At 69.6% G+C, this 109,617-nt stretch carries 113 protein-coding genes and 3 tRNA genes (1 of these 116 running past the window's edge); 59 read left to right on the top strand and 57 right to left on the bottom strand.

Translation table 11 applies throughout. The annotated features are described in order from the left end of the window. The 3 genes in view from ACI2JZ_RS15605 to ACI2JZ_RS15595 are tightly spaced (at most 40 nt apart) and all read left to right on the top strand, a layout consistent with a single transcriptional unit that may run on beyond the window. A protein-coding gene (locus tag ACI2JZ_RS15605; RefSeq protein ID WP_404598405.1) for a zinc-binding alcohol dehydrogenase family protein crosses the window boundary here: on the top strand, nt 1-484 show its 3' portion. Its footprint begins 458 nt before the window's first position; 484 of the gene's 942 nt are visible here — the last part of the coding sequence; the start codon falls outside the window, past its left edge; the stop codon is at nt 482-484. 40 nt (nt 485-524) lie between these two features. After that, entirely contained in the window at nt 525-1,535 is a 1,011-nt protein-coding gene (locus ACI2JZ_RS15600; RefSeq protein WP_404598404.1) for a Gfo/Idh/MocA family protein, read from the top strand. Nucleotides 1,536-1,537: 2 nt separating this feature from the next. Then, entirely contained in the window at nt 1,538-2,512 is a 975-nt protein-coding gene (locus ACI2JZ_RS15595) for an NYN domain-containing protein (protein ID WP_247956613.1), read from the top strand. Here ACI2JZ_RS15595 and ACI2JZ_RS15590 read toward each other — a convergent pair. From ACI2JZ_RS15590 to ACI2JZ_RS15550, 9 genes are read right to left on the bottom strand one after another with little or no spacing between them, the layout of a single operon-like run. Next, a complete protein-coding gene (locus ACI2JZ_RS15590) occupies nt 2,493-3,767 on the bottom strand; it encodes an MFS transporter (RefSeq protein ID WP_404598402.1) in 1,275 nt (424 codons plus the stop codon). The two genes, ACI2JZ_RS15595 and ACI2JZ_RS15590, sit on opposite strands and share 20 nt — an antisense overlap. Next, a complete protein-coding gene (locus ACI2JZ_RS15585; RefSeq protein ID WP_404598400.1) occupies nt 3,764-4,771 on the bottom strand; it encodes a sugar phosphate isomerase/epimerase family protein in 1,008 nt (335 codons plus the stop codon). The genes ACI2JZ_RS15590 and ACI2JZ_RS15585 overlap by 4 nt, the downstream gene beginning before the upstream one ends. Then, nucleotides 4,768-5,742, bottom strand: coding sequence for a sugar phosphate isomerase/epimerase (locus ACI2JZ_RS15580; RefSeq protein WP_247624915.1), 975 nt, complete (start codon nt 5,740-5,742; stop codon nt 4,768-4,770). The genes ACI2JZ_RS15585 and ACI2JZ_RS15580 overlap by 4 nt, the downstream gene beginning before the upstream one ends. Nucleotides 5,743-5,763: 21 nt before the next feature. Beyond that, on the bottom strand, nt 5,764-6,708 hold the full coding sequence (locus ACI2JZ_RS15575; protein ID WP_404598398.1) for a sugar phosphate isomerase/epimerase family protein: 945 nt from the start codon (nt 6,706-6,708) through the stop codon (nt 5,764-5,766). Nucleotides 6,709-6,756: 48 nt separating this feature from the next. After that, nucleotides 6,757-7,584, bottom strand: coding sequence for a carbohydrate ABC transporter permease (locus ACI2JZ_RS15570; protein ID WP_247624917.1), 828 nt, complete (start codon nt 7,582-7,584; stop codon nt 6,757-6,759). Beyond that, nucleotides 7,581-8,549, bottom strand: a complete 969-nt coding sequence (locus ACI2JZ_RS15565; RefSeq protein ID WP_247634260.1) for a carbohydrate ABC transporter permease — start codon at nt 8,547-8,549, stop codon at nt 7,581-7,583. Before ACI2JZ_RS15565 ends, ACI2JZ_RS15570 begins: the two co-directional genes overlap by 4 nt. Before the next feature lie 8 nt (nt 8,550-8,557). After that, nucleotides 8,558-9,871, bottom strand: coding sequence for an extracellular solute-binding protein (locus ACI2JZ_RS15560; RefSeq protein WP_404598395.1), 1,314 nt, complete (start codon nt 9,869-9,871; stop codon nt 8,558-8,560). A gap of 37 nt (nt 9,872-9,908) precedes the next feature. Next, nucleotides 9,909-11,402 (bottom strand): GMC oxidoreductase, encoded by a 1,494-nt coding sequence (locus ACI2JZ_RS15555; protein WP_404598394.1) that lies wholly within the window; start codon nt 11,400-11,402, stop codon nt 9,909-9,911. Nucleotides 11,403-11,452: 50 nt separating this feature from the next. Continuing rightward, on the bottom strand, nt 11,453-12,559 hold the full coding sequence (locus ACI2JZ_RS15550; RefSeq protein ID WP_404598392.1) for a Gfo/Idh/MocA family protein: 1,107 nt from the start codon (nt 12,557-12,559) through the stop codon (nt 11,453-11,455). A 115-nt stretch (nt 12,560-12,674) separates the two neighbouring features. On the opposite strand from ACI2JZ_RS15550, the gene ACI2JZ_RS15545 reads away from it, so the two are divergent. The 3 genes from ACI2JZ_RS15545 to ACI2JZ_RS15535 are packed head-to-tail and all read left to right on the top strand — an operon-like array spanning nt 12,675 to nt 15,489. Next, nucleotides 12,675-13,871 carry an ROK family protein gene (locus tag ACI2JZ_RS15545; protein WP_404598391.1) on the top strand — a complete coding sequence of 399 codons (1,197 nt, stop codon included), beginning with the start codon at nt 12,675-12,677 and terminating at the stop codon, nt 13,869-13,871. Further along, nucleotides 13,868-14,476, top strand: coding sequence for a DUF4166 domain-containing protein (locus ACI2JZ_RS15540; protein WP_404598389.1), 609 nt, complete (start codon nt 13,868-13,870; stop codon nt 14,474-14,476). Before ACI2JZ_RS15545 ends, ACI2JZ_RS15540 begins: the two co-directional genes overlap by 4 nt. Further along, on the top strand, nt 14,473-15,489 hold the full coding sequence (locus ACI2JZ_RS15535) for an epimerase (RefSeq protein WP_404598388.1): 1,017 nt from the start codon (nt 14,473-14,475) through the stop codon (nt 15,487-15,489). Before ACI2JZ_RS15540 ends, ACI2JZ_RS15535 begins: the two co-directional genes overlap by 4 nt. On the opposite strand, the gene ACI2JZ_RS15530 is transcribed toward ACI2JZ_RS15535, so the two are convergent. The 4 genes from ACI2JZ_RS15530 to ACI2JZ_RS15515 form a co-directional block, all read right to left on the bottom strand. Beyond that, complete coding sequence (locus ACI2JZ_RS15530; protein ID WP_404598387.1) at nt 15,402-16,403, bottom strand: epimerase; 1,002 nt, start codon at nt 16,401-16,403, stop codon at nt 15,402-15,404. The two genes, ACI2JZ_RS15535 and ACI2JZ_RS15530, sit on opposite strands and share 88 nt — an antisense overlap. A gap of 1 nt (nt 16,404) precedes the next feature. Further along, nucleotides 16,405-16,791, bottom strand: a complete 387-nt coding sequence (locus ACI2JZ_RS15525; RefSeq protein ID WP_404598386.1) for a PLDc N-terminal domain-containing protein — start codon at nt 16,789-16,791, stop codon at nt 16,405-16,407. A gap of 14 nt (nt 16,792-16,805) precedes the next feature. After that, nucleotides 16,806-17,735 (bottom strand): aldo/keto reductase family oxidoreductase, encoded by a 930-nt coding sequence (locus ACI2JZ_RS15520; RefSeq protein WP_404598385.1) that lies wholly within the window; start codon nt 17,733-17,735, stop codon nt 16,806-16,808. A gap of 68 nt (nt 17,736-17,803) precedes the next feature. After that, nucleotides 17,804-18,031, bottom strand: a complete 228-nt coding sequence (locus ACI2JZ_RS15515) for an XRE family transcriptional regulator (protein WP_247624927.1) — start codon at nt 18,029-18,031, stop codon at nt 17,804-17,806. Between the two features lie 94 nt (nt 18,032-18,125). Here ACI2JZ_RS15515 and ACI2JZ_RS15510 point away from each other — a divergent pair, with 94 nt between their 5' ends. Genes ACI2JZ_RS15510 through ACI2JZ_RS15500 form a run of 3 tightly spaced genes read left to right on the top strand, consistent with a single transcriptional unit; the run spans nt 18,126 to nt 19,523 of the window. Beyond that, nucleotides 18,126-18,503 (top strand): XRE family transcriptional regulator, encoded by a 378-nt coding sequence (locus tag ACI2JZ_RS15510; protein ID WP_247624928.1) that lies wholly within the window; start codon nt 18,126-18,128, stop codon nt 18,501-18,503. A gap of 7 nt (nt 18,504-18,510) precedes the next feature. Then, nucleotides 18,511-18,912 carry an ImmA/IrrE family metallo-endopeptidase gene (locus tag ACI2JZ_RS15505; protein WP_404598384.1) on the top strand — a complete coding sequence of 134 codons (402 nt, stop codon included), beginning with the start codon at nt 18,511-18,513 and terminating at the stop codon, nt 18,910-18,912. A gap of 8 nt (nt 18,913-18,920) precedes the next feature. Then, nucleotides 18,921-19,523, top strand: a complete 603-nt coding sequence (locus ACI2JZ_RS15500) for a GNAT family N-acetyltransferase (RefSeq protein ID WP_404598383.1) — start codon at nt 18,921-18,923, stop codon at nt 19,521-19,523. 21 nt (nt 19,524-19,544) lie between these two features. Here ACI2JZ_RS15500 and ACI2JZ_RS15495 read toward each other — a convergent pair whose 3' ends face one another. Then, a complete protein-coding gene (locus ACI2JZ_RS15495) occupies nt 19,545-19,748 on the bottom strand; it encodes a hypothetical protein (RefSeq protein ID WP_247624931.1) in 204 nt (67 codons plus the stop codon). Nucleotides 19,749-19,857: 109 nt separating this feature from the next. Here ACI2JZ_RS15495 and ACI2JZ_RS15490 point away from each other — a divergent pair, with 109 nt between their 5' ends. Beyond that, nucleotides 19,858-20,469: a flavodoxin family protein gene (locus tag ACI2JZ_RS15490; RefSeq protein ID WP_247956626.1), complete on the top strand. Its 612-nt coding sequence runs from the start codon at nt 19,858-19,860 to the stop codon at nt 20,467-20,469. On the opposite strand, the gene ACI2JZ_RS15485 is transcribed toward ACI2JZ_RS15490, so the two are convergent. Together ACI2JZ_RS15485 and ACI2JZ_RS15480 are read right to left on the bottom strand one after the other, a co-directional pair. Next, complete coding sequence (locus tag ACI2JZ_RS15485) at nt 20,399-21,409, bottom strand: hypothetical protein (protein WP_404598382.1); 1,011 nt, start codon at nt 21,407-21,409, stop codon at nt 20,399-20,401. The two genes, ACI2JZ_RS15490 and ACI2JZ_RS15485, sit on opposite strands and share 71 nt — an antisense overlap. Nucleotides 21,410-21,463: 54 nt before the next feature. Further along, nucleotides 21,464-23,425, bottom strand: a complete 1,962-nt coding sequence (locus ACI2JZ_RS15480; protein ID WP_404598381.1) for a hypothetical protein — start codon at nt 23,423-23,425, stop codon at nt 21,464-21,466. Nucleotides 23,426-23,765: 340 nt separating this feature from the next. Here ACI2JZ_RS15480 and ACI2JZ_RS15475 point away from each other — a divergent pair, with 340 nt between their 5' ends. Continuing rightward, nucleotides 23,766-24,701, top strand: coding sequence for a hypothetical protein (locus ACI2JZ_RS15475; RefSeq protein WP_404598380.1), 936 nt, complete (start codon nt 23,766-23,768; stop codon nt 24,699-24,701). A gap of 70 nt (nt 24,702-24,771) precedes the next feature. On the opposite strand, the gene nrdF is transcribed toward ACI2JZ_RS15475, so the two are convergent. The 4 genes from nrdF to nrdH are packed head-to-tail and all read right to left on the bottom strand — an operon-like array spanning nt 24,772 to nt 28,647. Then, complete coding sequence (gene nrdF / locus ACI2JZ_RS15470; RefSeq protein WP_247624936.1) at nt 24,772-25,752, bottom strand: class 1b ribonucleoside-diphosphate reductase subunit beta; 981 nt, start codon at nt 25,750-25,752, stop codon at nt 24,772-24,774. A 30-nt stretch (nt 25,753-25,782) separates the two neighbouring features. Then, nucleotides 25,783-27,903, bottom strand: coding sequence for a class 1b ribonucleoside-diphosphate reductase subunit alpha (gene nrdE / locus ACI2JZ_RS15465; RefSeq protein WP_247625269.1), 2,121 nt, complete (start codon nt 27,901-27,903; stop codon nt 25,783-25,785). A 20-nt stretch (nt 27,904-27,923) separates the two neighbouring features. Continuing rightward, nucleotides 27,924-28,373 (bottom strand): class Ib ribonucleoside-diphosphate reductase assembly flavoprotein NrdI, encoded by a 450-nt coding sequence (nrdI, locus tag ACI2JZ_RS15460; RefSeq protein ID WP_247624937.1) that lies wholly within the window; start codon nt 28,371-28,373, stop codon nt 27,924-27,926. Nucleotides 28,374-28,413: 40 nt separating this feature from the next. Further along, nucleotides 28,414-28,647: a glutaredoxin-like protein NrdH gene (gene nrdH / locus ACI2JZ_RS15455; RefSeq protein ID WP_247624938.1), complete on the bottom strand. Its 234-nt coding sequence runs from the start codon at nt 28,645-28,647 to the stop codon at nt 28,414-28,416. Between the two features lie 378 nt (nt 28,648-29,025). Here nrdH and ACI2JZ_RS15450 point away from each other — a divergent pair, with 378 nt between their 5' ends. From ACI2JZ_RS15450 to ACI2JZ_RS15415, 8 genes are all read left to right on the top strand, one after another. Continuing rightward, complete coding sequence (locus ACI2JZ_RS15450) at nt 29,026-30,234, top strand: MFS transporter (RefSeq protein ID WP_247624939.1); 1,209 nt, start codon at nt 29,026-29,028, stop codon at nt 30,232-30,234. Next, nucleotides 30,231-31,142, top strand: coding sequence for a sugar kinase (locus ACI2JZ_RS15445; RefSeq protein WP_404598378.1), 912 nt, complete (start codon nt 30,231-30,233; stop codon nt 31,140-31,142). Before ACI2JZ_RS15450 ends, ACI2JZ_RS15445 begins: the two co-directional genes overlap by 4 nt. Before the next feature lie 54 nt (nt 31,143-31,196). Continuing rightward, a complete protein-coding gene (locus ACI2JZ_RS15440; RefSeq protein WP_404598376.1) occupies nt 31,197-31,955 on the top strand; it encodes an alpha/beta fold hydrolase in 759 nt (252 codons plus the stop codon). Next, nucleotides 31,952-33,112, top strand: a complete 1,161-nt coding sequence (locus tag ACI2JZ_RS15435) for an acyl-CoA dehydrogenase family protein (RefSeq protein WP_404598375.1) — start codon at nt 31,952-31,954, stop codon at nt 33,110-33,112. Before ACI2JZ_RS15440 ends, ACI2JZ_RS15435 begins: the two co-directional genes overlap by 4 nt. 84 nt (nt 33,113-33,196) lie before the next feature. Next, nucleotides 33,197-33,664, top strand: coding sequence for an Lrp/AsnC family transcriptional regulator (locus ACI2JZ_RS15430; RefSeq protein ID WP_247624943.1), 468 nt, complete (start codon nt 33,197-33,199; stop codon nt 33,662-33,664). Then, nucleotides 33,661-35,055: an aspartate aminotransferase family protein gene (locus ACI2JZ_RS15425; RefSeq protein WP_336641998.1), complete on the top strand. Its 1,395-nt coding sequence runs from the start codon at nt 33,661-33,663 to the stop codon at nt 35,053-35,055. Before ACI2JZ_RS15430 ends, ACI2JZ_RS15425 begins: the two co-directional genes overlap by 4 nt. A gap of 41 nt (nt 35,056-35,096) precedes the next feature. Beyond that, a complete protein-coding gene (locus ACI2JZ_RS15420) occupies nt 35,097-36,581 on the top strand; it encodes a CoA-acylating methylmalonate-semialdehyde dehydrogenase (protein ID WP_247624945.1) in 1,485 nt (494 codons plus the stop codon). 16 nt (nt 36,582-36,597) lie between these two features. Next, a complete protein-coding gene (locus tag ACI2JZ_RS15415) occupies nt 36,598-37,986 on the top strand; it encodes an aspartate aminotransferase family protein (protein ID WP_404598372.1) in 1,389 nt (462 codons plus the stop codon). Nucleotides 37,987-38,007: 21 nt separating this feature from the next. Here the strand turns inward: ACI2JZ_RS15415 and ACI2JZ_RS15410 are convergent, their stop codons facing one another. From ACI2JZ_RS15410 to ACI2JZ_RS15390, 5 genes are all read right to left on the bottom strand, one after another. Continuing rightward, nucleotides 38,008-38,736, bottom strand: coding sequence for a FadR/GntR family transcriptional regulator (locus ACI2JZ_RS15410; protein ID WP_247634240.1), 729 nt, complete (start codon nt 38,734-38,736; stop codon nt 38,008-38,010). Nucleotides 38,737-38,800: 64 nt separating this feature from the next. Continuing rightward, nucleotides 38,801-39,580, bottom strand: a complete 780-nt coding sequence (locus ACI2JZ_RS15405) for a 3-oxoacyl-ACP reductase (RefSeq protein WP_247624948.1) — start codon at nt 39,578-39,580, stop codon at nt 38,801-38,803. 44 nt (nt 39,581-39,624) lie between these two features. Then, nucleotides 39,625-40,980 (bottom strand): aldehyde dehydrogenase family protein, encoded by a 1,356-nt coding sequence (locus tag ACI2JZ_RS15400; protein ID WP_404598369.1) that lies wholly within the window; start codon nt 40,978-40,980, stop codon nt 39,625-39,627. Continuing rightward, nucleotides 40,977-41,729: a gamma-glutamyl-gamma-aminobutyrate hydrolase family protein gene (locus ACI2JZ_RS15395; protein ID WP_404598367.1), complete on the bottom strand. Its 753-nt coding sequence runs from the start codon at nt 41,727-41,729 to the stop codon at nt 40,977-40,979. Before ACI2JZ_RS15395 ends, ACI2JZ_RS15400 begins: the two co-directional genes overlap by 4 nt. Further along, nucleotides 41,710-43,065 carry a glutamine synthetase family protein gene (locus ACI2JZ_RS15390; protein ID WP_404598365.1) on the bottom strand — a complete coding sequence of 452 codons (1,356 nt, stop codon included), beginning with the start codon at nt 43,063-43,065 and terminating at the stop codon, nt 41,710-41,712. The genes ACI2JZ_RS15395 and ACI2JZ_RS15390 overlap by 20 nt, the downstream gene beginning before the upstream one ends. Nucleotides 43,066-43,221: 156 nt before the next feature. On the opposite strand from ACI2JZ_RS15390, the gene ACI2JZ_RS15385 reads away from it, so the two are divergent. Next, complete coding sequence (locus tag ACI2JZ_RS15385) at nt 43,222-44,769, top strand: amino acid permease (protein ID WP_247956638.1); 1,548 nt, start codon at nt 43,222-43,224, stop codon at nt 44,767-44,769. A 13-nt stretch (nt 44,770-44,782) separates the two neighbouring features. Here ACI2JZ_RS15385 and ACI2JZ_RS15380 read toward each other — a convergent pair whose 3' ends face one another. The 3 genes from ACI2JZ_RS15380 to ACI2JZ_RS15370 are packed head-to-tail and all read right to left on the bottom strand — an operon-like array spanning nt 44,783 to nt 45,777. After that, nucleotides 44,783-45,055 (bottom strand): metal-sensitive transcriptional regulator, encoded by a 273-nt coding sequence (locus tag ACI2JZ_RS15380; RefSeq protein ID WP_247624953.1) that lies wholly within the window; start codon nt 45,053-45,055, stop codon nt 44,783-44,785. Nucleotides 45,056-45,073: 18 nt separating this feature from the next. Continuing rightward, complete coding sequence (locus ACI2JZ_RS15375) at nt 45,074-45,499, bottom strand: type II toxin-antitoxin system VapC family toxin (protein WP_404598363.1); 426 nt, start codon at nt 45,497-45,499, stop codon at nt 45,074-45,076. Next, nucleotides 45,496-45,777: a type II toxin-antitoxin system prevent-host-death family antitoxin gene (locus tag ACI2JZ_RS15370; protein ID WP_247956640.1), complete on the bottom strand. Its 282-nt coding sequence runs from the start codon at nt 45,775-45,777 to the stop codon at nt 45,496-45,498. The genes ACI2JZ_RS15375 and ACI2JZ_RS15370 overlap by 4 nt, the downstream gene beginning before the upstream one ends. Nucleotides 45,778-45,848: 71 nt before the next feature. On the opposite strand from ACI2JZ_RS15370, the gene ACI2JZ_RS15365 reads away from it, so the two are divergent. Both ACI2JZ_RS15365 and ACI2JZ_RS15360 read left to right on the top strand, forming a co-directional pair. Next, nucleotides 45,849-47,126, top strand: a complete 1,278-nt coding sequence (locus ACI2JZ_RS15365; RefSeq protein WP_404598362.1) for a DUF445 domain-containing protein — start codon at nt 45,849-45,851, stop codon at nt 47,124-47,126. 1 nt (nt 47,127) lies between these two features. After that, the gene (locus ACI2JZ_RS15360) at nt 47,128-48,042 is read left to right on the top strand and encodes an arginase family protein (RefSeq protein ID WP_404598360.1); all 915 of its coding nucleotides are present in this window, start codon (nt 47,128-47,130) and stop codon (nt 48,040-48,042) included. Nucleotides 48,043-48,105: 63 nt separating this feature from the next. Here ACI2JZ_RS15360 and ACI2JZ_RS15355 read toward each other — a convergent pair. From ACI2JZ_RS15355 to galU, 4 genes are all read right to left on the bottom strand, one after another. Further along, a tRNA-Ala gene (locus ACI2JZ_RS15355) sits at nt 48,106-48,181 on the bottom strand. 50 nt (nt 48,182-48,231) lie between these two features. Next, nucleotides 48,232-49,107 carry a hypothetical protein gene (locus tag ACI2JZ_RS15350; RefSeq protein ID WP_404598359.1) on the bottom strand — a complete coding sequence of 292 codons (876 nt, stop codon included), beginning with the start codon at nt 49,105-49,107 and terminating at the stop codon, nt 48,232-48,234. 85 nt (nt 49,108-49,192) lie between these two features. Beyond that, on the bottom strand, nt 49,193-49,804 hold the full coding sequence (locus ACI2JZ_RS15345; RefSeq protein WP_247625270.1) for a GNAT family N-acetyltransferase: 612 nt from the start codon (nt 49,802-49,804) through the stop codon (nt 49,193-49,195). 44 nt (nt 49,805-49,848) lie between these two features. Then, entirely contained in the window at nt 49,849-50,736 is an 888-nt protein-coding gene (galU, locus tag ACI2JZ_RS15340) for a UTP--glucose-1-phosphate uridylyltransferase GalU (RefSeq protein WP_247624959.1), read from the bottom strand. Between the two features lie 40 nt (nt 50,737-50,776). Between galU and ACI2JZ_RS15335 the strand changes: the two genes are divergently transcribed. From ACI2JZ_RS15335 to mscL, 3 genes are read left to right on the top strand one after another with little or no spacing between them, the layout of a single operon-like run. Continuing rightward, complete coding sequence (locus ACI2JZ_RS15335) at nt 50,777-51,373, top strand: 5-formyltetrahydrofolate cyclo-ligase (RefSeq protein ID WP_404598358.1); 597 nt, start codon at nt 50,777-50,779, stop codon at nt 51,371-51,373. Nucleotides 51,374-51,388: 15 nt separating this feature from the next. After that, the gene (locus ACI2JZ_RS15330) at nt 51,389-51,661 is read left to right on the top strand and encodes an FmdB family zinc ribbon protein (protein WP_247624961.1); all 273 of its coding nucleotides are present in this window, start codon (nt 51,389-51,391) and stop codon (nt 51,659-51,661) included. Nucleotides 51,662-51,684: 23 nt separating this feature from the next. Beyond that, nucleotides 51,685-52,110, top strand: a complete 426-nt coding sequence (gene mscL, locus ACI2JZ_RS15325; RefSeq protein WP_247624962.1) for a large conductance mechanosensitive channel protein MscL — start codon at nt 51,685-51,687, stop codon at nt 52,108-52,110. A gap of 303 nt (nt 52,111-52,413) precedes the next feature. Here mscL and ACI2JZ_RS15320 read toward each other — a convergent pair whose 3' ends face one another. Then, nucleotides 52,414-56,082: an AAA family ATPase gene (locus ACI2JZ_RS15320; RefSeq protein ID WP_404598356.1), complete on the bottom strand. Its 3,669-nt coding sequence runs from the start codon at nt 56,080-56,082 to the stop codon at nt 52,414-52,416. 227 nt (nt 56,083-56,309) lie between these two features. Between ACI2JZ_RS15320 and ACI2JZ_RS15315 the strand changes: the two genes are divergently transcribed. The 3 genes from ACI2JZ_RS15315 to ACI2JZ_RS15305 all read left to right on the top strand — a co-directional run bounded on the left by ACI2JZ_RS15315 (nt 56,310) and on the right by ACI2JZ_RS15305 (nt 58,266). Next, the gene (locus tag ACI2JZ_RS15315) at nt 56,310-56,834 is read left to right on the top strand and encodes a methylated-DNA--[protein]-cysteine S-methyltransferase (RefSeq protein WP_404598354.1); all 525 of its coding nucleotides are present in this window, start codon (nt 56,310-56,312) and stop codon (nt 56,832-56,834) included. 118 nt (nt 56,835-56,952) lie between these two features. Further along, nucleotides 56,953-57,810, top strand: a complete 858-nt coding sequence (locus tag ACI2JZ_RS15310) for a LuxR C-terminal-related transcriptional regulator (RefSeq protein WP_404598352.1) — start codon at nt 56,953-56,955, stop codon at nt 57,808-57,810. 105 nt (nt 57,811-57,915) lie between these two features. Next, nucleotides 57,916-58,266, top strand: a complete 351-nt coding sequence (locus tag ACI2JZ_RS15305; RefSeq protein ID WP_247624966.1) for an Lsr2 family protein — start codon at nt 57,916-57,918, stop codon at nt 58,264-58,266. Nucleotides 58,267-58,311: 45 nt separating this feature from the next. Here ACI2JZ_RS15305 and ACI2JZ_RS15300 read toward each other — a convergent pair whose 3' ends face one another. Beyond that, a complete protein-coding gene (locus ACI2JZ_RS15300; RefSeq protein ID WP_404598350.1) occupies nt 58,312-58,941 on the bottom strand; it encodes a MarR family winged helix-turn-helix transcriptional regulator in 630 nt (209 codons plus the stop codon). 79 nt (nt 58,942-59,020) lie between these two features. Here ACI2JZ_RS15300 and idi point away from each other — a divergent pair, with 79 nt between their 5' ends. The 10 genes from idi (at nt 59,021) to ACI2JZ_RS15250 (ending at nt 67,598) form a co-directional block, all read left to right on the top strand. After that, nucleotides 59,021-59,542: an isopentenyl-diphosphate Delta-isomerase gene (gene idi, locus ACI2JZ_RS15295; protein WP_404598348.1), complete on the top strand. Its 522-nt coding sequence runs from the start codon at nt 59,021-59,023 to the stop codon at nt 59,540-59,542. Between the two features lie 2 nt (nt 59,543-59,544). Then, entirely contained in the window at nt 59,545-60,624 is a 1,080-nt protein-coding gene (locus tag ACI2JZ_RS15290; protein WP_404598346.1) for a polyprenyl synthetase family protein, read from the top strand. After that, nucleotides 60,621-61,523, top strand: coding sequence for a phytoene/squalene synthase family protein (locus ACI2JZ_RS15285; protein WP_404598344.1), 903 nt, complete (start codon nt 60,621-60,623; stop codon nt 61,521-61,523). Before ACI2JZ_RS15290 ends, ACI2JZ_RS15285 begins: the two co-directional genes overlap by 4 nt. After that, on the top strand, nt 61,520-63,118 hold the full coding sequence (gene crtI / locus ACI2JZ_RS15280; protein ID WP_404598342.1) for a phytoene desaturase family protein: 1,599 nt from the start codon (nt 61,520-61,522) through the stop codon (nt 63,116-63,118). Before ACI2JZ_RS15285 ends, crtI begins: the two co-directional genes overlap by 4 nt. Continuing rightward, nucleotides 63,118-63,465 carry a lycopene cyclase domain-containing protein gene (locus tag ACI2JZ_RS15275; RefSeq protein ID WP_404598340.1) on the top strand — a complete coding sequence of 116 codons (348 nt, stop codon included), beginning with the start codon at nt 63,118-63,120 and terminating at the stop codon, nt 63,463-63,465. The genes crtI and ACI2JZ_RS15275 overlap by 1 nt, the downstream gene beginning before the upstream one ends. Then, nucleotides 63,462-63,806, top strand: a complete 345-nt coding sequence (locus ACI2JZ_RS15270) for a lycopene cyclase domain-containing protein (RefSeq protein ID WP_404598339.1) — start codon at nt 63,462-63,464, stop codon at nt 63,804-63,806. Before ACI2JZ_RS15275 ends, ACI2JZ_RS15270 begins: the two co-directional genes overlap by 4 nt. Continuing rightward, nucleotides 63,803-64,693, top strand: coding sequence for a prenyltransferase (locus tag ACI2JZ_RS15265; RefSeq protein WP_404598338.1), 891 nt, complete (start codon nt 63,803-63,805; stop codon nt 64,691-64,693). The genes ACI2JZ_RS15270 and ACI2JZ_RS15265 overlap by 4 nt, the downstream gene beginning before the upstream one ends. 27 nt (nt 64,694-64,720) lie before the next feature. Further along, complete coding sequence (locus ACI2JZ_RS15260) at nt 64,721-66,907, top strand: MMPL family transporter (RefSeq protein ID WP_404598337.1); 2,187 nt, start codon at nt 64,721-64,723, stop codon at nt 66,905-66,907. A gap of 54 nt (nt 66,908-66,961) precedes the next feature. Then, nucleotides 66,962-67,035: transfer RNA gene (locus ACI2JZ_RS15255), tRNA-Arg, on the top strand. A gap of 35 nt (nt 67,036-67,070) precedes the next feature. Further along, on the top strand, nt 67,071-67,598 hold the full coding sequence (locus tag ACI2JZ_RS15250) for a hypothetical protein (RefSeq protein ID WP_404598335.1): 528 nt from the start codon (nt 67,071-67,073) through the stop codon (nt 67,596-67,598). Nucleotides 67,599-67,628: 30 nt separating this feature from the next. Here ACI2JZ_RS15250 and ACI2JZ_RS15245 read toward each other — a convergent pair whose 3' ends face one another. The 3 genes from ACI2JZ_RS15245 to ACI2JZ_RS15235 form a co-directional block, all read right to left on the bottom strand. Next, the gene (locus ACI2JZ_RS15245) at nt 67,629-68,126 is read right to left on the bottom strand and encodes an HNH endonuclease (protein WP_247624977.1); all 498 of its coding nucleotides are present in this window, start codon (nt 68,124-68,126) and stop codon (nt 67,629-67,631) included. A 338-nt stretch (nt 68,127-68,464) separates the two neighbouring features. Further along, on the bottom strand, nt 68,465-69,259 hold the full coding sequence (locus tag ACI2JZ_RS15240; RefSeq protein ID WP_247624978.1) for a M23 family metallopeptidase: 795 nt from the start codon (nt 69,257-69,259) through the stop codon (nt 68,465-68,467). 266 nt (nt 69,260-69,525) lie between these two features. Next, a complete protein-coding gene (locus ACI2JZ_RS15235) occupies nt 69,526-70,227 on the bottom strand; it encodes a metal-dependent transcriptional regulator (RefSeq protein WP_247624979.1) in 702 nt (233 codons plus the stop codon). Nucleotides 70,228-70,328: 101 nt separating this feature from the next. Here ACI2JZ_RS15235 and serC point away from each other — a divergent pair, with 101 nt between their 5' ends. Beyond that, complete coding sequence (gene serC, locus ACI2JZ_RS15230) at nt 70,329-71,441, top strand: phosphoserine transaminase (protein WP_247624980.1); 1,113 nt, start codon at nt 70,329-70,331, stop codon at nt 71,439-71,441. Nucleotides 71,442-71,492: 51 nt separating this feature from the next. Here the strand turns inward: serC and ACI2JZ_RS15225 are convergent, their stop codons facing one another. Together ACI2JZ_RS15225 and ACI2JZ_RS15220 are read right to left on the bottom strand one after the other, a co-directional pair. Further along, nucleotides 71,493-72,110 (bottom strand): DUF3027 domain-containing protein, encoded by a 618-nt coding sequence (locus tag ACI2JZ_RS15225; RefSeq protein ID WP_404598332.1) that lies wholly within the window; start codon nt 72,108-72,110, stop codon nt 71,493-71,495. Further along, nucleotides 72,094-72,474, bottom strand: coding sequence for a cold-shock protein (locus ACI2JZ_RS15220; RefSeq protein ID WP_247624982.1), 381 nt, complete (start codon nt 72,472-72,474; stop codon nt 72,094-72,096). Before ACI2JZ_RS15220 ends, ACI2JZ_RS15225 begins: the two co-directional genes overlap by 17 nt. Before the next feature lie 120 nt (nt 72,475-72,594). Between ACI2JZ_RS15220 and ACI2JZ_RS15215 the strand changes: the two genes are divergently transcribed. The 6 genes from ACI2JZ_RS15215 (at nt 72,595) to ACI2JZ_RS15190 (ending at nt 79,221) form a co-directional block, all read left to right on the top strand. Next, the gene (locus tag ACI2JZ_RS15215; protein WP_247624983.1) at nt 72,595-72,867 is read left to right on the top strand and encodes a multidrug ABC transporter ATPase; all 273 of its coding nucleotides are present in this window, start codon (nt 72,595-72,597) and stop codon (nt 72,865-72,867) included. 13 nt (nt 72,868-72,880) lie between these two features. Beyond that, nucleotides 72,881-74,590 (top strand): helicase-associated domain-containing protein, encoded by a 1,710-nt coding sequence (locus ACI2JZ_RS15210; protein WP_404598331.1) that lies wholly within the window; start codon nt 72,881-72,883, stop codon nt 74,588-74,590. A 37-nt stretch (nt 74,591-74,627) separates the two neighbouring features. Then, on the top strand, nt 74,628-76,283 hold the full coding sequence (locus ACI2JZ_RS15205; protein ID WP_247624985.1) for a DNA repair helicase XPB: 1,656 nt from the start codon (nt 74,628-74,630) through the stop codon (nt 76,281-76,283). A gap of 61 nt (nt 76,284-76,344) precedes the next feature. Continuing rightward, complete coding sequence (locus ACI2JZ_RS15200; protein ID WP_247624986.1) at nt 76,345-77,037, top strand: response regulator transcription factor; 693 nt, start codon at nt 76,345-76,347, stop codon at nt 77,035-77,037. Between the two features lie 44 nt (nt 77,038-77,081). After that, the gene (locus ACI2JZ_RS15195) at nt 77,082-78,770 is read left to right on the top strand and encodes a sensor histidine kinase (RefSeq protein ID WP_404598329.1); all 1,689 of its coding nucleotides are present in this window, start codon (nt 77,082-77,084) and stop codon (nt 78,768-78,770) included. A gap of 163 nt (nt 78,771-78,933) precedes the next feature. Beyond that, complete coding sequence (locus ACI2JZ_RS15190; protein ID WP_247624988.1) at nt 78,934-79,221, top strand: WXG100 family type VII secretion target; 288 nt, start codon at nt 78,934-78,936, stop codon at nt 79,219-79,221. Nucleotides 79,222-79,345: 124 nt separating this feature from the next. Here the strand turns inward: ACI2JZ_RS15190 and groL are convergent, their stop codons facing one another. From groL to ACI2JZ_RS15170, 4 genes are all read right to left on the bottom strand, one after another. Further along, nucleotides 79,346-80,965 carry a chaperonin GroEL gene (gene groL, locus ACI2JZ_RS15185; RefSeq protein WP_247634217.1) on the bottom strand — a complete coding sequence of 540 codons (1,620 nt, stop codon included), beginning with the start codon at nt 80,963-80,965 and terminating at the stop codon, nt 79,346-79,348. A gap of 124 nt (nt 80,966-81,089) precedes the next feature. After that, complete coding sequence (locus tag ACI2JZ_RS15180) at nt 81,090-81,662, bottom strand: LytR C-terminal domain-containing protein (RefSeq protein ID WP_247624990.1); 573 nt, start codon at nt 81,660-81,662, stop codon at nt 81,090-81,092. Between the two features lie 25 nt (nt 81,663-81,687). Continuing rightward, complete coding sequence (locus ACI2JZ_RS15175; protein WP_247634216.1) at nt 81,688-81,945, bottom strand: DUF3263 domain-containing protein; 258 nt, start codon at nt 81,943-81,945, stop codon at nt 81,688-81,690. A gap of 9 nt (nt 81,946-81,954) precedes the next feature. After that, nucleotides 81,955-82,947 (bottom strand): DUF2332 family protein, encoded by a 993-nt coding sequence (locus tag ACI2JZ_RS15170; RefSeq protein ID WP_404598328.1) that lies wholly within the window; start codon nt 82,945-82,947, stop codon nt 81,955-81,957. Between the two features lie 71 nt (nt 82,948-83,018). Here ACI2JZ_RS15170 and msrB point away from each other — a divergent pair, with 71 nt between their 5' ends. Together msrB and ACI2JZ_RS15160 are read left to right on the top strand one after the other, a co-directional pair. Continuing rightward, the gene (gene msrB, locus ACI2JZ_RS15165) at nt 83,019-83,429 is read left to right on the top strand and encodes a peptide-methionine (R)-S-oxide reductase MsrB (protein WP_247624993.1); all 411 of its coding nucleotides are present in this window, start codon (nt 83,019-83,021) and stop codon (nt 83,427-83,429) included. After that, nucleotides 83,426-84,010: a nitroreductase family protein gene (locus ACI2JZ_RS15160; RefSeq protein ID WP_404598325.1), complete on the top strand. Its 585-nt coding sequence runs from the start codon at nt 83,426-83,428 to the stop codon at nt 84,008-84,010. The genes msrB and ACI2JZ_RS15160 overlap by 4 nt, the downstream gene beginning before the upstream one ends. Here ACI2JZ_RS15160 and ACI2JZ_RS15155 read toward each other — a convergent pair whose 3' ends face one another. Further along, a complete protein-coding gene (locus tag ACI2JZ_RS15155) occupies nt 84,011-84,949 on the bottom strand; it encodes a DMT family transporter (RefSeq protein ID WP_247634213.1) in 939 nt (312 codons plus the stop codon). A gap of 68 nt (nt 84,950-85,017) precedes the next feature. Between ACI2JZ_RS15155 and ACI2JZ_RS15150 the strand changes: the two genes are divergently transcribed. Both ACI2JZ_RS15150 and ACI2JZ_RS15145 read left to right on the top strand, forming a co-directional pair. Next, nucleotides 85,018-85,671: an SOS response-associated peptidase family protein gene (locus ACI2JZ_RS15150; protein WP_404598324.1), complete on the top strand. Its 654-nt coding sequence runs from the start codon at nt 85,018-85,020 to the stop codon at nt 85,669-85,671. A 2-nt stretch (nt 85,672-85,673) separates the two neighbouring features. Next, complete coding sequence (locus ACI2JZ_RS15145) at nt 85,674-86,090, top strand: MmcQ/YjbR family DNA-binding protein (RefSeq protein WP_336642023.1); 417 nt, start codon at nt 85,674-85,676, stop codon at nt 86,088-86,090. Here ACI2JZ_RS15145 and ACI2JZ_RS15140 read toward each other — a convergent pair. From ACI2JZ_RS15140 to ACI2JZ_RS15125, 4 genes are read right to left on the bottom strand one after another with little or no spacing between them, the layout of a single operon-like run. Beyond that, a complete protein-coding gene (locus tag ACI2JZ_RS15140) occupies nt 86,087-86,701 on the bottom strand; it encodes a response regulator (RefSeq protein WP_404598322.1) in 615 nt (204 codons plus the stop codon). The genes ACI2JZ_RS15145 and ACI2JZ_RS15140 overlap by 4 nt on opposite strands. Further along, nucleotides 86,698-87,789 (bottom strand): sensor histidine kinase, encoded by a 1,092-nt coding sequence (locus tag ACI2JZ_RS15135; RefSeq protein WP_404598321.1) that lies wholly within the window; start codon nt 87,787-87,789, stop codon nt 86,698-86,700. The genes ACI2JZ_RS15140 and ACI2JZ_RS15135 overlap by 4 nt, the downstream gene beginning before the upstream one ends. 9 nt (nt 87,790-87,798) lie before the next feature. Then, on the bottom strand, nt 87,799-88,560 hold the full coding sequence (locus ACI2JZ_RS15130) for an ABC transporter permease (protein ID WP_247624999.1): 762 nt from the start codon (nt 88,558-88,560) through the stop codon (nt 87,799-87,801). Further along, nucleotides 88,557-89,504: an ABC transporter ATP-binding protein gene (locus tag ACI2JZ_RS15125; protein WP_404598319.1), complete on the bottom strand. Its 948-nt coding sequence runs from the start codon at nt 89,502-89,504 to the stop codon at nt 88,557-88,559. Before ACI2JZ_RS15125 ends, ACI2JZ_RS15130 begins: the two co-directional genes overlap by 4 nt. 177 nt (nt 89,505-89,681) lie before the next feature. Here ACI2JZ_RS15125 and ACI2JZ_RS15120 point away from each other — a divergent pair, with 177 nt between their 5' ends. Further along, nucleotides 89,682-92,582 carry a hypothetical protein gene (locus ACI2JZ_RS15120; protein WP_404598318.1) on the top strand — a complete coding sequence of 967 codons (2,901 nt, stop codon included), beginning with the start codon at nt 89,682-89,684 and terminating at the stop codon, nt 92,580-92,582. Nucleotides 92,583-92,601: 19 nt separating this feature from the next. Next, entirely contained in the window at nt 92,602-94,059 is a 1,458-nt protein-coding gene (gene cycA, locus ACI2JZ_RS15115) for a D-serine/D-alanine/glycine transporter (RefSeq protein ID WP_404598583.1), read from the top strand. Here cycA and ACI2JZ_RS15110 read toward each other — a convergent pair. Then, nucleotides 94,048-94,584: a hypothetical protein gene (locus tag ACI2JZ_RS15110; RefSeq protein ID WP_404598317.1), complete on the bottom strand. Its 537-nt coding sequence runs from the start codon at nt 94,582-94,584 to the stop codon at nt 94,048-94,050. The genes cycA and ACI2JZ_RS15110 overlap by 12 nt on opposite strands. 169 nt (nt 94,585-94,753) lie before the next feature. Between ACI2JZ_RS15110 and ACI2JZ_RS15105 the strand changes: the two genes are divergently transcribed. The 3 genes from ACI2JZ_RS15105 to ACI2JZ_RS15095 are packed head-to-tail and all read left to right on the top strand — an operon-like array spanning nt 94,754 to nt 98,032. After that, the gene (locus tag ACI2JZ_RS15105) at nt 94,754-95,908 is read left to right on the top strand and encodes a calcium:proton antiporter (RefSeq protein ID WP_404598315.1); all 1,155 of its coding nucleotides are present in this window, start codon (nt 94,754-94,756) and stop codon (nt 95,906-95,908) included. A 46-nt stretch (nt 95,909-95,954) separates the two neighbouring features. Then, a complete protein-coding gene (locus ACI2JZ_RS15100; RefSeq protein ID WP_404598313.1) occupies nt 95,955-96,497 on the top strand; it encodes an ArsR/SmtB family transcription factor in 543 nt (180 codons plus the stop codon). A 14-nt stretch (nt 96,498-96,511) separates the two neighbouring features. Beyond that, the gene (locus tag ACI2JZ_RS15095) at nt 96,512-98,032 is read left to right on the top strand and encodes a serine hydrolase domain-containing protein (RefSeq protein ID WP_404598311.1); all 1,521 of its coding nucleotides are present in this window, start codon (nt 96,512-96,514) and stop codon (nt 98,030-98,032) included. 16 nt (nt 98,033-98,048) lie between these two features. Here the strand turns inward: ACI2JZ_RS15095 and ACI2JZ_RS15090 are convergent, their stop codons facing one another. Continuing rightward, nucleotides 98,049-99,002 carry an aldo/keto reductase gene (locus ACI2JZ_RS15090; protein WP_404598310.1) on the bottom strand — a complete coding sequence of 318 codons (954 nt, stop codon included), beginning with the start codon at nt 99,000-99,002 and terminating at the stop codon, nt 98,049-98,051. 57 nt (nt 99,003-99,059) lie between these two features. On the opposite strand from ACI2JZ_RS15090, the gene ACI2JZ_RS15085 reads away from it, so the two are divergent. After that, complete coding sequence (locus tag ACI2JZ_RS15085; protein WP_404598308.1) at nt 99,060-99,611, top strand: hypothetical protein; 552 nt, start codon at nt 99,060-99,062, stop codon at nt 99,609-99,611. Nucleotides 99,612-99,620: 9 nt separating this feature from the next. Continuing rightward, entirely contained in the window at nt 99,621-100,103 is a 483-nt protein-coding gene (locus ACI2JZ_RS15080; protein WP_247625008.1) for a hypothetical protein, read from the top strand. 24 nt (nt 100,104-100,127) lie between these two features. Here ACI2JZ_RS15080 and ACI2JZ_RS15075 read toward each other — a convergent pair. Beyond that, nucleotides 100,128-100,200: transfer RNA gene (locus ACI2JZ_RS15075), tRNA-Thr, on the bottom strand. Between the two features lie 57 nt (nt 100,201-100,257). After that, on the bottom strand, nt 100,258-101,205 hold the full coding sequence (locus tag ACI2JZ_RS15070) for a thioredoxin domain-containing protein (RefSeq protein WP_247956672.1): 948 nt from the start codon (nt 101,203-101,205) through the stop codon (nt 100,258-100,260). 237 nt (nt 101,206-101,442) lie between these two features. Between ACI2JZ_RS15070 and ACI2JZ_RS15065 the strand changes: the two genes are divergently transcribed. After that, nucleotides 101,443-102,546: an ABC transporter ATP-binding protein gene (locus tag ACI2JZ_RS15065; protein ID WP_247625011.1), complete on the top strand. Its 1,104-nt coding sequence runs from the start codon at nt 101,443-101,445 to the stop codon at nt 102,544-102,546. A gap of 80 nt (nt 102,547-102,626) precedes the next feature. Continuing rightward, on the top strand, nt 102,627-103,937 hold the full coding sequence (locus ACI2JZ_RS15060) for a DUF4032 domain-containing protein (RefSeq protein ID WP_404598307.1): 1,311 nt from the start codon (nt 102,627-102,629) through the stop codon (nt 103,935-103,937). 27 nt (nt 103,938-103,964) lie between these two features. Here ACI2JZ_RS15060 and ACI2JZ_RS15055 read toward each other — a convergent pair whose 3' ends face one another. The 5 genes from ACI2JZ_RS15055 to ACI2JZ_RS15035 all read right to left on the bottom strand — a co-directional run bounded on the left by ACI2JZ_RS15055 (nt 103,965) and on the right by ACI2JZ_RS15035 (nt 108,885). Then, on the bottom strand, nt 103,965-104,606 hold the full coding sequence (locus ACI2JZ_RS15055) for an NAD(P)-dependent oxidoreductase (protein WP_404598305.1): 642 nt from the start codon (nt 104,604-104,606) through the stop codon (nt 103,965-103,967). A gap of 30 nt (nt 104,607-104,636) precedes the next feature. Beyond that, nucleotides 104,637-105,641 (bottom strand): 23S rRNA (guanosine(2251)-2'-O)-methyltransferase RlmB, encoded by a 1,005-nt coding sequence (gene rlmB, locus ACI2JZ_RS15050; RefSeq protein ID WP_404598303.1) that lies wholly within the window; start codon nt 105,639-105,641, stop codon nt 104,637-104,639. Continuing rightward, complete coding sequence (gene cysS / locus ACI2JZ_RS15045; protein ID WP_247956674.1) at nt 105,634-107,043, bottom strand: cysteine--tRNA ligase; 1,410 nt, start codon at nt 107,041-107,043, stop codon at nt 105,634-105,636. The genes rlmB and cysS overlap by 8 nt, the downstream gene beginning before the upstream one ends. Before the next feature lie 65 nt (nt 107,044-107,108). Continuing rightward, on the bottom strand, nt 107,109-108,326 hold the full coding sequence (gene ispD, locus ACI2JZ_RS15040) for a 2-C-methyl-D-erythritol 4-phosphate cytidylyltransferase (RefSeq protein WP_404598301.1): 1,218 nt from the start codon (nt 108,324-108,326) through the stop codon (nt 107,109-107,111). A gap of 76 nt (nt 108,327-108,402) precedes the next feature. Then, nucleotides 108,403-108,885: a CarD family transcriptional regulator gene (locus ACI2JZ_RS15035; RefSeq protein ID WP_247625017.1), complete on the bottom strand. Its 483-nt coding sequence runs from the start codon at nt 108,883-108,885 to the stop codon at nt 108,403-108,405. Between the two features lie 134 nt (nt 108,886-109,019). Here ACI2JZ_RS15035 and ACI2JZ_RS15030 point away from each other — a divergent pair, with 134 nt between their 5' ends. After that, on the top strand, nt 109,020-109,493 hold the full coding sequence (locus tag ACI2JZ_RS15030; protein WP_404598300.1) for a DNA modification methylase: 474 nt from the start codon (nt 109,020-109,022) through the stop codon (nt 109,491-109,493). The last annotated feature ends 124 nt before the right edge of the window (nt 109,494-109,617 follow it).

The following is a 109,617-nucleotide window of genomic DNA, read 5'->3' as shown; positions in this document are numbered from 1 at the left end:
CGGCCAGGCCGCCGTGCAGTTCGCCGTGGCGTGGGGCGCGACCGTGATCGCGACCGCCAGCCCCTCGCGCCACGCGCAGCTGCGCGAGCTCGGCGCGATCCCCGTGGCCTACGGCGACGGCCTGCTCGAACGCGTGCGCGACGCCGCACCGTCCGACGTCACCGTCGTGTTCGACGGCGCCGGCACCGACGAGGCCATCGAGGTGTCGCTCGCGCTCGTCGCCGACCGCGACCGGATCGGCACGATCGTTCGCGGACCCGATGCCGCATCGTTCGGCATCCGCGCCTTCTCGGGCGGCTCGCCGATCCCGCTCACCGACGAGGAGCAGGCCTGGCGCGCCGAGGCGCTCCCGAAGACCATCGAACTCCTCGCCAGCGGCGACTTCGTGATCGAGCTCGGACCCGAGCTGCCCCTCGCCGAGGCCGCCCGGGCCCACGAACTCGTCGAGGCGCACGTCGCGGGCAAGATCGTGCTGGTGCCGTAGGGCGCGTTCCCATGTCGGTCACACCCTCTACGCTGGGGACATGACTGGTCTTCGATGGGGAATCCTCGCGACGGGCGGCATCGCCGGCTCGTTCGCTTCCGACCTGCGCGCCGCGGGTCTCGACCTGGTGGCCGTGGGGTCGCGTTCGCAGGAATCGGCGGATGCTTTCGCCGCCCGCTTCGACATCCCGCACGCCCACCCGTCCTACGAGGCTCTCGTCGCCGATCCCGACGTCGACATCATCTACGTCTCGACCCCGCACCCGATGCACCACGCCAACGCGCGCCTGGCGCTCGAGGCCGGCAAGCACGTGCTCGTCGAGAAGGCCTTCACGCTGAACCAGGCCGAGGCCGCCGACCTGCAGGCCCTCGCCGCAGAGCGCGGTCTGCTCGCGACCGAGGCGATGTGGACCCGCTATCTGCCGCACATGATCCGCGCGCGTGAGATCGTCGCCTCCGGCATCCTCGGCGAGGTGCGCTCGGTGAGCGCCGACCACACGCAGCTGCTGCCCTCCGACCCCGAGCACCGTTTGAACGCGCTCGAGCTCGGCGGGGGCGCCCTCCTCGACCTGGCGATCTACCCGATCTCGTTCGTCTGGGACATCCTCGGTGCGCCCACCAGCATCCACAGCGTCGCGCGTCTGATCGAGACCGGTGCCGACAGCGAGGTCGCGACCGTCATGACCCACGAGGGCGGCGCGGTCTCGACCACGCTCTCCTCGTCGCGCACGGCCGGCCCGAACCGCGCGACGATCCTCGGCACGAAGGCCCGCATCGAGATCGATCGCTTCTTCTGGTCGCCGTCGGTGCTGCGCGTGATCGACCCCGAGGGCACGGTGCTCGAGGAGTTCGACGGGCGTCTCGACCCCGAGGCCGGCGGCCGCGGCATGCAGTTCGAGGCTCTCGCCGCCGAACGCCTCGTGCGCGAGGGGAACCTCGCCGGCGACATCCTGCCGCTCGCCGAGTCCGTCGCGATCATGGGCACGCTCGACGAGATCCGCCGTCAGATCGGCGTCCGCTATCCCGGTGAGTCGACCGGCGAGCAGGCCTGAGCATGGCCGAGCCCACCGACGTCCGCGTCGCGGTCTACCTCGACTTCGACAACATCGTCATCTCCTGGTACGACCGGGTGCACGGTCGCAACGCCTACGGCAAGGACCGTCAGCGCATCAGCGAGAACCCGAACGATCCCGAGGTCGCCGAGCGCCTGAGCCTCGCGATGATCGAGGTCGGCGCGATCATCGACTACGCCGCCTCCTTCGGCACGCTCGTGCTCACCCGCGCCTACGCGGACTGGTCATCGCCCGTGAACGCGGTCTACCGCTCGCAGCTCGTCGCCCGCGCGGTCGACCTGGTGCAGCTGTTCCCCGCCGCCGCCTACGCGAAGAACGGCGCCGACATCCGCCTCGCGGTCGATGCGGTCGAAGACATGTTCCGCCTGCCCGACCTCACGCACGTGGTGATCGTCGCCGGCGACAGCGACTACGTGCCGCTCGCCCAGCGCTGCAAGCGTCTCGGCCGGTACGTGATCGGCGTCGGCGTCGCCGGGTCCACGGCGAAGTCGCTGGCCGCGGCCTGCGACGAGTTCGAGGCCTACGACTCGCTCCCCGGCGTGCACCGTCCCGTCAAGGCCGCCCCGGTGGCCGAGGTCGTCGCCGCGCCCGCCGAGACGGCCGAAGCGGAGGCCGAGCCGGCGGCCGAGGCTCCGACCGATACGGTCAAGAAGAGCACCCGCTCGCGTCGCGCCAAGTCGGCACCGGCCGCGCCGCCGCCCGAGCCCGTGATCGACCCGCAGAACGAGGCGACGCAGCTGCTCGAGCGGGCGCTGCGCCTGGGGCACGACAAGGCGGATGCCGACGAGTGGCTGCACAGCTCGGCGGTCAAGACGCACATGCGCCGCATGGATCCGTCGTTCAGCGAGAAGGGACTCGGCTACCGGTCGTTCTCGGACTTCCTGAAGTCCCGCGACGACATCGCCGAGCTCGAAGAGACCGGGCACGAGCGCTTGGTCAGGCTGCGCGACCGCTGACCTCGTCGCCGCCCGTGTCGTGACGCCCGAGGGCGCGCCACGAGAGGGCGGCCACGACGACCGTGACCGCCCCGACGACGGCGTAGGCGAGGCGCGGGTCGGTGAGCTGCGCGAGCGCACCCACGAGCACGCCGGTCACGACGGTCGATCCCGGCAGCGCCATGGCCCAGATGCCCATGACGCGGCCGCGGATCTGCGTCGGGGTCGAGAGCATGACGAGCGCGTTGGCGCGCGCGATGAACCACATCACGATCGCCCCGACCACCGCGAGGCCGAGGAACAGCAGCGGCAGCGTGGGTGCCGCCGCCGAGAGCAGCACCGCCAGGCCCATCAGCGCCGCCAGCATCCGCACCTCGCCGCCGCGCGGCGTCGTCGGCCCGGTGGCCGAGAAGAATGCGCCGGGCAGCGCGCCCAGACCGAAGGCGACGGCCAGCAGCCCGTAGGTTCCGCCGTCGGCGCGGAAGACGTTCGCGACGATCAAGGGGATCACGACCGCGATGTTGTACCCGGCCGCCGCGCACACGGCGAGCAGGAGCGTCTGCCGCACCGCAGGCGTGCGGGCCACGAACCGCCAGGCGCCCGTCGTCGGCGGGTCGGGCGCGGCCGATTCCTCGACCACCGGAGCCGACGTCGGCCGCGACCGCGGCCGCAGCGTCAGCAGCACGATGATCGACGGCACGAACACCAGGGCGTTCACGACGAAGCACCACGCGGCATCCGCGAAGACGAGCAGCACTCCCGCCACCGCGGGGCCCAGCACCCGCGCGCCGTTGATGATGACCTCGTTCATGCTCACCGCGCTCGTCACGCGCTCGCGCCCGACGAGGTCGAGCACCAGCAGCTGCCGCGCCGGGTTGTCGGCGGCGAACGCGAGGCCGTGCGCGAGCGAGAGCGCCATCAGCATCCAGATCTCGAGCGCACCGCCGAAGGCGAGCGCGGCCAGCACGGCGGCCACCGCCATCTGTGCGACGGCCGTCACCAGCAGCACCGAGCGCCGCGAGTAGCGATCCACGAGCACGCCGATGAACGGGCCGAGGGCGAGCGTCGGCACCATCATGCAGGCCGTCACGGCACCGAGCGCGAGCCCATCGCCCCCGAGTTCGACCACGAGCCACGCGATCGCGATCTGCGAGGCGGCCCCGCCCGCCGCCGACAGCAGCTGCGCGATGCTCCACCGGCGGTAGTCGCGGATGCGGAGCGCGGCGAACGAGCGGGTCAGGGATTCGCGCGTGAAGCGATCGCGCCAGGAGCTCACTGGTTGCTGAATGCGGCGTCGAACGGGGCCGTCGGCTTCGGCCACAGCAGCGACCGCACGTACTCGACGGCCTGCGCTGCGCCGTGCAGGCGATCCATGCCGGCGTCCTCCCACTCGATCGAGATGGGGCCCGCGTATCCGATGGCGTCGAGCGCGCGGAACGAATCCTCCCAGGGCACGTCACCGTGCCCTGTCGAGACGAAGTCCCAGCCACGGCGCGGGTCGCCCCAGGGCAGGTGCGAACCGAGCACGCCCGCGCGTCCGTTGTGCGGGCGCAGCCGGGTGTCCTTGCAGTCGACGTGGTAGATGCGGTCGGCGAAGTCGACGATGAAACCCACCGGATCGATGTTCTGCCACATCATGTGCGAGGGGTCCCAGTTGAAGCCGAAGGCCTCCCGGTGGTCGATCGCTTCGAGGGCCCGCACCGACGACCAGTAGTCGTAGGCGATCTCGCTCGGGTGCACCTCGTGCGCGAACCGTACCCCCTCGGCGTCGAAGACATCGAGGATCGGGTTCCAGCGTGTCGCGAAGTCCTCGAATCCTCCGTCGATCACCGACTCGGGCACCGGCGGGAACATCGCCACGTAGGGCCAGATCGACGACCCGGTGAACCCGACCACGGTGTCGACGCCGAGCTTGCGGGCCACGCGCGCGGCGCGCTTCATGTCGTCGGCGGCACGCTGACGCACGCCTTCGGCCTCGCCGTCGCCCCACACGTACTCGCGGAGGATCGCCTGGTGGCGGAAGTCGATCGGCGCATCGCACACCGCTTGACCGGCGAGGTGGTTCGAGATCGCGAAGACCTGCAGGCCGTGGCGGTCGAGGATCTCGAGACGGGAGGCCGCGTAGGCGTCGTCCTCGTCCGCGCGCTGCAGGTCGAGGTGGTCTCCGGATGCCGCGATCTCCAACCCGTCGTAGCCCCACGAGGCGGCGAGCCGGGCCACCTCCTCGAACGGCAGATCGGCCCACTGGCCGGTGAACAGGGTGACGGGATGCGTGCTCATCGATGTGCCTCCGTTGGCGCTGCGGGGTAGTTCTCGGCGATCCACGCCCAGCTCGTCTTCGCGCTCTCGAACGGCTCCATGCTGGGCTTGTCGACCTCGATCAGAACCGTACCGCCGAAATCGTCCGGCAGCTCGGCGAGCGCCTCGCGGATCGGCACGTCGCCGAGCCCGGGCTCGAGGAAGAAGCGCTCGGCCATGACGTCGAAGTAGGGCGTCTTCTTCTCGCGCGCGGTCTTCGCGAGCGCGAGGTCCATGTCCTTCACGTGCAGGTCCGAGATGCGGTCGGCGTGCGCGGCGACCCAGGCCACGACATCCGTGCCCGTCCACGCGAGGTGCCCGATGTCGGGCCCGGCGGCGAGCAGCGACGGCGAGATCGCGTCGAGCACGTGGTCGTACTCGGCCTCGGTCTCGATCCACGTGCCGACGTGGTTGTGCAGCGCGGGCGTCACGCCCTCGGCCGTCAGCACCTCTGCCGCCTCGCCGATGACGTTCACGACCCGATCGAGCCGCGCGGCGTCGAAGGCGTGGCCGGAGGCCGCCGCCTCGTCGATGCGCGGCCGCCCGGGGGCCATGTCGGCCGCGAGGAACACGCGGTCGAGACCGAGGTACAGTGACTCCTCGGCACGCCGACGGATGCCGTCGAACCAGCGGAAGTGCGCCTCGTCGTCACCCGTGTGATCGCGCCCGAACTCCTCGGGGAGGCCGATGTGCACGTAGCCCGGTGTGACCGTCAGCCCCGAATCCGCGACGACGCGGGCATACGCCTGCAGGGTCTGGGTCGGGAGCACCTCGAGCATGACCGACGAGAACCCGGCGTCGCGCACCTGACCGAGCACGATCGGCTGGCGGGCGAGGAAGCTCGGGCGGTCGAACTCCCATCCGACGCTGCCCGGGTCGCCCGTCGAGTCGCCGAGCGAGACGGTGATCCACTGGAGCGTGTTGAGCGAGAAGTGGTCCCTGGTGAGTGTCATCGTCGTTCCCTTCCTCGACCGTCAGGCCGTGATCTCTGCGACCCAGCGGGCCGTGTGGTGGGCACTGGCGACCGGGTCCATGCTGGCGCGATCGACCTCGATGATCACCCAGCCGTCCCAGCCCTCGGGAAGCTGCTCGAGCGTGCCCCGCAGGTCGACCTGCCCGAGCCCGGGCTCGAGGTAGAGTCCGAGGTCGGTCGCCCGCTCGTAGCTCAGTCCCTCTTCGCGGCTGCGCCGCGCGAGCTCGAGATCGAGGTCCTTCAGGTGCAGATCCTGCACGCGGTCCGCCCAGCGCGCGATGGTGTCCTTGGCGCTGATGCCCGCCCACTCCAGGTGACCGATGTCGAAGGCCGCGCCCAGGCGCTGCGCGTCGATCGCGTTCAGCACGTGCTCGTACTCGTGCTGCGTCTCGATCCAAGTGCCGACGTGGTTGTGCAGCCCGGGCTTCACGCCCTCGGCGTTCAGCACGTCGACGGCCTCGTCGATCAGGTCGGTGAGCTCGTCGAGGCGATCCTGCGAGAAGTCCGCGCCGATGGCCGGCTTCTGCCAGCGGATCGCCGTCTGGTCGACCTCGGCGGCGAGGAAGATCGTGCCGATCCCGAAGTAGTTCGATTCCTCGGCCTTGCGACGCACCGCATCGAACCAGTGGATGCGCTCGAAGGTGCCGCGCTCGAGCCGTCCGCCGTGATCGCTCGCCAGCGGAACCTGCACGTACCCCGGGGCGAGGGTCAGACCCGACTCCCGCACCATCGCCGCGTAGTTCTGCAGGGTCTGCGTGTCGAGCACCTCCATCATCGTGGCCCCGAACCCGGCCTCCCGGATCTCGCGGAGCACATCGGGGTACTCGGCGACGAACGCGGGGTCGGCGAAGCGCCACAGACTCGCGCTCTCGAGGTCTTCCGGGTCCTCCTTCACGTTGATCCACTGGATCGCGTTGAGGGCGAACTTCAGGTCCTTCACGGCCATGGGAGGGGTCCTTTCGAGGGGGTCGCTGCAGGGGTCACGACGCGGCGGTCACTTCAGACCGGTGGCGGCGACGCCCTGGATGAAGTACTTCTGCAGGAAGAGGAACAGGATGAGGATCGGCAGCAGCACGACCATCGCACCGGCCAGCAGCAGACCGAAGGAGATGGTGTTGGATGCCTGCGACGCGACCGAGAGTCCGACCGGCGCGGTGTAGGTGTCCTGCGACTGGGCGACGACGAGCGGCCAGAGGAAGTTGTTCCACGAGGTGAGGAACGACAGGATCGCGACGGTCGCGAGGCCGGGACCGGTGAGCGGCAGGAAGACCCGGAAGAAGATCCGGCCCTCCCCCGCGCCGTCCAGACGCGCGGCCTCCATGAGCTCGAACGGCACGCCGTGCGCGAACTGGCGCATGATGAACACGCACAGCGGCAGCACGAGCACCGGCAGGATGATCGCGATGAGCGAGTTCACCAGGCCCATCTGCACGACGATCACGAACTGCGGCACGAAGAGCGCCACGTACGGCACGATCATCGATGCGATCACGAGCGGGAACACGAGGCCGCGTCCGCGGAAGCGCAGCTTCGCGAGCGCATACCCGGCCATCGCGCTGAAGAGCACGTTGCCCACGATCGCGACGCTCGAGACCACGATGCTGTTGAGCATGTAGGTGCCGAAGCCGCGGTCGGCGAACAGCTGGATGTAGTTCTGGATCTGGAACGACTCCGGGAACCACGCCCCCGGGTTGCCGAGGAACTCGGCCTGCGTCTTGAATGATCCGAAGAACACCCAGACGAAGGGCAGGAGCATGAAGACGGTGATGACGGTGAGCGCCGTGTAGTTCAGCGCTTGACGCGTCGGAGACAGAGTTTTCAATGTTTCGGCCTCAGGATTCTGAACTGGACGATCGCGACGATTCCGACGAGCACGAGCAGCAGCACCGATCCCGCCATCGAGGCGGAGACGTTGCCGAACCCGAACTGCTCGTACACCCAGACGGCGATCGACTTGGTGGATCCGAGCGGGCCGCCCTTGGTGAGCAGGTACGGCTCTTCGAAGATGTTGAGGAACGAGACCGTCTGCAGCACCGTGACGAGCAGGGTCGTCGGGCGCAGCAGCGGCAGCGTGATCGACCAGAGCCGGCGCCAGGCACCCGCCCCGTCGGTGGCCGCGGCCTCGTAGATCTCCTCCGGCACGGCCTGGAGGCCGGCGAGGAAGAGGATCATGCAGGTTCCGGTCGTGCGCCACACGCCCATCATCACGACGGTGGTGATGGCCCAGCCCGGCTCGCCGAGCCAGTTCGGCGCTCCGAGTCCCAGATCCGTGAGGGTCGTGTTCACCGGCCCGGTGATCGAGAACGCGTACTGCCAGATCACGGCGGCGGCGACGATGTTGGTGATCACCGGCACGTAGGCCGCGGCCCGGAAGAAGTTGCGCAGGCGACGGATGCCGTTGTTGAGCATGAGCGCCAGGGCGAGGCCCAGGGCCATGCTGATCGGCACGCAGATCACCACGAACATCACGGTGTTCAGGAACGCGCTCTGGAATCCGGGGTTGTTGATGATGTCGATGAACCCCTGGAAGCCGGTGAAGTTCACGTTGAACGGATCGCGGATGTCGCGGGCGCTGATGTCGGTCAGGCTCGCCCCGATCGCGAGCACGGCGGGGATGCCGGTGAAGAGCAGGAAGATCGCGAGGAACGGGGCGAGGAACAGCCACGCGGTGGTGGCTTCGGCCCGCGATCCCTCGTGCACCTTCCTGATCCGTCGAGGACCGGTGCCCCGGGGGCGTCGCGAGGACGCCCCCGAGGTGACCATGGTGCGGGTCGCAGTGGTGGACATGATCGGGGTCAGTTACCCGTCCCGATGGACTCGGCCTGCGCCTGAGCCTCGTCGAGAGCGTCCTGCGCCGACACTCCGCCGCGGACGACCTTCTCCATCTGCTCACCGATCACGGTGCCGACCTGGCTCCAGGTCGAGACCTTCGGCAGGGTGACGCCGGTCTCGAGACCGGCCTCGACCGTCTGCAGCAGACGGTCCTCGGCGAGCGCCGGGTCCTCCCACGCCGACTTCACGGCCGGCATGTTCTTGAAGATCTCGAACCACTTGACCTGGCTCTCGGGCTCCGACATGAAGCGGGCGAACTTCCACGCCGCGTCCTTATTCTCGGAGTCGGAGGGCACGAACCAGCTGCCGCCGCCGACCGTGGTCGCGGCGTCGCCGTCGGGGCCGACGGGCATCGTGGCGAGCGAGAGGTGCTCGTCCGCCCACCCCTCGCCGTTGGCATCGTCGAACCAGCCGACGAACCAGGGGCCGCCGTCGATGATCGCGGCGTTCTTGCCGGTGGTCGACCACGAGACCGTGTCGAGGAAGGCGGGGCCGTCGGGCGAGGCCAGGCCGTCGGCCATCAGGCCCGCCCAGTACTCGAGCGCCTCGACGTTCTCGGGCGAGTTGATCGTCCACGTCGAGAGGTCGTCGGAGATGAACCCGCCGCCGTTCTGCTTCGCGAAGGTCAGCAGCTGGCGGGCGGTGTACGAGTCGTAGGCCGCGTAGAGCGCGAGCGGCCACTCGACACCGGAGGCCTTGAGGTCCTCGCCGAAGGTGCGCAGACTGTCCCAGTCGGTGGGGGCCTCGGCACCCGCGGCCTCGGCCAGGTCGGTGCGGTAGATGACCATGTCGGCGTAGGCGTACCACGGCACACCGTAGGCCACGTCGTCGTAGACCGAGTTGTCCCAGATGACCTCGAAGAAGTCGTCGGGGTCGACGAGGCCTTCGGGGACCGCGTCGAATCCACCGGTCGAAATCAGCGACGACTGCGTCTCGGTGAACGCGTAGATCAGGTCGGGCACGGTGCCCGCGGTGATCGCCGCGGTCATCTTCGACGCGAACTCCGCTTCCGGGATCTGCGTCATGTTGATCTCGACGTCGGGGTTGTCCTTCGTGAACTCCTCGAACATCTGGGGCAGTTCGGCGCCGTCGGCGCCCTGCGTCCAGATCTCGAGGGTTCCGGTGGCCGGCTCGTCGTCGACCTTCGTGGAAGCGCCGGCATCGCCGCCGCCGCTGTCGCCGCCGCGGCCGCAGCCGGTGAGCAGCAGGGCGCCGGACGTGACCAGCGCGATTCCGAGCATCGTCGCCCGGCGTCGCGAAGTGGTGTGGAAGTGCATCGCGATCATCTCCTTGGTGGGTAGGGGTACTGCAGGGTCAGAGGGAAGCGGCGACCGCGCGCGCGATGCGCACCGAGAGCGTGGCTCCGGTGAGCGTCGAGTTGCACGTCAACGCGGTCGGGATCACGCCGTTGCCGGCGAGATACAGGTTGTCGAAGCCCCAGACACGGCCGTCCGTGTCCACGACGCTCGTGCCGTCGTCATCGGGCCCCATCCGGACGGTGCCGGTGTAGTGCAGGGATGCCCCGGGGGGCTGCACCTCGCGGTCCTCGGTCGGGAAGTCCCCGATCACGGCCGCTGCCGTCCGCTGCACCTCCTGGGTGCGGCGGATCTCCTCGAGGTCGGCGTCGGAGTACGAGAAGTGCACGGTCATGTGCGGCATGCCGAGGGCATCCGTCAGCTCGTCGGAGAACTCGATGCGGTTCTCGGCGCGGATCTCGGTGGCGCAGTACCATCCGACGCTGAGCTTGTGGCGTCCCTCGAACTCGCGCTCCATGAGCTGGCCGTGCGCGGGGCGGGCGGCGCCGATCGACGGGCTCCAGAACGAGCCGATGAACGGCTCCCCCGCGGGCGGCTGGATGATGTCGGCATCCGTCAGGCCGAAGCGGGAGGCGTCGATGTCGACCTCGCCGTCGATCGTCGCGTGCTCGTTGAGGTAGGCGCCGAGGGCGGCGGGGCGGATGCCGGAGGCCCAGAGCAGCTGCGGGGTGCGCAGCGCGTCGCCCGCGATCAGCACCTGCGCGCCGTGGGCGGTCGATTCCTCGCCGGTGACGAGGTCGCGGTAGGAGAGTCCAGTGACGCGCGTTCCGTCGTGCTCGATGCGGTGCACCAGCACGCCGCTGCGGAGCGTGACGTTCGGCTCGCTTCCGTCGAAGACGAAGGGCGCGATGTCCCGGGGGCCGGTGCGGGCGAAGGGCTCGCCGACGCGCGGCACGCCGCCCATCGGCATGTACCCGAACTCGCGGGCGGGATCGGGACTCGGCACGGCCTCGCGGAGAGCGGCGAACAGCGGCTGCTCGAAAGGGTTCGGCACGCCCGCGACGAGGGGCCCGACGTAGGTGCGCAGCAGACCGCGCGCCGTCTCGAGGTCGGCGTCCCATTCCGTGCGCGGCAGGAAGGCGGGGATCTCCTCGGCGTAGGGCCAGGGGGTCGCGGCGGTCCAGTGCACGCCCATCCCGCCGATGTTCCAGGCGACGGACGCCCCCGGGAAGGCGGCGAAGTTGTGCCCGAAGAACGCGGCGGGGAACACACCCGAGGACTCGGGGTCCCATCCGTCGCCCTCGATCGCGCTCATCGAGACCGCATCCTTGACGTACTCGATCTGGCGCGCGCGGCGCATGAGGTCGTCGTACGAGGCGTTCATCGCGCTCTCATCGGCCTCGACGAGGTGCTCGCCCGGCACCGAGGTGATCTCGCGGCCCGCCTCGAGCACCAGGATCGTCGCCTCGGGCACCCGCTGGTGCACCTGCTGCGCGATGATCGCGCCGTTCGGACCGGTGCCGACGATCACGAGGTCGAAGTTGTCAGTCATCTGTGTTCCTTCTGTTCTGCGTTGAATCAGGAGAGGTGCGTGCACCGGGGTCAGAGTGCGGGGGTGTCGACCCAGCGCTGCTCGTCGGCGGCGATCAGCACGGCCTCGGTGAGTCGAGCGGCGCGCACCCCGTCGTCGAAGGTGGGCAGGCCGTCGGGTGACTCACCGCGGATCGCCGCGTAGGCGTCGGCGACGAAGCCGTTGAAGGCGTCCTGATAGCCCTGAGCGTGACCGGCGGGAACGGTCGAGAACCGCGCGACTCCGGGGTGAGCGGTCTGCGGGTCGCGGAAGAGGTGCCTGCTGCCCTCGCGCTCGCCGATCCACAGCTCCTCCGGGCGCTCCTGGTCGAAGCGGATGCTCGCCTGCGTACCGTGGAGTTCGAGGGTGAGGGAGTTCTTGCGGCCGGCCGCCATCTGCGAGATCAGCAGCGTGCCGATCGCGCCCGACTCCATCTCGACGAGGATCGACACGGCGTCCTCGTTGGTGACGGCGCGCCCGGCGCGCTCGGCGTAGACGCGGCGCGTGCGGGCGGTCAGACGCACGATCCGCTCCCCCGCCACGAACTCGAGCAGGTCGCACAGGTGCGAGCCGATGTCGGCGAAGGCGCGGGAGGGTCCGCCGTCGGCGGAGGTGACGCGCCAGTCGTCGTCCCCGGGCAGGAGCATCCAGTCCTGCAGGTATCCGCAGTCCACCGTGAGGAGATCTCCGATCTCACCGGCGGCGACGCGGGCGCGGGCCTCGCGCACCATCGGGTGGTACCGGTAGACGAAGGGCACCGCGGCGACCACACCGCGCTCGGCGGCTGCGGCGGCGAGCGCGCGGGCGTCGTCGACGTGCGTGGCGAGCGGCTTCTCGCAGATCACGTTCACGCCGGCCTCGATCACCGCGAGGGCGAAGGCGGCGTGGGTGGCGTTGGGGGTGCACACGTGCACCACGTCCACGTCCTGGGTGAGCAGTTCGGCGAGATCCTCGGCGGCGCGTTCGATCCCGAGGTCCTGAGCGGCGGTGAGGGCCCGCTCCCGCGAGGAGCTCGCGAGCACTGCGGTGGTGGCACCGGCGGCGCGTGCTGCGCGGCTGTGCACCTGGGCCATGAATCCTCCGCCGAGGAATCCGGATCGGATCGTCCCGACGCCGGTAGCTGTGACGTCCGTTGTCATGCCGATGATTCTGACACGAGTCCTCCTACTTTTGCTAGATATTCGTCAAAAGATTTTTCTCAATCGTCAGATCTCCTCCGCTGAGCAGTGGAAGTCCTGTGATTTACTGACCCCTATGAGTGATGCGGAACGCCACCTCCCGAGCGCCTCCACGGGCGCGGGCGACATCTTCCAGCTCCTGCTGGACGGTCAGGCGCGCACCAAGGCCGACCTCGTGCACCTCACCGGCCTCGCCCGTTCCACCGTGTCGGCGCGCGTCGATGCCCTCCTCTCCGCCGGGCTGCTCGTCGCCGCGGGCGAGGCCGCGTCCACCGGCGGGCGACCCCCGTCGCGCGTCGCCTTCAACCCGCGCGCGGGCCTCGTGGTGGCCGTCGACCTCGGCGCCTCACACGCCACGATCGCCATCGCCGACCTCGGCGGCAGGATCCTCGGCTCCACCACGCATCCGCTCGACATCGCCGGCGGGCCCGAGCCGGTGCTGGATCGGATGCTCGTCGAGGCCGAGGCCCTTCTCTCCGACCTCGAGACGCCCACGAGCGCGCTCGTCGGCGTCGGGATCGGCGTGCCCGGCCCGGTCGAGCACTCGACCGGCCGCCCCTACAACCCGCCGATCATGCCGGGATGGGACCGCTTCGACATCCCCGGCTACGTGCAGCGCACGTTCGACGTGCCGGTACTCGTCGACAACGACGTGAACGTGCTCGCCCTCGGCGAGCAGACCACCAGCTTCCCCGACACCACCGATCTCATCTTCGTCAAGGTCGCCACCGGCATCGGTGCCGGCATCATCGCGGGCGGCCAGCTGCAGCGCGGCGCGCAGGGCTCGGCCGGCGACATGGGGCACGTCCGCGTGCCGCACTCCGCCGAGTCCACGCACGCCGCCGATGAGGAGCGCGACCTCGAGGACCTCGCCAGCGGCAGCGCGATCGCCGCGTCACTGCGCGCGCAGGGGATCGACGCCGAGACCAGCCGAGACGTGACCGAGCTGGTGCGGGCGGGGAACACCGCGGCGATCGAAGCGCTGCGCCAGGCCGGACGCGACGTCGGCGAGGTGCTCGCCACGGTCGTGAACCTGCTCAACCCCTCGATCGTCGTGCTCGGCGGCAGCATCGCACGAGCGGGCGAACACCTGCTGGCCGGTGTCCGCGAGGTCGTCTACCGCCGCTCGATCCCCCTCGCCACGCAGCATCTCGCCATCGTGCAGTCCCCGACCGGGGAGCGCGCCGCGGTGCTGGGCGCGGCGATCATGGTCGCCCGCGAGGTGCTCTCCCCCGCCAACGTCGAACGATACGTGTCGGTGAGAACCCGATGAGTTCGCCCTATGAGCGCGCGCTCGGAGATCGCATCTCCGAGCTCCACCCGAAGACCGCCTGGTACTTCCGCACGATCCCCGATGGTCAGGTCGGCATCGGTACCGGGATCTTCACCCGAGCCGGGTCCCCGCATCGCTGGCTGTGGCCGGTCTTCCGCATCGCCGAGTCCCTGGGCGTCGCGTTCGCCGGGTGGGAGCGCGACGTGCCCTTCCGCATCGAGAACCGCACCGTCGGCGGCACGGCCGTCGCGGTGCGGTACTTCGACCTCCCCGGCCGCACCTGGGTCATGCCCGACACGGTCGCCCTCGGCGAGAATCGCATCCTCCGCAACGAGATCGGCCCTCACCGCACCGTCGTGACGACCTTCGACCTCGACGTGCAGGACGGCGCGGTCGTGCTCACCATCCGACGGGTCGGGATGCGGTTCGGGCGGGTGCGCATCGCCGCTCCGCGCTTTCTGCGCCCGCGCATCGGCCTCGTCGAGCGCTGGGACGACGGCCGGCAGCAGCACCACGTGAACATGACCATCGACGCGCCACTCCTCGGTCGCGTCTACGAGTACACGGGCTACTTCGACTACGTGATCGAGAGCGAGACCCCGTGACCGATGCCACGCCCCTCCCCGCGGGCCCCGTCGTCATCGGCGGCTCCTCGGGATTCATGGGCAGGCACCTCGTCCCGCGCCTGCGGTCCGCCGGACGCGAGGTCATCACGATCTCGCGATCGGGAGCCGACATCTCCTGGGGCGACCAGCGCGCGATCGATCGCGCCGTCGACGGCGCGTCGCTCGTGATCGGTTTGGCCGGCAAGAGCGTGAACTGCCGATACACCCCCGAGAACCGCGCCGAGATCTTCCGGTCGCGGCTCGACACCACCGCGTCGCTGAGCTCGGCCATCGCCGACGCGGCGAACCCGCCGCGCCTGTGGATCAACTCCTCGACGGCGACGATCTACCGTCATGCCGAGGATCGGCCGATGACCGAGTCGTCCGGGGATCTCGGCGCCGGTTTCTCCGTCGACGTGGCGAAGGCCTGGGAACGCGCTCTGTTCGCCGACGATCTGCCGCACACCCGACGGGTCGCGCTGCGCAGCGCCATCGTGCTCGGCCACGGCGGTGTGCTCGGTCCGCTCGAGCGCCTGGCGAGACTCGGGCTGGGCGGCGCACAGCACGACGGACGCTGGCCCGTCAGCCGGGCGCGCCGCGCCGCCGGCACCGGGCACTTCCCGGGAGCGCCCCACGGCACGCAGAGGTTCAGCTGGGTGCACGTCGACGACGTGGCCCGGATCATCGACTTCCTCGAGGTCACCCCCTCGATCGAGGGCCCGGTGAACGCGGCCTCCCCGAACCCCTCCGACAACGCCGGGTTCATGGCCACCGTGCGCCGAGTGCTCGGCGTCGGCTTCGGGCCCCCGCTCCCCCGATGGATGCTCGAACTCGGCGCCATCGGCATCCGCACCGAGACCGAACTGGTCCTGAAGAGCCGCTGGGTCATCCCCGAGGAGCTCACTACCGCCGGGTTCGCCTTCGCCTATCCGGAGCTCGAGGGCGCGGTCCGTGAATCCTTTTCGCGCACGTCGCGCAGCGCCGGCTCCAGCTCGGGGAAGGCGAAGGCGTAGCCTGCGTCCTCGAGCACACCGGGAGCGATCCACCGACTGTTGAGCACCAGATCCGGCTCGGCGCGCAGCACCCACATCGCCGGCTCGAGCATGAACCGCCACGAGGGCAGCCCGATCGGCATCCCGACGACACGACGCAGCGCCCGCATCAGTCCGCGGTTGTCCACGACGCCCGGCGCCGACATGTTCACCGGACCCGAGATGCGCGCGTCGTCGCGGATGAACCGCACGGCTCCCACGAGGTCGTCGATGTGGATCCAGCTGAACCGCTGATGCCCGCGGGACCGCCGTCCCAGCGGCTTCCGCGGCTCGGTCGGGTGCGGGCCGATGCCGCGATAGCGCCGGTGCGGGAACCACCAGCCGTCGAACTGCGGCCCGCCGACGCCGAAGCGAGCGAGGCGGAAGAGCAGTGCCGGCGCGGGACCGTCGCCGACCACGAAGGTGATCCGCAGCGCCACGCGCCTCGTCGACGGCAGATCGCCCCGGAACAGCTCGGCTTCCCAGGCCCGGGTCACGTCCGGCAGGAAGCCGGTGTCGCGCTCGGTGTCGGCCTCGGTCTGAGCGCGGTCGAGCGCGTAGCGGTAGACCGCCGCGCTGGATGCGTTCATCCAGACGGCGGGCGGATGCTCGGCTCCCGCGATGGCGTCGTGGAGCGCGCGGGTCGTGTCGATGCGCGACTGGAGGATCTCCTCGCGATTGTGATCGGTGAACCGCGCGTTGATGCTCTTGCCCGCGAGACCGATGACCAGGTCCGCGCCGTCGACGACGCGCCGGATCGAGGCGGGGTCGTCCCAGCGGGCGTCCGGGCCGTGGCGGCCGATCACGCTCACCGCGTATCCGTCGGCCTCGAGCGCCTGGGTCAGCGCCGTGCCGACGAACCCGCTGCCGCCGCCGATGACTGCCCGTTTCGCCATGTCAGAGGCCTTCCCCGCCGGATTCGCCGGCATCTCGCTTGCGCTTCTCGATCTCCTCGCGCAGACGCCATTCCTCGATCTCGCGGTCGAGGTCGGCGATCTGCTGCTCGGTCGTACGGATGTCGCGGGGCGGCGCCGGGGGTGCCTCGGTGCCCGTCGACGGGGCCGCGCGAGGAGCCCTCCGCAGACGTGGGATCGCGATCCCCGCGTCGCCGTAATCCCGACCGAGGCCGAACCAGAGGAGCGCTCCGAGGAGCGGCAGCAGGATCACCACGATCAGCCAGACGAGGCGGGGCAGGAACCGCACCTGCGAGTCCTCGCGCCGCACGATGTCGACCACCGCGCCGATCGTCAGCGCGAGAGTGATGATCGTGAACAGGAACGGCATGAACTCAGAGTAGATCAGGGAAGCAGGTGCCCGGCAGCCCGGAACAGCTCGTACCACTCCTCACGGGTGAGTTCGACATCCGCCCCGGCCGCGGCATCCGTCACCCGCTCGGGCGTCGTGGTGCCGAGGACGACCTGCATGCGCGCCGGGTGACGGACGATCCACGCCGTCGCGATCGCGATCGGCGTCACGCCGTGCGCGGCCGCGAGCCGGTCGATGACCGCGTTCAGCTCGGCATACTGCGGGTTGCCGAGGAAGACGCCGGTGAAGAAGCCGCCCTGGAACGGCGACCACGCCTGGATCGTGATGCCGTTGATGCGGCAGTACTCGACGATCCCGCCGCCGTCGCGCACGATGCTCTGGTCCTCGGCCGCCATGTTCATCGCGATCGGCTGGGCGATGATCGGGGCGTGCGTGATCGAGAGCTGCAGCTGATTCGCGACGAGGGGCTGGCGCACCGCGGTGCGCAGCAGGTCGATCTGGCGCGGCGTGTGGTTCGACACCCCGAATGCGCGCACCTTGCCCGAGGCTTCGAGCTCGTCGAACGCGCGCGCGACCTCCTCGGGTTCGACCAGCGCGTCCGGGCGGTGCAGCAGCAGCACGTCGAGGCGGTCGGTTCGCAGCGAACGCAGAGATCCCTCGACCTGCGCGACGATGTGCTCGTACGAGAAGTCGAACATCCCCCTGTCGGGCACGATGCCGCACTTGGTCTGCAGCACGATCTCGTCGCGCTCGGCGGCGGTGAGACGCAGGGCAGCGGCGAACCGGGACTCGCAGTGGTGCATGCGTCCGCCGTAGATGTCGGCGTGATCGAAGAAGTCGATCCCGGCGGCGCGCGCCGTGTCGTACAGGGCCCGGATGTGGGCGTCGTCCTTGTCGTCGATGCGCATCATCCCGGCGACGACGGCGGGTGCGGTGGTGGTTCCGAAAGGCACGGTCTTCATGGCGCCACGATATCGCGGCGGCGGGCACCCGCGTCAGTGGTCAGTGGTCAGCGGTCAGCGGTCAGCGGTCAGCGACCCGAGCGCAGGTCGGGGAGGAGGGATGCCGGCGAACGATCCAGCGCCTCGGCGATGCGCGCGAGGTCGACGACGCTGATGTCGGCCTGCGCGTCGAGCTTGCGACGTAGGGTGGAGTAGGCGATTCCGGAGTGCTCCGCGAGCCATCTCTTCGAACGCTGACTCTCACGCAGGGCGGAGACGATCGCGGATGCCACCAATTGTCGATCATCTGCCGTCACACGTAGACAGTATCCTCCCGATTGGCGACACGCAACACCGCATGTGTCCAATATGACGGCATACTGCATCCATCACGGTGCTATCGTGACTCGTGTGAAGACATCAGCGGAGCTGTTCAACGCGGCCGTCGGCCGTCAGCTGCGGGCCGAGATCGCCGCCGCAGGAAGCAGCATCGCCGCCATGGCGCGCGATGCGGGAGTCGCGCGGAGCGCGCTCGACAACTACGTCACCGGCAAACGCGCCATCCCCGTGCCGGTCGTCTACACGGTCTGCGCGATCATCAACGTCGCTCCGCACCTCGTGCTCGCGCGCGCCGAAGAGCGCCTGAGCGCCGACATCGCGAGCGCCCCGGCGACGATCACTCCCCTGCACCGCCGCCCCGATGTCGCACCCCTCGGCCAGGATGTCCCTGAAGTCGCCTTCGGCTCTCCCCTCCCGCACGATCGCGACACCGACGACCTCTACTCGTAGGAACGACATGGACCCGCAGCTCCTCCGCCTCGCCGAGGAGCGCGGGCTGCACATCGTCGAACGCGCCGGCCCCACGCGCGGCGGCTTCGACCCCGCGCACAGCATCATCCGCGTCGCCCCCGGCATGAGCGCCCGCACCACCCGCAGCGTCCTGGCCCACGAACTCGGGCACGCCACGCTCCGTCACGCGCCGACGACGCACGCGCGCCTGCGCGCTCGCCAGGAGCGCCAGGCCGATGCCTGGGCCGCACGCCTCCTGATCTCCCCGCAGGCCTACGCCGCCGCCGAGAACCTCCGTGGGCCGCACCCGGCGAGCCTCGCGTTCGAGCTCGACGTCACGGTCGAACTGGTGATCGCCTACCAGGCGCTCCTCGCCCACGCGAGTGAACGACAGCGCCGCGCTGGTTGAATGGCCGCATGGCTTTTCTCGTTCCCCCCGCGCCCGTCACGCTCACCGGCCGCCTCGTCGAACTGCGCCCGCTCGACGCGTCGTACCGCGACTCCCTCATCGAAGCCGTCGAAGAGGGCGACCTCTGGCAGACGGCCTGGTACACCTCGGTGCCCGCACCCGACGGGGTTGCCGCAGAGATCGATCGGCGGCTCGATCTCTGCGCGAAGGGCGAGATGATCCCCTTCGTCGCCGTCGATGCGACCGGTCGCGTGCTCGGCCTGACTTCGTACTACGACATCGCCGAGGACGTGCCCCGCCTGCACATCGGGTACACGTGGAACCGCCCCTCCGCCCACGGCACCGGCACGAACGCGGAGTCGAAGCTGCTGCTCCTGCGCCACGCCTTCGAGACGCTCGGCGTCTTCCGCGTCGGACTCACGACCCAGTGGGTCAACTTCCAGTCCCGTGCGGCGATCGAACGCCTCGGAGCCAAGCAGGACGGCGTGATGCGCGCGATGTCGCGCTACCGCAACGGCGCACTCCGCGACAGCGTCGAGTATTCGATCATCGAGCCGGAGTGGCCCGCCGTGCGCGCGAACCTCGAGATGCGGTTGTCGCGCAGGAAGTGAGGGCGCCGGCGCCGACCGTGATCAGTCGGTGGAGGGGCCCGACCAGTTCTTCGAGCGCCGCGTGGCCGAGCCGCGCTCGCGCATCATGAAGGCGAGCGACAGCATCGTGATCAGGAGGCCCGCGACGAAGATGATCGCCTGGTAGTCCTCGGCGGTCTGCGCGAAGGCCATGAGGTAGATCCCTCCGAGGAAGAGGATCAGGAAGAAGATGAAGCTGAGGATCACGGGATCTCCTGTCGTAGCGGCCGCCCCTCCAGCCTACCGCGCGTAGCGCAGGGCACCGATCCGCGGAAGCCCCTTCGCGCGCGCGGCATCCGCTGCTCTACTCGTCATCATGGACACCGCGCTCACCGCACTCGCCATCACCTGCACGCTCAAGCCCTCCCCCGCCGACTCGAGCTCCGACCTGCTCGCCACGCAGATCCTCGACGCTCTCGCCGACCACGGCGTCACCGGTGATCTGGTGCGCGCCGTCGACCTCGCCGTGAAGCCGGGCGTCGAGACCGACATGGGGGACGGCGACGAGTGGCCCGCCATCCGCGAGAAGGTGCTCGGCGCCGACATCCTCGTGCTCGTGACCCCGACGTGGATGGGGCAGCACTCGAGCGTCGCCCAGCGGGTGCTCGAGCGCCTCGACGCCGAACTCGCCGAGACGGATGCCGAGGGGCGCCCGATCCTGTTCGACAAGGTCGCGATCGCCGGGATCGTGGGCAACGAGGACGGCGCGCACCACATCGCCGCGATCCTCTTCCAGTCGCTCAACGATGTCGGGTACACGATCCCCGCGCAGGCGTCGGTCTACTGGAACGGTGAAGCGATGCAGGGCGTCGACTACAAGGACCTCGACGAGACGCCGGAGAAGGTCGTGGAGACGATCACGACCGCGTCGCGTAACGCCGCGCATCTCGCCCGGGCGCTGAAGACGAGCGCGTATCCGGCCGACTGAACGTGACGACCTCGTCGCGACGCGATCGATCCACCGAGAGACCTGCGAGCTCCAGCCGCCGGAACACGCGCTTCGGCAGATCCGGCAGCCCGCGCTCCACACCGTGCGGAGGTGTGACGAGCCCCAGGAGGAGCGACAGGTCGACGCCCTCGGCGCGCACCTCGATGCGCGCGTAGTCGCTGCGTGGCCTCCACAGCAGGCGGTCGAGGTCGCGGTACGGGACGCGATGGTGCACCAGGCCGACCGTGAGGCGCAGCTCGTCGTTCCCGAACTGGATGACGGTGGGAACGGACCGACGCCGCGCACTGGCGGTGAACACGAAATACACGGGCAACCCGACGAGCAGGCCCAGCGCGATGATCACGATGCGCGGGCCGAGCCTCATCGCGAGGTCGTCGAACACGACCATCAGCACGAACGCCACGAGCCCGGCCGGCAGGATCATCCCGACGATCGCCAGCGTGAGGGAGCGCATGCGCATCTCGACCGCGTCGACGCGCAGCTCCGAGCCGTCGCCGCTCGGCGCACGCTCCCAGGTGCGGAGAACCGGAGCCGGACGCTTCGCGGCATCTCGACGGCTCATCACCGAGGTCACGCGCGAGAGCAGCCCGAGCCAGATCCATCCCGCCGCCGGGATCGCGGCCATCTGCAGTACCACCACGACCGCGCGCACCGGCTCGGAGAGCGTCGCGAGCCAGGGCCCGGCGAACTCGACCACGACGATCATCAGCGCGGCCAGCACCACGGCGACCCCGATGTGAAGGGGAACGCCTGCGCGATTCGGCATCCGCAGCGTGAGGCCCACGAAGGCGAAACCGAAGCACCACCCGCCCACCAGCATCAGGAGGAACGGGAAGAAGCTCAGGTCGTCGCCGGCCAGGGTCGCCGCGAGGGCGGCGGCGAGGAGGACGACTCCCCAGAAAAGCGGACGGCGCAGCACGGGACAAGCTTAGGATCAAACCCGCCCCGTGCTGCGCCAGGTGTCAGTTGCAGATCAGCTGCGGCGCGCGCGGCGCACGGCCATCGTCGCCGCTCCGGCGAGCAGCAGCATCAGACCGAAGCCGGCGGCGTACCAGGGCAGGTCGCCTCCGGTGATGGCCAGGCCGGCGCCTGCCTGGCCGGCCGCGTTCCCTCCGACGGCGGCAGCAGCCGGCACGGTCACGGCCGCGGATGCCGATCCGGTGAGGAGGTTCTCATCGGGGTCCACCGCGGAACCCGCGGCACCGTTGGTCAGCGTGCCGACGTCGGCGGCGCGCACCTCGTACGACACGGTGCAGGTGAGCACATCGCCGGGGGCGAGCGTCACGGGTGCGGTCGTGTCGCACTCGAGGTCACCCAGCGGAGCCGATCCCGAGAAGTCGGTGTCCGTCAGCGTGACATCGGAAAGGGTCAGCGATCCGGCGTTCGTCGCGGTGAGCGTGTAGAGAACGTCGTCGCCGACCGCGGCGGTCGATACCGATGCCGTCTTGGTCACGGCGAGGGCGGATTCACCCTCGACCGCGACGAGCGCGGTGGACGCAGCGGATGCCGACGACACCGTGGTGTCGGCGATCAGCGCCGTCGCGACGGCCTCGTTGCTCACACCACCGGCGTCGACATCCGCCTGCGTGATCTCGTAGGGCGCCTGGCACGTGGTGCTCTCGCCGACGGCGAGTTCGGTGACGGGGCACACGATCTCGCCGAGCTCGCCCGTACCCGAGAAGGCCGTCTCGTCGATCGCGAGACCGTCGACCGGCAGGTCGCCGTCGTTCGTGACAGCGAAGTCGTAGACGACCGTGTCGCCCGCGGCCGCGGTGGTCGGGCTCACGGTCTTCACGAGGCCGAGCGACGCCGCCTTCGCGGTGTTCGTGACCGTGCAGCTGACCGCGTCACCGGCGACGAGAGCGAGCTGCTGGCTCGCGCCCGCGCCGTCGGGCAGCTCGGTGGTGCTGGTCGCGTTCGCGTTGGTGCACGCCCAGTCGGCGTCGTAGTAGTCCACCGGGCTCGCAGAGCCCGCGGTCGACGCTTCGGAGAGCGTGAGCGGCCCGCTCGGGATCACCGGCACGACATCGGTCGACGCCGAGTCGGAGTCGCCCGTCGAGGCGGATGCCAGGAGCGGACCCTCGCTCGATGCGACACTCAGGTCGAACGAGTCGGTGGGGTCGACGCGGCTGGCGACCTGCTTGTCGACCGAGACGCTGGCGGTGCGGATGCCGAAGGCGAGGCCTTCGCGCTCACCGCGTGCGTACATGAAGAGCGATCCGGTGATCGAGGTCGCCGACGGGGCGGCGAGGATCGACCCGTAGGCCGACGGGCTACCCGCGACACCGGGGTTGCACTGCACCGCGGTCGTGCCGTTTCCGTTGAGCGGCATCGCGCACGCGCCCCCGCTGGTGATCGGGGCGTGGCTGTCGATCAGCGTGAGAGGAGTGTTGGAGGACCAGTAGACGAACTCTCCGAGGTTGCCGGTCACGGCATCCGTCGTCTCCGGCGCCGCCGTGACGAGGTCGTAGCCCGTCACGGGGGTGCCGTTTAGCGAAACCTGGAAGTTGGTGACGTTGATCTGCACCGCGCCGTACAGTGCTCCCGACGACGAGTAGAGGAACGGCTGACCCGGGATGCCGTTGTAGTACCCGGGAACACCCATCACGAATGGACCGGCGTTGGCCGGCTGCGCGGTGACCGCGCGGGTGCTCCACCCGGCTACCGGGCGCTCGGTCACGGTGTATGAGACGTCGTACGCGCCCAGCGACATCTCGAACTGCTGGCCCTCGGCGGTCAAACCGACGGTGGAGTCGTAACCGGCGAAGTCGAGCCAACAGATGGAGTCGGGGAACTTCCCGCCCCCGTCCGGGTTGGCGTACCCGCAACTGGACTCGATCGGAGCGGCGGATGCCGGAGCCGCCGCGACTCCCGTGAACAACATGGCCAACAGTGCTGCTGCGCCGGCGAACGCCGACAGTTTCTTGACGCTCACAAGCGCTCTCCCCTGGGTAAAGGTGGGCAGCGTCCCATCAACGCCTCCCCTTCAAGAGACGCCGGAACGGCCCGATCATTACGCGCATCTGTCGGATACCGATGCGCGCACCACCGGCACATCGCGTTCTTTCGAATCCCCCGCGATATTTCGGTCAGCTCACCTTATTGGACAGGAAGTGTCGAATGAAAGGAATGCGCCACACTTCATCCGCAATTTACTTTGAACGTTTATTCAGTCTTGCCGCCCCGGCGCGATGCGGGTGTATGTTTCGGAAATGGAGCCGTTGCGCGTAGGGCTCGTCGCAGATCCGGCTTCGCCCACGGCCGTGGCTCGTCGGATGACCGACCTCGCGCCGCCGATCACCGCCGAGGCCGTCGGCCGGACGGTCGAACTCGTCAGCGAACCGTTCACCCTCGGATCCGAGGATGTCGACGTCGCCGTGGCTCGACTCGGTGAGCACGCCGAGCAGAACGGGTGGGATCTCGTCATCGGTGTCACCGAACTCCCGCTGCGCGCCGACGACGGCCGCTATCTGCTGGCGGCGATCGACGCGCGGCGCCGGTCCGCGGTGCTGTCACTGCCCGCTCTGGGCGGTGTGAGGGTGCACGCGCGAGCACGCCAGACCGTGCGAGGGCTCATGGATGAGATGGCCGAACCCGCCACGCGCGAGGATCAGCGCCTGCCGCTCCCCCGGATCAGCGCCCGCGGGCGCCTGCTCATGGGCATGGTGCTGGCGAACCGCCCGTGGATGCTCGCCGCGGGACTCAAGTCGGCATTGGTCGCGGCCCTGGCGACTGGCGCCGTGGCGACGATCGAACCGACGGTGTGGTCGCTCGCGATCTCCCTGTCGGGCTGGCGCCTGGCGGCGGCGATGGTCGCCTCCATCGCTATCCTCATCGCCTGGATCGTGATCGACGGCGAGCTCTGGGACCGCCCCGAGGACGACTCGCCCGCGTCGCGGGAGAGATCCCGGCTCTACAACACCTCGACGATTCTGACTCTGACCGTGGGGATCGTCATCTGCTATCTGGCCCTGTACGCCGTGAACCTCGCCTGGGCCCTCTTCGTCCTCGATACGGCGGTGATGAGCGACGCCCTCGGTCGCGCCGTCGCGCTTCCCGACCTGTTCGTGCTCACCTGGTTCGTCGCGTCGGCCGCGACGCTCGGCGGGGCACTGGGCACCGGCTTGGAGTCGGACGATTCGATCCGCGCCGCCACCTATTCGAAACGCGAGGAGGAGCGGCGCGCTCGCCTTGCCGGCGAGCGCGCCTGAACCGATCACGAGCGCACCGGAACCGACCAGGCGAGATGATCGCCGAGCGGACCGCGCCGCTGACAGTGACTCAGAAGTCCCAGTCGTCGTCTTCCGTCGCCTCGGCCTTGCCGATGACGTAGGAGGAACCCGAGCCCGAGAAGAAGTCGTGGTTCTCGTCGGCGTTCGGCGACAGGGCCGACAGGATCGCCGGGTTCACGTTCGTGACCGTCGACGGGAACATCGCCTCGTAGCCGAGGTTCATGAGCGCCTTGTTGGCGTTGTAGTGCAGGAACTTCTTGACGTCCTCGGTCAGCCCGACGCCGTCGTAGAGATCCTGCGTGTACTGCACCTCGTTGTCGTAGAGCTCGTAGAGGAGCGAGAAGGTGTAGTCCTTCAGCTCGTCGCGGCGCTCCTGGGTCTCGTTCTCGAGACCCTTCTGGAACTTGTAGCCGATGTAGTAGCCGTGCACGGCCTCGTCACGGATGATGAGGCGGATGAGGTCGGCCGTGTTCGTCAGCTTCGCCTTCGACGACCAGTAGATCGGCAGGTAGAAGCCCGAGTAGAACAGGAACGACTCGAGCAGGGTCGAGGCGATCTTGCGCTTGAGCGGGTCGTCGCCCTGGTAGTAGTCCATGATGATCTGAGCCTTCTTCTGAAGGTTCGGATTCTCGGTCGACCACCGGAACGCCTCGTCGATCTCCTTCGTCGACGCGAGCGTCGAGAAGATCGAGGAGTAGCTCTTCGCGTGCACCGACTCCATGAACGCGATGTTGGTGTACACCGCCTCTTCGTGCGGGGTGATCGAGTCGGGGATGAGCGACACGGCGCCCACGGTGCCCTGGATCGTGTCGAGCAGCGTGAGACCCGTGAAGACGCGCATCGTCAGCAGCTGCTCCTCGGGGGTGAGCGTGTTCCACGACTGGATGTCGTTCGACAGCGGCACCTTCTCGGGCAGCCAGAAGTTGTTCACCAGACGGTTCCAGACCTCGAGGTCCTTGTCGTCTTCGATGCGGTTCCAGTTGATCGCCTGCACGCTGTCGACCAGCTTGAGCGGAGGGTGAGGAGTCATGTTCGTCGTTTCTCGATAATCAGTGACGGGTCAGAGCATGCAGGAGACGCACTCGGTCATGTCGGTGCCCTCGAGCGCCATCTGACGCAGACGGATGTAGTAGATCGTCTTGATGCCCTTGCGCCATGCGTAGATCTGCGCCTTGTTGATGTCGCGCGTCGTGGCGGTGTCCTTGAAGAACAGCGTCAGCGACAGACCCTGGTCGACGTGCTGCGTCGCCGCGGCGTACGTGTCGATGACCTTCTCGTAGCCGATCTCGTAGGCGTCCTGGTAGTACTCCAGGTTGTCGTTCGTCATGAACGCCGCCGGGTAGTAGACGCGACCGAGCTTGCCTTCCTTGCGGATCTCGATCTTCGACGCGATCGGGTGGATCGACGACGTCGAGTTGTTGATGTACGAGATCGATCCGGTCGGCGGCACCGCCTGCAGGTTCTGGTTGTAGATGCCGTGCTCCTGGATGGACGCCTTCAGCGCCACCCAGTCGGCCTGGGTCGGGATGTGCTTGCCCGCGAAGAGCTCCTTGACCTTCTCGGTCGCCGGCACCCACTCCTGGTCGATGTACTTGTCGAAGAACGCGCCCGAGGCGTACGTCGAGTCCTCGAAGCCGTCGAACGCCTGCTTGCGCTCGATCGCGAGGTTGTTCGAGGCGCGCAGCGCGTGGAACAGCACCGTGTAGAAGTAGATGTTCGTGAAGTCGATGCCCTCTTCGGAGCCGTAGTAGACGTGCTCGCGAGCGAGGTAGCCGTGCAGGTTCATCTGGCCGAGGCCGATGGCGTGCGAGCGGTCGTTGCCGTCTTCGATCGAACGGACCGAGCGGATGTGGCTCTGGTCGCTCACCGCGCTGAGCGCACGGATCGCCGTCTCGACGGTCTGACCGAGGTCGTCGGCATCCATCGACAGCGCGATGTTCATCGAGCCGAGGTTGCAGGAGATGTCCTTGCCGATCTGGTCGTACGACAGGTCGTCGTTGTACGTGGTCGGCGTGTTCACCTGCAGGATCTCGCTGCAGAGGTTCGACATGTTGATGCGGCCCTTGATCGGGTTGGCCTTGTTCACCGTGTCCTCGAACATGATGTACGGGTAGCCCGACTCGAACTGGATCTCGGCGACGGTCTGGAAGAACTCGCGCGCGTTGATCTTGGTCTTCTTGATGCGCGAGTCGTCGACCATCTCGCGGTACTTCTCGGTGACCGAGATGTCACCGAAGGGCACGCCGTAGACCTTCTCGACGTCGTACGGCGAGAAGAGGTACATGTCCTCGCCGTTCTTGGCGAGCTCGAAGGTGATGTCGGGAACGACGACACCCAGCGAGAGGGTCTTGATGCGGATCTTCTCGTCGGCGTTCTCGCGCTTGGTGTCGAGGAACCGCATGATGTCGGGGTGGTGCGCGTTGAGGTACACCGCACCCGCGCCCTGACGGGCACCGAGCTGGTTGGCGTAGCTGAAGCTGTCTTCGAGCAGCTTCATCACGGGGATGATGCCCGAGGACTGGTTCTCGATCTGCTTGATCGGGGCGCCGGCCTCACGGATGTTCGAGAGCAGCAGCGCCACGCCGCCGCCGCGCTTGGAGAGCTGCAGCGCCGAGTTGATGCCGCGGGCGATCGACTCCATGTTGTCTTCGATGCGCAGCAGGAAGCAGCTGACGAGCTCGCCGCGCTGCGCCTTGCCCGCGTTGAGGAACGTCGGTGTCGCCGGCTGGAAACGGCCGGAGATGATCTCCTCCACCAGGGCGACGGCGAGCTTCTCGTCACCGTCGGCGAGTCCGAGGGCGGTCATGACGACGCGGTCCTCGAAGCGCTCGAGGTAGCGCTTGCCGTCGAACGTCTTGAGCGTGTAGCTCGTGTAGTACTTGAAGGCGCCGAGGAACGTCTCGAAGCGGAACTTCTTGCCGTAAGCGAGGTCGTTGAGCTTCTGGATGAACTCGAGCGAGTACTGCTCGATCACGGCCGGCTCGTAGTACTCCTTCTCGACCAGGTAGTCGAGGCGCTCCTTGAGGGAGTGGAAGAAGACCGTGTTCTGGTTGACGTGCTGCAGGAAGTACTCCCGCGCCGCACGCTTGTCGGCGTCGAACTGGATCTTGCCGTTCGCGTCGTAGAGGTTCAGCATCGCGTTCAGGGCGTGGTAGTCCAGCCCCTCGTACGCCTGGTTCATCTTGAACGCCGCCTGCTGTGTCACGGTCTGCTCGTCAACTGCGCTGCCCACACTCGTTCCAATCCGTCGCTGACGCGATCCACGTCGTCCTGTGTGCCGAAGATTTCTAGCCGGTACAAGTGAGGCACGTGGCACTTGCGGCTGATGATGTCGCCGGCGAGGCAGAATGCCTCGCCGAAGTTGGTGTTGCCTGCGGAGATCACTCCGCGGATGTGACGACGGTTGCGCTCGTCGTTGAGGAACCGGATCACCTGCTTGGGCACGGCGCCCCGCTCGACGCCTCGCCCCTCGCCCCCGCCATAGGTCGGGGTGACCAGAACGTAGGGCTCGTCGATGACGAGCTCTCCGTCGTTCCGGTGGAGCGGGATACGTCGGGCGGGAAGGCCCAGTTTCTCGATGAAGCGCGCCGTGTTTCCGGACACGCTCGAGAAGTAGACGAGGAGCGGTGCTGCGGTCGCGATGGCGTTCATGCGTCGATTCGCTCTCTCACCCCGCTGCGCGGCTGCCCGATCAGGCCAGACGGGTCGCGAGCTCGTCGATCTTGTCGGGACGGAAGCCCGACCAGTGGTCCTCGTCGGTGACGACGACCGGCGCCTGCATGTAGCCCAGCGCCTTGACCTGCTCCAGGGCCGTCGGGTCCTCCGACAGGTCGTGGATCTCGTACTCGATGCCCTTGGCATCCAGGGCGCGGTAGGTCGCGTTGCACTGGACGCAGGAAGGCTTGGTGTAGACCGTGATCGACATCTGTTTCCCCTCAGAATCGTTGTGTGGCCGGCAGTCCTCCGCCGGGAGTTCAATACTACATATAGGGACGGACACTCGGAGTGACCACAAGGGGTAGTAGTTACATTCGTGTAGTTTTTCCACCGCTCTCCCCAGATACAACACAGGTTCTCCACCGTTTCTTCCACAGGCGGAGGGGCGGGCGCAGGGCTCCCGAACCGCGAGAAATCGCGGCTGGGAGGCACCTGTGAGAGATCCATCCACAGGTCGCACGCTACGCCGGGCATCCGACATTCGGATTCCTGTGGAAACTGCTCCTCGGCGTGTCGTCGGCGTGTCGCCGATGCCGGGGCATCCGACCGTTCCCGTAGCGTCCTCGGCTGCCGGTACCGTTGTCTGGTGGCGGGATATCAGGACCTTCTTCGCACGCCCGGAGTGGCGCGCATGATCGCGGCTCAGCTGACGGCGCGATTCCCCAACGGCATGTCCTCGCTCGCGATCCTGCTGCACGTCGAGCAGCAGACCGGGTCGTACGGTGCCGCGGGCCTCGTACTCGCCGCGACGAGCGTCGGGCAGGCCGTCGCCGGCCCCGTGACCAGCCGCTGGATGGGCGCGTGGGGCATGCGTCGCGTGCTCACCCTCACCCTCTCGGTCTGCGTCGTCGCCGTGCTCTGCCTGGCCCTGCTCCCCCTGAGCCTGCCCGGCTACATGGCGCTCGGTCTGATCGCCGGGCTCTCGACACCGCCCGTGCAGTCGGCGGTGCGCACGATCTACCCCAAGCTCGTCAACGCCAAGCAGCTCACTCCCCTCTTCTCCCTCGACGCCTCGCTGCAGGAGATCATCTGGATCCTCGCCCCGGTGGTCATCACGCTGGTCTCGACCCAGGTCGGCACCACGCAGGGTCTGCTCCTCGTGGCGGTGTTCCTGGTCGGCGGCGGCTCGTGGTTCATCCTCTCCCCCGAGGTCGGGCGCGTGCGCATCCCGCGCAGCCGCAGCGCGCTCGGCAAGGTGGTGCTCAAGCCCCCGGTGCTGATGGCCACCATGATCGGCTTCCTCCTCATCGGCGCGTGCTCCGCGGTCGAGGTGGGTGTGGTCGCGACCTTCGAGCACGGCAGCCTCGAAGCAGGCCTGGTGCTCGCGGTCTTCGCGGTGGGAAGCCTCGCGGGTGGGCTGTCGTTCGGACACATCCCGATCGGGCCGTGGGCGATGGCGCGCCGCCTCACGATCGTGACGGTCGGCCTCGCGCTCACCATGGTCTCGCTCAACGTGTTCTGGCTCGGCGGCACGCTCATCCTCGCCGGTATCGGCATCGCGCCGGCCCTCGCGGTGCTGTTCGCGATCACGACGGCGAGCGTCAAGTTCAGCGAGACCGCCGAGGCCTTCGGCTGGGCGGGCACCGGTCAGCTCATCGGCGCCGCTGCCGGATCCGCGGTGGCCGGCTTCCTCGTCGATGCCACCGACGCCCGCGGAGCCTACTTCGCCGCCGTCCTCTTCGCCGCGCTCGGTCTGGTCGTCTCGATCGTCTTCGTCCGCGCCCTCCCCGACCTGCGTCATCGCGACGCGAGCCCCTACCCCGACACCGAACCCCTGGCGGTCACCCCCTCATGAGCACGCTCCCCTCTTCTCCGTCCGCGCCCGAGGTCGTCTGCATCGGCGAGTCCATGGGCCTCGTCACCGCACTGGGCGCTCCTCTGGCCGAGACCGAGACCGCCGCCCTCGGCATCGCGGGCGCCGAGGGCAACGTCGCGGTCGGCCTGGTCGCCGCGGGGCACCGGGCCGTGTGGGCGTCGCGCCTCGGCGACGATCCCCTCGCTGAGCGCATCACCGGCGAGCTTGCTCGGCGCGGGGTCGAGCTCTGGGCCGAGAAGGACGCGGATGCTCCCACCGGCGTCATGTTCAAGGATCCGGGCGTCGAGTCCTCGTCGGTCTACTACTACCGCCGCGGATCGGCCGCCTCCCTGATGGATTCCGGCTTCCTCTCCGTCGACCGGCTGCGGGGCGTGCGCGTCGTGCACACGACGGGCATCACGCCCGCGCTCTCCGCCTCGTGCCGCGCCATGGTCGACGACCTGTACGTCGACGCCCGCGAGGCGGGGGCCCTCGTCTCGTTCGATGTGAACGACCGCCGAGCGCTGTGGTCGATGGACGACGCGCAGGCCACTCTGACCCGCCTCGCCGACGCCGCCGACATCGCCTTCGTGGGCCGTGACGAGGCCGAGCGGCTCTGGGGCACCGCGACCGCCGCCGATGTGCGCGCCCATCTGCCGAACTGCGCTCTCCTGATCGTCAAGGACGGCGACGTCGGCGCGACCGCCTTCGCCGCCGGCGAGGAGCCCGTGTTCGTCCCCGCTCCGCGCGTCGACGTCGTCGAGCCCGTCGGAGCCGGCGACGCCTTCGCCGCGGGTTTCCTCGCCGCGACCCTCGATGGCACGGCCCTCGCCGACCGGCTCTCCGCCGGGCACACCGCCGCCGCGCGCGTGCTCCGCACCCACGGAGACCTGCCGCCGCTCGGATGACGGCGATCGACACCCGACGGAGACTCCCTCCCGTCGCGGTTCTAGGCTGAGGGCATGGCCGCACCGCTCATGCTCCCCCGCCTCTCCTGGGGCGATCCGACCGCCGACCGCCATGTGCTCCTCGTGCATGGGCTGGGGTCGTCCGGCGCGCTGATGTGGCGCCTCGGCGAGGCCCTCGCCGAGTCCGGGTGGCACGCGGTCGCCGTCGACCTGCGCGGTCACGGCGACGCACCGCGGGCGCTCGACTACACCGTCGCCGCGTATGCCACGGATCTCGGGATCGCGCGACCGCAGCGCGGAGGCGCGTGGGATGCCGTCGTCGGCCACTCGCTCGGCGGCGCCGCGAGCACGGTGGCCGCGGCATCCGACCCGGACTGGACGCGCCGCCTGATCCTGCTCGATCCCGCGATCTTCGTCGAGGGCCGCGACGCGAAGATCGTGCGCAAGAGTCAGGAGCGCGCGTTCGCGGACCAGCGGATCGAGGTCGTGCAGCAGGAGCATCCGCACTGGCACCCGCAGGACTGGGAGCTCAAGGTCGACGCGGTCCGCCGGGCGAGCGCCTGGGCGGTCGAGCAGACCAGCGTGCAGAACACCCCCTGGGACGTGCGAGCGGATGCCGCACGCCTCGCCGTTCCCACGCACGTGATCGCCTCGGATCCCGAGGTCTACAGCATCTTCACCGGCGACACCGCGACCGACGTGCTGAGCGCGAACCCGCTCGTGACGATGTCGATCGTCGACGGCGCCGGGCACTCGCTGCACCGCGACAAGCCGGAGGAGTCGATCCGTCAGCTCCGGGAGGCCCTGGCATGAGCGCCTTCGACCCGGCCGCCTTCCTGCCCGACGATCTGCTCGAGCGGATCCGCGAACGCGCACCGATCCACGACCGCGAGAACACGTTCCCCCAGCAGGATCTCGACGAGCTCCGCGCCGCCGGTTACCTCGCCATCCTCGTCCCGGCCGACCGCGGAGGTGCGGGACTCGGGCTCGCCGAGGCGGCGATCCTGCAGCAGCGCCTCGCCTCGGCCGCACCGGCGACCGCGCTGGCGATCAACATGCACCTCGTCTGGACGGGTGTCGCGAAGGTGTTCTCCGACCGCGGGGTCCCCGGCCTCGAGTTCGTGCAGGACGGCGCAGTCGCGGGCGAGGTCTTCGCATTCGGCATCAGCGAGGGCGGCAACGACCTCGTGCTGTTCGGCAGCGACACGGATGCCGCGCCCACCGCCGACGGCGGCTACACGTTCACCGGCACGAAGATCTTCACCTCGCTCGCCCCGGTGTGGACGAAGCTCGGACTGCACGGCCTCGACACGACGAGCGCCGACGCTCCGAAGCTCGTGTTCGCGTTCGTGGAGCGCACGGATGCCGTCGTCACCGGCGACGACTGGGACACCCTCGGCATGCGCGCCACCCAGAGCCGCACCACTCGGCTGTCGGGGGCAGCGGCCTCCGCCGAGCACGTCGTGCGGCGCATCGATCCGGGACCGAACCCCGATCCGATCGTGTTCGGCATCTTCAGCGTCTTCGAGGTGCTTCTGGCCTCGGTCTACACCGGGCTCGCCCGCCGCGCGCTCGATCTCGCGGTCGAGACCGCTCACCGGCGCCGCTCGAAGAGCACCGGTGCCGCGTACAGCCAGGACCCCGACATCCGCTGGCGGATCGCCGACATGGGCCTCGCCTACGACGCGCTCCCGCCGCAGATCCGGGCCCTCGCGCGCGACGTCGACGAGCGCGTCGATCACGGCGCCCGCTGGTTCACGCTGCTGTCGGGGCTCAAGCACCGCGCGATCACGACGGCGAAGCAGGTCGTCGACGAGGCGATGCTCGTCGCCGGAGGCGGCTCGTACTTCTCGAGCAACGAGCTGTCCCGCCTCTACCGCGACGTGCTCGCCGGAGCCTTCCACCCCTCTGACCCCGAATCCGCGCACGCGACGGCGGCGAGCGCCTGGCTCGGCCCTCGCGAAACCTGACACTTCCTGCCGAATTCGCAGATTGAATGAATCGATCCTGCGAAATCGGTTGAAATGACCAGCCACGGGTGCGAGGATCGCACCATGGTCTCCTCGAAGAAGCAGTCCCCCCTCGATGCCGTCTCCAAGACGATCATCGAGCTGCTCCAGGACGACGGGCGTCGCTCGTACTCCGACATCGGCCGCGTCGTCGGCCTGAGCGAAGCGGCGGTCCGTCAGCGCGTGCAGCGGCTCACCGAATCCGGGGTGATGCAGATCGTGGCGGTCACCGACCCCATGCAGCTCGGCTTCCACCGGCAGGCGATGATCGGCATCCGCGTGTCCGGCGATGCGCGCCGCGTCGCCGAGGCCGTCGCCGAGATCGAGGCGATCGACTACGTCGTCATCACGGTCGGCGCCTTCGACGTGCTCGCCGAGGTCGTCTGCGAGGACGACGAAGACCTGCTGTCGCTGATCAACGACGTCATCCGACCGATCGACGGCGTGCTGTCGACCGAGACCTTCATCTACGCCAAGCTGCAGAAGCAGCTCTACAACTGGGGGACCCGATGAGCACCGCATTCTCACCCGAGGCCGAGGCCGCACTGCAGGCGAAGGCTCAGGACCACCTCTGGATGCACTTCACGCGCCAGTCGACCATGGCCACCTCCGGTGTGCCGATCATCGTCAAGGGCGAGGGCCACCGCATCTGGGACGCGAAGGGCAAGGAGTACTTCGACGGGCTCGCCGGCCTCTTCGTCGTCAACGCAGGCCACGGGCGGCAGCGTCTCGCCGAGGCCGCGGCGAAGCAGGCATCCGAGCTCGCGTTCTTCCCGCTGTGGTCGTACGCGCACCCGGCGGCGATCGAACTCGCCGACCGCCTCGCCGACGAGGCACCCGGCGACCTCAACCGCGTCTTCTTCTCGACCGGCGGCGGTGAAGCCGTCGAGACCGCGCTCAAACTCGCGAAGCACTACTGGAAGCTGCAGGGCAAGCCCACCAAGCACAAGGTGATCTCGCGCTCGGTCGCCTATCACGGCACCCCGCACGGCGCCCTGGCGATCACCGGCATCCCCGCGATGAAGGCGATGTTCGAGCCGGTCGCCCCGGGCGGATTCCGGGTGCCGAACACCAACTTCTACCGGGCGGCCGAGATGGGTGCCCCCGCCGACGACCTCGAGGCCTTCGGCCGCTGGGCCGCCGACCGCATCGAGGAGATGATCCTCTTCGAGGGCGCCGACACCGTCGCCGCGGTCTTCCTCGAGCCGGTGCAGAACTCCGGCGGATGCTTCCCGCCCCCTCCCGGCTACTTCCAGCGGGTGCGCGAGATCTGCGACCGGCACGACGTGCTGCTCGTCTCGGACGAGGTCATCTGCGCCTTCGGGCGCCTCGGCCACACCTTCGCGTGCACGGGTCTCGGCTACGAGCCCGACATGATCACCTGCGCGAAGGGCATGACGAGCGGGTACTCGCCGATCGGCGCGACGATCGTCAGCGACCGCATCTACGAGCCGTTCTCGAAGGGCGACCTGTCGTTCCCTCACGGCTACACGTTCGGCGGTCACCCGGTCTCGGCGGCGGTGGCGCTCGAGAACCTCGCGATCTTCGACGAGGAGGGACTCAACGCCCGCGTCCGCGAGAACTCGCCGCTGTTCCGCGCCGAGCTCGAGAAGCTGAGCGATCTGCCGATCGTGGGCGATGTGCGCGGCGACGGCTACTTCTTCGGCATCGAGCTGGTGAAGGACAAGGCGACGCGCGAGACCTTCGACGACGCCGAGTCCGAGCGACTCCTGCGCGGATTCCTCTCTCCCGCGCTGTTCGAGGCCGGCCTGTACTGCCGCGCCGACGACCGGGGCGACCCCGTGATCCAGCTCGCGCCGCCGCTGACCGTGGGTCCGGCCGAGTTCCGCGAGATCGAGCAGATCCTGCGCGACGTGCTCACCCGCGCGCAGGCCGTTCTCTGAGCAGCCCCTCTCCCCTTCCACTTCACACCCTCAGGAGCACTGTGGACGTCGTCCGTCATGTCATCAACGGTTCGGAGACCGCCGAGGCGGCCCGCACCGGTCAGATCTTCAACCCCGCGACCGGTGAGGTGACCCGCGAGGTCGCGTTCGCCTCGACCGCCGAGGTCGACGGCGCGATCGCCGCCGCCGCGGCCGCCGCACCCGCCTGGCGCGAGACGAGCCTGATCAAGCGCGCCGACGTGTTCTTCCGGCTGCGCCAGCTGCTCAAGGAGCGCACGCCCGAGCTCGCGGCGATCGTCACCTCCGAGCATGGCAAGGTGCTCTCGGATGCCGCGGGCGAGGTGTCGCGCGGCATCGAGAACGTCGAGTTCGCCGCCGGTCTCGTGCACCTGCTCAAGGGCGAGCGCAGCGAACAGGTCTCACGCGGCGTCGACGTGCACTCGGTCAAGCAGCCGGTGGGGGTGGTCGCCGCGATCACGCCGTTCAACTTCCCCGTGATGGTGCCGCTGTGGATGGTCGCCTCGGCGATCGCCTGCGGCAACACGGTCGTGCTCAAGCCCAGCGAGAAGGACCCGTCGGCCGCCGTGTGGCTGGCGAAGCTCTTCCGGGAGGCGGGCCTCCCCGACGGCGTGCTCAACGTCGTGCACGGCGACAAGGAGGCCGTCGACGCCCTGCTCGAGTCGCCCACCGTGTCGGCCGTCAGCTTTGTGGGCTCCACCCCGATCGCCCGCTCGATCTACCAGCGCGCCTCGGCCGCGGGCAAGCGCGTGCAGGCCCTCGGGGGCGCGAAGAACCACATGGTCGTGATGCCGGATGCCGACATCGACGCGGCGGCCGATGCCGCGGTCTCCGCCGCCTACGGCTCGGCCGGCGAGCGCTGCATGGCCGTGTCGGTGCTCGTCGCCGTCGGCGACGTCGCCGACGACCTGGTCTCGGCGATCGCCTCCCGCATCGACGGACTCACGATCGGCGACGGCACCGATCCCTCCAGCGAGATGGGCCCGCTCATCACCCGCGAGCACCGCGACCGGGTGGCCTCGTACGTCACGGGAGCGGCGGCCGAGGGCGCCACGGTCGTCGTCGACGGCACCGCGAAGGAGTTCGACTCGAACGGCTTCTTCTTGGGCGTCAGTCTGATCGACCACGTCACCCCGGGCACGAAGGTGTACGACGACGAGATCTTCGGCCCGGTGCTGTCGGTCGTGCGCGTCGACACCTACGCGGATGCCGTGGCGCTCGTGAACGCCAACGCCTACGGCAACGGCACCGCGATCTTCACCCGCGACGGCGGAACGGCCCGTCAGTACGAGTTCGACATCGAGGTCGGGATGGTCGGGGTCAACGTGCCGATCCCCGTGCCGATCGGTGCGTACTCCTTCGGCGGCTGGAAGGACTCGCTGTTCGGCGACTCCCACATCTACGGCCCCGAGTCCGTGCACTTCTACACGCGCTCCAAAGTGGTCACCACCCGCTGGCCCGACCACACGCCGTCGCAGATCGACCTCGGCTTCCCGAGCAACCACTGATCGAGGAGCACGACCGATGACGAACTTCACCGACCGCCACGGTGCGGCCCACGCGCTGCCTGCTCCGGATGCCGAGGCGCAGGTGCGCGCCGACGACCGGGGGCACGTCTTCCACTCGTGGAGCGCACAGACGCTGATCGATCCTCTGCCCGTCGCCGCCGGCGAGGGATCGACGTTCTGGGACTACGCGGGCAACGCCTACCTCGACTTCTCGAGTCAGCTCGTGAACCTCAACCTCGGCCACCAGCATCCCGATCTGGTCGCCGCGATCCAGCAGCAGGCCGGCCGGCTCGCGACCATCCAGCCGTCGATGGCGAACGACGTGCGGGGCGAACTCGCCCGCCTGATCTCCGAAGTCGCGCCCGCGGGCATGCAGAAGGTGTTCTTCACGAACGGCGGCGCCGAGGCCAACGAGTACGCCGTGCGCATGGCTCGCCAGTTCACCGGGCGCCGCAAGGTGCTCTCGATGTACCGCAGCTACCACGGGTCGACCTCCACGGCGATCTCGCTCACCGGCGACCCGCGGCGCTGGGCGAACGACGGCGTCGACAACGGCACGGTGCGCTTCTTCGGCCCCTACCTGTACCGGTCGCCCTTCCACGCCGAGACGCCCGAGCAGGAGTCCGAGCGGGCGCTCGCACACCTCGAGCAGACGATCCAGCTCGAGGGTCCGGCCACGATCGCGGCGATCATCATCGAGACCGTCGTCGGCACCAACGGCGTGCTCGTGCCGCCGCCCGGGTACCTTCCCGGCGTGCGCGAGCTGTGCGACCGCTATGGCATCGTCTACATCGCCGACGAGGTGATGGTCGGGTTCGGCCGCCTCGGCGAGTGGTTCGGCATCGACGCGTTCGATGCGACACCCGACCTGATCAGCTTCGCGAAGGGCGTCAACTCCGGCTACGTGCCGTTGGGCGGCGTGGTGATCTCGGATCGCATCTCCGCGGCGTTCGACGAGATGCCGTTCGCCGGCGGACTCACCTACTCCGGGCATCCGCTCGCGTGCGCGGCGGGCGTCGCCACCTTCGAGGTGTTCCGTCGCGACGGCATCCTCGAGCGCGTGCGCGATCTGGGCGAGCGCATCGTCGAACCGACCCTGCGCCGCTGGACCGAGACGCATCCGAGCGTCGGCGAGGTGCGCGGACGCGGTCTCTTCTGGGCGATCGAGCTGGTGCGCGACCGCGCGACCCGCGAACCGCTCGTACCGTTCAATGCGTCCGGAGCGGATGCCGCGCCGATGGGTGCCTTCGCCGCCGCGGCGAAGAAGGGCGGCGTCTGGCCGTTCGTGCACTTCAACCGCGTGCACGTCGCGCCGCCGCTGATCATCTCGGAGGACGACCTGGTGCGAGGACTCGCCGTGATCGATGAGGCGCTGAACGTCGCCGACGAGGCGGCCGCGCGCTGACGGACTGCGGCTGCCCGGGATTCAGATCAGGAACCCGCGCAGCAGCGCCTCGGAACCGGCGAGGTGGTCGCGCATCGCGGCCTCGGCGACGTCGGGCCGACCCGCGAGGATCGCCGTGACGATGCGCTCGTGCTGCTCGCCCGAGTGCTGGATGTTGCGCGGCAGGAGGGGGAAGGTGTCGAGCCAGGCGTTGACGTCGGCCCGGTTCTCGGCGACGAGCGCGACGAGCGACGGGATGCCCGCGGCCTCGGCGATCGCCAGGTGCAGCAGCGTGTCGAGGCGGCGGTACTCCTCGGGGCCGGCCGGAAGCGCCGATTCGTGCCGCGCCCACAGATCCGCCCGCGTCGCGGCATCCAGCGTGCGGCTCGCCGCCGCGCGCACGGCACCGGTCTCGAGCACGCGCCGGAGGCCGAGCACGTCGTCGATCTCGGCCGCGGTCACCGCCCCGGCATCCGAAGGTTCCGGCAGCGGATCCGCGACGAACGTACCGCCGTACCGCCCGCGCTTCGGCACCAGATAGCCGGTGTCGGCGAGCTCACGGATCGCATCGCGCACGGTGTCGCGGCTCACCCCGAAGGACGCCGCGAGCTCGCGCTCCGGCGGCAGCGACTCCCCCGGAGCGACGACGCCGAGTCGGATGGTCTGCACGAGGCGAGCGACCGCATCCTCGAGAGCGTTCCCGCGGCGCAGCGGGCGGTAGACCGCCCGGCGCACCTCGACGAGATCGCCGTCGGAAGGGTGCTCGCTCATGCTTCTCAGCCTGTCACAGCGACATGATCCCGCTTCACAGCATCCGACATCACCGCATCCCGCTTCACAGTGGAGTGACGTAGGCGTTGGTGATGCCGCCGTCGACGACGAAGGCGCTGGCGGTGATGAACGACGAGTCGTCGGAGGCGAGGAAGGCGACAGCGGCGGCGAGTTCGGACGGCTCGGCGAAGCGCCCCATCGGCACGTGCACGAGACGCCGCTGCGCGCGCTCGGGGTCCTTCGCGAACAGCTCCTGCAGCAGCGGGGTGTTCACCGGCCCCGGGCAGAGCGCGTTGACCCGTACGCCCTGCCGGGCGAACTGCACGCCCAGCTCGCGCGACATCGCGAGCACGCCGCCCTTCGACGCGGTGTAGCTGATCTGCGAGGTCGCCGATCCCAGCAGCGCGACGAACGAGGCGGTGTTGATGATCGATCCGCGGCCCGCCGGCACCATGTGACGCAGAGCCGCACGGCTGCAGAGGTACACGCTCTTGAGGTTCACGTCCTGCACGCGGTCCCAGGCGGGCAGCTCGGTCGTCTCGATCGAGTCGTCGTCGGCGGGCGAGATTCCGGCGTTGTTGAAGGCGATGTCGATGCGCCCGAACTCCGCTGCCACGCCGTCGAACAGCGCGTCGACCTTGGTCTGGTCGGCGACGTCGACCGGGCGGAACGCCCCGCCGACCTCGGCCGCCGCCTTCTCGCCCGAGGTGGGGTCGACGTCGGCGATGACGACGAACGCCCCCTCGGCGGCGAAGCGCTGGGCGGTGGCGAAGCCGATGCCGCTCGCTCCACCGGTGATGATGGCGACGCGGTCCTTCAGGCGCTGGGTCAGATCGATGCTCATGTGTGTTTCTCCGTTGCAGGTGGTCGAGGGGGTCGGGGTCGCGCTCAGTCGGTCGCGAAGAAGACGTTCTTGGTCTCGGTGAAGTGCTCGGCGGCGTCCGGCCCCAGCTCGCGTCCGAGTCCGGAGGCCTTCATGCCGCCGAAGGGCGTCGCGTAGCGCACCGAGGAGTGCGAGTTCACCGACAGCACGCCGCTCTGCACGCCGCGCGAGACGCGGACGGCGCGGCCGAGGTTCTCGGTCCAGAGGGAGCCGGCGAGGCCGTAGGCGGTGTCGTTCGCGAGACGGATCGCGTCGGCTTCGTCGTCGAAGGGCATGACCGCGACGACCGGACCGAACACCTCCTGCTGGGCGATCCGATCGGCGGGGTCGGCCAGCACCACCGCGGGCGCGAACCAGAACCCATCGCCCTCCGGTGCACTCCCCCGGAACGCGATCGTCGCGTCGTCGAGGAACCCGGCGACCGTGTCGCGGTGACCGGCGGAGATGAGCGGACCCATGTCGGTGTCGGCACTCGACGGGTCACCGACCCGCCACGCCGCGACCGCCGGCTCCAACAGCTCGAGGAACCGGTCGTACACCGAACGCTGCACGAGGAGCCTGCTGCGCGCGCAGCAGTCCTGCCCCGCGTTGTCGAACACCGATCCCGGGACGGCCGCGGCGGCCTTCTCGAGATCGGCGTCCGCGAAGACGATGTTGGCGCTCTTGCCACCGAGTTCGAGGGTGACGGGCTTGAGCGCCCGCGCGCAGCCGGTTGCGACCTCGATGCCGACCTCGGTCGACCCCGTGAAGACCACCTTGCGCACGTCCGGATGCTCGACGAGACGCTGCCCCACCACGGAGCCCGAACCGGTCACGACCTCGAAGAGTCCCGCGGGCAGCCCCGCTTCGAGCGCGAGCTCGCCCAGACGGATCGCGGTCAGCGGAGTCAGTTCGGCGGGTTTCAGCACCACCGCGTTGCCCGCGGCGAGCGCCGGAGCGAACGCCCACGCGGCGATCGTCATCGGGAAGTTCCACGGCACGATCACCCCGACCACGCCGTAGGGATCGTGGAAGGTGACGTCGAGCCCGCCCGCCACCGGGATCTGCCGGCCCGAGAGTCGTTCGGGGTCGGCGGAGTAGTAGTTGAGCACCTGGGCGACGTGACCCGCCTCCCAACGGGCGGAGCCGATCGGATGCCCGGAGTTGAGCACCTCCAGTTGCGCCAGCTCCTCGGCGGCGCCCTCGACGGCGCGCGCGAACGCCCGCAGCGCATCGGCGCGCGCGACGGGGGCGAGCGCCGCCCACCGGCGCTGAGCGGACACGGCGCGCGCGATCGCGGCATCCGTCTCTCCGGCATCGGCGCGGGCGATCTCGCGGATCGCCGCGCCCGTCGACGGGTTGATGACCGTGAACGCGCTCATCGGGCGTCCTCCTTCCGCCGCGCGGCGAACGCGCGTGCCTGTGTGACGAGATCGGCGAAGAGTCGCCGGTCCTCGGCGTTCTCCTCGGGGTGCCATTGCACGCCGACGATGTGGGCGCCTGCCGTGTCGACGAAGGCCTGAACGAGGCCGTCATCGGAGTGCGCGGCGGCGACGAGCCCGTCGCCCAACCGGCCGACGCCCTGGTGGTGGTAGCTGTGCACGCGCATGTCGGTCTCTCCGAGGATCCCGGCGAGCGCCGTATCGACCTCGACCTCGACGTCGTTCTCGGCGAACACGCCGCCGCCGATCCGGTACCTCTCGGTCCCGAGCGATTCGGGCAGGTGCTGCTGCAGCGTGCCGCCGCGGGCGACGTTCACGAGCTGCAGCCCCCGGCAGATCGCGAGCACCGGGATGCCGCGACGCTCGGCCGCATGGAACAGCGCGAGCTCCCACGCGTCGCGATCGACCCGCGCGGGGTCGGTGAGCGGATGCCGTTGCTCGCCGTAGAGTTCGGGGGCGACGTCCGCGCCGCCGGAGAGCACGAGCCCGTCCATTCCCGCGATGGCCGCGTCGGCGGCATCCGGACCCTGCGGCGGCAGCAGCAGCGCGATGCCGCCGCACGACGTCACACTCGTGAGGTACTGCTCGGGCAGGAAGGCCGCCCGCACGTCCCACACCCCCTGCTGCGCGCGCTCCAGGTAGGTCGTGATGCCGATCAGCGGCGCGGGGTCAGAGGCGCTCGAAACCACGGATGCGCTCCCAGTCGGTGACAGCCGCGTCGTAGGCCTCGACCTCGATGCGCGCCTGGTTCAGGTAGTGCTCGACCACGTCGTCGCCGAACGCCGCCCGAGCGATCGTCGATTCGCGGAAGAGCTGCGCGGCCTCGCGCAGGGTCGTGGGCAGGTGATCGACGCCCGCCTCGTAGGCGTTGCCGGTGAAGCGCTCGGGCAGCGGCAGCTCGTTCTCGATGCCGTGCAGACCGCCGGCGATGATCGCCGCGATGCCGAGGTAGGGATTCACGTCGCCGCCCGGCACCCGGTTCTCGACGCGCAGACCCGATCCGGATCCGACGACGCGCAGGGCGCAGGTGCGGTTGTCGATGCCCCACGCGACCCCCGTCGGGGCGAAGCTGCCCTTGGCGAAGCGCTTGTAGGAGTTGATGTTCGGGGCGAACAGCAGGGTGAACTCGCGCAGCGTCGCGAGGATGCCGGCGATCCAGTGCTCCATGACGGGGCTGAATCCGTGCTCGCCGTCACCGGCCATCACCGGAGCGCCCGACCGATCTCGCAGGGACAGATGGATGTGGCAGCTGTTGCCCTCGCGCTCGTTGAACTTGGCCATGAACGTGAGCGACTGACCGTGCTGTTCGGCGATCTCCTTCGCGCCGTTCTTGTAGATCGCGTGCTGGTCGGCGGTCTCGCGCACCTCGGCGTAGCGGAAGGCGATCTCCTGCTGGCCGAAGTTGCACTCGCCCTTGACGCCCTCGCAGTAGAGACCTGCGCCGTCCATGCCGTTGCGGATGTCGCGCAGCAGCGGTTCCATGCGGGTCGATGCGAGCAGGTTGTAATCGACGTTGTAGTCGGTGGCGGGGGTGAGCCCCTCGTACTTGCGCGCCCAGGCCTCGCGATAGGTGTCTTCGAACACGATGAACTCGAGCTCCGTGCCCGAGTACGCGGTCCAGCCGCGTTCGGCGAGCCGGTCGCGCTGACGGTCGAGGATGGCCCGGGGTGACGGTCCGACCGGCTCGCCGTTCTGCCAGACGAGGTCGGCCATCACGAGCGCCGTCCCCTCGAGCCACGGGATGTTGCGGAGCGTCTCTGCGTCGGGGCGCAGCACCATGTCACCGTAGCCGCGGTCCCATCCCGACATCGCGTAGCCGTCGACCGTGTTCATGTCGACGTCGACCGACAGCAGGTAGTCGCAGGCTTCGGCGCCGTGCGACAGGATGTCCTCCTGGAACAGGCGGGCCGAGACGCGTTTGCCGACCAGACGCCCCTGCGCATCGGCGAAGGCCACGATCACGGTGTCGATCTCGCCGGCGGCGATGCCGGTGTCCAGCTGCTCGATGCTCAGGTTTCCCGACATCTGACGCTCCGTTCTCCTGCGGTGAAGCGATCGGCCGACCGGCTTCGCCCTCAGAGTAGATCACCTCGACGTTTAAAGGTAGACGAAACCACCATTGACTGCCACAATCATCCGCAAGGTGCACCCGGCGCCTGCATGCGAGTGAGCGGAGAACGTATGTCTGGGCAGAGCAATGAATCCCGCAAGGTCGCCGGAGCGACCTATACACGTGCCGGGAGCGAGTACTTCGAGAAACGCACACTGAAGAGGTCGGCCGGCGTCTGGGGCCTGTGGGGACTCGCGGTCGCCGCTGTCATCTCGGGAGACTTCTCGGGATGGAACTTCGGTATCGACTTCGCGGGGTTCGGCGGGATGCTCATCGCCTTCGTCATCCTCGTGGCGATGTACTACGGCATGATCTTCGCCATCGGGGAGATGGCGGCTGCGATGCCGCACACCGGTGGCGCCTACTCCTTCGCCCGCTCGGCCATGGGGCCGTGGGGCGGCCTGGTCACCGGAGCCGCCGAGACGATCGAGTACGTCGCGACCACGGCGGTGATCGTCTACTTCTCGGCGTCGTATGCCAATGGGATCACGAGCGAACTGCTCGGTCTCGAACTCCCCGGATGGGTCTGGTACCTCATCCTCTACGTCGTCTTCATCGCGCTGAACTCCGCGGGAGCGGCCATCTCGTTCCGCTTCGCGATCGTCGTCTCCGTGATCTCGATCGGCATCATCCTCGTCTTCTCGCTCATGGCGCTGTTCTCCGGTGCGTTCTCGTGGGATGCCCTGTGGGACATCGTCCCCGACGAGGGCCAGTCGACCTTCCTCCCCCACGGCGTCCTGCCGATCCTGTTCGCCCTCCCGTTCGCGATGTGGTTCTTCCTCGGCATCGAAGAGCTGCCGCTCGCGGCCGAGGAATCGCACAACCCCACCCGCGACATCCCGAAGGCCGGGTTCTGGGCGCGCGGCACCCTCATCGTCACCGGACTCCTGGTGCTGTTCCTCAACACCGGCGTGATCGGTGCCGAGGCGACCGGAACCGCGGGAGAGCCCCTGCTCGACGGCTTCCGCGCGATCGTGGGAGACCAGCTCGCCGCCGTGCTCGCGCTGTTCGCCCTGATCGGCCTGCTCGCCTCGCTGCAGGGCATCATGTTCGCCTACGGCCGTAACATGTACTCGCTGTCGCGCGCCGGGTACTACCCGCGCTTCCTCTCACTGACGGGCAAGCGCCAGACACCGTGGGTCGCTCTCACGGTCGGCGCCGCGATCGGCTTCGTCGCCCTGATCGTGCTCGACGTGCTCACCGCGGTCGACTCCGAGGGTGCGGGAACGGTGGCCGGGGCGATCGTGCTGAACATCGCGGTCTGGGGCGCGGTCGTCGCCTACGGGCTGCAGCTCGTGTCGTTCATCATCCTGCGCAAGAAGTTCCCGAACGTCGATCGCCCGTACGTCAGCCCCTGGGGCATCCCCGGCGCCGTCATCGCGCTCGTCATCGCGGCGCTCATCTTCGTCGGCTTCCTGCTCAACCCGACGTTCGGCCCGGCCATCATCGCGATCGCGATCGTGTACGCGATCATCCTGCTCGGATTCGGGCTCTTCTTCCGCCACCGCCTCGTGCTCTCCCCCGAAGAGGAGTACGCGCTCTCGGGCGGCTCGCACGGAGACCCGCAGGCCGAGGGCTACGACGCGATGGAGGGCGAGGTCTTCGACGGCAAGGCGTGAGCGGCGAGGAGCGCTACTTCGAATCGAAGTCGAACGCCTTGAGCAGTTCGGCGACGGCCTGGTCGCGCTCCTCCCCGCCCGCCTCGAACATGTGCGTCACGTGGGTGCGCAGATGGTTCTCGAGCAGCAGCCGGTTGAGGGACTCGAGCGACTTCTGGATCGCGCGGGACTGCGTGATGATGTCCATGCAGTAGTCCTCGCTCTCGATCATCCGAGCGACCCCGCGGAGCTGCCCCTCGAGGATGGCGGTGCGGTGCAGGGCGCGCTTCTTGATGTCTTCGATCACGCATCGAGGTTACCCCGCTCACGAGTCACTGAGCCCGTCGAAGGGATCGACCACCGGGAGCCCGGGAACGTCGAAGTCCTTCACGTTGCGGGTCACCAGCGTGAGCCCGTGGTGAAGAGCGGTCGCGGCGATCAACGCATCACCGAGGGGACGACGATCGGGCACCTGGATCGCCGCCGCCAGCTGCGCGACCGCACCGGTCACCCCGAGCGCAGGAATGGCGAGGCCCTGCAGCACGGATCGGAACCATCGGTCGAGTGATGCTGCGGAGACGGCATCACGACGCTGCACGAGAAGGATGCCGCGTCGGAGTTCGAGCTCGGTGACCACGCTGATCCGCAGGCATCGCCGCGGCGTCGCCTCGAACCAGCGCACGACACCGGCATCGGGCCGCGGTCGACGGGTCTCCGAGACCACGTTCGTGTCGAGCAGGAACCCCGTCACAGGTCGACCTCCCGCCCGAGGTCGCGCGCTCGTTCCGACGCGAGGTCGTCCATGATGCGGCCGAAGACGTCGTCGGGATCCGCGCTCGTCGGCACGGGCGCGATCACATCGAGCAGCGACCGATCGTCGCCTGCCGGCGACTCAGACCGCAGCCGCTCGTACTCGTCGATGTTCAGCAGCACGTAGGCCGGCTCGCCTCGGCGGGTCACGAGCACCGGCTCCTCGTCGGCGATGCGCTGCGCACGCGCGACGGATTGATTGAAATCTCGAGCGGTCATACGGAACACGATGCACCTCGTTTCTGATGTAGTGAGGGTACTACACAGACACGGCGTGAAAGGATGCCTTCATGCCGCGCACACCGATGGCGATGCTCTCGCCCGCCGATCAGGTCCGTCTCCGCGCGCTGCGCCGTATGAAGGCGGTCGCCCTGGGGGCACTGATCTTCATGGCCGTCGTGTTCGTGTTCGCCTTCGCGTTCCAGGAGCGGATGAGCTGGCTCGGGTACGTGCGCGCCGCGGCCGAGGGCGGAATGGTGGGTGCTCTCGCCGACTGGTTCGCGGTGACGGCGCTCTTCCGCCGCCCGCTGGGCCTACCCATCCCGCACACCGCGATCATCCCGAGCCGCAAGGACGAGATCGGCCGCAGCCTGGGCGAGTTCGTCGAGACGAACTTCCTCGAGGCGAGCGTCGTGCGCACGAAGCTGTCGTCCACCGCCATCGCGCAGCGTGCCGGCGAGTGGCTGCGCGAGACGCCGCACGCCGAGCGGGTCGGCGCCGAGGGCGCGACGATCGCCACCGCGATCCTCAACGGGCTCAGCGACGACGACGTGCGCGATCTCATCTCCGACCTCGCGCGTGAGCACCTCGTCTCCCCCGAGTGGGGCCCGCCCGCGGGTGCCTGGCTCGAGAAGATCGTCGAGGCCGACGCCCATCACGGCGCGGTCGATCTCGCCGCCGACAGCATCGGGCGCTGGCTCGAGGCGAACGCCGAGTCGTTCTCGGGCCTCGTCTCCCGGCGCCTGCCCTCGTGGGTGCCGCGGCTCGCGCACCGCTTCGTCGACGACACCGTCTACAACGAGGCCGTGAAGTTCGTGCAGGCCGTGCAGGCCGACCCCCGGCATCCGGCCCGCCTGGCGATCGACGGCTACCTCGGCCGCCTCGCCGACAGCCTGCAGAACGACCCGGCCACCCGCGCGAAGCTCGAGAACGCGAAGGCGTCGCTGTTCGACAGCCCCCGCGTCGGCGCCCTCGCCGCCGAGGCGTGGAACACCGCGAAGAACGGCCTGCTCACGGCCCTGGCCGACCCCGAGAGCGGGCTGCGCCGCCGGGCTGTGCAGGCGCTCCAGGAGGTGGGCGAACGTCTGACGACGGATGCCGCGCTGCAGCGCCGCGTCGACACCTGGGTATCGGATGCAGCGGTCTTCCTCGTCGACCGCTACCGCCATGACATCGCCTCGATCATCACCGACACCGTCGAACGCTGGGACCCGGCCGAGACGACCGAGAAGATCGAGCTCATGGTCGGCCGCGACCTGCAGTACATCCGCCTGAACGGCACGTTCGTCGGTGCTCTCGCCGGCCTCGCCATCTTCTCGATCGCCCACGCCCTGATCCCCGGAGTCTGACATGGCCCTCTCGCACGATCCGCTCTGGCCGCGCGCCGGATCCTGGCCCTCTCCCGACGCCGTCGACGACGCGGAGGCCGTGCTGCTGGGTGTTCCGGTCTGGCGCACGTCGCTCTCACCCACGGGTGCCGGGGCGACTCCGGCCGCGATCCGCGACGCACTCCCCCGCTACGGCACCGCGCTGATGGGCCCGCCGGCGATCGACCTGAACGAGGTGCTGCGCATCGCGGATGCCGGCGACGTGCACGAGCCCGACGGCGACGAGGGCGAGGCATCCGTCATCGCTCGGGTGCGGGAGCTCTCGGAGTCGTTCGTCATCGCGCTCGGCGGCGACAACTCCCTCACCTACCCCGTGGCGCTGGGCGCCCAGGCGACCGGTTTGATCACCTTCGACGCGCACTTCGACCTGCGCGACGGCGTCTCGAACGGAACCCCGGTGCGCCGGCTCGTCGAAGACGTCCCCGTGCTCTCGACGCTCGACACCGCCCGCATCGACCCGACGCGCATCGTGCAGATCGGCATCGCCGACTTCGCGAACTCGGTCGCCTACGCCCGCCGGGCGGCGGACTGGGGCATCCGGGTGATCACGCTCGATGAGGTGCGCCGCCGCGGTGTCGACGACGTCGTGAACGAAGCCCTCGAGATCGCCGGTGCCGGATCAGATGCCCGCGTCCACCTCGACATCGACGTCGACGTCTGCGACCGCTCGGTCGCCCCCGGTTGCCCCGCGAGCGTGCCCGGTGGCCTGCAGGCGTGGGAGCTGCGCGCCCTCACCCGCGCCGTCGCCGCCGATCCCCGCGTCGTCAGCGCGGACCTCGCCGAGGTCGATGCCGCAGCGGATGCCGAGGACGCCCGCACCGTGCGCCTCGCAGCCCTCTGCGTGCTGGAGCTGCTCGCCGGGCTCGCCTCGCGCTGAGTCCTTCAGCCACCCGTCGGGAAAAGCAGAAACCCCCGGGCGGCTGCCCGGGGGTTTCTGCGGTGGTGGACCTAAGGGGATTCGAACCCCTGACCTCCTCGATGCGAACGAGGCGCGCTACCAACTGCGCCATAGGCCCTTACGGAGATCAACATTATCACGACGTCGACCCCTGTTCGGACGCCGCGATCACCCTGCGGCGCGACGGGCGAGCATGTCTCGCACGTGCGCCTCGATCTCGGCGTCGTCGACGAATCCCATCTTCGCGTAGGGCGAAGCCTCGGCGGCGGGAGCAGTGCGCGGAGCGGGAATCCGCACGGGCGCCGGAGCCTGCTCGGCGGCGATCTGCTCGGCGCGGGCGCGGAGTTCCGCGAGGCGGGCGGCCTTGCGCAGCTGCTCCTGCGCGTCGATCTCGGCACGGGCGGTCTGGGCACGCGATCCGGCGACCGCGACGAGCGGCTCGGGCAGCGGACGCGGGGTCCACGTCGCACGACCCTGGTCGTGGATCTCGGGCGCGACGCGCTCTCGCGGCGCCTCGGCGACCACATGACTCGCACGGGCGACTCGACCGGCGACAGCGGCCATCCGCTGCAGCGCGATCGCGCCGAGCAGGGCCAGAGACCCGCCGACCCACAGCAGGATCGACGCTCCGGTCGCGAGCAGTTGCCACACGCCGAGTCCCGCGAGCACCACTCCGACGAGCGCGGCGACGGTCGACAGCATCCGCACCCGACGACGCGCACGCGCCTGACGGATCACCGGATCGGCCCGCGTCGCCGCGAGTTCGGCACGCAGCGCCTCGAGTTCTGCGGACTCGCGCTCCGACTGCACGCGCTTGGCGAGCTTCTGCTGCGCCAGGGCGGTGCGAGCACTCAGCTCGACGCGCACCTCTTCGGGGGTCTCGCTCGTCTCGGCGAGGATCCGCAGTGCCTGGTTCAGGCGCACGGCGTTGCGCTCGGCGGCGTTGTACTGGAAGCGGCCGCGCCACGAGGGCAGCAGATAGAGCATCCACAGGAGCACGGCGACGAGCACGATCACTCCCCCGCTCAGCACCGGCCCGTCCATATCGATAACGGTAAGGGTACGAAGGTCGCTCGGCCCCCAGCCGGGCGCGTGTCGCGACCAGACGGATGCTTCCGACGGCGTGTCGTCAGACGGAGAGCCGGTCCGACGGAGGGATCGTCGCGGCATCCGGAGGAACCTGACCGCTCAACCAACGCGCCAGCACCCCCTGCGGCACGTCCTCCTTCGTCAGCGCGAACGCGTAGTGGTCGCGCCAATCGCCGTCGATGTGGATGTACCGACGACGCAGTCCCTCGTAACGGAAACCGAGCTTCTGCACCACCCGCAGGCTCGCCGCGTTCTCGGGGCGGATGCAGATCTCCATGCGGTGCAGGCCGTACTCGACGAAGCACGCATCCGTCGCGAGCGCGACCGCGGTGGGGGTGATGCCCTTGCCCGCGAACTTCTCGCTGACCCAGTATCCGATCGTCGCCGAGCAGAGCGACCCGCGTGAGACTCCCCACACGTTCAACTGACCGGCGACCTCGCCGTCGTACTCCATGACGAACGGGTATCCGGCGCCGTCGCGGTACTGCTGGAGCAGACGACGGATGCTCAGGCGCATGTCGAACGACACCGAGCCGTAGGGAACCGTGGCCTCCCACGGCTGCAACCAGGACCGGTTCGCGAGCAGCTCCTGCTGGAGCACGCGGGCATCCTTCGTGCGCACGAGGCGCAGCTCGATCGATCCGTGTCGCATGCCCGCCATGAGATCCATCATCTCGCGCTCGACCCGCCGGAGGCCTAGAGGCGCTCGGCGAACTCCTTCAACCACGGGCGCAGCTCGCCGCCGAGGTCGTCGCGGTCGGAGGCCAGCTGCACGATCGCCTTGATGTACTCGACCCGGTCACCGGTGTCGTACCGCCGACCGCCGAAGATCACGCCGACCACTCCGGGGCCCGACGGGTCGGCCGCCATCTCCTGCAGCGCATCGGTCAGCTGGATCTCCCCGCCCTTGCCGGGTTCGGTGTGCTCGAGGATGTCGAAGATCGAGGCGGGAAGCACGTAGCGCCCGATGACCGCGAGGTTCGACGGGGCGTCCTCGCGCGCAGGCTTCTCGACCAGGCCGGTGACGCGCACGGCATCCGATCCCTCGATGTCCTCGACGGCCGCCGTGCCGTACATGTGGATGTTCGCGGGATCGACCTCCATGAGGGCGATCACGGCGGCGCCGGAGCGCTCGTGCTCGGCCAGCATCTCGGTGAGCAGCGGATCGCGCTCGTCGATGAGATCATCGCCCAGGAGCACGGCGAAGGAGCTGTCGCCGACGTGTGCGCGGGCACGCAGCACGGCATGGCCGAGTCCCTTCGGCTCGCCCTGTCGCACGAAGTGGATGTCGGCGAGGTCGCTCGAGCGCACGACGCGCTCCAGGCGACCGTGGTCGCCCTTCTCCATGAGCTTGACCTCGAGCTCGGGCACCGAGTCGAAGTGGTTGGAGATCGCGTTCTTGTTGCGCCCGATGATGACGAGGATGTCGTCGATCCCGGCATCCGCCGCCTCTTCGACCACGTACTGGATGGCCGGCTTGTCGACGACCGGCAGCATCTCCTTCGGCATCGCCTTCGTCGCCGGCAGGAAGCGCGTTCCCAGCCCCGCCGCAGGAATGACCGCCTTGAACTTCTGTGTACCCATCCCGACAGCCTACCGGTGGGCGCCGCGTAGACTCTGAGCCATGTCGAACGAGGTCGAGCACGCCAAGCGCGCACTGCGCGCCGAGCTCCGCGAACGCCGGGCGCTCCTCTCCGATGCGCAACGCGATGCCGCCGCCTCCTCGATCGGCGAACGCCTCGACGAACTCGTCGAGAGCCTCGGTGCCCAGTCGATCTCCTGCTACCTCTCGGCGACCGCCGAGCCGGGCACCCGTGAGTTCGTCAGCCGAGCGGTGCGCCGCGGCATCCGCGTGTTGCTCCCCGTCACCCGAGCCGACGGACTGCTCGACTGGGCCGTCGCGAACGATGACGACGACGTCGCCGAGGGACTCTTCGGCCTGCCCGAACCGACCGGCGAGGTGCTCGGCCCCATCGCGGTGAACGACGTCGACCTGATGATCGTGCCCGCCGCCGCGGTCGACCGTTCGGGCATGCGCATGGGCTGGGGCCGCGGCTATTTCGACAAGACCATCGGGTCGATGGAGAAGTGCCCTCCCGTGTACGCGGTCATCTATGATTCCGAGATACTCGACTCCCTGCCTCGCGAGGTGCACGACCAGCCGGTCGACGGCATCGTGACGCCGACGCAGACCCTCTCCCTGTCGCAGACGCGACGCTGACCCTCCGAGGACACCATGCCCACCTACGCCTATGCCTGCACGTCGTGCGGCCACCGCTTCGACGCCGTGCAGAGCTTCGCCGACGCATCGCTCACCGTCTGCCCCGAGTGCGGTGGCACCCTGCGCAAGCAGTACGGGTCGATCGGCGTGACCTTCAACGGCTCCGGCTTCTATCGCACGGACTCGCGGGCGAAGAGTGGCGGATCATCGGATGCTTCGACATCATCGAAGAAGGAGTCGACGACCACCAGCGCCCCCGCGCCGACGTCGAGCCCGACCTCATCCTGATTCCCCACCACTCGGAGGTTCGCATGCTCAAAGGATTCAAGGACTTCATCCTCCGCGGCAACGTCATCGACCTCGCGGTCGCCGTCGTCATCGGCACGGCGTTCACCGCGATCGTCAACGCCGTGGTCGCCAGTGTCATCAACCCGCTCGTCGCCCTCTTCTTCAAGGCCGACGCGATGGGCGGCTTCGGCCCGCAGGTCACCAACATCTACGGCGACACGGTCACGTTCCCGCTCGGCGACCTGATCTCGGCCGTCATCAGCTTCCTCGCGGTCGCCCTCGTCGTGTACTTCGTGTTCGTGCTGCCGATGAACACCTTCAAGGCGCACGTCGAGGCCCGCAAGGGCACGTCCGCCGAGCAGCCCGAAGAGGAGCCGGCCGCCGCAACCGAGGCCGAGCTGCTCGTCGAGATCCGCGACCTGCTCGCGAAGAGCAACGCCCGCGACTGACGGGCACACCCTCGCTGCACAGGCAGCCGCACCGGACGTCCCGTTCCGCTCCGCAGCGTCACCACGACGCTCAGTAGTGGGGCGGGACGTCCTGCATCATGCGGTCGTCATTGGGACCCGCGGGGCCGTCCGGGCGCCGCTTCCGGTCTTTCGCGACCGATTCGGGACCGCTCTCGGGGTCGGGATCGCTTCCCTCCACCGGCGTCAGGCGTGCGCGGCGGGAACCCGGCACGCGCTCGACCCGCTGCCGCGGAGCATCCGATGCGGGCTCCCCCGGAGAGGCATCCTCAGGCATCCGCTCGGTCAGCCGTTCGCGCCGTCATCGAGGTCGAGCGGCTGCGTGTCGTTCTCGGCACGCGCGGTCGACGGCGAGATGCCGAGCACCGAGGCGATCCGCGTCGCCGCCGTGGCCGGGTCGCTGTAGAGGTCGAACGCGTGCACGCGCACGTAGTGCCAGCCGAGTCGGCGCAGCACGTGCGGGCGCAGACGCAGGGTCTCGCGCAGCGAGTCGCCGCGCGATTCCGGATCGCACTCGATCACGACGGCCTTGCCGCCGTGCTGCGCGACCAGCGGCAGCAGACCGCGGTAGTCCACGTCGACGGATGCTCCGAGCCGGCGCAGCTCGCGGGCGAGCGCGAGGGTCAACGGGTCGGCGAGGTCTTCGAGACGCGCGTCGCGGGCACGGGCGGCCAGGCCGCCGAGGATCGACATGAGCGTCGCGGCGCCGTGCTCGAGGCGTCCATCGTCGAAGGACGACGGACGGATCGACGACACGATCACCATGGAACGGCGCGCGCGGGTCATGCCGACCGTGAGCAGCCGCTCGCCGTCGGGCGTCGAGAGATCGCCGAAGTCGCTGAGCACACGGCCGTGCTTGGTCAGACCGAAGCCGAGCGAGAAGATCACCCGGTCGCGGCTCTCGGCGACGGACTGTTCGAGGGTGAGAACGGCGAAGGGTTCCGCGGTATCGCGCCCCACGAAGTCGGCGACGTCGGAGCGTCCGGCGAAGGCTGCCGTGACCGCGGCGCGCACGCGCTCGGCATGACGGGCGCTGGCGGTCACGACCATGAGCGACTCGGACGGGCGGTGCACGGCATGCTCGACCACGAGCGTCACCACGCGGGCGACCTCGGCGTCGGGGCTCTCGACCGCACCCGAGATCGGGTCGGGCGTGCCCGTGCCTCCCTCGACGTAGTCGACCGTGAGGCTTCCCCGACCGAGATACGACCCGGCCCAGGGCAGCGACACGATCTCGCCGCCGTAGAAGGCGTCGTTGATGAGCTCGGCGAGGTCTTCTCCCCCGGCGCGGTAGCTGCGCGTGAGCGTCATCACCGGAAGCAGCTCCGAGAGACGTTCGAACACCGAGGTCTCGTCGAACTCGACCTCGGGCTCCCAGAGGTCATCGGGGTCGACGGCGATCTGGAACGGCGACGGGCGCTGGGTCACCGGGTCGCCGAACGCGACGACCTGCCGCGCACGACGGATCGCGGGCGCGGCCTCGGCGAGGTTGATCGCCGCGGCATCCACCAGGAGAACGGCGTCGAACTCGACGGAGTCCGGGATCTCGGGCACGAGGTAGGGCGAGGAGATCCAGACCGGAGCGAGCGTGGAGACGAGCGTCGGAGCGGCGCTGATCACCTCGGCGGACGTCGTCGTGCTCTGCGTCAGGGCACGACGGAGGTTCGCGGACTCCTGCGGCTCATCGACGATCGCGATCTTCCACTGGTTGGCGAGCTGCCAGGCCAGCAACGGGCCGGCCATCGCGGCGTGCGCCTCGTCGACGAGACGGAAGTCGCGCTCGAGCCGATCGACGACCGCGGTGTTCGCGCCGAGGAGGGCGCGGTTGTCCTGGAGGGCGCGCTCGAGGAGAGACTGCCACCACGCGAACTCGAGCTCGTCGCCCACCCGCGACTCGGAGACGTGACGCACCGAGAGGTCGGTGAGCAGGGGCTCGAGGCCGAGGAGGGCGAGTTCGTCGCGCAGCTCCGCGCGCTCGACGAGGTTCTCGAAGACGTCGGACTTCGCCGCGAGACCCGCGAGCGTGCGCACCAGGCGCGCCACGGGCAGCGTCGCCAGCGGTTCACGTCGGCCGAGGGCCGCGTCGAGTTCGGCGAGTTCGGCCTCGACGCGCTGCCACGCGGCCGCGACCTCGCCGAGACCCAGCGGGACCTCGGGGGCGACGCCCGCATCGACGCAGCGCTGCCACTGCGTGCGCTGGGTCTGGATGCGCAGCAGCGCCTCGTGCATCTCGGTGACGTGCACACCGGGACGCACGTACTCCTTCGCCAGACGGCGCAACCGCCGACGGTTCGCCGACGACATCCCCGGTGCATCGCGGCGGGACCCGTGCGCCTGGATCAGCTCGCCCAGCGGGCGCTCGAACACGGTCGGGCTGAAGCGGTCGAGCGAGTCGCGGATGCCCTCGAGCAGTCGCAGGTAGTCGCCGAGCTCGTCGATGGTCGAGAACGGGCGCATGTGGGTCTGGGCGATGAGTTCGTAGCCCCGCTCGAGCAGCGCCGGAACGCTGTCGGAGTGCAGGCGACCCGCCAGCTCGTGCGCGGCGCGTGCGGCCTCGGTCGTGGCGAAGGTGACGCCGTACCAGGGCGAATCGTCGGGGCCGAAGCGGAACTCGCCGAGACGCGCGGCCTGCGCGAGGGCGGCGGCGGCCGGCCCGCGATCGCCGGCGAGACGCCGCAGGGACTCGTTGCTGAGTCGCGCGGTGGTCGACGGCGGGGTCGGCAGCGAGGCGAGTCGGGTGAGGTGACGGGTCGCCTCGAGCACGGAGGCATCCATGCCGGGCACGGGAGACGTGAGCGCGTGACGGTAGTCGCGGAGCACGGTGCGCAGGCGCACGAGCGCATCGTCGACCTCTCCGACCTTGGGAGCGCTCGCCTTCTCGTTGCGACCGATGGCGCGCACGAGGTCACGACGCACGCTCACCGGCGAGATCGCGAGGCTGTCGAGACCGATCCCGGCCAGGCGGTGGCGGACTCCGTCGAGCGTGGAGCGGCGGGCCGAGACGACGAGCACGCGCTTCCCCGCCCGGACGAGCTCGCCCAGCGCGTTGATCACGGTCTGCGTGCCGCCGGTGCCGGGCAGCGTCGCGACGGTGAGCGAGTGGCCGGCGGCGATCCGCGAGAGCACGGCCTCCTGCTCGGCATCCGCATCGAGCAACAGGGTGTCGGATGCCGGCGCGCGGTCGTCCGGCCCGGTGAAGTGCGGCGTGGCCCGCGGGGCCCTCACCCGCTCGCGGTCGCCGACGTGACCGGCGAGGGCGTTGAGCACCTGGTGGTCGAGCGTGCGGGTGTCGCGCGACATGGAGCCCGCGACGTCGGCGAAGGTCGACACGACCAGGCGCGGTTCGACCGAGAAGGTGTCGATCGTCCGGGTGATCGCACGCAGGCTGTCGATGACCGGCTGAGGCTTGAAGATGCCGCCGTCGTAGGCGAGGGATGCCAGGGTCGACGCGTCGATCGAAATGCCGAAGTGCTCGCGGGCGATGCGGACGAGTTCGGGATTGACCTCGAACGCCCCCTGCAGCTTCAGCTCGTAGTCGGAGTGGTGGCGGCGGATCGCGAGCGGGCGCAGCAGCACGGGGGCGGCGAAGAACGCTCCCCCGATCCGCCAGCGGGCGACGCCGACGGCGAGGTGCACGGCCTCGATGCCGCGCACGGTGCGCAGCTCGGTGTTCTTCGCGGTGATCCGCTCGGCGGCGAGTCGTGCGGTGCGCAGACCGACCTCGTCGCGGAAGAGGTTCGACAGCAGCGTCGATTTTCCGGTGATGAACTGCGGGAGGCTGCCGGGATGCGCCTTGGAGATGTCGATACCGGACTCGGCCCCGTCGCGGAAGCTGGTCAGCGGCGAGGGGCCGCCCAGATCGGCGGCTTCACTACGCAGTCGCGAGCGCTCGCCCTCGGCGGCGTGGGTCACGATGACGCCGGTCGACGAGGACCGGAGGTCGCTGAGGGTCACGGCGAGCGCTGCTCCCGCGTCTTCTACCGTCTTGCCTTCCCGTCGCCACACAACTCACACACTAAGCGCGCCGGGCGCGAGGCCCGGTATCCCGGGCGGGTTTCGCGGAATTCCGGTCACGGATGCCGTGGCGAACTCCTTCTGCACCGCCACCCGTCGAGAGCGACTCTCCCCCGTCCGTGGACCTCCCCTCAGGGCAGGCGGTCGCCGGGCGTCAGGATGGACGCATGACCTTCCGCTACGACTTCGCCCCCACGCCCTTCGGCGATGCGCTCGCGGTGTTCTCCGACGAGGGCATCGTGCGCTTCGATCTGTCCGAGTCGGAAGACCCGTCGGTCCCGTGGCTCCTCGAGAACGTCGCCCAGGAGCTGCGGGCGGTGCCGGAGCCCGACCCGGGTGCGGCCGATGAGCTGGCCGACCTCCTCGACCGCTACTTCGACGGCGCGCCGATCCGGTTCAACGAGCACCTCTCTCTCGACTGGCGCCTCGTCGACGGCTTCCCTCGACGCGCCCTCGAGGCGATCGGAACGATCGAGTGGGGTGAAACCCTGAGCTACGGAGAGGTCGCCGTCCTCGCCGGCCACCCGGGCGCGGCCCGCGCCGTGGGATCGGCCTGCCGCATCACCCCGTTCTCGATCATCGTGCCCGTGCACCGCGTCATCCGCTCCGACGGCTCTCCCGGTCACTACGGGGCGCACCCCGAGCGCAAGCGGTTCCTCCTCGACCTCGAATCGGGCGGGCGGAGCGTTTAGCGCCACAGGATCGGCGCGGGTCCTGCCGAGTAGGCCGTCGGGATCCGCGCCGGAGGGGCGCCGGTGGTAATCTCACCGCGTGACGGGAACGGCGCCGTCGCGCGGAAGGCAGGTGGCCGTGAGCACTCCGACCGGAACCGAATCCGACACCGAGCTCATCGCCCGCGCCGTGCGGGAACTCGCCCGCCGCACCCGGTTCCCGGTCGCCTTCGGCGGCCTCCTCGATGACGGTGTCGTGCACGTGACGACGATCGTCGGCAACCGCACCCGCAGTCTCGACGGCCTGCGTGTTCGACCCGAGCGCGGACTCGGAGGGCGAGCGATGATGGAGCTCCGTCCGCGCATGACCAGCGACTACGGGTCCTCGCAGCAGATCACGCACGACTACGACGTCTTCGTGCTCGGCGAGGGTCTGCGCACACTCCTGGCGGTTCCGATCGTCGTCGCGGGACGATCCCGCGGCGTGCTCTACGCGGGCGCCTGGGACGACGAGCAGATCGGCGGGATCACCACCGCCCCGGCCATGCAGGTCGCGCAGTCGGTCGCCGACGAGTTGCGCATCCGCGAGGAGGTCGAACGCCGACTTCGCGCCGGCGCCCCGGCATCCACCCCCCTGCCGGCCGGTCAGCAGGAGCAGTTGCGCGAGACGTTCGCCGATCTGCGCAGCATCGCCGCATCGATCGACGACGACGAGCTGCGCGCTCGGCTCGCTCGCGTCGAGGGTCGTCTGCTCGCCCTCTCGGGTGAGCAGACGACGACCGCGACCGGCCCGTCGCCCGTGGTCCGCCTCTCGCCGCGCGAGACCGATGTCCTCTCGTGCGCCGCGCTCGGGGCGACGAATGCCGAGATCGCATCACAGCTCGGCCTCCGCGAGGGGACGGTCAAGGCGTACCTCGGCACCGCCATGTCGAAACTCGACGCATCGACCCGGCATTCCGCTGTCGCTCGAGCCCGGCGGGCGGGGCTCCTGCCGTGATCGCCTAAATCACACCGGAATTCCATTTGCATTCACTCCTGTATGCAAAAGGAATCGCCGTCGAATTGATTGCCGCAATTAGATTCGGCGAGTAATGTTCACTCCATGGCGAGACGAATTGTGCATCAACTGGTCGACGATATCGACGGCAGTGTTCTGGAGATCGGCGAGGGAGAGACCGTTCATTTCTCCCTCAACGGCACCGCGTGGGAGATCGATCTGAACTCGGAGCACGCCGCGGAACTCCGCGCAGCCCTCGAGCCCTACATCTCCGCCGGGCGTCGTGCGGGTTCCGCGAGCTCCCCGCGCAGCTCTTCGGGTTCCGCCCGTAAGCGACCTGCGCGCAACCCCGAGGTCGCGGCCATCCGCGCCTGGGCAAATGACAACGGATACTCGCTCTCGGAGCGCGGACGAATTCCCGCGCCCGTCATCGAGGCATACAACAAAGCGCACTGATCGCGCACGAATACCACGACTGAAGGCTCTCCTCCGGGGGAGCCTTCAGTCGTCGTGCTCGGTGACCCAGGCCTCATCGGGCAGGGCGATCTCCTGCGTCATGTCCTCGAGGAAGCGAATGACGACCGCGCGCTCCTCGCGCGTGAGCCTGGCCGCGGCGTAGAACCGCTTCGCCTGCTGACGCCCCACGGTCTGCATCGCCGCGTGGCGGGTCTCCTCGGTGATGGTGATCGCGAGCGCCCGGCGGTCGGTCGGGTGCGGCGAGCGCACGATGTGACCGCCCTTCTCGAGGCGGTCGAGCAGCTTGGTGGTCGACGCGGTCGAGATCGCCAGGTGCTGCGCGATGCCGCCCGGGGTCGCGATCGCGTGCCGGTTGGCGCACACGATGAGGTAATGCAGGGCACGCATGTCGGTCTCGTTGAGCTGCATGTAGCGACGCGAGGCGCGCGACAGCTTCTGCTCGGCCTCGCGCAACTCGCCGAGTGCTCCCATCACGAGAGCGATCTGCTGCAGGTCCTCCGGCGCGACCCCCGAGCGATCGACGAGCGCACTGCGCGGGTCGCTCGCCTCGACGTCGTAGATCGCGGCGTGGCTGAGCCCGTCGGCCGCGGCATCCGCTCGCGTACCGTCGACCGGCGCCCCCGTCTTCGGGGTAGTGCCGGGTGCAGTGTCCATGCGATCATGTTACACAACGATCTATTTCATGCTAAGTTAATTACTCGCCAAGCTAGTGAAATGACCTGCAGAGGACGCCATGGACGACGTGACCCTTCTCGACGAGAACGGAACCGCGATCGGTTCCCTGCCGAAGAGCGACGTCCACACCACCGACACCCCTCTTCACCTGGCCTTCTCCTGCCACCTGCTGAACGCGCGCGGACAGGTTCTGCTCACCCGCCGTTCGCTCGCCAAGAAGACCTGGCCCGGCGTGTGGACGAACAGCTTCTGCGGGCATCCCCGCCCGGATGAGGCCATCGCGGATGCCGTGCACCGCCGAGCACACGAAGAGCTCGGTGCGCGCGTCGTCGATCTGCGGCCCGCGCTCCCCGATTACCGCTACCGCGCCGTCGACGCGAGCGGCATCGTCGAGAACGAGGTGTGCCCCGTCTACGTCGCCCGACTCGACGGCGACCTCTCCCCCCGACCGGACGAGGTCGCGGAATGGGCGTGGGCGGATGCCGCCGACATCGCCGCCGCCGTCGCCGGGACCCCCTTCGCCTTCAGCCCCTGGCTGGTCGAGCAGCTTCCGCTGCTCCGAGAGAGCGGAGCACTCTGATCATGGCTTCCGTCGCGACTCAGGACGAACTCGGCACCCGCGTCGAGGAGGCCCTCCGGCAACGCTTCGCCGAGCGCAGCTCCGCCGCCGAGAACTACGGAGAACCGTTCGCCGCGCTCTGGCGTGCCGCCGCGGCGCACGCGATGGGCGGCAAGATGATCCGTCCTCGTCTGCTCCTCGACACGCACCGAGCGCTGTCGGCATCCGGTTCGGAGGTCGACCAGACAGCAGCCATCGAGATCGCCGCAGAGGTCGAGCTGCTCCACTACGCCTTCCTCCTGCACGACGATGTGATCGACGGCGACCTCGTGCGTCGCCGGCAGCCGAACCTCATCGGTACCCTCGCGGCGTCCACGGGCCGGGCGCGCGAGGACTCCGAGCTGCACTGGGCGCGCTCGAGCGCCATCCTCATGGGCGACCTGCTGCTGGCGACCTCGGTTCTCGGCTTCGCGCGCGCCCGCGTCTCGACCGCGGCACGTCTGCGCCTGCTCGACCTCATCGAGCACACCATCGTCGAGACCGTCGCCGGGGAGCACATCGACGTCGGCCTGGGCGACGGGATCATCGAACCGGACCTCCGCACGATCCTGGAGATGAGCACCTACAAGACCGCGACCTACTCGTTCTCGCTCCCTCTGCGGGCGGCGGCGATCCTCGCCGGGGCCTCGGCCGAGCTCGAAGACGACCTGGCGGCGATCGGCCGTCATCTCGGACTCGCCTTCCAGCTCCAGGACGACCTGCTCTGCGTGTTCGGCGATCACGAGGTGCACGGCAAGGATGCGTTCTCCGACCTGCGCGAGGGCAAGGAGACGGCCATCATCGCCTATGCGCGGATGACGACCGCCTGGCCCCACATCCGGCAGCACTTCGGCTCCACGATGCTCGACGAGCACGAGGCCGTGCGCATCCGCGAACACCTGCGCGACTGCGGGGCCGAGCGATTCGTGCAGGGCCTCGTCGCCGATGAGCTCGCCGCGGCATCCGCGGTCGCGGTCGACATCGAGTCCGCGCACATCGTCTCGGGCGACGTCATCGACAGCATCCGCACCCTGATCGCGCGCATCGAGGGGCGCGCATCGTGACCGCATCGCCCGCGACCGGCGGCGACGAATCCCTGCGCCGGTTCAGCAGGACCGCCGAGATCGCCACCGCCGGCGTGATCCGCGCCTATTCCACGTCGTTCGGCATGGCGACCAAGCTGCTCGGCCCCCGCCACCGCCAGCACATCCGCAACATCTACGCGATGGTGCGGATCGCCGACGAGATCGTCGACGGCGTGGCCGCCGAGGCGGGGCTCGACGCCGGAGCGCAGGCCGACGCCCTGACGTCGTACATCGCCGAGACCCACCGCTCTCTGCGCACGGGGTACAGCAGCGACCTCATCCTGCACGCCTTCGCGCAGACGGCGCGCGCGTGCGGCATCGGGGAGGACCTCACGCAGCCGTTCTTCGACTCGATGCGCGCCGACATTCCCTCGGCGGACGCGGCGGCGGCGTACGACGCCGATGCCCACGCACGGTACGTGTTCGGATCCGCAGAGGTGGTGGGCCTGATGTGCCTGCGCGTGTTCCTGCGGGACGCCGAGCGCACGCCCGCGCAGCTCGAGACGCTCGAGCACGGCGCACGCCAGCTCGGCGCCGCGTTCCAGAACGTGAACTTCCTGCGCGACCTCGCCGACGACACCGATCGTCTGCGCCGCAGCTATCTCGGCACGGCCGAGCGCCTCACCGACGCCGATCGCGACACCTGGGTCGCGACCGTCGAGACCCAGCTCGACGACGCCCGCGCCTCGATCCCGCTCCTGCCGAAGGATGCGCGCGCCGCCGTGCGCAGCGCGCTCGCCCTGTTCGCCGCGCTCACTCGACGCGTCGCGAAGACCCCCGTCGACGACCTCTACCGGCGGCGCGTGCGCGTGCCCGACCCGCTCAAGGCAGTGCTCGCCGCACGCTCCGTGCTCGTCACCGCGGTGGAGCCCCGATGAGCCGGGTGGTGGTGATCGGCGCCGGCGTCGCGGGCCTCGCGACGGCGGGCCTGCTCGCACGCGACGGCCACGAGGTGCTCGTTCTCGAGAAGAACGCACAGGTCGGCGGGCGCGCGGGCAGCATCGAGCGCGACGGCTTCCGCTTCGACACCGGCCCCTCCTGGTACCTGATGCCGGAGGTCTTCGACCACTGGTTCGCGATGATGGGCACGTCGGCCGCCGAACAGCTCGATCTCGTGCCGCTCGACCCCGGCTATCGCGTGTTCCGTCAGCCGCAGGGCGATGCGGCGACCTCGGAGGTGACGGTGCCGGCGGGGCGCGACGCCGTCTCCCGGCTGTTCGAGTCGCGCGAGCCGGGTGCGGCGAGCGCGCTGTCCGACTACCTCGACTCGGCCCACCACGCGACCTCGATGGCCGAGAAGTATTTCCTCTACAATCCGTTCACCCGGCTGACGACGCTGACGACCGGAGAAGTGCTGCGCGCTGCTCCGCGGCTGTTCTCCCTCCTGGGCACGCGCCTGCAGGCCTTCGCGGGCCGACGGTTCCGCGATCCGCTGCTCCGGCAGATCCTCGGCTATCCGGCGGTCTTCCTCGGCACCGATCCGCGCAGCGCCCCCGCGATGTACCACCTCATGAGCGCGCTCGACCTCGACGAGGGCGTCAGCTACCCCCAGGGCGGTTTCTGGGGCGTTGCCCTGCGCATCGAGGCGCTGGCCCGCGACGCGGGCGCGCGCATCGTGACCGAGGCGGAGGTCACCGGCATCCGCACCACCGGCCGCGGTCGGGCGACGCGCGCGACCGGCGTGGAATGGACGGATGCCGCCGGCGAACTCCACATCGAAGACGCCGATATCGTGGTCTCCGGCGCCGATCTGCACCACACCGAGACCGCGCTCCTGCCCGCCGAGCAGCGCAGCTATCCCGAATCCTGGTGGAGCCGACGCACGAGCGGCCCCGGCGCGGTGCTCGTCATGCTCGGCGTGCGCGGTGCGCTCCCCGAGCTGCCGCACCACTCCCTGTTCTTCACCGACGACTGGGACGCGAACTTCGACGCCATCTTCGGATCCGAGCAGCGCATCCCCTCCCCCGCCTCGACGTACGTCTGCCGCCCCAGCGCGACCGACGACGCCGTGGCCCCGGCCGGTCACGAGAACCTCTTCATCCTCGTGCCGGTCCCCGCCGACCCCGACCTCGGCCACGGCGGCTCCGACGGCACCGGATCGGCGACGATCGAGCGCGCGGCCGACGCCGCGATCGACCTCGTCTCGACCTGGGCGGGCATCCCCGACCTGCGAGAGCGGATCGTGGTGCGCGAGACCAAGGGACCGGCCGACTTCCGCGACGACTACCACTCGTGGAGCGGGGGGATGCTGGGGCCGGCGCACATCCTGTCGCAGAGCGCGATGTTCCGCGCACAGAACGCCTCGAAGCGGGTGCGCGGCCTCTACTACGCGGGGGCGACGACGGCGCCGGGCGTCGGTGTGCCGATGTGCCTGATCAGCGCGGAGATCGTGCTCAAGCGCATCCGCGGCGATCACTCCGCCGGCCCCCTTCCGGAGCCCGCGCGCACTCCCCGCGGATCGACGGGGCGCTGATGGGCTTCGTGTACCTGGCCGCCCTGCTGGTCTCGACGGGCTGCATGCTGCTGCTCGACCGGCGCTTCCGACTGTTCTTCTGGCGGGATGCGATCGCGGCGACCGTCGTCACGATCGCGGGTCTGGCGTTCTTCCTGATCTGGGACGTCTTCGGCATCGTCACCGGCATCTTCTACCGGGGCGAGGGCGCGATCGCGACGGGCATCGTGCTCGCTCCCGAGATGCCGCTCGAGGAGCCGGTCTTCCTCACGTTCCTGGTGATCTGCACGATGGTCGTCTACACGGGGGCGGTGCGCCTCCTCACCCGCGGCCTCGCTCGCCCGGTGCCGAGCGAGGGGGCGCGATGACCTACCTGCAGCTCGCCGCGTGGTTCCTCGGCGCCGCCGTGGTGATCGCGAGCGGCCTGACGCTCCTCGCTCGCGGTCGAGGTCCGCATGCCGGCGCCGTCGCCCTGACCGTCCTGGTGATGCTCACGCTGACGGCGGTGTTCGACACGATCATGATCGCGAGCGAACTCTTCCACTACGCCGGGCCGCAGCTGCTCGGCGTGCACATCGGCCTCGCCCCGATCGAGGACTTCGCGTATCCGCTCGCCGGCGCTCTGCTGCTGCCGGCGCTGTGGGCTGCGCTCCTCTCGCGGCGTACCGCCCCGGAGGACGCTCCTTCCTCTGAGAGGACCCGCGCATGACCGCGCCCGCCGCCCGCCCGTCGCTCGCCCGCGACTTGGGGCAGATCCTGCTCTCGTCGCGCCCCATCAGCTGGATCAACACCGCGTTCCCGTTCGCCGCCGGTTATCTGCTCACGACGCGCGAACTCGACCTCACCGTCGTGATCGGCTTCGTGTACTTCCTGATCCCCTACAACCTCGCCATGTACGGGATCAACGACGTGTTCGACTACGCCTCGGATCTCGCGAACCCGCGCAAGGGGGGCATCGAGGGTGCGCTCCTCGCTCCGCGGATGCACCGCCCGACGCTGTGGGCTGCGGCGGTGTCGAACATCCCGTTCCTGGTCTACCTCGTCGTGGTGGGCAACGCCGCGTCGACCGCGTGGCTCGCGGTCAGCGTGTTCGCGGTGATCGCGTACTCCGCGCCTCGTCTGCGCTTCAAGGAGCGCGCGTTCCTGGATTCGGTGACCTCGAGCCTGCACTTCGTGACCCCGGCGATCGTCGGACTGGCCCTGGCGGGCTCGGGCGTCACGCGCGACACCGTGCTCGTGCTCGTGGCCTTCTTCCTCTGGGGCATGGCGGCGCACGCGTTCGGCGCGGTGCAGGACGTCGGTCCCGACCGCGAAGCCGGCATCGGCTCGGTGGCGACCGTGATCGGCGCAGCCGCGACCGTGCGCCTCTCGCTGGGCCTGTGGGCGCTCGCCGGCATCCTGATGATGCTGACGGCCTGGCCGGGACCGCTCGGCGCCCTGCTCGCCCTCCCCTACCTGATCAACGCCGCGCCGTGGTGGCGCGTGAGCGATGAGGACTCCGGCGCGACCAACCGAGCCTGGCGCCGCTTCATCTTCCTGAACTACTTCGCCGGCTTCCTGGCGACGATGATCCTCATCCTCGCCTGGGTCTCCTGACCCCGCACCACCCGAAAGGCCCTCACCATGCCCCGATCCGACCGCGCCACGACGCCGACCATCCGCGAACGCTCACGCCGCCACTCCTGGGTGCGCGTGTTCCTGCCGGTCGCGCTCATCCTGGTCTGGCTCGTGGGCGCGTCGCTCGGCGGCCCGCTCTTCGGCAAGGTCGACGAGGTCTCCTCCAACGACCAGACCACCTACCTCCCCGAGTCGGCGGACGCCACCCAGGTGCAGGAGCTGCTGGGCGATTTCCGTGACAGCGATGAGATCCCCGCGATCGCCGTCTTCACCTCCGAGACGACGCTGACGGATGCCGAGATCTCCGCGATCACGGACGCCGTCGCCGACACCCCCTCGCTCGAGGGCATCGCCGACGATGTCTCGCCCGCGCTCGTCTCCGACGACGGATACGCGGTGCAGGCGTTCATCCCGATCAGTGGAGACGCCGAGCTGAAGGACGTCACTGCCGAGCTCGGCGACGAGCTGCGCGCCTCCGCCCCGGACGGCGTCAGCGTGTACATCACGGGCCCCGCCGGATTCACCGCCGATCTCGCCGCCGGGTTCGCGGGCATCGACGGGCTTCTCTTGGGCGTCGCGCTCCTCGCCGTTCTGGTGATCCTCGTGCTCGTCTACCGCTCGTTCCTGCTGCCGCTCGTGGTGCTCTCCACCAGCCTCTTCGCGCTCTGCGTCGCTCTGCTGGTGGTGTGGTGGCTCGCGAAGTTCGAGGTCCTGCTGCTGAGCGGGCAGACCCAGGGCATCCTCTTCATCCTCGTCATCGGCGCCGCGACCGACTACGCGCTGCTGTTCGTCGCGCGCTTCCGCGAGGAACTGCGCATCGCGGAAGACAAGGGCACGGCGGTCATGGCCGCGTGGAAGGGGTCGTTCGAGCCGATCGTCGCCTCCGGCGGGACGGTGATCGCGGGTCTGCTGTGCCTGCTGCTGAGCGATCTCAAGTCGAACAGCACCCTCGGTCCGGTCGCGGCGATCGGTATCGTCTTCGCGATGCTCGCGGCGCTCAGCCTGCTGCCCGCACTGCTGCTGCTCTTCGGTCGCGCGGTGTTCTGGCCGCGGCGGCCGCGGTTCGAGCCGGAGGTCGTCGCCGAAGAGCACGGCATGCGCACCACGGGCCTCTGGGCGCGCCTCGCGGGAGTCATCACCCGTCGACCGCGGGTGATCTGGATCGTCACGACGCTGGTGCTGCTCACCGGCGCCGCGGGCATCACTCAGCTCAACGCGGTGGGCGTGCCGCAGTCCGATCTCGTGCTCGGCGCGTCCGAGGCGCGCGACGGCCAGGCGGCGCTCGGTGAGCACTTCCCGGGCGGTTCGGGCAGCCCGGCCTACGTGATCGTCGCCGAGGACTCCCTGCAGGATGCCGCAGATGTGCTGCTCGCGAACGACGGCGTCGACAGCGTCGCGGTCACGGCATCCGATTCCCCCAGCGGAACCGCGAGCGTGACGACCGATGGCATCGTCGCGGTCGGCCCTCCCGGAACCGCCGCACCCGATCCGACGGTCGTCGACGGTGAGGTGCTGCTGCAGGCGACGCTCACCGACGCCGCCGATTCGGATGCCGCGGCCGAGACCGTCCGCTCCCTGCGCACCGAGCTCGCGGGCGTCGACGCCCTGGTCGGCGGCGTGACGGCGACGGCCATCGACACGAACGACGCGTCGATCCACGATCGCAATCTGATCATCCCCGTGATCCTCGTCGTCATCATGCTGATCCTGATGCTGCTGCTGCGCTCGATCCTCGCGCCGGTGCTCCTGATCCTCACCACGGTGCTGTCGTTCGGCACCGCGATGGGCGTTTCGGCGCTGGTCTTCAACGGCATCTTCGACTTCCCCGGCGCGGACCCCGCCGTGCCGCTCTACGGTTTCGTCTTCCTCGTCGCCCTCGGCATCGACTACAACATCTTCCTGATGACGCGCGTGCGCGAGGAATCCCTGGCGCACGGCACGCGCGAGGGTGTGCTGCGCGGACTGTCGATCACGGGCGGCGTCATCACCTCCGCGGGCCTCGTGCTGGCCGCGACGTTCGCCGCGCTCTCGGTGATCCCGATCCTCTTCCTCGTGCAGCTCGCGTTCATCGTGGCGTTCGGGGTGCTGCTCGACACGTTCATCGTGCGGTCGCTGCTCGTGCCCGCGCTCGCCTACGACATCGGCAAGAGGATCTGGTGGCCGTCGAAGCTCTGGCGCCGGGGCCTGGACTGAGTCTCTGCCGAGCCTCAGGGGCCTGACGTATCCGGTCGCTAGACTGGATTCCAGGCCCCCGTAGCTCAGCAGGATAGAGCAGCCCTCTCCTAAAGGGCAGGTCGCAGGTTCGAATCCTGTCGAGGGCACCGATGATCATCCGACGACGAGTGGGGACACGACGATGACCGATCCGACGCAGAACCCGTACGTTCCGCCGCCCGCACCGGGCGCGGGCATCCCGCCGGTCCCGCCGGCCACGTCGGTGCCGCCCGTTCCCCCGGCACCCACCGCGAGCCCGCTCGGGTACCAGCCGCCGCCCGCGCCGCATACTGCACCGCCGGTCGCACCGCAGTATGCGCCTCCGGTCGCGCCGCAGTACGCGACGCCGCCGCAGCCCGTCCAGCCCCCGCAGCAGGTCGCGCCCTACGGCTACCCCGGTCAGGCCCCCGTGCCCGCCGGGCGGAAGCAGACGTCACCGCAGACCAGCAGCATCATCTCGGTCGTCGCCGGAGCGGTCTCGATCATCGTCCTGCCCTGGATCGCCGGATTCATCGGCATCGGGATGGGCGTGTTCACCCTCCGCACGCAGTCGACCGCGCGTCGCCAGGGGCTTCCCACGAGCGGTGCCCATACGACGATGGCGATCATCGGGATCGTGCTCGGCTCGATCGGCATCCTCGCGAAACTCGCGCTCGACTACTTCCTCTGATCCGTTCCGAGTCGCGCCTGTCGCTCGCGGTCAGGCCGCGAGCGCCAGGTACGGCTCCCACCGCGGGTCGCTGCGCTCGGTGCCGCGCACGGTCCACGCCGTGCCGTGCGGAGGCCGAGGAACGAACCGCAGTTCCCAGCGCATCTCCTGCGGTGTGCGATTGCTCTTCACGTTGTTGCAGCGCAGGCAGCAGGCGACGAGGTTCTCCCACGAGTCGGCTCCGCCTCGCGAACGCGGCATCACGTGGTCGATGGTCGACGCCGCCTTGCCGCAGTAACCGCACCGGTGATTGTCGCGGCGCAGCACGCCGCGACGCGTGACCGGCACCCGCCTGCTGTTCGGCACGCGCACGTAGCGCGAGAGGATGATCACCGCCGGGCGATCGTATGCACCGCGGCTCCCCCAGACGGGGTCCCCCTCGATGCGTTCGATCACGGAGGCCTTGTCGTTCATCACGAGCACGAGGGCCCGCTTGAACGACACGATCGCCAGGGGCTCGTAGCCCGCGTTCAGGACAAGTGTGCGCATTCGTCATCCTCTCGATCCGCCGGGACGGCTTCCCGGCACTCTCGACTCACACGACGTCGTGCCGGCGGAGGAATGATCGCAGAGACGAAAAAAGGCGCTGTCTAGAGACAGCGCCTTCTGCGCGCGGAAGAACCGCGGCGTCCCTGCGGGCAATGCCGGAGGACGTGACGACCGAGGGCATCCATGGTGCGGATACTCGGTTGCGTGTCCATCGGCTTCTCCCGTCAGTTCGACGACGGGTTCAGGCTAACCCATTCCGGACGGTGCAGGGCGAAACAGCCGGTGAACGTTCGGGCGTGTTCGCCCAGCGCTCGCCCAGCCGAGCGGCTCAAGAAAGGTCAGCCGGCGTTGGCGCCGAGCCAACCGATGGGCTCGACGAGTCCGCCGTTGACCCAGACCTCGAAGTGGAGGTGGTTGGCGGTCGAGCGACCGGTGCTGCCGACGTAACCGATGAGCTGGCCGGCTTCGACGGTCTGCCCCTGCTGCACCTGACGCGAGCCGTAGATCATGTGGCCGTACGTGGTCTGCACGCGCTGGCCACCGATGACGCTGTCGAGCATGACGCAGACGCCGTATCCGCCGATGCTCTCGGCCGAGGCGCGCACGACGCCGGCAGCGGCCGCGTAGATCGGGGTGCCGGCGGGGGCGAGCATGTCGGCACCGTTGTGACCGCCGCCGACCGTGCGGCTGACATTCCAGGAGCCGAGGGGAAGCGGGTAACGGACCTCGCCCGACCCGGGTGCGACGAGCGCGTAGCCAGCGGTGTTGAAGCTGGTGCTGGTGCTGGCAGCGGCGGCCTTCGCCGCCTCAGCGGCCCGTGCGGCGGCAGCTTCTTCGGCCTTCTTCTTCTCGATCTCCTCCGGCGTGGTCGCCGTGAAGGTTCCGCGATCGAGGGGAGCTGCAGTGGCCTCGGAGGCCACGACGAGCGACTGCGCGTCGACGGCGGCGAGCTGCTGGACGGTGGTGGCGGCCTCCGCCGGCTTGGTGGCGGCGTAGGCGGGCAGAGCGACGGCGGCGACCAGAGCACCGACTGCCCCGAAGATGGCGACCGACCGGATCGGCTTCGCGATGGAGCGGGTGCCGTTCTTCCCACCGGTACGGCGGGCGACAGCGCGGTCTTCAGATTTCTTCACGGGCAATTCGTTGTCTGCGACCAAAACATCCTCCAGCGCCTGCGCGCTCGGGTAGCGCTGACTCGTCGGCACTCTGCTCTCGTGGCACGTGTGTATCTCGGGTACGTTGTGCGTTTCTCACCGCGTCGACGACGAGCCTGGGAGGCAACCGACGCGATTCATCGTCTGCGGGCTTCGCGGACGACTCGACCGAGGTTACCGGAAGATAACGATCATGTCACCCTGTGAACCTGGCAATCCTCGGAGAGCCAGTTCAGGAGCCATCTTCAGGCAGGCTCCCCGACGAGGAAGATGTGCGAGGCCAGCTCGACGGGAAGCTCGAGTCCGTCGTCCTTGCCCTCCATCTGGATCAGGACGTATCCCTCGTTGAAGCGGAAGTCGCCGCGCGCACCGGGCATGACGCCCGCGTCGCGCAGCTGCTCGAGCAGTTCGGGGTCGACCTGCGCGGGCTCGGCGAGGCGACGGACGGTGCCGTCGATCGGCTCACCCGCCGCATTCAGCTTCTGCACGAGGCCGATGACGCCCTCGTCGAAGGTGCGCGCCGGAAGGTCGCCGAGCTGGTCGAGACCGGGGATCGGGTTGCCGTAGGGCGACTCGGTCGGGTGCCCGAGGAGCTCGACGAGGCGACGCTCGACCTGCTCGCTCATGACGTGCTCCCAGCGGCAGGCCTCTTCGTGCACGAACGCCCAGTCGAGTCCGATCACATCGGACAGGAGGCGCTCGGCGAGGCGATGCTTGCGCATCACGTCGACGGCCTTGCGGCGGCCGGCATCGGTGAGCTCGAGCGTGCGATCCTCGGAGACGATCACCAGGCCGTCGCGCTCCATCCGGCCGACGGTCTGCGAGACCGTGGGACCCGAGTGGCCGAGGCGCTCGGAGATGCGCGCACGCAGCGGAACGATGTTCTCCTCCTCGAGTTCGAGGATGGTGCGGAGGTACATCTCCGTGGTGTCGATCAGATCCGTCATGTTCTGGCCCTCCGAGGTTCTTAGGCAAGCCTACATTCCCGCACGGACATCGGGCTCGCGCACGGTGAAACACGCCCTGCGCGCCCCCGTAGAATCTACGCATGGCGATCGAGATTCCGCGTGACCTCCTGCCCGTCGACGGCCGTTTCGGCTGCGGACCCTCGAAGGTGCGCCCCGCGCAGCTCGAGGCCCTGGTGACCGCGGGAGCGTCGATCCTCGGCACCTCGCACCGCCAGGCACCCGTGAAGAACCTCGTGGGCAGCGTGCGCGAGCAGCTCTCCGCCCTGTTCCGTGCGCCGGAGGGATACGAGATCCTGGTCGGCAACGGCGGGTCCACGGCGTTCTGGGACGCGGCGGCCTTCGGCCTCATCGAGCGCCGCAGCCAGAACCTCGTCTTCGGCGAGTTCGGTGGCAAGTTCGCCGCGGCTGCGGGAGCCCCCTGGCTCGACGCCCCCGACGTGCGCAAGGCCGAGCCCGGATCGGCGACGACCGCGCAGATCGTCGACGGCGTCGACGTCTACGCCTGGCCGCACAACGAGACCTCCACCGGCGTGGCCGTTCCCGTCGAGCGCGTCGCCTCCGAGGGGGCACTGACCGTCATCGACGCGACCAGCGCCGCGGGCGGCATCGACTTCGACGCCACGCAGGCCGACCTCTACTACTTCGCGCCGCAGAAGAACCTCGGGTCCGACGGCGGGCTGTGGTTCGCCGTCGCCTCGCCGGCGGCGATCGAGCGGATCGAGCGGATCGCGGCATCCGATCGGTACATCCCGGAGTTCCTGAGCCTGAAGAACGCGCTCGACAACTCGCGTCTGAACCAGACGCTCAACACCCCGGCGCTGACGACCCTGCACCTGCTCGACAGCCAGCTGCGGTGGATCCTCGACAACGGGGGCCTGAGCTGGGCCGCCGCCCGCACCGCCGAGTCCTCCGGCGTGCTCTACGACTGGGCGGAGGCCTCCTCGGTCGCGACACCCTTCGTCGCGGAAGCGGCGCACCGCTCCCCCGTCGTCGTCACGATCGACTTCGACGACAGCATCGACGCGGCGGCGATCGCGAAGACGCTCCGCGCCAACGGGATCGTCGACACGGAGCCGTACCGCAAGCTCGGGCGCAATCAGCTGCGCGTCGCGACCTTCGTGTCCATCGAGCCCGACGACGTGCGCCAGCTCACCCGCGCGATCGACTTCGTGCTCGCGAACACCGCTTCCTGAGGTGCGGGCGCGGGCCCTGAGCCCGCGCCCCTCCCCGGATGCCGGGGAGGATCACTCCTCGTCGTCGGAGTCCTCGTCCGAATCGTCGTCGTCGGAACCGTCATCCGACTCCTCGTCGGAATCGTCATCTTCCGACTCGTCGTCCTCCGACTCCTCGTCTTCCGACTCCTCGTCGAGCTCGTCGATGTCGACACCGTCGAGATCCCCGGCGTGGAGGATGTCCGGCTCGTCGTCGTCGAGATCGTCGTCGTCGAGATCGTCATCCGCGTCGTCGCTCTCGTCGTCGGCGGCACCGTCGACCGCCGCGCCGGAATCGTCACCGGCGGCTGCGGCCTGCTCGGCCAGTTCGACCTGGTGCGCACGGTAGTCGGCGAGACGCTCGGCCCACGGCACCCACTCGGGTGCGAGAAGCGCACCGTCGCCGGGCAGCAGCTCGACCTCGAGCACCGTCGGGTCCTCGTCGTCGACCCGTGCGACCGTCACGATCCAGTACCAGCCGGGGTAGCCGGCGAGGCGGTTCTCGAAGCGCAGCGAGACCGAGCCGTCCTCCTCGGGGAGGAAGCCGGCAGCGGGGCCGATGGTGTTCGCGGGAGTGATCTCGCGCAGCGCGGCGAGCGCGAGATCATGGGCTCCGATGAGACGCTCGTCGGCGTCAGGCTTCGAGGTCATCAGCGACCTTGCGCAGGACGGCCGCGATCTTGCGGCCGTGGGAGGAGGACGGGTAGCGTCCGCGACGCAGATCGCCGCCGATGCCGTCGAGCAGCTTCACGAGGTCCTCGACGATGATCGCCATGTCGTCGGCCGGCTTCCGCTTGGCCTTCGCGAGGCTCACCGGCGCTTCGAGCACGCGGACCGAGAGCGCCTGCAGACCGCGCTTGCCGTCGGCGACGCCGAACTCGACGCGGGCGCCCGCCTTGACGGCGGTGCCGGCGGGCATCGCCGACGCATGCAGGAAGACGTCCTGGCCGTCATCGGATGCGATGAAGCCGAAGCCCTTGTCTTCGTCGTAGAACCTGACCTTGCCGGTGGGCATGGGAGAAACCTCGCTGAATCGGTGCAGAACAAGACAGCCGCGCACGTGCGCGACCCCCTCCAGCCTACCGGTCACCGGCCGCGAGATCTCGAAGGCCCCGGTGCGGGTAGGGTGAGACTGATGAGCACGCAGAACTCCCAGCCGGATGTTCCGATCCGCCGAGTGGATCGCATCCTGGCCTTCACGGCGCTCGGCATCGCCGCGGCATCCGTCATCTGCTTCTTCGCGATCATCATCGGAACCGCGCTCGGCATGGATCAGAAGGCGTTCGGCCACGGCGCCTGGCCCGTCATCGCGTTCATCCCCTACTGGGGGCTCCCCCTCGCCTTCGCGATGATCATCACGCTGCTGACCATGAGCTTCATCCGGAAGGGTCGCGCATCGCGACCCTGAGGGCGGCCTCGTCATGAGCACGCACGCACGACCGCTGGCCGATCGCCTGGCTGCGGCGGGCGACGACGACCTCACGCGGCTCTTCGCCGCGCGCGGTGTGCGCGCCGACCCCGGGTGGCACGATTTCTTCGACGCCGCCGAGGCCCTGCTCGATCCGTCGTCGCTGGCCAAGGCGCTGCCCCGGCTGACCTCGGATGAGGCGGCGGCCCTGCTGCGTGCGGACGGCGCGGGCGACGTCGGCGATCAGCGCGAGGCCCTCGACGCCCTCGCGCTCCTGACCGCCGACGGCTCGACCTGGCCGGAGCTCGCGACGGCGCTCGAGGGTCGCCCCGCCCCCGCACCGCTCGACGCATCGGCGCCGCACCCTTCAGACCCTGCGGCGTCGGCGCACGCAGCCGAGCGCGCCTTCACCACGGTCGCCGTCCTCGCCGACCTGCTGATGATCACCCGGGATGCCCCGTTCTCGCTCCTCGCGGGCGGCACCGTGAGCGCCGCGGAGAAGCGCCAGCTCGCCGAGGCGGGGATCGCGGTCGACCTGGTGGACGCCCTCGTGTCGATCGCCGTCGACGCGGGGCTCGCCACCGCGGCCGAGCGTCGACTGCGCGTGACCGCGGACGGCGACGGCTGGCTGCGCTCCTCCGCATCCGATCGCTGGACGAGACTCGCGACGTCGTTCCGCGACGTTCTCCCCCGCGGCGTGCGCACCCCGAGCGGCGGCTGGATCGCCACCGACGCCTGGATCGACGCTCACCCGTGGGATCCCGCCTGGCCCGACCGCAGCCGCGCGCTGCGGGAGACGGCCCGACTGCTCGGACTCGTCGCCGGAGACGGCAGCGAGCCCGCGTGGGCGACGCCGCTGCGCGAGGGAGCCCCCGCGGACACCTCGGCGCTCAGCGTCCTGCTGCCCGCCGAGGTCGATCGCATCTTCCTCCAGAACGACCTCACCGCGATCGCCCCCGGCCCCCTCGCCCCCGCGCTCGACGTGCGGCTGCGCACGATCGCCGCTCGCGAATCCGCGGCGCAGGCATCCTCCTACCGCTTCACCGCGGAGTCGATCGCGCACGCCTTCGTCGTCGGTGAGAGCGAACAGGGCATCCTCGACTTCCTCGGCGGTATCTCGCTGACCGGCATCCCGCAGCCGCTGGCCTACCTCATCGCCCAGACCGCCCAGCGTCACGGGCTGGTGCGCGTGTCGACCGACGACGAGACCGGACGCACGCGCATCGAGAGCGACGACCGGCACCTCATCGACGCGATGGCCGTCGACCAGAGCCTGCGCCCGCTCGGCCTGACCGCTCACGTCGCCTCTCTCACCACCAAGGTCGGTCGCGACACGGTGTACTGGGCGCTCACCGATGCGCGGTACCCGGCCACGCTCATCGGCGCCGACGGCGCGCCTCTCATCGGCGACCGGCATCCGCCGCGAACGGCGTCCACGCCGGCGACGGCCACCGTCGACTACGCGCCGCTGATCGCCCGCCTGCGCTCCCGACAGGGCCCCGACGCGGATGCCGCCTGGCTCGACCGCGAACTCGAGGCCGCCGTCCGCGCGCGTGCCGTGGTGCGCGTCACCGTCGGCATGCCCGACGGATCGACCCGAGACCTCCTCCTCGAAGCGACCGGGCTCGGCGGCGGACGTCTGCGCGGTCGCGACCGAGCGGCCGACGTCGAGCGCACCCTGCCCGTGTCGAGCATCCGCAGCGCGACGATCGTCGCCCCGTAGGCGCCCGCACAGCCGGGCGCGGGTAGGATTGTCTGCTATGTCTGATGGCCCCCTGATCGTCCAGAGCGATCGCACCGTGCTGCTCGAGGTCGCCCACGCGGATGCCGAGAGCGCGCGCCACGAACTGGCGATCTTCGCCGAGCTCGAGCGCGCCCCCGAGCACATCCACACGTACCGCATCACGCGCCTGGGACTGTGGAACGCACGCGCCGCCGGGCACACCGCCGACGACATGCTCGAGACCCTCGACCGCTGGTCGCGCTTCCCCGTGCCGCCCTCCGTGGCCGTCGATCTGAAGGAGACGGTGAACCGTTACGGCCGTCTGGTGATCGAGCGCGACGAGGAGGGCGTGCTGATCCTGCGCTCCACCGACCCCGCGGTGCTGTCGCAGGTCGCGCACAACAAGCGCATCCAGCCGCTGCTGATCGGTCACCCGACCCCCGAGACCTTCGTCGTCGACGCCTGGGCCCGCGGCCAGATCAAGCAGGAGCTCCTCAAGATCGGCTGGCCCGCCGAAGACCTGGCCGGGTACACGCCGGGCACACCGCACGAGATCGACCTCGCCGAGAGCTCGTGGAAGATCCGCCCGTACCAGCAGGATGCCGTCGACGCCTTCGCGAAGGACGGCTCCGGGGTCGTGGTGCTCCCCTGCGGGGCGGGGAAGACGATCGTCGGCGCCGGCGCCATGGCGGCCACCAAGACGACCACGCTCATCCTCGTCACGAACACGGTGTCGGCGCGGCAGTGGCGCGACGAACTGCTCAAGCGCACGAGCCTCACCCCCGAGGAGATCGGCGAGTACTCCGGCCAGTCCAAGGAGGTCAAGCCGGTCACGATCGCGACGTACCAGATCCTCACGGCCAAGCGGAAGGGCGAGTACGCGCACCTGGCGCTCCTCGACGCGCTCGACTGGGGTCTGATCGTCTACGACGAGGTGCACCTCCTCCCCGCGCCGGTGTTCAAGCTCACGGCCGACCTGCAGGCCCGCCGCCGTATCGGCCTGACCGCCACGCTCGTGCGCGAGGACGGTCGCGAGGGTGATGTCTTCAGCCTGATCGGCCCCAAGCGCTTCGATGCACCGTGGAAGCAGATCGAGGCGCAGGGCTTCATCTCCCCCGCCGCCTGCTACGAGGTGCGCGTCGACCTGCCACCGGACGACCGGCTCGAGTACGCGGCGGCCACCGACGACGAGCGCTATCGTCTCGCCGCCTCGGCGCCGGCGAAGATCGACGCCGTGCGCGAGCTGATCGCGAAGCATCCGGGCGAGCGGATCCTCGTGATCGGTCAGTACCTCGACCAGCTCGAGACGCTGTCGCAGGCACTCGATGCGCCGCAGATCACCGGAGCGACACCGGTCGACGAGCGCGAGGAGCTGTACCGCCAGTTCCGCGAGGGCGAGATCGAGCTGCTCGTCGTGTCGAAGGTCGCGAACTTCTCGATCGATCTGCCCGAGGCATCCGTCGCCATCCAGGTGTCGGGATCGTTCGGATCGCGCCAGGAGGAGGCACAGCGCCTCGGCCGTCTGCTGCGTCCGAAGCAGTCGGGTCACACCGCCAGCTTCTACACCCTGATCGCCCGCGACACGATCGACCAGGACTACGCGCAGAACCGCCAGCGCTTCCTCGCCGAGCAGGGCTACAGCTACACGATCCTCGACGCGCACGACCTCGCCTCATCGTTCGCTGACCGCTGATCGACGGGGCGCACCGGCAGATAATCAGCCAGAGCATCGGCGGAGTCACCATAATGGGGTCATGACTGCTGCGCGCATCCTTGTCGTCGACGACGAGCCGAACATCCGTGACCTGCTCTCCACGGGCCTCAGCTTCGCGGGGTTCCAGGTGAAGACGGTCGCCAACGGCGCCGCCACCATCTCGGCCGTGCTCGAGGAGGAGCCGGACCTCATCATCCTCGACGTGATGCTGCCCGACATGAACGGGTTCAGCGTCACCAAGCGACTGCGCGGCGCCGGATTCACCGCGCCGATCCTCTTCCTCACGGCGAAGGACGGCACCGACGACAAGATCGAGGGGCTGAACGCCGGCGGCGACGACTACGTCACGAAGCCGTTCAGCCTCGACGAGATCGTCGCGCGCGCCCAGGCGATCCTGCGCCGGACCATGCAGGCCGACGAGGAGTCGATCATCCGCGCCGGTGAGCTCGCGATGGATCAGGACACGCACGACGTGCACGTGGGCAAGGAGCCGATCGAGCTGAGCCCGACCGAGTTCAAGCTGCTGCGCTACCTCATGCTCAACCCGAACCGCGTGCTGTCGAAGGCCCAGATCCTCGACCACGTGTGGGAGTACGACTTCAACGGCGATGCCGGCATCGTCGAGAGCTACATCTCGTACCTGCGCCGCAAGATCGATCCGCACACCGAGGAATCCCTCATCCAGACCAAGCGCGGCTTCGGCTACATGCTCAAGGTCGGCAAGTCCGCCTGACCCGCGCCCGCTCGACCAGAACCACGCCGCACCGGGAGGACCGCATGGCGCACAAGCCGGATGCGGTCACCGCATGGTGGCGTCGGATCAGTCTGCGCGCCAAGGTCACGGGCGTCACGGTCGCGATCCTCGCGCTCGGGTTGCTCGTCGCCGGCGTCGGCACCGTCCCGGTGCTGCGCAACGCGCTCGTGCTGAACATCGACGCGCAGCTGCCCGCCCTGGTGTCGAGCAACCTCGCCGATCGGTACTTCGTGCTCGCCGACGACGGCGAGATGCTGACGCCCCGCGACACCCCGCGCGACTTCGCCGTCGCGATCTACAACGCGGACGGGGATCTGCTCGCGTCGTCCGGAGCGATGCCGCTGGAGTCCGCCCCGCTCTTCCCCTCGTCTTACTCCCCGCAGAAGGCCGCGGCGAACGAGGACGAGGTGACCGACCTCCTCGGCAAGGACGGCAGCGTCTACCGCAGCGCCGTCGCGATCATCCCCGCCGACGGCGGTGCCCTGCGCATCCAGCTCGTCGCGATGCCGCTCGATGAGGCCGACCGGATCATCTCGCAGTACTTCGGCATCTACATCACGATCGCCCTGATCACGATCCTGATCGCCGCCCTCGCCACCCGCGGGCTCGTCACCCTCACCTTCCGCCGGCTGGGACAGGTCGAGGCGACGGCCATGTCGATCGCCGCGGGTGACTTCAGCCAGAGACTCACCGATCTGGAGCCGACGACCGAGGTCGGTCGTCTCAACACCGCGATCAACACGATGCTCGACCGCGTCGACCGCTCGCTCGCGCAGCGCGAGCGCACGGTGCGGCACATGCGCCGGTTCATCGGCGATGCGAGCCACGAGCTGCGCACGCCGCTGGTGAGCGTGCGCGGCTACGCCGAGCTGTACCGGATGGGCGCGATCCAGGGCGACGAGGACACCGCCCGTGCCATGGAGCGCATCGAGAAGGAGGCGATCAGGATGGGTGTGCTCGTCGAGGACCTTCTCGCCCTCGCCCGTCTCGACGAGGAGCGCGAGCCGGAGATCGCCGCTCTCGACCTGCGCCCCGTGGCCCGCGACGCCGCCCTCGACCTGCGCGCGGCCGCTCCGGGACGCACCGTGACGGTCATCGACCGCACCGCCGAGACGAGCGACACCACGAGCGTGCGCATCGCCTCGGTTCCCGCACCCCCGCCCCCGCCCCGCGGGCTCTCGCGCGCGGCTCTCTCGCGTCTGCGGCGGCGTCCGCGTTCGACACCGACGCCGACCGAGCAGATCCCCGCGATCGACTTCTCGGAGACCCCCGACACCCCGGTCCGGACTCCCCCGATCGTGCTCGGCGAGGAGAACAAGGTGCGCCAGGTCGTCACCAACCTGCTCGGCAACGCGCGCCGGTTCTCTCCCGAGGACGGTCCGATCGAGATCGTCGTCGACGCGAACCGCGTGCAGGGCACGGCGAGCATCGCGATCGTCGACCACGGAGAGGGCATCCCGCCGCAGATCCGCGAGCAGATCTTCGAGCGCTTCTGGCGCGCCGACACGTCTCGCGCACGGGAGACCGGCGGGTCGGGCCTCGGCCTCGCGATCGTCGCGTCGATCATGAAGGCGCTGCACGGCAGCGTCGCCGTCTCGGAGACCCCCGGCGGCGGCGCCACCTTCACGGTGACCCTGCCCCTGGCACCGTCGCGCGCGACGCCCGCGCACCTGCTCGAGGACACGCAGCCGCTCGAGCCTCTCGACCTCTGATACGGCCGCGCCCGGCACACGCCCCGTCGCGCCCGGCACACGCCCTGCACAGCCGGGCGATCGCACAGGTTCTTCTGCGACGCCGTGGAGCACACGCAACGCGGGGACGGACGGGCGGATGCTCGACCTAATCTCGGAACTCCCATCACGAAGGAGAATCCAGATGTCCGTCTTCACCGTCGACACCGAAGCAGTCCAGGCAGCGAACAGCGCGGCCCGCGCCACCATGGAGCGCCTGCAGTCCGAATCGACCACCCTCATGGCGCAGCTCACGCAGCTGCAGTCGTCATGGGTCGGCAGCGCCTCGACCGCGTTCCAGGGATGTGCGGAGCAGTGGCGCACGGCGGCCCTGCAGGTCGAGCAGGTGCTCGACTCGATCGGCACCTCACTCGGTTCGGCCGCGATGCAGTACAGCGACGCCGACCAGTACTCCGCGAGCCTGTTCCGCTGATGCCCGTCGGCCGATGCTCACCGGCCGACACCGACCTCCTCTGGACGGTGGTTCCTCCCCGCCGTCCACAGGAACGCAGAACGCCCCCGGCCGAAGCCGGGGGCGTTCTGTCATGCGCGATGGATCAGAAGTCCATGCCACCCGACGGGTCGCCGACCGGAGCGGACGCCTTCTCGGGCTTGTCGGCCACGACGGCCTCGGTGGTGAGGAACAGCGCGGCGATCGACGCGGCGTTCTGCAGCGCGGAGCGCGTCACCTTCGCCGGGTCGATGATGCCGGCGCCGAACATGTCGACGTACTCGCCCGTGGCGGCGTTGAGGCCCTGGCCCGCGGGGAGCTCGGAGACCTTGTTCGCCACGACGCCCGGCTCGAGGCCGGCGTTGAGTGCGATCTGCTTGAGCGGAGCCTCGATCGCCACGCGGACGATGTTCGCACCGGTCGCCTCGTCACCCGTGAGCGACAGACCGTTGAGCGCCTTCGTGCCGGACTGGATCAGCGCGACGCCACCACCGGGGACGATGCCCTCTTCAACGGCCGCCTTCGCGTTGCGGACGGCGTCCTCGATGCGGTGCTTGCGCTCCTTGAGCTCGACCTCGGTGGCCGCGCCCGCCTTGATGACGGCGACGCCACCGGCGAGCTTCGCCAGGCGCTCCTGCAGCTTCTCGCGGTCGTAGTCGCTGTCGGTGTTCTCGATCTCGCGACGGATCTGGGTCACGCGACCCTCGATCTGCTCGGCCTCACCGGCGCCCTCGACGATCGTGGTCTCGTCCTTGGTGACGATGACCTTGCGGGCACGACCCAGCAGGTCGAGCGTGGCGTTCTCGAGCTTCAGGCCGACCTCTTCGGTGATGACCTGACCACCGGTGAGGATCGCGATGTCCTGCAGCTGCGCCTTGCGACGGTCGCCGAAGCCGGGAGCCTTGACGGCGACCGACTTGAAGATGCCCTTGAGCTTGTTGAGCACGAGAGTCGCGAGAGCCTCGCCCTCGACGTCCTCGGCGATGATGACGAGCTCCTTACCGTCCTGGATCACCTTGTCGACGATCGGCAGGAGGTCCTTGATGTTGGAGACCTTCTGGTTCGCGATCAGGATGTAGGGGTCCTCGAAGACGGCTTCCTGACGGTCGGGGTCCGTGACGAAGTACGGGTTCAGGTAGCCCTTGTCGAAGCGCATGCCCTCGGTGAGCTCGAGCTCGGTGCCGAAGGTCTGCGACTCCTCGACGGTGACCACACCCTCCTTGCCGACCTTGTCGATCGCCTCGGCGATGAGCTCGCCGATCGCGGGGTCTGCGGCGGAGATGGATGCCGTGGCGGCGATCTGCTCCTTCGACTCGATCTCCTTGGCGCTGGCGAGCAGCTCCTCGGTGATCGCGGCGACGGCCTTCTCGATGCCGCGCTTGAGCGAGATCGGGTCGGCGCCGGCTGCGACGTTGCGCAGTCCCTCGCGGACCAGGGCCTGTGCGAGGACCGTGGCGGTGGTGGTTCCGTCACCGGCGACGTCGTCGGTCTTCTTGGCGACCTCCTTGACGAGCTCCGCGCCGATCTTCTCGTACGGGTCGTCCAGCTCGATCTCCTTGGCGATGGACACACCGTCGTTCGTGATCGTGGGGGCGCCCCACTTCTTCTCGAGCACGACGTTGCGACCGCGCGGGCCGAGGGTCACCTTGACCGCGTCGGCGAGGATGTTGAGGCCGCGCTCGAGGCCGCGGCGGGCCTCCTCATCGAAAGCAATGATCTTTGCCATGAGTTTTTTCGTCCCTCCTGGACGTAGACGTTGGGTTTAGCACTCAGAGTGTGAGAGTGCTAACGCCATTCTGGCACTCGACCCCTGCGAGTGCAAGCCGCGGACGGAGGGTGCCCGACGCGTCTCAGGGAGCGGGCGTCTCGGCCGAAGTCTCGGGCGCCGTGGCGGAGCGATCGAGGCCGACGACGATCGTGAGCTGCTTCGCCTCGCCGTCGTTGAGGTCGGCGTAGAAGTCGCTCTGCTCGACCGCCGCTCCCCCGATGAGGTCGGCGACGCCGAGTGCGGCCGGACGATCGGCCTCGTCGACGTAGTACACCGTGGTGGTCTCGAAGTCCTGGCTGCCGCTGTCGCTCGCGTACACGGTGGCGAACCCGGCGTTGAGCAAGGTGTCGCGCATCTGCTCGTCGAGACCCTCATCGGGCGTCGCGTTGAGGATCGTCACCTCGAACGTCGTGTCGACCACACCCGTCTCGACCGGGGTCGGCTCGGCGGTCGGTACCGCTTCGGGGAAGAGGTCGATCCGCCCCATCACGACCAGCGAGCCGAAGATGCCCACGATGATGAGCACGAGCGCCGCGACGAACGACCACAGCAGCACCACCCATCCGTTCATCCCCGGCGCTTCGGCGCGGTGCGCCCCGACGCGGCCGGATGAGCGGGGGACGTCGTCGAAACGATCACGGGTGGGCTTGGACACCCCACGATGCTATCCGAGAGCGCGGTCAGCCCACGAAACCGGGCGTCCGTGCCGAACGGCGCACGACGCGCGCGTCGCGCAGACGCCGCAGCCGACGGATCAGCATCGGATCGAACTCGAGGGCGGCATCCGACTCGATCAGCCGGCCGAGGAGCTGGTAGTAGCGCGCGGCACTCATGCCCAGCTGCGCCCGGATCGCCTCCTCCTTGGCCCCGCTGTGCCGGGGCCAGACCGTCTCCAGCGCGAGGATCGCGCGGTCGCGTTCCGTGAGGTCACCGATCATGTGCCCAGGTTAGGACGGGTGCGGCCGCTCGTCCGCGCGCCACTCCCACCACGCGCCGAGCGGGTCGGCCGCCGCACGCACCCGCCCGTCGAGTGCGACCGCGAACCCGGGCCACTCCTCCACGTCGATCGGCGGCTCCCAGACGTCCAGCAGCCCGGGCGGGTCGATCGTGACCCACCGTGCCGGGAGCTCACGGATGCGGGCGACCAGAGCCGACCGGGCGGCGCGCGGGATGTGGACGAGGACCCCCGGGGTGGTGATCACGAGCGTCGCCCCGACCGGCGCCCGGGCGACGAGAGCATCGATGCGTTCGAGCGCGTCGCCGGCGACGAGCGTCGGCGGATCGGATGCCGCGATGTCGAGCGCCGCCGCGATCCGCTGCTCGCGGCCGGTCTCCCCCGGCCACACGAGCCCCTGCAACCACCGACGATCGTCGGCATCACGGGCATCGAGCGGTGCGAGATCGATCCCGGCGCGCCACACGATCTCGGGGAGCCGCAGCTCCGGAAGCTCCCCGTCGACCCGACTGGCGAGCACGACCGGGGAGACCCCTTCGAGCGGATCGAGCGCCACCCGCACCTCGCCATCGGAGCCGGTGAAGCGGTACGAGTAACGATCCGGGTAGAGGCAGAGGCCCGCGGATGCCCCGATCTCCAGCAACGCGATCGGTCCGTCGATCTCCGACAGCACCGGGAGGAGCGCCGCGAGCCGGAGCGGCTCGTTGGTCTGCAGCGAGCGCGCGGAGCACTCGGCGACGACGGCATCCGCGTTCCGGAGCACGAAGTCCCGCCACACCGGATATCCCTCGAGCGCTGCTCCGAGAAGCCGGGTCACCGCGAAGACCAGCGGCGGCTGACGCCGGTTCTCGGGGATGCGCGCGAGCACGTCCTGCACCGGGCCGTCGCCGGCGACGCCCGCCGCCCACTCCGCGTAGAGCGCGCTGCGACCGGGCGCCTCCTTCTCGGCGAAGCGCGCGTAGCGCTCGCGAACAGCATCCGTCATCCCTCCATTGTGGCTGCACGCAGCCCGGCGCCCCGCGACAGGGGAGAATGGAGAGGACCCCAGGAGGACTCATGTCGTACAGCGTGGAAAAGACCGAAGACGAGTGGCGCAAGGAGCTCGGCGACGACCAGTACGCCGTGCTGCGCCAGGCGGCGACCGAGCGCGCCTGGACCGGCGAGCTGCTCGACGAGGGACGCGCCGGCCTCTACACCTGCGGCGCATGCGGCGCCGAGCTCTTCCAGAGCGGCACGAAGTTCGACTCCGGCTGCGGCTGGCCGAGCTTCTACGAGTCGATCCGCCCCGAGGCCGTCGAGCTCATCGAGGACACCTCGCTCGGCATGGTCCGCACGGAAGTGCGGTGCGCGACGTGCGGATCGCACCTCGGCCATGTCTTCCCCGACGGCTTCGGCACCCCGACCGGCGACCGCTACTGCATGAACTCGCTGGCGATGAACTTCACTCCCGAGGCCCCCGAGGCGTGAGCGCGCTCGACGCCGTCCGCTCGCGGCAGTCCTGGTCGAAGGTCACCGAGGAGGCGCCCTCCCGCGAGGAGCTCCTTCCGCTGATCGCCGCCGCCGGGCGCGTGGCCGATCATTCGTCGCTGCGGCCGTGGCGACTGATCGAGCTGCGCGGTGACGACCGGCTCGCCCTGAGCGCCGCGATCGCGAAGGCCGAGGGCGAGAAGAAGCCGTCGACCAAGCCGTTGCGCGCGTCGCTGCTGATCGCGGTGGTCGGCAGCTATCGCACGAACCACAAGGTGCCAGTGTGGGAGCAGGAGGCGGTCGCCTCCGGTGTCGCGCACACGCTGAGCCTGCTGCTCGACGAAGCCGGGTGGGGCGTGTTCTGGCGCACCGGCGGATACACGCGGTCGAAGGCGGTCGCGCGGGCGCACGGACTGGCGAAGAACGAGGTGCTGCTGGGGTGGCTCTACGTCGGCGGCAAGCCGGCGAAGTCCCCGGGGCGGCGCACGCCCGTCGACGCTGACGCGCTGCTGACGCGGATGCCGTCGGACAGGGCGACGAAGGACGAGAAATCCGAGAAGAAGAAGAAGAAGATCAAGTAGTCAGCGCCGTCGGCGCACGACCGCCACGAGCACGGATGCCGCGGCGATCACCACCATCGTGACGATCTGCCAGGTCGCAGGCCCCGCCTCTGTGGGCCAGATCAGGTCGATCGCGACCGCGGCGACGAGCTGCCCCAGCACCGATCCCAGTCCGAGCAGCAGCACCCCGGTGTGCGCGACGAGGAACGCCCCGAGGAAGATGTAGACGACGCCGAGGAAACCGCCCGTGTACAGCCACGGTTCGGCCGGCAGTCCGTGCGGGGCACCCTGCGAGACGACGCTGATCGCGGCGGCGACGGCGAGCACGACCGTGCCGGCGATGAAGCTCGTCATGGTCGCCACCATGGGCGACGACACGCGCTGCGCCAGGCGTCCGTTCACGGCCTGCTGCCACGCGATGCCCACGCCGGCGGCGAACGGGAGCACGAGCATCCACAGCGGGGCAGTGCGCAGCACGTCTCCGCCCAGCGAGACGCCGACGGCCACCAGCGCGAGCGCGGCACCGGCGACGCGACCCATCGTCACGGCCACGACGCCCGCGGGTCCGAAACCGATCCGGTCGAGCACGAGTCCGTGCAGGGTCTGCCCCGCGACCACTCCCACGGTGAACAGCGAGACCCCGAGCACGGCGGCGGTGAGCCCCTGCGTCGAGACGGTGAGCGCGCCGCAGGCGCCGCCGAGGAGCATCCACGGCGGGATGGTCCTGCCTCGTACTCCGCGGACGAGCCGGACCATACCGGCGCGGCCGGACGGGAGGGAGGCGACGATGACGGCGAGGACGGCCGTACCGACGGCGAAGGAGACGAGACCGGCGACGATCCCATCGCCCAGACGGATGCCGAGGACGCCGTTGATGCGCGCCTGGATCGCGGTCATGACGCCGATCGCCACGGCACCGCCGATCGCGAGCGGCGCGGGGAGCGAACGGGTCGGAGTCACTCGTTTCACGGTACCGGATCCCCCTCCCGCCCCTGACGGATGTCGGTGGCCCGGGCTAGCCTGTGGGCATGTGCGCGAGCTATGGACTGGATCCCCGATTCACCGACGCCGAGCTGCTGGCCGAGGCCGACGCCGACGTGCTCGACGGCCTGCGCCAGTGGGCGCAGCAGAACGCGGGTGAGACCCTGCGCCCGACCGGCAAGAACCTCCGCAACCTCAATCCCGTGGTCGTCGACGCCGACGGCCAGGCCACGCTCGAGGCCGCGTGGTGGGGGTTCCTGGTGAACGGCGAACCCGCGAAATTCCCCTCGATCAACACCCGCTCCGAGCGCCTGCAGGAGCGCCCCGGCTCGCTCAAGACCCGCGCGCTGGTGCCGGCGACCGGCTGGTTCGAGATGAAGAAGCCCGAGCGCGTGTGGCACGAGTTCGGCATGGGCGAGGGCACCCTGTTCGGCATGGCGGCCGTCACGCAGCGCGGCCGAACCGCCGATGGCGAATGGTTCACCTGCTACTCGATCGTGATGCGTCCCGCGCCCGCTCATCTCGCCGACGTGCACGACCGCATGCCGGTCCTCATCCCGACCGCGTTCGCCCACGAGTGGCTCACCGCGCAGGGCGATCGCGAACTCATCGACGAGGCGCTGCTGGCGGCGGCGTCCCTCGACGATCGCGTCGCCGTCGCCGCGCGATCCGACGACAAGGGAACGGATCGGCTGTTCTGACGATGGATGTCGATGCCCTCACCACCACGGCGGCCGAACGCGCCGAAGAACTCCCCGGCGCCGAGCTGACCAACCCGTTCGGCCCCGAGTGGGACGTCTACAAGGTGCGCGGACGCGTCTTCCTGCTCCTGCCCCTCGACGGCACGGGTCGGGTGACCGTCAAGTCGCATCCCGACGACGCGGTCGCCCTGCGCGAGACGTTCGCCGACATCCTGCCGGGGTATCACATGAACAAGAAGCACTGGATCTCGCTGCGCCCGGGCCCGTCGCTCGAACCGGGACTCGTGACCGAGCTGGTCACCGAGTCGTACCTGCTGGTCGTCGAGAAACTGCCCCGCGCGCAGCGGCCCGTGGATCCCGAGCTGTTCGCGAGACCCGCCCCCGAGATCCCGCCGGTTCCAGATCCAGCCGGGTCCTAGATCCACCCCTTGTCGCGGGCGATGCGGGCCGCCTGCGCACGATTCTCGGTCGCCGTCTTGCCGATGGCCGACGACAGATGGTTGCGCACCGTCCCGGCCGACAGGAACACCTCGGCGGCGATCTGCGCGATCGCGCGCCCGTCCGCCGACAGCCTCAAGACCTGCTGCTCGCGCTCGCTCAGCGGGTTGGCGCCCTCGAACAGCGAGGCCTCGGCGAGCGCGGGATCCACGACGCGGAGTCCCTGATGCACCCGCCGGACCGCGTGCGCGAGTTGCGCGGCCGGAGTGTCCTTGGCGATGAAGCCGCTCGCCCCCGCGTCCAGAGCCCGGCGCAGATACCCGGGACGCGCGAAGGTCGTCACGATCAGCACACACGTCGACGGGCTGACCTCGCGCACGGCGCGCGTCGCGGCCACCCCGTCGACACCGGGCATCTGGATGTCCATCAGGCACACGTCGGGCCGCGCCTGCGCCGCTCGCTCCGCCGCTTCGGCACCGTCGGCGGCTTCGGCGACGACCGTCAGATCGTCCTCGAGTTCGAGCAGGGCACCCATCGCTCCCCGCACGAGAGCCTGATCGTCGACGAGCAGCAGCCGGATCGGATCGCTCACCAGGTCACACTCACTCTCGTCCCGCCCAGCGGGGCATCCTCCACGGCGAGCACCGCGCCCGCCGCCGCGGCGCGTTCGGCCATCCCCCGCAGACCGTTGCCCGCGGGCCCCCGTGCGCCGCGGCCGTCATCCTCGATCGCCACCACGCCGGGGGCCATCGTGATGCGCACCCGCCGTGCCTTCGCGTGGCGCAGGATGTTCGTGGTCGACTCCCGCACGATCCACCCGGCGGGCAGGGCCTGCGCGGGCGACAGCGCCGCCGCGTCACCCTCGACGTCGACGAGCAACCCCGCCGATTCGAGCGCGACCGTGCTCGCATCGATCTGCTCCGCCAGTGCGACGCTGCGGATGCCGGTGACGGTGCTGCGCACACCGGCGATCGCCTCGCCCGTGAGGTGCACGATCTGCGCGAGTTCGGCCTTGGCGCGCGCGGGGTCGTGGTCGACGAGGCGTTCGGCGAGCTCGGCCTTGAGCTTCACGGCCGTGAGAGTGTGCCCGAGCAGGTCGTGCACGTCGCGGGCGATCGAGGTGCGCTCTTCGCTGGTGGCGAGGTCCATCCGCACCTTGTCGGCGTCGACCGAGCGCCCGATCAGCCAGGTGTTCACGGTGTTCACCACCGCGATGAGCAGCACGATGACGAGGATCTGGAAGTGGTCGCCGAACCTCCCCGTCGCGACGATCGTCCCCGCCGCGATCGCGATGCCCGCCAGGGTCGTCACCCAGTGCCAGGCACCCCGCAGTCCGTAGCTGGCGTACGACATGAGGTACGGGAGGAAGCTCAGCGCCTGCGACTCGATCGCCGGGATCGTCGCGAGCGCGCACGCGATCTGCACCCAGAACAGCGTGCGAACGATCGGGCGCGGTCGTCCCCACGACGAGCGCATCCCGATGACGAATCCGATCACGTACACGGTGGCGAATGCCACGAGTCCCGCCCATCCGAGCACGACCCATCCGGTCGCGGCATCCGAGGCGAGCAGCGCCAGCACCGGGTAGACGAGGAAGACCATCCAGACGACGGCCATCAACCATCCCCAGCGCTCCCAGGGACCGGTGTGCGCCGGGGTCGCGGCAGCCTCGGTGGTCATCGGCCCAGCCTAACGACGGCTGCGCGAGCGCATCACGCCGAGACGCACGAGCGCGGCGAACAGCACGGCCCAGACGACGACGTTCAGCAGCACGGCCCAGAGCGGGTCGGCCCCGCCCGCCACGAGGGTGCCGTCGGTGGCCGGCCAGCGCACGAGCGCGACGTAGCCGTACATCGGGGTCCACTTCGCGATGTCGAGCATCACGCCGTCGAGCGGGATGAAGACGTTGCCGAAGAAGCCGAAGAACGTGATGGAGATCGAGGCGAGAGCGGCCGCCGAGTCGGAGTTGAAGGCGAGGCCGACCCCGAGTCCGAACAGGCCGTAGATCAGCCCGAGCCCCAGGGTGATTCCGGCGGCGGCGAACCAGCGCCAGGTGTCGGATGCCTCGGCACCCGTCGCGAGACCGGCTGCATACACGAAGAGCACGGCGAGCGCCGAGAACGACACCGCGGCGAGCACCTTGGTCACCGCGTATCCCGCGGTCGAGAGCGGGGTGAGCGCGAGCTGACGCCCCCACCCCTGTCCGACCTCGGAGGCGGCGAGCGAGCACAGCGAGCTCATCGCGGTGGCCGTGCCGTACGCCCCCATCGACACCATCACGTAGAACGAGACGTTCGCCTGGCCCACGCTCTGCGAGGCGTACGACATGCTCGCACCGAAGAGCAGATACATGGCCACCGGCATCGCCAGGGTGAAGGCGAGCGTGTACGGGTTGCGGATCTGACGCACGAGTTCGGTGCGGTACAGCGCGGGGGCGACGAGCGTGGTCATGACGGGTCCTCCGTGAGCGAGGTGAAGGCGGATTCGAGGGTGGGAGCGGTGATCTCGAGATCGCAGGCACCGAGCGACAGCAGCCGTCCGGCGAGCAGATCGGATGCCTCGGTGCGCACCGTGAGCCGATCGGCGTCGGTCGACACCTCGGCGACGGAGGCGTCGGCGCGGAGTTCCGAGGCGAGCGCAGCGATCCCGCCGGGGATCGTCGCCGAGACGATGCGGCCGCCCAGTGACGCGCGCAGGCGGGCGGTGGCGCCATCGGCGACCACACGGCCGTGATTCATGACGATCGTGCGCCGCGCGAACTGCTCGGCCTCTTCGAGGTAGTGGGTGGCGAACACGATCGTGCGGCCGGCGTCGGCATCCGCCCGCATCGCCTCCCAGAAGCGGCGACGGGCGGTGACGTCCATCCCCGCGGTCGGCTCGTCGAGCACCAGCACGTCCGGGTCCGGCAGCAGCGCGAGCGCGAACTTCACGCGCTGCTTCTCGCCACCCGAGCATTTGCCGACGCGGCGACGCGCGATCGCGGTGAGGTCGGCGCGATCGATGACCTCGGCGATGCGACCGGAAGCGCCGTGCAGCCCGGCGACCACCGAGATCGTCTCGCGCACGGTCAGGTCGGAGAGCAGTCCGCCGGTCTGCAGCACCGCCGCGAGGCGCCCCGCCGTGACCGCGCGGTGCGGATGCGTGCCGAGCACGCGCGCCGTGCCCTCGTCGGGTTCGGAGAGTCCGAGGAGCACGTCGATCGTGGTGGTCTTGCCCGCGCCGTTCGGGCCGAGCAGAGCGACCACCTCGCCGCGCTCGATGCGGAGGTCGACGTGATCGACCGCGACGATCCGATTCGCGCCGTGCCCGAAGCGTCGGACGATGCCGGTGAGATCGACGGCGGGCGCGGAGTCTGCGGGAGGGCGATCGGCGGGGGCGACGAGGGGCTGGCTCATGCTCCCAGTGAAGCGCCGCGAGCACGGCCCGCACCGGAGGGCGATGTCACGCGGTGCGGATGACATCCGTCATGTTCCCGGTGCGCTGTTCGCCTGCCGTTCACCCCTGCGTCGGCATCCGTTCGTCCGCTTCCGTTTGTGTCGGATCGACCCGACCCCCGACCGGAGGTACTCGCCGTGCCCATCCCCCGCTCCCTCTCCTTCGGCCTCGCCGCGCTCGTCGCGGCGAGCGCGGCGATCGTCGCCCCGCAGGCGGCCGTCGCCGCCGATGCCCCCGCCGACCAGCTCGCCGTCTCGGTCGTCGGCGACGGCGCGACCACCGGCAACGACGCGGTTCCGGTCGCGATCCAGCTCCTCGACGGACAGGGCGAGCTCGGCGACACGATCGCGCTGCCGACGACGGATGCCGGCGATCAGCACGCGTTCACCCTCGGGGCGAACCGCGACCAGCAGGGGGCACTGCAGCAGTCCGCCGATCACCGCTACGTGACGCTCGGCGGATACGACGCGGCCCCGGGATCGGGCTCGCTCAACGACACGGCCGCCCCCGACACGCTGCGCGTGATCGCCCGGATCGGATCGGAGGGCGAGGTCGACACCGCCACGACGCTCGCCGGAGGGTTCTCGCTGCGTCACATCCGGGGCACCGCCACGGTCGACGGCACACGCTACTGGGCGGGCGGGCACGGCGGCGACTCCACGGCTCCCGCCGGGGGCGTCCTCACGGTCGAAGCCGGTAGGACCACCCCCACCGCCGTCGTCTCCGGCAGCAGCAACCTCAACAACGGCCGCGTGGTCGACATCCATGACGGCCAGCTCTACCTCACGAGCGACCGCAGCGGGTTCTCGGGGCTGAACACGGTCGGCACCGGCATCCCCACCGCCGCGGGAGCACCGCTCACGCTCGTGGCCGCGGCCCCGGCCGGGGCCTCCGTCGCGCACGACTTCGCCTTCGCCGGCGAACACCTGTACGTCGGCTACACGGAGGGGGCGAACGAGGGCATCGCGAAGTACCGCCTGACCGGTGCCACCTGGACCTGGGTCGACACCCTGCCGGGCGACTTCTGGGGCCTCGAGGCACGCCCGGCCGGCGACGATTCGGTGCTGTACGCCGTGCGCGGGCTCAACCAGGGCAACGAGATCGTGCGGATCGTCGATTCCGGTGACGACTCCGCGTTCACCGCGCAGACCGACGTGCTCGCGACGGCGGCGCCTCAGACCGCGTTCCGCGGTGTCGCCTTCGCGCCCGGGTTCGAGCCGGGCACGGATGCGGTGGGCCCCATCCTCGCGAAGCCGACCCTGTCGTGGGACGTGCGCGTTCCCGGCGGCGCCGGCAGCGCCCTCGCCGCCGTGCTCGGGCAGGACACCAACCCCGCGGCCACCGGCGTGATCGCCGATGCCGCCGGTGAGGCCGTCACGGCGACCGTGACCAGCAGCAACCCCGCGGTCGTGCCCGACGAGGCGATCCGCCTCGACGTCGCCGACGACGGATCGTTCCGGCTCGCGGCGACACCCGCGGCCACCGGCACCGCCGTGCTCACCGTGCATCTGCGCACCGATGACGGACGCACCGCGATCTCGCAGCTCCCGTACCGCGTCGCCCCGGCCTTCGCCGATGACGGCGCTCGCGGGCACTTCGGCATGTCGGACGCCTCCGCCGCGATCGACGCCGGCGACGGCTACTTCTTCGCGGCCGACGACGACTCGAACGCGATCCGCCTCTTCTCGGAAGAGGGCGGAGAAGCCGTCGCGGCGTTCGACTTCAGCGATCGCATCGAGTTCGAACGCGCAGGTGAAGCCCACGACTTCGAGGCCGTCGCCCGGGCCGGAGACCAGGTCTTCTGGATCGGATCGACCGGCAACACCCGCAGCGGCAACGTGCGCCTCGACCGCGACATCGTGCTCCAGACGCAGATCTCCGGATCCGGCGCGGACGCGACGCTCACGTTCGTCGGTTACCGCAACGTGCTGCGCGATGCGCTCGTCGCCTGGGATCACGAAGGCCAGCACGGCCTGGGCGCCGACCGCTTCGGGTTCCTCGCGGCCACCCAGCCGGGGGTCTCGGCCGAGGGTCCCGACTCGCTCAACATCGAGGGAGCGGCGATCGCGCCGGACGGCACGACGCTGTGGCTCGGCTTCCGCTCGCCCGAGGTCGGCGATGATGCGGATGCTCTCATCGTGCCCGTCGCCGACATCGCCGACGTCGTCGCCGGGGCGGATGCCGTCGTCGGCGACCCGATCCTCCTCGACCTGGGCGGGCGAGCGATCCGCGACATGGCCCGCGCCGAGTCCGGCGACTACCTGATCGTCGCCGGCAGCGCCGACGACACCGGCCGCTTCGCCCTCTTCGGGTGGTCCGGCTCGCTCGACGACGCCCCGGTCGCGGCATCCGGCACCCTCGGGCTCGCGAACTGGCCCGGCTCCTACGAGGGCATCGCGGGCCTGCGCGACCTCGCCGACGGAACCTCCGTGCGCCTGCTGCTCGATTCGGGCACGGTCGACATCTACGGCGACGGCACCGAGGCGCAGGACCTCTCCCCCGTCGAGTTCAAGCTCTTCCCCTCGCAGACCGTCGAACTGTCGTTCGGCGCGGCGTTCACCGAGAAGCGGATCGCGGTCACGGGCGGCACCCTTCGAATCGGCTCGCCCTCCGAGATCACCGTCTCGGGCTTCGCGGAGGGCGAGCAGATCGAGCTCGTGCTGAACTCCGACCCGGTGCGCCTCGCGACCCTCACCGCGGGAGCCGACGGCACAGCACGCGCGGTCGTCGTTCCCCCGGCATCCGTCGCTCCGGGGGCGCACACCCTGACCGCCACGGCGGCCTCGGGCGCCGCCGAACTCGCGGTCACGGTGCTCGCCCCGGTCGCCGACGGCGGCAGCGGTGACGGCGGCAGCGGTGACGGCACGGACGGCGGCGACAGCGGTGCCGGAGCGGGATCCGGCGCAGGATCGGATGCCAGTGACGCCCTCGCCACGACGGGGTCGGACTTCCCCGCGGGGCCGGTCGCGCTCGTCGCACTCGCGCTCCTCGCGCTCGGTGCGCTGGCGCTGCGCCGCAGGGGTGTCGCTTCGGAGTGACCCGTTCTCGTCGGCTACTCTGCATCGGGTGACCGTGCAGAGTACCGACGAAGAACAGCACCTCCGGCGAGCGCTGAGCAACCGCCACATCCAGCTCCTGGCGATCGGCGGTGCGATCGGGACCGGGCTCTTCATGGGCAGCGGCAAGACGATCTCGGTGGCCGGTCCCTCGGTGATCTTCGTCTACATGATCATCGGGTTCATGCTCTTCTTCGTGATGCGCGCGATGGGCGAGCTGCTGCTGTCGAACCTCAAGTACAAGTCGTTCAGCGACTTCGCCAGCGACCTGTTGGGGCCGTGGGCCGGGTTCTTCACGGGCTGGACGTACTGGTTCTGCTGGGTGGTGACGGGCGTCGCCGATGTCATCGCGATCGCCGGGTACACGAACACCCTCATCCCCGGCATCCCGCTGTGGATCCCGGGTGTCGCCGTGGTCGTCATCCTGCTCGCGCTCAACCTCCCCACGGTCGCCGCGTTCGGTGAGATGGAGTTCTGGTTCGCGCTGATCAAGATCGTGGCGATCGTCGCTCTCATCGTCACCGGTCTCGTGATGATCTTCACCGGCTTCGAGCACGACGCCGGTACCGCGTCGTTCGCGAACCTCTGGAGCCACGGCGGCATGTTCCCGCACGGGTTCATGGGGTTCGTGGCCGGTTTCCAGATCGCGGTCTTCGCGTTCGTCGGGATCGAGCTGGTCGGCACCGCCGCCGCCGAGACGAAGGACCCGAAGCGGAACCTCCCGAAGGCGATCAACGCCATCCCGATCCGCATCCTGCTCTTCTACGTCGGCGCGCTGATCGTGCTGATGGCGGTGACCCCCTGGACCGAGTACGTCGCCGGGGAGAGCCCCTTCATCGCGATGTTCGCCCTGGCCGGCCTCGGCATCGCCGCGACCGTCGTGAACCTGGTGGTGCTGACCTCGGCGATGTCGAGCGCCAACTCGGGCATCTATTCCACCTCGCGCATGGTCTTCGGGCTCGCGCAGGACGGTGACGCGCCGAAGCTGTTCGGTCGCCTGTCGAAGCGCCGCGTGCCCCAGAACGCGCTGTTCCTCTCCTGCATCCTCCTGCTCTCGGGCGTCGTGCTGCTCTACGCGGGCGAGGACATCGGCACCGCCTTCGACATGGTGACGACGGTCTCCGCCGTGTGCTTCATGTTCGTGTGGACGATCTTCCTGCTCAGCTATGTGGTCTACCGCCGCCGGCGCCCGGAGAAGGCCGCGGCCTCGGCCTTCCGGATGCCGGGCGGAGTGTTCATGGTCTACGTCGTGCTGGCGTTCTTCGTCTTCATCCTGTGGGCGCTGACCACCCAGCCCGATACCCTCACGGCTCTGCTCGTGACGCCGATCTGGTTCGCGCTGCTCGTCGTCGCCTGGCTGTTCGTGCGCCGCTCGCCGAACCATCTGCAGCGGCACGCGGCCCACATCGCGCATCTGCGCAGCGACGACGAGGACGACGAGGACCAGTCAGCGGCGTAGCTCTCCGCGGATCGCCCAACGCCCCGTCGCCTGGTGGAACTGCAGCTGCGCGAGCAACGGCGAGGCGTCGTACATCCGGATGTTGAGGCTCAGCCGCACTCCGCGCGCGGTGCGCACCGTGAGCATCGGCCCCTGATCCGAGCGCCGTACCGAGTAGTCGGTGATGTCGGAGTAGCGGAAGCTGCGCGTGACACCCGCGAGCGTGCGGAAGGTCACCTCCTCGTCGCCGAACGCGACGTACCAGTTGCGGTACATGACGAGGAACAGGATGCCGCCGCCCAGGATCGCGAACGAGGCGATCGCCATGGCGGTGCGATCATCGTCGCGCGAAGCATCCGAGAGCAGGATCATGGGGATGCTGAGCAGGAGGAGGGTCCACCCGCCGATCGGCAGGATCTTCATCAGTCGGAGGCGGCACGGATCGCGACGATCACGATTCGGATGCTTCCGGGCGTAGTGCGCGGCCTCGACGGCCAGCCACCCTGCGATCGCAGCGACCGCGATGTGCACGACGACCGCCAGCATCCGCTTCTTCTCTCCGGAGCGCGATGCGCTCCCCTTCTCCTCGACGAGTACTGCCCAGGAATACGTCGGACACAGCCGGTAGAATACTGGGTGTGCACGGTGCACGCTGCGGCCGGGACGACCCGGATCGCGTCATCACCCGGGGACGGCCCCGCGAAGGAACCGGATGATGATCCCCACCGCTGTGAAGCAGTTCATCGGACGACCCGATATCGCCCGAATCGCCCTGGGCTGGGGCGCCTACGTCCTGGTGCTGCTGGCGCACCCCCTGCTCGCGGCCCCTGTGGCCGTCCCCCTGCTGATCGTCGCCCTCGGGGTGATCATCGGTGTGATCCTGGTGTGCGCGTTCGGCGTGGTGAAGCAGGCCGAAGCCCTCGCCCACCGTTTGGGCGACCCCTACGGATCGCTCGTACTCACCCTGTCCATCGTGCTGATCGAGGTGATCCTCATCTCGGCCGTCATGCTCGGACCGGGCGACCACGCCACCATCGCCCGGGATTCGGTGATGGCCGTCGCGATGATCATCCTGAACCTCGTGATCGGTCTCGCACTGCTGCTCGGCGGTCTCCGCCACCGCGGCATGGCGCACAACCGCACGGGAACCTCGGCCTACCTGGCGATGCTCGTGGTGCTCGTCGCGCTCGCGTTCGCCCTCCCGGCTCTCATCGGCCGCGACGGCTCGTACACCCTCGGCCAGGAGATCCCGATCGTGATCCTGACCCTCGGGATCTACGCATTCTTCCTCTTCCGGCAGATGGGGGCGCAGGCGGGCGATTTCACCGAGGTCGACGAACGCCTGCGGCGACGGACGGATGCCGCGGACGCTGCGCCGCGCACGGGCATCCGCGAGACTCTCGCCGCGCACCGCACCGAGGTCCTGGTGCGCCTCGCCCTGCTCGTGGTGACGGTCACCCCGATCGTGCTGCTCTCGCACGACATGGCGGCGCTCCTCGACGACGGCCTCGGTCGCCTCGGAGCCCCGGCCGCACTGGCCGGCGTGCTGATCGCCGCGATCGTGTTCCTGCCGGAGTCCCTCACCGCAGTGCGGGCAGCTCTCGGGGGCGAGGCACAGCGGGTGGTGAACCTCTGCCACGGGGCGCTGGTGTCGACGGTCGGGCTCACGATCCCCGCCGTACTGGTCATCGGCATGCTCACCGGCCAGACCGTGGTGCTGGCCGAGTCTCCGGCGAACCTCCTGATGCTGGGTGTGACGCTGCTGCTCTCGGTGACCACGTTCGCGGCGAAGCGGGTGACGGCCATGCACGGCGCCGCGCACCTCGCGGTCTTCGCGGTGTACGTGATCGTGCTGTTCAGCGGATCATAAAAGTTCGATTTCTCCGTAATTACGAACTATTGCTACGGTTGTAGCCATGGAACGTGACGCGCTGCACGCGATCGAAAGCCGGGTCGACGCCCTCGAACGCGAACTCGAGCGTTTGCGTGCGCAGGTCGAGGAGCCGTCGGCCGACGCCTCGACCGTGACACCGGAACCGGGGGCTGCGACATCGGACCCCGCCGCCGATCCGCTCTGGTTCGTCAATGAACTCGGACGCCGGGCTCCCGGCGCGGTGATGATGGCGGGTGCCGTCGAGGTACCGGCCGGGCCCATCCGCTGGCAGTACGGCCTCTACGCGGAAGAGCTCCTCGGCAAGGACTGGGGCGAACTCGCTCGACCCCTCGAAGCACTGGGGCACCCGGTGCGTCTCGAGCTCGTGCGCGTCATCCTCACCGGCACCCAGACCACCGCTGAGCTGCTCGAACTGGAGCAGTTCGCGTCGTCCGGCCAGCTCTACCACCACCTCCGGCAGCTCGTGAGCGCGGGGTGGCTGTCCTCCCCGCGCCGCGGGTTCTACGAGGTGCCGGGGGCGCGCATCGTGCCGCTCCTCGTCTTGACCATGATCGCCTCGAGCTGAGGAGCAGCCGCACCGTGACCTCCCCCACCCCCGCACTCACAGGCCCCACCCCGACAGCGACGTCGCCCGCGCGACGCTCCCCCGGTCCCGTGCTCGGCCTCCTGGCGGGCGGCGCGGTCGCCGCGATCGCCCTCGGCGCGGCCGTCGGGCCGCAGCAGCAGACCGTGACCTCGGCCTGGAGCGGTGACGAGACCCTGGCGGAGAGCATCCGCACTCTGCCCGGAGGCCTCGACGGATTCCGCTCGCTGTCGGTCGCGGAGATCGATCCGGACGGCGTCGTCTTCGCCGGTCTCGGTGACGCCGATCCCGCACACCCGGAGGCGCCCGGGCCCGACACCGTGTTCGAGCTCGGTTCGATCACGAAGACCTTCACCGGAGCGCTGTTCGCCGACGCGATCGAACGCGGAGAGGTGGCCCCCGATGATCGCCTCGCGGAGCACCTCACGGCCCTCGAGGGAACGGATGCCGGCGACGTCACCCTCGCGTCGCTGTCGCAGCACTCCTCCGGACTCCCCGGCCTGGGCGCGACGGCCGCCGACGGCGCGGTGTCGAGCCTGATCCTCAACGACAACGCCTACGCGTCGTCGACCACGGCGCAGCTCATCGCCGACGCGGCCATCGCCCCCGTCGACCCCGACCAGGGCGCCGTCTACTCGAACTTCGCCGTCTCGCTCCTCGGAACCGCACTCGTCGAGGCGGCCGGCGCCGACGACTATGCGACATTGCTCGACGAGCGCCTCACCGGCCCGCTCGGGATGGAGCACACCACGGTCGCGGCGACGGCCGCAGAGGTGCCGGTCGATGCGGTTCCGGGCTTCCTCCTCAACGGCACACCCGCACCACGCTGGTGGGGGGAGGGATATCTGCCCGCGGGGTCGTCGACGTTCACCACGGCATCCGACCTGGCGATCTGGGCACAGGCCAACCTCGACGGCTCGGCGCCGGGCGCAGCCGCACTCGAGCCGACCGCTCCCCTGGGAGCGGAGGGCGAGATCGGCTGGGGCTGGATCACCTCTGCGTCCTTCGACGGCGCCGGCACTCAGACCTGGCACAACGGCGGCACAGCGGGCTTCCGCACGATCCTCACGATGGATCGCGACGCCGGCACGGCCTTCATCGCCCTGTCGAACACCGTCGCGACCGTCGACTACGTCGCGATGTCGTATCTCTCGGGTGCGCCGATCCCCGGCCCCGCCGAGCCGTATCTGATCCTGGGATGGTCGGTCTTCGGCATCGCGCTGGCGCTCGGTGTCGTCGCGCTGCTCCGGGCCCTCCGCGCGAAGGCGCTGCTCCCCTCGCTCAGCGACCTCGTGTGGGCGCTCGCCGGGCTCCTGCTGCTCTGGCACAGCGGCCCGTGGTTCGCGGTCGGCGGTTGGGTGTGGGGCGTCGCTCTCGCGCCGACCTTGGCAGCGGTCGGACTGCTCGCGCTGCGCGGTCGCTCGCTGCCGTTGCTCCCCTCGCGTCGACGGTGGTTCTGGTGGCCGACCGCGGCCATCGGTGTCGCGGCCGCGGTCGGCGTCACCTTCCTCTGGTGAGGACGCCGGTGGCCGCTCAGGCCTGAGCGGGAGTCCACTCCGAGACGCGGTCGAGCGTCTGCACCTCGTCGGCGCTCAGCTCCAGGCGAGCGCCGGCGAGGAGGTCGGGAACCTGCTCGACCGTGCGGGCGCTCGCGATGGGGGCTGCCACCGTCGGCTGCGCGCGCAGCCACGCCAGCGACGTCGCGGCGATCGAGGCTCCGTGCGCGGAGCCGATCTCCTCGAGGGCATCGATGATCTTCAGGCCCGCGGGAGTCGCGTACTTGGCGGCGCCCTCGGCGCGGGGCGAGGACTGCCCCGCGGTCTCGGTGGAGCGGTACTTGCCCGTGAGGAAGCCGCTCGCCAGCGAGTAGTAGGGAACAAGGCCGAGGCCGAACTCCTCGGCCACCGGGATGATCTCGTTCTCGACGTCGTTGCGATGCACGAGGTTGTAGTGCGGCTGAACGGCGACGGGCAGCGCGGCACCCGTGCGCTGCGCGATCTCGATCCACTCGCGGATTCGTTCGGCGGAGTAGTTCGACACGGCCACGTTGCGCACGAGGCCGTCGGTCACGAGCTGACCGAAAGCGCCGACCGTCTCCTCGAGGGGCACGCTCTCGTCGTCGAAGTGGGCGTAGTAGAGGTCGATCGCGTCGACGCCGAGACGCGCGAGCGACGCCTCGGCAGCCTTGCGGATGTTCGCTGCGGCGAGTCCCCGGAACTCCGGGTGCGTGCTCACCTTCGTCGCGACCGTGACGCCCTGCGGCTTGCGCGAAGTCAGCCACTCGCCGATGATCGTCTCGCTCTCACCGCCGGAGTTCCCGGGCACCCACGCGCTGTAACCGTCGGCGGTGTCGATGAAGTCGCCCCCGCCCGCCACGAACGCGTCGAGCACGTCGAAGGACGTGTCGCGATCGGCCGTCCAGCCGAACACGTTGCCGCCGAGAGAGAGCGGGAAGACATCAAGGTCGCTGTTTCCGATACGAGTCATATTCTTCGCAACCGATGGATCCCGTGGGGTATTTCCGATTCGGGATACTCTCACCGCATGCATATCCTCCGCCGAGCATCCGTCGCCATCGTCGCCGTCGCCCTCGCCGGGATGCTCGGCGGGTGCGCGGCATCCGTCCCCGACCCGCCCGCTGCGGTGGGCGAGAACTACCCCGGCACGTGCATGCCCGCCGAGTTCACCTGGCCGACCGACTTCCTCGAGGCGCTGCCGAGCGAGTCCGAGGCCGTGGGCGGCTCCATCGTCGGCCTGCGGCTGGAGTACATCGACGAGCGGTGGGCGTGGCGCATCCGCAGTGCGAGCGGTCGGACGGATGCTTTCGGCGAGCGGGTCGACGATCCCGCGGCGGGGCGGGAGACGCTCGCGGACGTGCGGACCCTCGAGGTCTTCGCCAGCCGCGACGTCACCCTCACGAAAGCGGAGCAGACGGCGGGAACGAGTGCCTACACGGCAGCCGACCGCTCGGGCGAGGAGTGGCCCAGCCCCCTCATCATCGAGATGGCCCGGGTCGATGACGCTGGTTCCGACGTCTGGCGGATCACGATGTGCGACACGGCGACCAACGCGCAGTCCGTGATCACCGTGAAATAGCATTCAGGAATGCGCCGTTCTGCCGTCGTCCCCCTGATCGCTCTCGTCGCGCTGCTCGCGGGCTGCACGGGAACTCCGATCCCCGCATCCTCGGCGACGCCGGCTCCGACGCGAACGGCGACCACCGCGCCCACGTCCACGGCCACGCCCGCTCCCTCGTCGAGCCCGTCCACGGCGCCCGCCCCGTCGTCGCCGCCGGTCGCGTCCGATCCCACCGACGGCGAGCTCGTGACGATGTGCGTCGAGAAGGTCGATGCCTACGCGGGCGGCGCGACGTATGCGAGCGACCGGGGCACCGTCGAGTGGCTGGCCGAGCAGACGACCTGGTTCGTGGTCGTGCCCACGGATCGAGACGGCAACGAGGGCGCGGCCGTCTGCGGCATCGAGAAGACCTCCGCGGGCCCCGACGTCACGACCTACGGCGAGACCATCCCGAGCGGCGTCGCCGATCAGCGTGCGGAACTGCTGCGCGGAGAACACCCGCACGAGTGACCGCAGTCCCCTGCGATTCCTGAGAGCCGACTACGGGACTCGAACCCGTAACCCCCGTATTACAAGTACGGTGCGCTACCAATTGCGCCAAGTCGGCGGGTGCCACCAGCTTAGCGATGGTGGCGGAGGTCTCCCGACCTCTCGGGCTTCCGGCTTACTCGGCCGGAGTCTCGGTCGGTGTCGGCGTGGGCGTCGCGGTGGCCTGGTAGTACGCGTCGCTGGCGACCGTGAGCACGAACTGCGAGAACTCGGCCGGGTCGTCGAGCGCGCCGACGTATGCCTCGCCGTTGGCGACGATCATCGGGGTCGACGCGAGCACGAGGTCGTCGGAACCGGGCAGCGGACCCTCGAGTGCACGGGTCGTCGCCTCCTTGGCCCAGGTCAGGTAGTCGCCGTCCTGGATGCAGCTGCGCACCGTCTTGGTGTTGTCGACGCCGACGGCCCCCGCGAGATCCGCGAGTTCGCTGTCGGACAGCCCGTCGGTGTTCACCTCGGGCTGGTCGTCGAGCAGATCGTGGTTGAAGGCGTAGAACTGGTCGGGCGAGTGCGTCGCGACGCAGGCGGCCGCAGCGGCGGCGCGCAGCGAGTACTTGGTGCCGTTGGAGCTCGCGGTGAGCAGGGCGACCGGGTGGTAGGTCACGGTGACCGCACCCTCGCTGATCCAGTTGGTGAGCTGGCGGGCGTTGGCGCGCTCGAACTCGCCGGCGTCATCCGACAGGTAGTCCACGTAGATGTGGATGTCGACCTTCTGGGCCGTCGTGGGCTCGGCCGTCGGCTCGGCGGGGGCCTCGGCCTCGGAGGAGTCGGGGGTGGGCGTAGCCGTACCGGCATCGGATGCCGCAGATGCGGAGAGCTCGGAGACGACGACGCCGTCACCGTGCATGCCGGTCGGCGAGAGCTGGGGCTTCGAGACCTGAGCCGACACCGCGAGAGTCACGGCGGTACCGATCGCGCCGACGGCGACCACCGCGAGCGTCCCGATGATGATCCGTCGCATGATGCGCGCACGGGACTGCGCTGCATGCACTCGCTGTGCCTTCTCCCGCACAGCCTCGCGGGAGTTGCGAGGGGTGGGGACGTTCGGCGTTTCGTCGCTCGACATCGTTCCTCTTGAAAGTCTCACGGGGGCAGGGTGGCCCCGATCATCGGATATCGGATAGGCGACGATCGCCGCGTTGCACGGCCGGATTCGATGTTAACCATCGCACCTGAGAAATACCCAGATGCCGCGGTCCATGTCATACTGAGGGCGACCCAATGAGGGGTCACGGCGGGTCGAACCGCCGCATCCATCACTACGGATCGTCCGGCACGTACCTGCCGGTGAAGGAGAAACACAATGGCATCTGTGACTTTCGACGAGGCCACCCGCCTCTACCCGGGCGGCACCCGTCCGGCCGTCGACAAGCTCGACCTCCAGGTCGCCGACGGCGAGTTCCTCGTCCTCGTCGGACCCTCCGGTTGCGGTAAGTCCACGTCGCTCCGCATGCTCGCCGGCCTCGAAGAGGTCAACGCGGGCCGCATCCTCATCGGCGACCGCGACGTCACCGACGTCCCGCCGAAGGACCGCGACATCGCGATGGTCTTCCAGAACTACGCGCTGTACCCGCACATGACGGTCGCCGAGAACATGGGCTTCGCGCTCAAGATCGCCGGCGTCGGCAAGGAAGAGCGCGCCACCCGCGTGCTCGAGGCCGCCAAGCTGCTCGACCTCGAGGAGTACCTGACCCGCAAGCCGAAGGCCCTCTCGGGTGGTCAGCGTCAGCGTGTCGCCATGGGTCGCGCGATCGTGCGTCAGCCCCAGGTCTTCCTCATGGACGAGCCGCTGTCGAACCTCGACGCCAAGCTGCGCGTCCAGACGCGTACGCAGATCGCGTCGCTGCAGCGCCGCCTCGGCGTCACCACGGTCTACGTCACCCACGACCAGACCGAGGCCCTCACCATGGGTGACCGCATCGCGGTGCTCAAGGACGGCCTCCTGCAGCAGGTCGGCACGCCGCGCGACCTGTACGAGAAGCCGAACAACGTGTTCGTCGCCGGCTTCATCGGGTCCCCCGCCATGAACCTGTTCACGGCGGACCTCGCCGAGGGCGGCGTGCGCTTCGGCACCGAGGTCGTCCCGCTCGAGCGTGACGCGGTCGCCGGCGCGAACGGCACGCAGGTCACGGTCGGCGTGCGTCCCGAGGACATCACGGTCGGACCGGCCGACGGCAAGGGCCTCTCGGTCGTCGTCGACCTCGTCGAGGAGCTCGGCGCCGACGGTTACCTCTACGGCCACACCGACATCAACGGCAAGCGCACCGACCTCGTCGCGCGCGTCGACGGTCGCAGCCACCCGAACGCCGGCGAGACGGTCACCCTGGCCGCCAACCCGGGTCACGTCCACGCGTTCGACCTCGAGTCGGGAAGCCGCCTGAACACGGCTCCGGTCGTCTCGGCCTGATCGCACACACCACTCGCGGCGCGGGTCGACTTCGGTCGCCCGCGCCGCGTCTGCGTCCACCCCGACTTCCCAGGAGCGCCATGCAGGATTCGCTGCGCATCACCGCCAGCACCGTCGACCCCGGCCTCCTCGGCCTCCCCTGGTCGACGACGCTCGCCCGCTGGCCCTCCGAGCACATCGTCTCGCTCCCGAAGGGTCTGTCGCGGCACCTCGTGCGCTTCGCCGATCTGTCGGGACGGGTCGTCGCGGTGAAGGAGACCACCGAGGAGATGGCGCGCCGCGAATACGAGATGCTCGGCAACCTCGCCCGCCTCGACGTGCCCTGCGTCGACCGGGTCGCCGTCATCGCCGGGCGAACGGATGCCGACGGCGAAGCGCTCCCGGCCGCCCTGGTGACCTCGCACCTGCGCTTCTCGATGCCGTACCGCGCGCTGTTCACCCGCGTGCTGCGCCCCGACACCGCCACTCGACTCGTCGACGCCCTCGCCCTCCTGCTGGTGCGCCTGCACAACGTCGGCTTCTACTGGGGCGACGTATCGCTGTCGAACACGCTGTTCCGCCGCGATGCGGGCGCGTTCGCGGCGTACCTCGTCGACGCCGAGACCGGCGAACTGCACGAGGAGGGGCTGACCGACGGGCAGCGCGCCTACGATCTCGATCTCGCCCGCACGAACATCGCCGGCGAGATCATGGACCTGGCCGCCGGCGGGCGCCTCGAGAACGGTGTGGACGCGGTCGCGATCGCCGACGGCATCGTCTCGTCGTACCGGTCGCTCTGGGCCGAGCTGACCGCACAGGACTCCTTCTCGGCATCCGAGACCTGGCGCATCACCGAGCGCGTCGAGCGGCTGAACGCCCTCGGTTTCGACATCGACGAGATGTCGATGACGACCACGGCCGACGGCGCGGTCGTCGAGATCCAGCCGAAGGTCGTCGATGCCGGCCACCATCAGCGGCGACTCATCCGCCTCACGGGCCTCGACGTCGAGGAGAATCAGGCACGTCGCCTGCTCAACGACCTCGACGAGTTCCGCGCGCGTTCCACCAAGCAGTGGTCCGATGAGGAGATGTACGCGCACGAGTGGCTGACGCGCGTCTTCGAGCCCGTCGTGCGCGCGATCCCCTACGACCTGCGCGCGAAGCTCGAACCGGCGGAGGTGTTCCACCAGGTGCTCGAGCACCGGTGGTACCTGTCGCAGGCGCAGGGACGCCCGGTACCGCTCGCCGAGGTGCTGACGAGTTACATCAACGAGGTGCTCCGCCACCGTCGCGACGAGGCCACGATCATGGGGCCTCCCACCGAGACGATGAGCCTTCCCGTCATCACCGGCGCCACGCGCACCACCGAAGAGGACGAGGACGGCGACATCGACTGGCGCGATCTCGTCTGATCCTCGGGGCGCGATGCCCGTTCGCGGTCAGTGGCCGACGGTGAACCGCTCGCGGTGGTGGTTGCCCTGCTCGATCTCGTCGACGACCGCGACGGCGAAATCCGCGCCCGAGATGTAGGACTTGCCGTCGGCGTCGCGCACGAGCACGTCTCCGCCGTCACGGTAATGGCCGGTGCGCTCGCCCTCGGCCCAGGGCCCGAAGACCTCCGCGGGGTGCACGAAGAACCAGTCGAGCGAGGCATCCGTGCTCTCGAGGAACGCGAGCGAGTCGATTCCCACCTGCGCCTCGTGCTTGTACTCCTCGGGGAAGTCCTGGTCGAACAGTCGCGGGCCGCCCGGGGCGACCAGGCTGCCGCCCGCTCCTCCGACCACGCCCAGGCGCGTGCCGGTGCCGCTGAGCTGTCGGGCCACGCCCTCGAGCGCGTCGAGCACGCGGTCCTCCATGTCGCCGCGCGGGGAGAGCGCGGAGACCACCGCATCCGCCCCCGCGAAGGCGCCGGCGAGAGGAGCGAGGTCCAGCACGGAGCCCTGGATGTACGCGACGCCCTCCACGGCATCCGTCGGCACCGAGCGCGACACCGCGACGACCTCGTGACCGCGGCTCACCGCCTCTGCGGCGATGTGGCGACCGGCGTAGCCGGTCCCTCCAAGGATGACGATGCGACTCATGCGGGCTCTTCCCTTCGGATGCTGCGGCGACTACTTCGTGGAGCGGATCGTCGCGACCTGGTACAGGGCGACGGAGGTGGCGATGCCGACGTTCAGCGACTCGGTGGCCGTGGAGATCGGGATCGAGACGATCTGATCGCAGGTCTCGCGGACGAGGCGCGAGAGGCCCTTGCCCTCTGCGCCGGCGACGATGACGACCGCGCGATCGGCGAGCTGGAGTGCGGGCAGATCGACGTCGCCGTCACCGGCGAGGCCGAGGATGAACACACCCTGCTTCTTGAACTCCTTGAGCTGCGTGGTCAGGTTCGTCGCGAGCGCGACGGGCAGACGCGCGGCGGCCCCGGCGCTCGTCTTCCAGGCGGCGGAGTTCACCCCCGCCGAACGGCGCTGCGGCAGGATCACGCCGTGGCTGCCGAACGCCGCCGCCGAGCGGATGATCGCGCCGAGGTTGCGGGAGTCGGTGATGCCGTCGAGAGCGACGAACAGCGGGACCTGGCCCTTGTCGATCGCCTTCTCGAGCAGGTCCTGCGGGTGCGCGTACTCGTAGGGCGGCACCTTGATGGCGACGCCCTGATGCACGCCGTCGAATCCGGCCATGCGGTCGAGCTCCTGGCGCGTGACCTCGAGCACCGGGATGCCGCGGTGCGTCGCGATCGAGAGCATCTCCTTCACGCGGTCGTCCATCTCGACCCGCTGCGCGATGTAGAACGCCGTCGCCGGGATCTTCGCGCGCAGCGCCTCGAGCACCGAGTTGCGGCCGGTCACGACCTCGGTCTCCGTCGTGTTGTCCTTGGAGCGCGCCGAACGGTTCGGGTTGCCCCCGGCGGCCTGGCGCTGGCCCGGCTTGCCCTTGCCGCCGGACGCGGCGTAGCGCTCGGCCGCGGCCTTGCGCTTGCCGGCGGGGTGCCAGGCGCGGTCCTCGGCCTTCGGCGTGGGCCCGCGTCCTTCGAGCGCCTTGCGCCCGAGACCGCCGGTGCCCTTGGTGGGGCCCTTCTTGTTGCCCTTGTTCGCGCCGGGGCGCTGTGGCTTAGCCATCGATACTCCAATGAGTTCCGGCCGGAGTATCCTCCAGCGTGATTCCTGCGGCTGCGATCGCGTCACGGATGCGATCGGCTGCCGCCCAGTCCTTGTCGGCACGCGCCTGTGCGCGCTGGGTGATCATCGTCTGGACGAGTGCGTCCAGTGCGGCGGCCTCGGCTCCCCCGCCGGTGCCGTTCCACTGCGAAGAGTGCGGATTGATCCCCAGGACGAGCGTCATCTGAATGACGTCCATCACGTCCTGCCTCGCCTCATCGTACTTGCCCGCGTCGAGGAGCGCATTTCCGGAGCGGATGCTCGTATGGATCGCGGCGAGCGCCCGGGGTACCGAGAGGTCGTCGTCCATGGCCTCGACGAACTCCTGCGGGAGTCCCTCCTTCGCCTGGCCCCAGCCCGGCTTCGCGAGCCGCTCGCCCCGCTCGAGGAAGGTGCGGATGCGTCCGAGCGCGGCCTCGGCCTCCGTCCACGACGACTCCGACAGGTCGAGGCTCGAGCGGTAGTGTGCCGCCGCGAGCGCGTAGCGCACGACGAGCGGATCGCGGGCGGCGAGCACATCGGCGGCCAGCGTGAAGTTTCCGAGCGACTTCGACATCTTCTGCCCGTTCACGGTGACCAGGCCGTTGTGCACCCAGTACCGCGCGAACGCGTCGCCCGCGGCCGTCGACTGCGCCAACTCGTTCTCGTGGTGCGGGAAGCGCAGGTCGAGACCCCCGCCGTGGATGTCGAACTCCGGTCCGAGATAGCGCTTCGCCATCGCGGAGCATTCGATGTGCCAGCCGGGCCGGCCTTCACCCCACGGGGACACCCACCGGGCATCCGCGGGCTCATCGCTCTTCGAGCCCTTCCAGAGGGCGAAGTCCTGGGGATTGCGCTTTCCGCGGGGGTCGGCGTCCTCCGCCGCCTCCATCGCGTCGATCGACTGGTGCGTCAGCGCACCGTACTCGGCCCACGAGCGCACGTCGAAGTACACGTCGCCCGAGCCGTCGGCGGCGGGGTACGCGTGGCCGCGATCGATGAGCAGCGCGATGAGCTCCTGCATCTGCGGGACGGATGCCGTCGCGCGCGGTTCGTACGTCGGGGGCAGGATGCCGATGCCGGCGTAGGCTGCGGCGAACTCCTGCTCGATCCGATAGGCGAGGGCCCACCAGGGCTCCGCGTCGGTGGCGTTCGCGAGCACCTTGTCGTCGATGTCGGTCACGTTGCGCACGAAGGTGACGCGTCCGTGCCGCTTCTCGAGCCACCGGCGCAGCAGATCGAAGCTGAGCGCCGCGCGGACGTGCCCGATGTGCGGACCGGACTGCACGGTCGGACCGCACACGTACATCGTGACGTTTCCGGGGTCGAGCGGCACGAAGTCGCGCAGGTCCTGCGCACGGGTGTCGTAGAGGCGGAGAGTCACCGCTCAAGCCTACTCGGCCCGCCCCCGCGCGCCCCGAGAGTGACGCGCAGGCCGCGGTCGGTGGTTCAGGGCGCCGAGGCCGGGAAGACGAGTGCGACCGCGGTCACGGCGATGCCCTCCCCGCGCCCCGGGAAGCCGAGCGCATCGGTGGTCGTCGCGGTCACCGAGACGGGGGCACCGCCGAGAGCATCCGAGAGCGCCCGCTCGGCCTCGGCGCGGCGCGCGCTGAACCGGGGACGGTTGCCCTGGAACTGCGCCGAGACGTTGCCGATCACGAAGCCCGCCTCACCGAGCAGTTCGCGGGTGCGCGCCAGGAAGACCGCGGCGTGCGCGCCCGCGTACTCGGGATGCGCGGTGCCGAAGTGCTCACCGATGTCACCCAGGCCGGCAGCACCGAGCAGGGCGTCGACGATGGCGTGCGCGACCGCGTCGCCGTCGGAGTGCCCCGAGAGCGCCGGCTCGCCGGGCCAGCGCAGTCCGGCCAACCACAGGTCGCCCTCTCCGCCGAAGGCGTGGACGTCGGTGCCGAGGCCGACGCGCGGCAGGTTCGGAGCGGATGCCGGCACGTGCAGGGGCAGCGCGGGCGCCTCGGCGAGCAGCCGGCGCGCTCGGTCGAGGTCGTCCGGCGTCGTGATCTTGAAGGCGCGGGCATCGCCGGGGATGTGTCGGACGGCGTATCCGGCGGCGGCGAACAGCGCGGCGTCGTCGGTGTACTCGATCCCCGCAGCGGCGGCGGCGTCGTACGCCGCCTCGAGCGCGGTGCGCGGGAAGCCCTGGGGGGTCTGCGCCGCGGCGAGCTCGGAACGATCGACCGGGGCGACGATGCTGTCGCCGTCGACCCGCTTGAGCGTATCGATCACCGGGAGCGCGGGGATGATGCCGGTGCCCTCGACGACAGCGGCGGCGACGGCGTCGATCTGCGCGGGCGGGGTCAGCGCACGGGCGGCGTCGTGCACCAGCACGGTGCGCACATCACCCCAGAGCGCAGCGAGCCCCGCCGCGACGGACTCCTGGCGCGTGTCCCCTCCCACGACGACCCGCGCGAGGTCGACGCGATCCCCGGCGGCCTCGCGCACCTCGGTCTCGGCGTCGCCTTCGAAGCCCGCGGGCGCGACGACGATCACCTGCGCGGGGGCGGCGGCGAACACGCCGTCGAGGGCGTGGCGCAGGATCGAACGTCCGTCGATGCCGACGAGGGCTTTCGGCGCGCCCGCCGCCAGGCGGGTACCGGATCCGGCGGCGACGACGATGACCGCGACGTGCGGCACGGGAAGCAGAGTCACGTCTTCACGCTACCGTCTGCGGGGAACGACGAAGGGGGCGGATGCCGAAGCATCCGCCCCCTTCGGGAAACTCGGATCAGGACGCGAGGACCTCGTCGAGCATCGCGCCCGCCTTGTCCTCGTCGGTCTTCTCCGCGAGCGCCAGCTCGGAGATGAGGATCTGACGAGCCTTCGCCAGCATCCGCTTCTCTCCGGCGGACAGACCGCGGTCCTGGTCACGGCGCCACAGGTCGCGCACGACCTCGCTCACCTTGATCACATCGCCGGAGGCGAGCTTCTCGAGGTTCGCCTTGTAGCGGCGCGACCAGTTGGTGGGCTCCTCGGTGAACGGAGCACGCAGAACCTCGAACACGTGGTCGAGGCCCTCCTTGCCGATCACGTCGCGGACACCGACCAGGTCGACGTTCTCGGCAGGAACCTCGATGATCAGGTCGCCCTGCGTCACATTGAGCTTCAGGTACTTCTTCGCCTCACCCTTGATGATGCGCTCCTTGACCTCGATGATGGTCGCAGCGCCATGGTGCGGATAGACGACGGTCTCGCCAACCTCAAAAAGCATAAAAACGTATCCTTTCGGCAACCTCAAGGATACCACAGGGGTTATGCGCTAAGGTTTGCGCCCCCTCGTCCCGAGGCGCGGTCCGCGTACCCGTAGAATGGTTGCGGATATCCCGTCGTACCCCAGGAGGACCCGTGAAATCGCGCCTTGTTGCGTCTGCTGCCCTCAGCGCCGTCGTTCTTCTCGGCGCGACCGGATGCACGTTCATCTCGCCGCAGGCGACGAAGATCGAGTACTCCGCCTCGGACGGCGTGAACGTCTCCGACGCCGAGGGCCCGATCGACGCGCGCAACGTGTTCATCGTCGCGAACGAGGACGGCACGGTGGGCAACCTCATCGGCGCCTTCGTGAACCCGACCGACGACCGCGCGACCATCACCATCGCCTTCGCCGACAACGACGCGTTCACCATCACGGTTCCCGCGGGCGACAGCATCAGCCTGGGCGCCGACGCCGAGCCGCTGCGCATCGTCGGCCTCGACTCGCAGCCCGGTTCCACTGTCGAGATCCACTTCCAGTCCGGTGACTCCACCGGCGTGAAGACGGCCATCCCGGTGCTCGACGGCGGCCTCCCCTACTACGCGGATCTGGTTCCCGAAGAGAACTGATCCAGACGCATGCAGAGAAGGGGGGGGGGCCCCGGCGCCCGCCGGCGCGCGGTGCCGGGGGCCGGCCGGGGGGGCGGGCCGCGGGGGGGCTGGGGGCGCGGCGGTGGGCCGGAACCCCCCCCGG

The organism is Microbacterium sp. NPDC087868, assembly GCF_044900755.1.
Lineage (GTDB): Bacteria > Actinomycetota > Actinomycetes > Actinomycetales > Microbacteriaceae > Microbacterium > Microbacterium galbinum.
Note: the sequence above shows the minus strand (reverse complement) of the source record. Positions and strands in the feature narration are given on the sequence as shown.

What these genes read in the sequence shown, in the direction of transcription:
- ACI2JZ_RS15445 (WP_404598378.1), top strand. Translation starts at nt 30,231, where the DNA reads ATGAGCACGCTCCCCTCTTCTCCGTCCGCGCCCGAGGTCGTCTGCATC.
- ACI2JZ_RS15410 (WP_247634240.1), bottom strand. Translation starts at nt 38,736, where the DNA reads ATGAGCGAGCACCCTTCCGACGGCGATCTCGTCGAGGTGCGCCGGGCG.
- ACI2JZ_RS15035 (WP_247625017.1), bottom strand. Translation starts at nt 108,885, where the DNA reads ATGCTTTTTGAGGTTGGCGAGACCGTCGTCTATCCGCACCATGGCGCT.
- serC (WP_247624980.1), top strand. Translation starts at nt 70,329, where the DNA reads ATGGCGATCGAGATTCCGCGTGACCTCCTGCCCGTCGACGGCCGTTTC.
- ACI2JZ_RS15360 (WP_404598360.1), top strand. Translation starts at nt 47,128, where the DNA reads ATGGCCCTCTCGCACGATCCGCTCTGGCCGCGCGCCGGATCCTGGCCC.
- ACI2JZ_RS15390 (WP_404598365.1), bottom strand. Translation starts at nt 43,065, where the DNA reads ATGTCGGGAAACCTGAGCATCGAGCAGCTGGACACCGGCATCGCCGCC.
- ACI2JZ_RS15435 (WP_404598375.1), top strand. Translation starts at nt 31,952, where the DNA reads ATGAGCGCCTTCGACCCGGCCGCCTTCCTGCCCGACGATCTGCTCGAG.
- ACI2JZ_RS15225 (WP_404598332.1), bottom strand. Translation starts at nt 72,110, where the DNA reads ATGACCTCGAAGCCTGACGCCGACGAGCGTCTCATCGGAGCCCATGAT.
- ACI2JZ_RS15110 (WP_404598317.1), bottom strand. Translation starts at nt 94,584, where the DNA reads ATGCTGGCGGTCGTCGTGCACATCGCGGTCGCTGCGATCGCAGGGTGG.
- ACI2JZ_RS15490 (WP_247956626.1), top strand. Translation starts at nt 19,858, where the DNA reads ATGGACACCGCGCTCACCGCACTCGCCATCACCTGCACGCTCAAGCCC.
- ACI2JZ_RS15275 (WP_404598340.1), top strand. Translation starts at nt 63,118, where the DNA reads ATGGGCTTCGTGTACCTGGCCGCCCTGCTGGTCTCGACGGGCTGCATG.
- ACI2JZ_RS15370 (WP_247956640.1), bottom strand. Translation starts at nt 45,777, where the DNA reads ATGACCGCTCGAGATTTCAATCAATCCGTCGCGCGTGCGCAGCGCATC.
- ACI2JZ_RS15210 (WP_404598331.1), top strand. Translation starts at nt 72,881, where the DNA reads ATGAGCACGCACGCACGACCGCTGGCCGATCGCCTGGCTGCGGCGGGC.
- ACI2JZ_RS15130 (WP_247624999.1), bottom strand. Translation starts at nt 88,560, where the DNA reads ATGACCACGCTCGTCGCCCCCGCGCTGTACCGCACCGAACTCGTGCGT.
- ACI2JZ_RS15550 (WP_404598392.1), bottom strand. Translation starts at nt 12,559, where the DNA reads ATGACAACGGACGTCACAGCTACCGGCGTCGGGACGATCCGATCCGGA.
- ACI2JZ_RS15250 (WP_404598335.1), top strand. Translation starts at nt 67,071, where the DNA reads ATGACCGATCCGACGCAGAACCCGTACGTTCCGCCGCCCGCACCGGGC.
- ACI2JZ_RS15475 (WP_404598380.1), top strand. Translation starts at nt 23,766, where the DNA reads ATGACCGACCTCGCGCCGCCGATCACCGCCGAGGCCGTCGGCCGGACG.
- ACI2JZ_RS15555 (WP_404598394.1), bottom strand. Translation starts at nt 11,402, where the DNA reads ATGACTGACAACTTCGACCTCGTGATCGTCGGCACCGGTCCGAACGGC.
- ACI2JZ_RS15220 (WP_247624982.1), bottom strand. Translation starts at nt 72,474, where the DNA reads ATGCCCACCGGCAAGGTCAGGTTCTACGACGAAGACAAGGGCTTCGGC.
- ACI2JZ_RS15145 (WP_336642023.1), top strand. Translation starts at nt 85,674, where the DNA reads ATGGATGTCGATGCCCTCACCACCACGGCGGCCGAACGCGCCGAAGAA.
- ACI2JZ_RS15150 (WP_404598324.1), top strand. Translation starts at nt 85,018, where the DNA reads ATGTGCGCGAGCTATGGACTGGATCCCCGATTCACCGACGCCGAGCTG.
- ACI2JZ_RS15440 (WP_404598376.1), top strand. Translation starts at nt 31,197, where the DNA reads ATGGCCGCACCGCTCATGCTCCCCCGCCTCTCCTGGGGCGATCCGACC.
- ACI2JZ_RS15065 (WP_247625011.1), top strand. Translation starts at nt 101,443, where the DNA reads ATGGCATCTGTGACTTTCGACGAGGCCACCCGCCTCTACCCGGGCGGC.
- ACI2JZ_RS15595 (WP_247956613.1), top strand. Translation starts at nt 1,538, where the DNA reads ATGGCCGAGCCCACCGACGTCCGCGTCGCGGTCTACCTCGACTTCGAC.
- ACI2JZ_RS15585 (WP_404598400.1), bottom strand. Translation starts at nt 4,771, where the DNA reads ATGAGCACGCATCCCGTCACCCTGTTCACCGGCCAGTGGGCCGATCTG.
- ACI2JZ_RS15505 (WP_404598384.1), top strand. Translation starts at nt 18,511, where the DNA reads ATGGACCCGCAGCTCCTCCGCCTCGCCGAGGAGCGCGGGCTGCACATC.
- ACI2JZ_RS15080 (WP_247625008.1), top strand. Translation starts at nt 99,621, where the DNA reads ATGCGCCGTTCTGCCGTCGTCCCCCTGATCGCTCTCGTCGCGCTGCTC.
- ACI2JZ_RS15350 (WP_404598359.1), bottom strand. Translation starts at nt 49,107, where the DNA reads ATGGACGGGCCGGTGCTGAGCGGGGGAGTGATCGTGCTCGTCGCCGTG.
- ACI2JZ_RS15540 (WP_404598389.1), top strand. Translation starts at nt 13,868, where the DNA reads ATGAGTTCGCCCTATGAGCGCGCGCTCGGAGATCGCATCTCCGAGCTC.
- ACI2JZ_RS15545 (WP_404598391.1), top strand. Translation starts at nt 12,675, where the DNA reads ATGAGTGATGCGGAACGCCACCTCCCGAGCGCCTCCACGGGCGCGGGC.
- ACI2JZ_RS15425 (WP_336641998.1), top strand. Translation starts at nt 33,661, where the DNA reads ATGAGCACCGCATTCTCACCCGAGGCCGAGGCCGCACTGCAGGCGAAG.
- ACI2JZ_RS15105 (WP_404598315.1), top strand. Translation starts at nt 94,754, where the DNA reads ATGATCCCCACCGCTGTGAAGCAGTTCATCGGACGACCCGATATCGCC.
- ACI2JZ_RS15190 (WP_247624988.1), top strand. Translation starts at nt 78,934, where the DNA reads ATGTCCGTCTTCACCGTCGACACCGAAGCAGTCCAGGCAGCGAACAGC.
- ACI2JZ_RS15070 (WP_247956672.1), bottom strand. Translation starts at nt 101,205, where the DNA reads ATGTCGAGCGACGAAACGCCGAACGTCCCCACCCCTCGCAACTCCCGC.
- nrdH (WP_247624938.1), bottom strand. Translation starts at nt 28,647, where the DNA reads ATGTCGATCACGGTCTACACCAAGCCTTCCTGCGTCCAGTGCAACGCG.
- ACI2JZ_RS15500 (WP_404598383.1), top strand. Translation starts at nt 18,921, where the DNA reads ATGGCTTTTCTCGTTCCCCCCGCGCCCGTCACGCTCACCGGCCGCCTC.
- ACI2JZ_RS15600 (WP_404598404.1), top strand. Translation starts at nt 525, where the DNA reads ATGACTGGTCTTCGATGGGGAATCCTCGCGACGGGCGGCATCGCCGGC.
- crtI (WP_404598342.1), top strand. Translation starts at nt 61,520, where the DNA reads ATGAGCCGGGTGGTGGTGATCGGCGCCGGCGTCGCGGGCCTCGCGACG.
- ACI2JZ_RS15330 (WP_247624961.1), top strand. Translation starts at nt 51,389, where the DNA reads ATGCCCACCTACGCCTATGCCTGCACGTCGTGCGGCCACCGCTTCGAC.
- nrdF (WP_247624936.1), bottom strand. Translation starts at nt 25,752, where the DNA reads ATGACTCCTCACCCTCCGCTCAAGCTGGTCGACAGCGTGCAGGCGATC.
- mscL (WP_247624962.1), top strand. Translation starts at nt 51,685, where the DNA reads ATGCTCAAAGGATTCAAGGACTTCATCCTCCGCGGCAACGTCATCGAC.
- ACI2JZ_RS15055 (WP_404598305.1), bottom strand. Translation starts at nt 104,606, where the DNA reads ATGAGTCGCATCGTCATCCTTGGAGGGACCGGCTACGCCGGTCGCCAC.
- ACI2JZ_RS15090 (WP_404598310.1), bottom strand. Translation starts at nt 99,002, where the DNA reads ATGACTCGTATCGGAAACAGCGACCTTGATGTCTTCCCGCTCTCTCTC.
- ACI2JZ_RS15135 (WP_404598321.1), bottom strand. Translation starts at nt 87,789, where the DNA reads ATGACCACCGAGGCTGCCGCGACCCCGGCGCACACCGGTCCCTGGGAG.
- ACI2JZ_RS15300 (WP_404598350.1), bottom strand. Translation starts at nt 58,941, where the DNA reads ATGGACACTGCACCCGGCACTACCCCGAAGACGGGGGCGCCGGTCGAC.
- ACI2JZ_RS15575 (WP_404598398.1), bottom strand. Translation starts at nt 6,708, where the DNA reads ATGGCCGTGAAGGACCTGAAGTTCGCCCTCAACGCGATCCAGTGGATC.
- ACI2JZ_RS15405 (WP_247624948.1), bottom strand. Translation starts at nt 39,580, where the DNA reads ATGAGCATCGATCTGACCCAGCGCCTGAAGGACCGCGTCGCCATCATC.
- ACI2JZ_RS15525 (WP_404598386.1), bottom strand. Translation starts at nt 16,791, where the DNA reads ATGCCGTTCCTGTTCACGATCATCACTCTCGCGCTGACGATCGGCGCG.
- ACI2JZ_RS15100 (WP_404598313.1), top strand. Translation starts at nt 95,955, where the DNA reads ATGGAACGTGACGCGCTGCACGCGATCGAAAGCCGGGTCGACGCCCTC.
- ACI2JZ_RS15235 (WP_247624979.1), bottom strand. Translation starts at nt 70,227, where the DNA reads ATGACGGATCTGATCGACACCACGGAGATGTACCTCCGCACCATCCTC.
- ACI2JZ_RS15530 (WP_404598387.1), bottom strand. Translation starts at nt 16,403, where the DNA reads ATGGCGAAACGGGCAGTCATCGGCGGCGGCAGCGGGTTCGTCGGCACG.
- ACI2JZ_RS15125 (WP_404598319.1), bottom strand. Translation starts at nt 89,504, where the DNA reads ATGAGCCAGCCCCTCGTCGCCCCCGCCGATCGCCCTCCCGCAGACTCC.
- ACI2JZ_RS15195 (WP_404598329.1), top strand. Translation starts at nt 77,082, where the DNA reads ATGGCGCACAAGCCGGATGCGGTCACCGCATGGTGGCGTCGGATCAGT.
- idi (WP_404598348.1), top strand. Translation starts at nt 59,021, where the DNA reads ATGGACGACGTGACCCTTCTCGACGAGAACGGAACCGCGATCGGTTCC.
- nrdE (WP_247625269.1), bottom strand. Translation starts at nt 27,903, where the DNA reads ATGAACCAGGCGTACGAGGGGCTGGACTACCACGCCCTGAACGCGATG.
- ACI2JZ_RS15270 (WP_404598339.1), top strand. Translation starts at nt 63,462, where the DNA reads ATGACCTACCTGCAGCTCGCCGCGTGGTTCCTCGGCGCCGCCGTGGTG.
- ACI2JZ_RS15385 (WP_247956638.1), top strand. Translation starts at nt 43,222, where the DNA reads ATGTCTGGGCAGAGCAATGAATCCCGCAAGGTCGCCGGAGCGACCTAT.
- ACI2JZ_RS15520 (WP_404598385.1), bottom strand. Translation starts at nt 17,735, where the DNA reads ATGAAGACCGTGCCTTTCGGAACCACCACCGCACCCGCCGTCGTCGCC.
- ACI2JZ_RS15345 (WP_247625270.1), bottom strand. Translation starts at nt 49,804, where the DNA reads ATGCGACACGGATCGATCGAGCTGCGCCTCGTGCGCACGAAGGATGCC.
- ACI2JZ_RS15315 (WP_404598354.1), top strand. Translation starts at nt 56,310, where the DNA reads ATGACCTTCCGCTACGACTTCGCCCCCACGCCCTTCGGCGATGCGCTC.
- ACI2JZ_RS15260 (WP_404598337.1), top strand. Translation starts at nt 64,721, where the DNA reads ATGCCCCGATCCGACCGCGCCACGACGCCGACCATCCGCGAACGCTCA.
- ACI2JZ_RS15400 (WP_404598369.1), bottom strand. Translation starts at nt 40,980, where the DNA reads ATGAGCGCGTTCACGGTCATCAACCCGTCGACGGGCGCGGCGATCCGC.
- ACI2JZ_RS15085 (WP_404598308.1), top strand. Translation starts at nt 99,060, where the DNA reads ATGCATATCCTCCGCCGAGCATCCGTCGCCATCGTCGCCGTCGCCCTC.
- ACI2JZ_RS15200 (WP_247624986.1), top strand. Translation starts at nt 76,345, where the DNA reads ATGACTGCTGCGCGCATCCTTGTCGTCGACGACGAGCCGAACATCCGT.
- ACI2JZ_RS15415 (WP_404598372.1), top strand. Translation starts at nt 36,598, where the DNA reads ATGACGAACTTCACCGACCGCCACGGTGCGGCCCACGCGCTGCCTGCT.
- galU (WP_247624959.1), bottom strand. Translation starts at nt 50,736, where the DNA reads ATGGGTACACAGAAGTTCAAGGCGGTCATTCCTGCGGCGGGGCTGGGA.
- ACI2JZ_RS15580 (WP_247624915.1), bottom strand. Translation starts at nt 5,742, where the DNA reads ATGACACTCACCAGGGACCACTTCTCGCTCAACACGCTCCAGTGGATC.
- ACI2JZ_RS15565 (WP_247634260.1), bottom strand. Translation starts at nt 8,549, where the DNA reads ATGTCCACCACTGCGACCCGCACCATGGTCACCTCGGGGGCGTCCTCG.
- ACI2JZ_RS15170 (WP_404598328.1), bottom strand. Translation starts at nt 82,947, where the DNA reads ATGACGGATGCTGTTCGCGAGCGCTACGCGCGCTTCGCCGAGAAGGAG.
- ACI2JZ_RS15560 (WP_404598395.1), bottom strand. Translation starts at nt 9,871, where the DNA reads ATGCACTTCCACACCACTTCGCGACGCCGGGCGACGATGCTCGGAATC.
- ACI2JZ_RS15265 (WP_404598338.1), top strand. Translation starts at nt 63,803, where the DNA reads ATGACCGCGCCCGCCGCCCGCCCGTCGCTCGCCCGCGACTTGGGGCAG.
- ACI2JZ_RS15290 (WP_404598346.1), top strand. Translation starts at nt 59,545, where the DNA reads ATGGCTTCCGTCGCGACTCAGGACGAACTCGGCACCCGCGTCGAGGAG.
- ACI2JZ_RS15205 (WP_247624985.1), top strand. Translation starts at nt 74,628, where the DNA reads ATGTCTGATGGCCCCCTGATCGTCCAGAGCGATCGCACCGTGCTGCTC.
- rlmB (WP_404598303.1), bottom strand. Translation starts at nt 105,641, where the DNA reads ATGGCTAAGCCACAGCGCCCCGGCGCGAACAAGGGCAACAAGAAGGGC.
- ACI2JZ_RS15365 (WP_404598362.1), top strand. Translation starts at nt 45,849, where the DNA reads ATGCCGCGCACACCGATGGCGATGCTCTCGCCCGCCGATCAGGTCCGT.
- ACI2JZ_RS15060 (WP_404598307.1), top strand. Translation starts at nt 102,627, where the DNA reads ATGCAGGATTCGCTGCGCATCACCGCCAGCACCGTCGACCCCGGCCTC.
- ACI2JZ_RS15175 (WP_247634216.1), bottom strand. Translation starts at nt 81,945, where the DNA reads ATGATCGGTGACCTCACGGAACGCGACCGCGCGATCCTCGCGCTGGAG.
- ACI2JZ_RS15305 (WP_247624966.1), top strand. Translation starts at nt 57,916, where the DNA reads ATGGCGAGACGAATTGTGCATCAACTGGTCGACGATATCGACGGCAGT.
- msrB (WP_247624993.1), top strand. Translation starts at nt 83,019, where the DNA reads ATGTCGTACAGCGTGGAAAAGACCGAAGACGAGTGGCGCAAGGAGCTC.
- ACI2JZ_RS15245 (WP_247624977.1), bottom strand. Translation starts at nt 68,126, where the DNA reads ATGCGCACACTTGTCCTGAACGCGGGCTACGAGCCCCTGGCGATCGTG.
- ACI2JZ_RS15215 (WP_247624983.1), top strand. Translation starts at nt 72,595, where the DNA reads ATGAGCACGCAGAACTCCCAGCCGGATGTTCCGATCCGCCGAGTGGAT.
- groL (WP_247634217.1), bottom strand. Translation starts at nt 80,965, where the DNA reads ATGGCAAAGATCATTGCTTTCGATGAGGAGGCCCGCCGCGGCCTCGAG.
- ACI2JZ_RS15430 (WP_247624943.1), top strand. Translation starts at nt 33,197, where the DNA reads ATGGTCTCCTCGAAGAAGCAGTCCCCCCTCGATGCCGTCTCCAAGACG.
- nrdI (WP_247624937.1), bottom strand. Translation starts at nt 28,373, where the DNA reads ATGAACGCCATCGCGACCGCAGCACCGCTCCTCGTCTACTTCTCGAGC.
- ACI2JZ_RS15335 (WP_404598358.1), top strand. Translation starts at nt 50,777, where the DNA reads ATGTCGAACGAGGTCGAGCACGCCAAGCGCGCACTGCGCGCCGAGCTC.